Genomic DNA, 106292 nt, shown 5'->3' on the forward strand with positions numbered 1-106292 from the left:
TCCTGGGGCTGAAGTAGGTCCCAAGGGTTGGGCTGTTCGCCCATTAAAGCGGTACGCGAGCTGGGTTCAGAACGTCGTGAGACAGTTCGGTCCCTATCTGTCGTGGGCGTAGGAAATTTGAGAGGAGCTGTCCTTAGTACGAGAGGACCGGGATGGACGTACCGCTGGTGCACCAGTTGTTCCGCCAGGAGCACGGCTGGGTAGCTAAGTACGGAAGGGATAAGCGCTGAAAGCATCTAAGCGTGAAGCCCCCCTCAAGATGAGATTTCCCAGTATGTAAGACCCCTTGAAGACGACGAGGTAGATAGGTTGGAGGTGGAAGTGCAGCAATGCATGGAGCTGACCAATACTAATCGGTCGAGGGCTTATCCTAAATATAACGCAAAACGTTTCGTATCTAGTTTTCAGGGAGTCAATCTCTGTAACTGCATAAAAGGTTATGATGGAGAGATACCCAAGTGGCTATAAGGGGACCCTCTGCTAAGGGGTTAGACTGCGAAAGTGGTGCGAGGGTTCGAATCCCTCTCTCTCCGCCATTCATATAACCTGATTGCAAACCATGTATAATATGGCGGCGTAGCTCAGCTGGCTAGAGCGTACGGTTCATACCCGTGAGGTCGGGGGTTCGATCCCCTCCGCCGCTACCATACATACCTGGAGGCTTAGCTCAGCTGGGAGAGCATCTGCCTTACAAGCAGAGGGTCGGGGGTTCGATCCCCTCAGCCTCCACCATGTACATAATTGAATACGCCGGTGTAGCTCAATTGGTAGAGCAACTGACTTGTAATCAGTAGGTTGGGGGTTCAAGTCCTCTCGCCGGCACCAGTTATTTTAAATGCGGAACCGTGGTGTAGAGGCCTAACATGCCTGCCTGTCACGCAGGAGATCGCGGGTTCGAATCCCGTCGGTTCCGCCATTTATTATAATGTTACACTTCAAAAAGTGTGAGAGAAGCGAGAAGCTTCACACTATTTTTTTGTGAATTACATATGGCTCGGTAGCTCAGTCGGTAGAGCAGAGGACTGAAAATCCTCGTGTCGGCGGTTCGATTCCGTCCCGAGCCACCTTTATATCATGGAGGATTAGCGAAGTGGCCAAACGCAGCAGACTGTAAATCTGTTCTCGTACGAGTTCGGTGGTTCGAATCCATCATCCTCCACCAGTTTTAAGAGCCATTAGCTCAGTTGGTAGAGCACCTGACTTTTAATCAGGGTGTCGAAGGTTCGAGTCCTTCATGGCTCATCCCAAAAAGTCGTCAACATTGTTGGCGGCTTTTTTTCGTTTGTTTTTTTCTATATTTCAGTTATTCCGGCCGGTTGTGCTAAAATAAATAAAAAAACGACAAAGTGGTGGAGTCATCTATGGCGGAGTTGGAGCAAATCGTTGAAAGTTTGGAACGCATGCTGGGTACCACAGTAACCCTTAAATCATGGAGCGAGAGTGATACGGACTCTTGTTTGGGCCATGATTCAGGTTCGCAAGCGAAAAAGAGAGAGATGAAACAACCCAAAGCCGGATCTGCTGCCAATCATAAAAAGGAACTCATCTTAGAATCCGATTACGGTATCCTTAATGACGAATCAAAAGGAAAGCCATTGCTTGAAGGAGATATACGGGCGGCCTATAGAGATATGAAACCGGGTGCATTTTTTTTATACAGAAACCGGCGAGATTTGGTTTAAAACGGCATTATCCGAAGAAAAGCCTGCAGTGGTAGCCATACAGGCTGAACATCTTTCCGAAACCGAGGCCAACCTGATCAGCCTGCTCCTACAAAATGTAGCCGAACCGGTTCTATCGTTGCCGGGAACGCAAACCATTGGCAAGGGAGAAGGTGAACGGCGGGCAAAACGCCTGGGCGCATGGTTAAATGAACGGTTTCACGAAGAAGAATATGGGTCACCGCTGCCGGAAGAATTCAAAACAAAGCTGGCTGTCACCGAGGAGATGGTTCCGTTCCTGCTCGTCAACGAGAGCCATCACGAGGCTGATATTTCCTACAAGGCGCTGCAGAGATTGCTGCGCAGTTATTTTGACGGCGAGATTGTGCTCATTCTTCTCGAGGATAGCGAGTGGCTGTTCCTTGCGGATCCCAGGCTGCTGGATGGTCTCTCGGACGAGAAGGAGGACCATGAGGAAGAAAACGGACAGGACCTGCTGTCTCTTTTTTGCATGGGATTGTATGAATTGGTTTCGAGCGAGTGGGTTGGGGATTTTCATGTGGCCGCAATCCCGCAGGTTAAAGTTATGGATCAGTTGGTCGAGGGGCTAAGGCTGCTTCGGGAGACGTTATTGATCGGGCGAACTTTTAATGTCAAGGAGCATATTCACCTTTCCGACGGACTGCATTTGGAACGCTTGTTGTACAGTATTCCGGATGAGCAGCGGACCCGGTTCCTGGAGGAATATGCAAGTCATCACATGAATGTCTTTGAGGATGAGGAAACCGTTTCGACGCTGGAAAGCTTTTTCGAGCTGGACTGCAACGTAAGCGAGACAGCGAAACGTTTATATATCCACCGCAATACGCTGCTGTACCGGCTGGACAAGATCAAGCAGGAAACCGGACTGGATGTGCGCAGCTTCGGGGATGCGGTATTGGTGAAGTTAACGCTGCTATTGTATAAATTAACGAAAAGGAAATAGGTTTTTTGTGCAGATTGTGTATAGCCAGTCAGTGGCCCATCGGTTAATATTAGACTATAAATTGTATTCGATTTCATAATTTTGATGAGGGGGCAAAAAGCATGGCAGGCGTACGTTTAGAACACATTTACAAGAAATATGCAGGTGCTGATAAAGCAACGGTAATCGATGTTAACCTCGATATTAAAGATAAAGAGTTTCTGGTATTGGTAGGTCCTTCCGGCTGCGGTAAATCCACAACTTTGCGGATGATCGCAGGACTCGAAGAAATTTCCGAAGGTAAACTGTATATTGGCGACCGCGTAGTTAACGATGTTGCACCGAAAGACCGCGATATCGCGATGGTATTCCAATCCTACGCCCTGTATCCGCACATGAATGTGTATCAGAACATGGCCTTCGGCTTGAAGCTCCGTAAAGTGAAAAAGGATGAAATCGACAAGCGTGTACGTGAAGCAGCAAAAATCCTGGACATCGAGCATTTGCTCGACCGCAAACCGAAAGCTCTTTCCGGTGGTCAGCGTCAGCGTGTGGCCTTGGGCCGCGCGATTGTCCGCGATCCGCAAGTGTTCCTCATGGACGAACCTCTTTCCAACTTGGACGCTAAACTGCGCGGTCAGATGCGCGCCGAAATCACAAAGCTGGTTAAACGTCTTGAAACCACTTGTATCTATGTAACGCACGACCAGATTGAAGCGATGACGATGGGTGACCGTATCGTGGTTATGAAAGACGGCATCATCCAGCAGGCAGCTTCTCCTGAAGAGCTCTACAACCAGCCGGAGAACATGTTCGTTGCGGGCTTTATCGGTTCCCCAACCATGAACTTCATCAACGGCAAACTGTCCGAGCAAAACGGCGACGTATACTTTACGGCTCAAGGCTTGAACGTTCAAGTACCAGGCGGAAAAGCCCAGCTGTTGAAAAACAAATCCATGATCGGAAAAGAAGTGATTATGGGCGTTCGTCCGGAGGATATTCATGAGGAGCCAGTGTTCCTTGAAGCTTCCCCGAACACCATCTTCAGCGCTAAAGTTGACGTTACCGAGAACCTGGGTCACGAAATGCTCTTGTATCTGAGCGGTCTTGGCAACGATACCGTAATCGGACGCGTGGACGGACGTTCCACTACCCGCGAAGGCAACAACGTTAAACTGGCAATCGACATGAACAAAGTTCATATCTTTGATAAAGAGTCCGAACTGAACGTATTGTTGGGAGACTAATTCTCCGGCAGTCGGCTTTCTTTCGAAAAACCGCCCCACAGGGCGGTTTTTTTTTAGATATAAGAGTATAAGCTTCGAAAGACGCGGCTTCCTTATCTCGCAAGAAAACTTCCGCTATATGAGGTCTGGCTTCCTTGAAAATGTACGTCGATAGACGTTTTTTTTTATTGGAATCATTGGGAAAGGAAGGTCTTTGTTCATTCGCTGGCGTGGATCATGTGAAAAATGTCGAACGTGATGGACTCAGTCATCCGTCATGAACGACGGATCGAAACTCTGGAATCGTTGCAATTCGCCCTGAATTCCTGTTAAGATATCAGGAAGTAAGGCTATTTTTTAAGTATGAAATTATTTGGATACTCGGCTTGCGTTAACTTTCAGAGACGCCTGTATTTTTCGAAGAACCAAGGGTCGTTGATACTTGCGTATTTAAAATGCATCGATGAGCGGATCGGATAAGATCTGCGTTAAGATTTTCTACATAGGGAAGAAAAGGGGTACAACCATGGCCAAAAAAAGTGAAAGTGTCCGAGCTAGTGCAGCAGTTCCAGTTGGAGGTCATTTCAGGAGAAGCAGGTTTAAAACGTCAGATTACAACGGATGACTTGAATCGGCCGGGATTGGAAATGGCCGGTTATTTTGAATATCACCCGCGCGAGAGGGTTCAGCTGCTGGGACGGACGGAGCTTGCTTTTTTTGCAATGCTTACGCCTGAGGAACGCAAAGAGCGGATGCGCCGATTGTGCACGGATGAAACGCCCTGCATCGTGGTTACCCGCTCTTTGGAGGTCCCGGAAGAGCTGGCCGAGGTCAGCAACGAAAAAAGGCCTGCCTGTTCTCCGAAGCAGCATGGCGACCACGATTTTGACAAGCCGGATCACGAGCTTTTTGGAACGCCGGCTTGCCCCGACCACGACCATCCACGGGGTATTGTGCGACGTTTACGGCGTAGGCATGCTTATTACCGGCTCCAGCGGCATCGGCAAGAGCGAAACGGCCCTTGAGCTTGTAAAAAGAGGACACCGCCTCATTGCGGACGATGCCGTGGAAATTCGTCAAACCTCGGACTTTCAGCTTCACGGAACCGCCCCTGAGCTGATCCGTCATCTGCTGGAGATCCGCGGTGTCGGCATTATTAACGTTATGACCTTGTTTGGCGCGGGTGCGGTACGCAACAATAAACGGATCACCCTGGTCGTTCGCCTGGAAGCCTGGCAGCAGGATAAACAATATGATCGACTGGGACTGGATGAAGAAACCACTCGCATTATTGATACGGATGTTCCTCTCGTGACGATTCCGGTTCGTCCCGGGCGTAACCTGGCTGTCATTATTGAGGTAGCGGCGATGAACTACCGTTTGAAGCAGATGGGACTGAACGCAGCGCTGCAATTCACGAACAAGTTGACGGCTACGATTGCCGAAGATATGGATGATTTGGACTAGGGGGGAAATGGATGTCAACACTGCTGATCGATCCGGTGGCTTTTTCCATCGGCTCGCTGCGCGTCCACTGGTATGGCATTATCTTGGGTCTGGGAGCCCTTGCCGGGCTTTTGCTTGTCATTCGCGAAGGCAAACGCTTCGGCATTCCGCAGGAATTTTTCATGGACCTGCTGCTTCTTGGCGTTCCTTCCGCTATTATCGGGGCGCGAATATACTATGTGGCATTTAAATGGGAAGATTATAAAGATAACTTCGTCGATGTATTCAAAATATGGAACGGCGGCATTGCCATTTACGGTGCTCTGATTGGTGCCATTATATGTGCCGTTATTTATGTGCGTTATAAAGGGTATAAATTTTGGCGAATCGCCGACATGTGCGCGCCTTCCCTTCTGGTGGGGCAGATGATCGGGCGCTGGGGCAACTTCGTGAATCAGGAAGCGTACGGCGGTCCGGTAGAGGAATCCTTTTTGCGGAATAACCTGCACTTGCCCGATTTCATCGTCAATCAAATGAACGTGGAGGGCGTGTTCCATCATCCGACGTTCCTGTATGAGTCCATGTGGAACCTTGCGGGCATCATTCTGTTGTTGGTCCTCCGCAGACAAAAATTTTTGCGTGTAGGCGAGCTCTTTATCGGGTACTTTATCTGGTATTCCATCGGCCGTTTCTTCATTGAAGCGGTTCGTACCGACAGCCTTGCGTTTCAAGGGCCTTCGGCATTGGCCTCCTTCATCAACGGGCTGTGGAGCCCGATGACATGGATGGGCTTCGAGCAGGGTTATCTCGATCCGGCATACGGCAACATCCGGATTTCCCAGCTTCTCCCCATTTTGATCGTAGTCGGCGGCATTGTGCTGATTATTGTTCGCCGCGTAACCGGAAGAGCCAATGAACGTTATCTGGATCCGGTGTATTGTAGCAAGCCGGGGGCAGCTCCGACGCCTGAAGCCGATTTGAACCGCAAGCAGCAGCCGGTCGCGAAAGCCCCGCAGGCAGCACCTGCCGATAGGCATCCGCACCCGGCAGACCAAGACATAATTCCGGCAGAACGGGATACAAATACAGCGGACTCCGGAATCAACAACAGAGAGCCTGACGACAAAAAGGAGTAGGCAGCATGATTGAAACCGTACTGTTTGATTTGGATGGAACGATTATAGATACAAATGAATTGATCATATCCTCTTTCATGCATGTGTTTGAAAAGGGACCGAAAGGTCCCTTGTCCAGAGAAGGCATCATTCCGCATATGGGTACCACGCTGGAGTACCAGCTGCAGACCTTTTCGGGACAAGAGGATGTAAGTCAGCTTGTACCGCTCTACCGTGCTTACAACCAAGAGCATCACGACGAGATGGTCCGTCCGTTCCCTCATGTCAATGAAGTGGTGCAATGGCTGCACGGCCAGGGAATTTCCATGGGGATCGTGACGACCAAAATCCGCCCGTCAACCCTGATGACGCTTGAAAAATTCGATCTGGCCCCATACATGTCCGCGGTTGTTACGGTAAGCGATGTAGAGCATCCGAAACCGCATCCGGAGCCTGTTCTGAAAGCTGTGGAGCAGCTGGGCTGCAAGCCTGAGACAACGCTCATGGTCGGTGACAGCGCGGTGGATATCCAGTCGGCAAAAGCGGCGGGCGTGCTGGCTGCCGGCGTATCCTGGTCCCTGAAGGGGGAACAGGTGCTTAGGGACAAGGGTGCTGATTTTATTTTGAAAGATATGCGGGATTTATACCGTATTGTAGGACAGAAGCAGGAATAGGAGCCGAGGGAATGGCCAGAAAGGTAACCCGCTATCCCGTAGAGGGGCATAATGCGCTGTGGCATATTTACCGTACAGTGAGCCCGTTCAAGGGCGTTAAAAAACTTCATTTTTATCCAGTTTGCGCGTTACTGCCCCGTGCTGTCGATGAAAAACTGGATTTACCGGAATATCCTCGGCATGAAAGTGGGCAAGCACACGGCTTTTGGTTTAATGGTCATGGTGGATGTGTTCTTTCCGGAAAAAATTACGGTCGGCGAAAATTCCGTCATCGGTTATAACACGACCATTTTGGCCCATGAGTACCTGATCCGGGAATACCGTCTGGGAGAAGTCGTTATTGGAGAAAATGTGTTGATCGGCGCGAACGTGACCATTTTGCCGGGAGTAACGATCGGGGATGGAGCCGTGGTAGCGGCCGGAGCGGTTGTGCATAAAGATGTGGCCCCGGGCTCTTTTGTGGGCGGAAACCCGCTGCGGGAACTGAAACGGGCAACCCCGGAAAGGGAGTCAAATTGAGACAAACGGCACTGCCGGGTTCCAAAAGACCTGTTAATATTGTAAAATGAATAGGGCAAACAAAACGAAAGAATCATAGGGTCCCCTGGGTAGCTGCCTTGCGGGGCTTTTTTCGTTGGCACAGGAATTAGGAAGCAAAAAGCAAAAATAAGCAACAAACTCCCGGTTATCGTCGTCTTATCTATGAAAGAGAAAACTTAATCTGCCCTGTACGCTCTGTCACCTCATTCCCAGCCGAGCGTTTTTTTCTTTTGTATTCGATTCGGGCCGTTTATACTTTGTTTTTTAAAGGAGATTGAAAGAATGGAAGCTACGATCAAGAAAAAAGAAAGGCTGCCGCAGCTGGACATTTATCGGGCATTGGCCATTTTGGGCGTGCTGCATGTCCATGCGACCTCGTTCGCGACGGTCGATGCCATCGATTCCCGATTCTATTACATTATCAACTTCTTGAACATCTTTTTTAAGTATGGAACACCGTCGTTCATTTTCCTGAGCAGCTTTGTGCTGTTTTACAATTATTATGACCGTCCTCTGACCAAAAGCCTGATTGCGAATTTTTACAAAAGACGGCTGCTTTACATCCTGCTCCCGTACCTGCTGATCTCCATAGGCTACTTTTTGATCCGGCTGGAACAAAACGGTATGCTGAACAGCTCGCTAGACTGGGGTGCGCAGATTCCGGTGTTCCTGGATCGTTTGGCCAAGGGGCAAAACTACACACACTTATATTTTGTATTTATCAGCCTTCAGTTCTACATTCTGTTCCCGCTTTTCCTCATGCTGTTTAAATCGTCCAAACTCCTGGTAAGATGGGCGGTGCCGATCGGTTTTCTGCTTCAGTGGGGCTTTATCGTGTGGAACAAATACGAGCTGCATTACTCGACAAAGGGCAGCTTGGCGATTTCCTATCTGGCGTATTACTTGCTGGGTGCATACCTTGCCATCAATTACGACAAGTACAAAGTCTGGCTGACTTCGGCATGGAAGAAGCAGACATCGGGACAAAAAAGAGCCACCATCGCTCTCTGGGGCGGCTGGCTCGCCCTTGCGCTGACTCACGTACAGCTGTGGTATAACACGCGGCTGCTTGGCGCAAAATATGACTCTCTATGGTACGAGTTCCTCTGGAACATGCATACCGTCTTTTCGGCGCTGGTCCTGATGCAGGCTGCAAATTGGCTGTATAACAGCGGTTGGAAAAAAATCATCGCTGTTTTGACGAGGATCGGCGAGCTGTCCTTTGCCATTTACCTCGTGCATCCGCTCTGGCTGGCGTTTTACCGGAAGTTTGATTTCAACCTGAATCCGGTAACGGATGACTATCTAATGTGGATATACGGCGGCATGGTTTCGGCGCTCATCGTAAGCGCGCTGGTCACCCAATTCATTCTCCGGCGTATTCCGGGTGCCTGGATGCTGCTCGGCAGCGTACCGCGCTCCCTGAAGCCGAAAGCTCCGGCACAGCCGCAAACCAGACGGGAACCGGTGGCTGGAGACAGCAAGCGATCGGTGGATCTGTAGGGAGCCTTGTCCTGCAAGGACTTCAAAAAATGAATAACATCTTTTTGGCGATTCAGCCAGAGTTAAACCGTCCGGGAAACCGGACGGTTTTTTGTTGCGGAAATCATGAGCCGGGTTGGCGTCCAGACATAGGGTCAAAAATAACGGCGGCGGTTCCATTGTTCAAACTTCAGGGAGATGGATGGATTTTCCACAATGCAGGACAAAGGTGGGTTATAATATCAAAAAAGTGGTCAGCGCACATTAGCAAAACGCTATGAGAACCTATACTTTTTTAAGGAAGGCTAGAGGTTTGAACGGCACGAGCAGGAAATGAATCCGATAAAACTTCCGTTTTCATTGCGTCGATTGACGGTAAAGCCGGAAGTATGGTAATATAGCCAATATTCTTTAATTTGTTAGCACGGTAGTACTGTACCACAATAAAGAAACGTGGGTTAATTGGGATATTCGTTATTTCTCATTATATATACAAGACATTTATAACGGTAATTTCAAAGGCAAACATATTCGAGGTGAATCGCATGTCTAAACCAAAAGGATTTGAGAAACCTGCAGGCGTTCGTGACTATCTCCCTCATGCGGTAGCACGGCTCCGCCGGATCGAGTCTCAGGTGCTCAAATGCATGGAACGCTGGGGTTATCGGCAAATCATGACGCCAACGATGGAATATTACGATACGGTTGGCGTAGCCAGCTCGACGTCTGACCAAAAGTTATTCAAGCTGTTGAACAACCGGGGCACGACCATGGTGCTCCGTTCCGATATCACGGCGCCGATTGCCCGGGTAGTCGCTTCCCTGCTGAAAGAAGAACCGCTGCCGATCCGTTTGTCGTACCATGCGAACGTCTTCCGAGCCATAGAGGAAGAGGCCGGACGCGAGGCCGAGTTTTTCCAGACCGGCGTGGAGCTGGTCGGCGATGACTCGCCCGAGGCGGATGCGGAGGTTGTGGCGTTGGCGATTGAATCGCTGCAGGCGGCCGGCGTGAACACGTTCAAAATCGCCATGGGGCATATGGGCTTCCTTAACGGCCTGCTGCAGGAGGCGCTGCCGGAGCGGGTGGAAGACCAGGAGAGCTTGAAGCAGGATTTGCTCAACCGGGACTATGTCGGATACCGGAATGCGATCGACGATCTTCGACTGTCCGAGGATCAAGCGAATGAGCTTGAAGGCATCCTCCGCCTTCGCGGCGGCCGGGAAGTCTGCGAGGAAGCAATGGAGCTCAGCGGCGATCCCTTGGCCCGCTCTTCCATAGAGCATCTGTGCAAGGTGTGGGAAGTGCTGGAGGCCCACGGCGTATCCGAACATGTACTGATCGACCTGACGATGATCGGGGACTTCTCTTATTATACGGGGATGATTTTCGAGGGTTATGCGGCGGAGATCGGGTCTCCGGTAGCAAGCGGCGGGCGTTACGACAAACTGCTGAAGCAGTTTGGGCGCAGCGTTCCGGCAACGGGGTTCGCGATCAAGACAAACCGTATCCTGGATGGCGTGCGTTGGGATGAGCCGGACGAGGAACGGCCGATTTTGATTCAATATACGGCGGAGCATCGGAAGGCAGGTCTGATGAAAGCTGCCGGACTTCGGAAAGAGGGACGGATCGTCGTCACCTCGCTGCTTGGCGATGATGCGGAAGGCATACATCGGGATGCCCGAAATGATCAGGGTTCCCGCCGAGGGCTGCTTCATAACGGCTATAAGGAAATCATCACGTTTTCATAGATGAATAATCGTTTAAAACTGACATGAGGAGGTGCGGAAAATGGCAGAAGTTTTAAAAGTGGCTATGCCAAAGGGACGCATTTACAAAAAAAGCCTCGGCGCTGTTCCGTTCAGCCGGGCTGCCTATTCCGCTCGACGTGGATGAAACGCGAAAGCTTGTCATTCCGCTGCCGGAGGCGGGCATGGAGTTTATTCTGGCCAAACCGGTGGATGTACCGACTTATGTCGAGTACGGCGTAGCCGATATCGGCATTGTGGGCAAGGATGTGCTGATGGAAGAGGATAAGGACGTGTATGAGCTCCTGGACCTCGGCATTGCCCGGTGCCGGATGTCGGTCATCGGGCTTCCCGATTGGACCCCGGGCATCCGCCAGCGCGTGGCGACGAAGTACCCGAACGTGGCTTCCCGGTACTTCCGGGAGCAGGGGCAGCAGGTGGAGGTCGTCAAGCTCAACGGCTCGATTGAACTTGCGCCGCTGATCGGGCTCGCGGACCGGATTGTCGATATGGTGGAAACCGGGCAGACGCTGCGCGAGAACGGGCTTGTGGAGCTGACGAGCATTTTTGAAATCACGAGCCGGTTGATCGCCAACCGGGTAAGTTACCGGATGAAGAACGGAGAAATTCAGAGGCTTTGCGACAGGCTGCAAAAGGTAATCCATGCGGAGGCCTCGAAATCCTAACGGAATGGCTTCAGAATGAATTGTCGAACGGATCCATGCATGGAGATGACAGGTAAGGGGGAATCGGTAATGAAGGTTGTATCGTTGCGTGACTTTAATTTGAACCGGGAGAGCGATTACGGAACGCCGGAACAGAACGAAACGGTTAAAGCGATCATCAAAGCCGTTCGTGCAGAGGGCGATGCCGCCCTGCTTCGATATACGGAGCAGTTCGACAAAATGAGGCTGAGCGGGAACCAACTGCGTGTGCAGGATGATGAGCTGAAAGCCGCGTATGGGAAGGTGGAGCCGTCATTTGTGACGGCGATCCGGGCAGCGGCGGATAACATCCGGGCTTTTCATCAGAAGCAAAAGCGCAGCTCATGGATGGATTTTCAACCGGACGGCAGCATGTTGGGACAGATCATTCGGCCGCTGAAGAGGGTCGGCGTTTATGTGCCCGGGGGGAAAGCCGCCTATCCTTCATCCGTGCTAATGAATGTGATTCCTGCTCAGGTAGCGGGCGTGCCGGAGATCGTCATGGTTACGCCGCCGGCAACCGCGGGCCGGGAAGGAATCAATCCCTACATCCTGGTTGCCGCAGCCGAAGCGGGCGTAACCGAGATTTACCGCGTTGGGGGAGCTCAGGCCATAGCCGCTCTTGCTTATGGGACGGATACCATTTCGGCAGTCGATAAAATTTGCGGGCCGGGCAATATTTACGTTGCCCTGGCAAAACGGGAGGTTTACGGCGCCGTCAATATCGACAGCATCGCAGGGCCAAGCGAAATCGTCGTGCTGGCCGACGATACGGCAGAACCTTCCTATATCGCGGCGGACCTGCTGTCGCAAGCGGAGCATGACGAGATGGCGTCCGCTGTGCTTGTGACACCGTCCCAAGCGCTGGCCGAGGCAGTGTCGGCCGAGGTGGAGCGCCAGCTGGAGCTGCTTCCGCGCCGCGATATCGCCCGCGCCTCGGTGGACAACTACGGAGCGGCCATCGTAACGGCATCCCTTGATGAGGGGATCGAAACGGTGAACCGGCTCGCGCCGGAGCATCTGGAGATCGTGACGGAGGAGCCGATGGCGATTGTCGGCCGGATCGAGAATGCGGGCGCGATATTCCTCGGTCCGTACAGCTCGGAGCCGGTCGGCGATTATTTTGCGGGGCCGAACCATATCATTCCGACGAACGGGACGGCAAGGTTCTCCTCGCCGGTGGACCTTGACGATTTTATCAAGAAATCAAGCATGATTTATTACAGCCGGGAGGCGCTGCTCCGCGACGGCGAAACGATTATGGAACTGGCCCGTCGGGAAGGGCTGGAAGGCCATGCGAGAGCGATCAAAATCCGGCTGGAGCAGGAGACCAAAACAAGGGGGCAATCATCGTGAGCACATTTGAACCGAAAGGGCGGACCTCGAGCGTCAGCCGCAAAACGAACGAAACGGACATTACCCTGGCGTTTAACGTCGATGGAACCGGCGTATCGGAGCTGGAGACGGACGTGCCTTTTCTGAACCATATGCTGGACCTGTTCACGAAGCACGGCCAGTTCGATCTTCGCGTGAAGGCCAACGGGGATATCGAAATCGACGATCACCACACGGTAGAAGACATCGGCATCTGCCTGGGCCAGGTGCTGCGGGAAGCCTTGGGAGACAAAAAAGGCATCAAACGGTACGCGAGCGTGTTCGTGCCTATGGACGAGGCGCTTGCGCAGGTTGTGATCGACGTCAGCAACCGGCCGCATTTTGAATACCGCGCGGAATACCCGGCGCAGCTGGTAGGCTCGTTCGATACGGAGCTGGTCCATGAGTTCCTGTGGAAATTGGCGCTTGAAGCCCGCATTACGCTGCATGTCATCGTCCATTACGGGCGGAATACGCACCATATGGTCGAAGCCGTATTTAAAGCGCTTGGCCGTGCTTTGGATGAAGCGACGAGCATCGATCCGCGCGTAACGGGCGTGCCTTCCACGAAGGGAGTACTGTAAGCCATGGCCATCGCGATTGTGGATTATGGCATGGGCAATCTGCACAGCGTCGGCAAAGCGGTAGAGCGGCTCGGTTACGAGCCGCTTGTCACCGGGGAGAGGGCGGAAATATTGTCCGCGGACGGCATCATTCTGCCCGGCGTAGGCGCTTATGGCGACGCAATGGAGCATCTCCGCGAGTCGGGACTGGATATCGTCATGAAGGAAGCGGCATCCGGCACGAAACCGCTGCTTGGCATCTGTCTCGGGATGCAGCTCCTGTTCAGCCGCAGCGAGGAGTACGGCGCGCATGACGGGTTGGACATTTTGCCGGGTTCGGTCGTCCGTTTTGACGGAGGGGATTACAAGGTACCTCATATGGGATGGAACAGCCTGCGGTTTCTGCAGCCGGAGCATCCGCTCTTTGCGGGGCTTGAGGAAGGGCATGCGTATTTCGTCCATTCATATCATGTTCTTCCTGAGGCAAAATCAGATCTGCTGGCGGTAACCGACTACGGGCAGCCGGTCACCGCGATCGTCGGTCGCGGTTCCGTCTGCGGCATGCAGTTCCATCCGGAGAAAAGCGGGGAGCTGGGGATGAGTTTGCTGCGTAATTTTTTGTCCATGACGAAGAGCCAGAGGCGTTATTAAATCATACTTGAGGAAGCGGGGATAAACATGTCATCTTTTATCATCTATCCAGCGATCGATATCCGGGGAGGCAAGTGCGTCAGGCTCGTACAGGGCGATTACAACCAGGAGACCGTCTATAACGACAGCCCGCTGCAGGTAGCGCGCTCTTGGGAGGAGCAGGGCGGAAAATTCATTCACCTGGTGGATCTGGACGGCGCTAAAGCGGGGCATCCGGTAAACGAAACGATTATCGCGGAAATTGCCTCAAGCGTAAGCGTTCCGGTACAGGTCGGGGGAGGCTTGCGGAGGCTGGAGGATGTGGAGCGCCTGCTGTCGCTGGGTGTGAGCCGCGTGATCATCGGGACGGCTGCGATCGAGGACCGTGAATTTACGGAGACGGTTCTTGGGCGATATGGAGACAAGGTGGCCATCGGCATCGATGCCCGGAACGGTTATGTGGCTACCCGGGGCTGGCTTGAAACGTCCGAGGTCCAGGCCGAGGTCCTTGCGAAGGAACTGGCGGCCAAAGGCGCGGAGACGTTTATTTTTACGGATATCTCTCGCGACGGGATGATGCAGGGGCCGAACGTGGAAGCCATCGTGGCGTTGGCGAAGGCGAGCGGGCGCACGGTGATTGCTTCGGGCGGCGTGACCCGGACGGACGATCTGCTCGCGCTAAGCAAACACAGCGGGGACGGCGTAGGCGGCGCAATCGTGGGAAAAGCCCTGTATACGGGCAGCATCGATTTGGCTAAAGCGTTGGAGCAAATCGGGTAATGCAGTATGATGCGAACGCCCTTGCGTGGCTGGGAACACGGAGGAAGGCTGTCTCTGAAGAAGCAACGGACGGAATAGGAGATGGAACAACAGACACTGCAAAAATATGCGGGAAAGAGGGAGAGAAAACATGCTGGCCAAGCGGATTATTCCGTGTCTGGACGTAAAGGACGGGCGGGTTGTAAAAGGGGTAAACTTTGTAAATCTCCGCGATGCGGGCGATCCGGTAGAGCTTGCCGCGCTGTATGATCGCGAAGGAGCGGATGAACTGGTCTTTCTGGACATCTCGGCTTCGGTCGAGGGTCGGGCTACGATGGAGGAGGTCGTGCGCAGAACGGCCGGAGAAATCGCGATTCCGTTCACCGTCGGCGGCGGCATATCCTCCGTGGATGACATGAAACGGATTCTGCGTGCGGGGGCGGATAAAATCGGCATCAATACCGCTGCCGTACGGCAGCCGGAGCTCATCTCAGCCGGGGCGCGCCGGTTCGGCTCGCAGTGCATTGTCGTGGCGGTTGACGCGAAGTACAACGAGGCTTGGGGAGAGTGGGAAGTATACACTCACGGCGGACGCACGCCTTCAGGCATCAAGGCGCTCGATTGGGTAAAGCGGGCCGAGTCGCTCGGCGCGGGCGAAATCCTATTGACGAGCATGGACGCCGACGGAACGAAGGACGGGTTTGACCTGGCGTTGACCGCGGCTGTCTCGAGCGCCGTGTCGATCCCGGTGATCGCTTCGGGCGGTGCGGGGAAAGAGGAGCATTTTTACGATGCGTTCACTTCCGGAAAAGCCGATGCCGGGCTTGCCGCAACCATATTCCATTACAAGGAAATTTCCTTACCGGATTTGAAACAACATTTGAGACAAAAGGGAGTGGACATCCGATGAGCGGGAATATGAAGTTGGATTTGTCGTTGGAGCAGGTGCTGGAGCATATCCGCTGGGACCAGGCGGGACTCGTGCCCGCGATCGTTCAGGATGCGTCCAGCAAAGAAGTGCTGATGATGGCTTACATGAACCGGGAAGCGCTGCGGCGCACGCTGGACAGCGGGGAGACGTGGTTTTGGAGCCGTTCCCGCGGGGAACTGTGGCACAAAGGCGCGACTTCGGGCCATACCCAGTCGATCGTGTCCATAGCTTACGATTGTGACGGAGATACGCTGCTCGTGCAGGTGAATCCGAAAGGACCCGCCTGTCACACGGGTGAAAATACATGCTTTTTTAACGAAATTACGCTTGAAGGGCAGCCGAGTTTGTCAGGCGAAGACAACAAACCGGGCCTTGGCGGCGGCCGTTTTGCGGTACTGGGCGAATTGGAAAAGATTATCGCGCAACGGGAGGCGGAGCTCCCGGAGGGAGCTTATACTACGTACCTGTTTAATAAAGGCGTGGATAAGATCCTGAAAAAGATAGGCGAGGAAGCGTCGGAGACCATTATTGCGGCAAAAAACCGGAATAATGACGAGCTTCGCCTGGAAGCGAGCGATTTGATCTACCACCTGCTGGTGCTGCTGCAGGAACGCAAGCTGCCGCTTGACGATATCATGGCTGAGTTGAACCGCCGCCATGAACGGCCCCGTCGCGATTAGAAAGGGGCTAAAAAAGCTTATGCTTATCGATTATCATACCCATCATGCCCGCTGCGGCCATGCGGCCGGGGAATTGGAAGAGTATGTGAAGCGGGGCATTGAACTGGGCCTTGATCAACTGGGGTTGTCGGATCATATGCCGCTGATTCATGTGAAACCGGAAGAATACTACCCCGGAATGGCGATGCCCATGGAAGAGCTTCCGCGTTATGTCGAAGAATGTTTGTCGCTGAAAGAAAAGTATAAAGGCCGGATCGAGATCCGGGTGGGCTTGGAAGGCGATTATATCGAAGGGTACGAACGGCAGATCGAGAAGATTATCCGGGGCTACCCGTGGGATTACGTGATCGGCTCCATACACTTTTTGGGAAAATGGGACATTACGGACTACCGCCAAACGCATGGCTGGGAAGATAAGGACCCGCTTGTGGTGTACCGCCGGTATTATGACGCGGTGCAGAAAGCGGCGGCAACCGGGTTTTATGATATCATGGGACATCTGGACGTGATAAAGAGGTTCGGGTTTGGACCGGGGCCGGAGCATGCGGATGAGGTTATAGCGATGGAAAAAGCGGCCCTCGCCGCTGTTGCCCGGAACGGCAAAGCGATGGAGCTAAACGCTTCGGGGTTGTCCAAGGACTGCAAGGAGATGTTCCCGAGCCGGCGGATGCTTGAAGAAGCGGTGCGTCTTGGCATTCCGCTCACCCTCGGTTCCGATGCCCACCACCCTCAGAAGCTGGGCGAAAACCTGGATCAAGCGCGTGCGCTTCTCGCTGAGCTTGGCGTCGAAGGGGTTGCTGTCTTCAAGAACCGTAAAAGGGAAATGGTGCCTTTGAGATCGGGGTTAACCGATGTATAATGGAGAAGACAACAGTGAGGCTGTATTTCCGTCGATCATAACATCTCCCCTTGAGGGAAGGATGCCTAGACGGAGGGCAGCCTGCTTTGCCGACAGCGCTTTCTTTTTTTCGGAAAGGCGGAAATAAAATACGTCACTATTCTCGGTATCCCAGGAGGATCTCATGTATCATAAACTTCGGCTGTTCGCCGGATCGTCCAACCCGAAGCTGGCAGCGAGCATTTGTGAAAAGCTTGGCGTTGAAATGGGTAAAATCAAAATTTCCCGCTTTAAAAGCGGGGAAATTTACGTCCACTATGAGGAAAGCATCCGCAACTGCGATGTCTTTCTCCTGCAATCCTTCTCTCATCCGATCAACGAAATGTTCGTCGAGCTGCTTGTCATGATCGATGCGGCCAAACGTGCCTCTGCCCGGACGATTAATATCATTGTTCCGTATTACGGCTATGCGCGCCAGGAGCGCAAGACGGCCCCTAGGGAACCGATCTCCGCCAAAATGGTGGCTGACGTCCTGACGACTGCCGGTGCCAGCCGCGTCATTACGATCGATCTGCATGCTCCGGCTATTCAGGGCTTCTTTAATATCCCGGTCGATCACTTGACGGCACTTGATCTCATAACGGATTATTTAAAAAGCAAAAATATCGAAAGGCCGGTAATCGTCTCGCCGGACGCCGGGCGCGCCACAACGGCGGAAAAGCTTGCAAACCGGCTGGGGGCGAGGTTCGCCATGATGATCAAGCAGCGCCCCGCGCACAATGAATCGGTTATCACCCATGTAATCGGCGATGTAAAGGACCGGACGCCCATCATTATCGAGGACTTGATCGATACGGGGTCCACGATCGTCCATGTGGTGGAAGCTTTGAAGGAGCGCGGCGCCAGAGATGCCATCGTCTGTTCGACACATGGCGTATTCTCGGGCGGGGCCCTTGACCGTCTGGACCATGCGCATATCGAAGAAATGGTGATTACGGATTCCATTGCACTGCCCGATGACCATAAAGGTTTCGTTAAAGTATTGTCCGTAGCCTCCATGTTGGCGCAGGCAACGCATATCATTACGGAGGGTGGCTCCATTGCCACTTTATTCAAGGACGCCGGCGTGTGAAAACCGGCGTCTTTTTTTCTGCAAATGACGTTGTAACATGTTATACTGTTGGGGATAGAGAAGCAAGTTAAAGGAGGTGCCTTGCTTCCGTGAAACCATTTTCGTCGGGTTCAAAGAACCTGCACAATATTATACCTATCGAAATGAACGCTAATTTTTTCTTTGATCGCGCCGTAAGATCGCTTGATCGTTACCAATATGACAAGGCACTGAAATATTTTCGCAAAGCTGTTGAATATGAGCCGGAAAATCCGGTGAACCATTGCAATATGGCGGGTATATTATCAGAGACGGGCGATTACGAGGGCTCGAACCGGGTGCTGCGGCATGTTTTGGACGAAGTCGATTCCACCATGACGGAATGTCATTTTTATATGGCGAACAATTACGCCAACATGGAGTTGTTTGAAGAGGCGGAGAAAGCGCTGATCACTTACCTGGAGGAGGATCCCAGCGGTCAGTTCATGGACGAGGCGGAAGAGATGATGGAGCTGCTCCATTATGAATTGAACCGTCCGACCAAGGTAAACCGGATCAAGAGCCGGGAAGGCATGGTCGAGCATGAAAATGCCCGGGCTTTGCTGGAGGACGGGAAGTTTGCCCAGGCAGCCAAACTGCTGGAGGCCATTGTGGACGAGTGTCCGGATTTTCTGGCGGCGCGCAACAACCTGGCCCTCGCATATTATTATATGGGCCGGTTCGCCAAGGCCAAGCAGACCATTGAGGACGTGTTGGAATTGGAGCCGGGCAATTTGCACGGATTGTGCAACCTGGCTATATTTTTCCAACATGAGAATAACGCTGAGCAGCGGGAACGGCTGGTGAATATGCTGGCCGTTACCGTGCCGTTTCACCAGGAGCATGTGTTCAAGCTGGCAACGACCATGGGCATACTAGGCAAGCATGAAGCGGCTTACGACAACTTCCGCCGTCTGTTGAAGAATGAGGAGTTCAACAGTGACCCGAGTCTATATCATTATGCTGCGGTTGCCGCGTGCAACAGCGGTTATTATGATGCGGCAGCGAAGCATTGGCGGCAATGCAAAAAGCTCGATCCGGAATCGGTGATTCCGGACTTCTATCTCGCCCAGATGCAGCAGATGAAGCAATCCGAAGTCGGAACGATGAAGGTAAGCTACCATTATCATCTTCCGTTTGACGAGCAGTTTAAGCGCTGGGAGCAGGACGGCGATGCGTTGACGGAGGAAGCGAAGCACAATCCGCTGATTCGTTCGTCATTCTTTTGGGCGCTCCGGCACGGAGAGCCGCATATCAAGCTTCAGGTCATCCGAACGCTTGAGCGAATTGCGGACGAAGAAGTGCAGCATGCGCTCCAACTGTTTCTGCAGGAACCCGGTGAGGATGCGGAATTGAAAGATGCGGCACGTCTTGTGCTGCAGCAGCTGGAGAGCGACAGTGCACGCTTGCATGAACGGGAGGCGGGACCGAAGGCCCGGGAAGTCCGGCCGGATTGGCACCACAGCTGGCAGGAAGTGCTGGATAAGGTGTTCCAATCGATGGACAAGCGTACCGATCCCTTCCGGAAACGGGAGATGGAGGCGCTCTGGTCCGGGTTTTTGAGCCGCCTGTATCCGGACATTCCCAATATTCGCAATACCTCGGGTTGGGCGGCGGCACTTGAATATACGGCAGCCAAATTAAGAGGCCGCGCATATACGTATGAAGAGATGGCGGACCGTTACGGCATATCTTCATCCACCGTACGCCGCTATGTCCGGCAGATGGATGGGATCTGCGGAAATAAAGGGGAGGATAAGGAAGGTTTTCGCCCTTTTACAGAAAAAATCTAGTTATTCATTCCGATCTTCCCGGTGATTAAAAGCGAGCTTTTGAACTTGCCATTATAGGACAGAATAAATGTATGAGACAATGCCAAAGGAGGTTACCACATATGTACAAATCAATCGTAATCGGGACAGGACCAGCCGGGCTGACGGCGGCCATCTATCTGGCTCGCGCCAATATGAAGCCGCTTGTTATCGAGGGGATGCAGCCGGGCGGCCAGCTGACGACAACGACCGAGGTCGAGAATTTCCCGGGTTTCCCGCAGGGGATCATGGGTCCGGAGCTGATGGACAACATGCGTCAGCAGGCCGAACGCTTTGGAGCCGAGTTCAAAAGCGCCTGGGTCGAGTCGGTGGACTTCTCCAAGCGTCCCTTCAAAGTCAACGTAGAGGGAATGGGCGAGTTGCTTGCGGAGTCCGTGATCATTTCTACCGGCGCGTCGGCTAAATACCTCGGCATTCCCGGGGAACAGGATAACGTGGGGCGCGGCGTAAGCACCTGTGCAACGTGCGACGGATTTTTCTTCCGCGGCAAAAAAATCATCGTGGTTGGCGGCGGGGACTCCGCCATGGAGGAAGCCAGCTTCCTGACCCGCTTTGCTTCCAGCGTAACGCTGGTGCACCGCCGCGACGAGCTGCGCGCATCGAAAATCATGCAGGACCGGGCACGCGGAAACGAGAAGGTGAAATGGGCTCTGAACCGTACGCCGCTTGAAGTGGTAACGGACGACACCGGCGTAAAAGGACTGAAGGTTCGCAACAACGAGACCGGTGAAGAAGAACTGATCGAGGCGGAAGGCGTGTTTGTGGCGATCGGACATACGCCGAACACCGGTTTCCTGGGCGGTCAGGTTACGACCGACGAGACGGGATACATTCTCGTGAAGCCGGGTACGACCGAGACTAATATTCCGGGCGTATTTGCTTGCGGAGACGTACAGGATACACGCTACCGCCAAGCCATTACGGCCGCCGGTTCGGGCTGCATGGCCGCCATGGACTGCGAGAAGTTCATCGAGGGCAATATGGTCCATGACTGGAGCGAAACGCTGAATTCGTAATCCAAGTTTCTAGTTAAAGTCGGCAACCTCTGATTCGAATTTCTAGTCCAGGCCAGCCAGAGATTTCTGGGTGGCCTGTTTGTCTAGGGATTTTACTTGCGTGCTGTCTTCACCGTTAATCAATGATATAATGGTAAAAAATTTGACAGGTTAGATTATTGAGGGGGAAAGCCAATGCATAAGGCGATCCGGTTCAGGGCGGCAGTAGCGCTGATGTTCGGAATGATCGGCCTGTTGTCTGCTCTAACATCGGTCTACCTGCTGCGGGTGGATAAGAATCATGATGGTATAGGAGCGATGATCTTCCTGACGCTGCTGGCCCTGTTTTTTTGCTCTCGGGCATATGAGCGTTTTAATGGTGCTGATCCGAAAGAAGCGGAAGGGGACGTCGTCTGGGACATGAATTTTCCTGCCATGCATGGCAGGCCGGCGATTTATCGGCGGTTGGAATGTGGAATACGGTAGAGGAGGAGCGATTTTTTGAAAAACTATTTAAAAAGAAACAAGTATACTTGGATTGTCCTTGCACCGCTCATTGGGGGATGGCTGTTTAATTTTTTGATGTTTCGGCTGCCGTTTTCAGGTTTTTTAATCTGGACGGTCAATCTGGGCTTTATTTTGTTCTGGTTTTGGGCCGGCCGGCAGTTTTCGCAAATGACTACGCGTAAGGTATACGGATTTTTTATTTGGCAACAGTTTGTGGCTCTTGTCTTTTTTGCTGTATATTTGGCAGTTTGTGCTTTTGGATGAGGCGTCCAGAAACATGATGCTCGCCGGTCTGTCCCAATATTACATGCTGTTTATGATTATTATCGGAACCCAGATCCACATAGCCTATTCGGCAGTCATCAATTCCACCGAAATCGTCATCATTTCTTATACGCTGATGTTTATCGTTTTTTCAGTAGGTTTTATGTATCAGGGGATCAAAGGAAAAACACCATCCAAATTGCGCTAACCCTTCGGTTATGCCGCATTTTGCTTATAGATTAAAGTTCTCCCTAGAAATGCCGAATAGGGCTGCCTCATATTGAAGGTTCAGCCCCTATCTGATCGCAGGGAGGAGCGTTCTGTCGCTTTAACTCCCGACGCGGGTCAATTTACCGATGATTTTTCGGACGCTCTCTCCGGATAAAAAATAAATCCGTTCAAGCTCTTCTATGGAACGGCCTTTGCAATAAGCTTGATACATCTCCTCATTGCGGCGTTCGATTCGCGCTTTGGAACCGCTCAGTTCTCCCCAGCCGGCTCTTTGCTCGCCTTGTTTAGGAATATAGAGCAGTTCTCCGTCGATATATTGTTGAATTTGCTGCAGCAGCTCGGGGGGAAGCACATCTCTTCCGTTTTTGTAATACCCCATCGATGCCCTCCTCTATGGAAATGATAGTTAAGCAGTCGCTGGATTTCATCGCAGTCGCGTTGAACATGGCTCACCCTCCCTCCTTTCGTCATTGAAATTTAGCTGAAACGGTAATGGGAGAGCCCGTTTTCAGGGCTCTCCTTGTTAAAGGGCATCCGCTTACGCGAATACCACCTCATGGTTCTGAATCAATTCGTTCAGCCTCCTTTCCGGTCATTTCGTCGGCCCGACATCTATATTAAGCCATACCGAAGCATGCGACCGCAAGAGAGAAAACGATCAAAACTGTTTTTTACCAGTGAAAGTGGCAAGGAAGCCCATTTACGGAGGACGTCATATCTTCTAAAACGCGGTATGTTTGTAAGTAGATAACCCGTACGTGTTACAGGTTTATGGCCTTATTTGCGTTCTTAACATCGTTGGCGAGCAGCTGATTTAAGTTATAGGAAGGATACAGCCCGCGTTCATACATAAAGTTGAACACCTTGGCATGCAGGGCAATAGCGTTATTCAACTGTTTCACGAAGGTCTCTCTCAGTTTGGGCGTTGCCGTTTCGGTAATGGCTATGGCATAACTGCGGACGGAAGTTTTGGCAAAACCAAGGAGTTGGGCCGCATAAAACGCAGTCAGGTCAATGCCATCCTCGCTGTTCCGGCTGTACATGGGGGCCTCGGGATAAAATTGCAGCAGCTCTTTGAGATTCATCTCTACGCCCTTGATTGCCTCGATATAGAGCGCACGAAGCTTGGGGTCTTTAATATCGTTCAGGACCATTTTGAAATTCATTAAATTATTGGACTGGTACGCCGTCAATTCGTGCATTTCCAACGTTTCATGCCAGGCCAGGTGCTCCGGGTTTTGCTTGTTCGGCATTTCAAATCCCTCCATCATCAATATGCTTCAGCCTATTCCGGCCGATCGGGATGTGTGCCTATGCCAAAGAGAGGGTTGTTAACGATTCTATAAATCCTGGGAGAGGCGCACCATATCATACAGCCTCATACCGTTTTCGTATATCTCCTCCTCATAATGCCGTACAAAAAAATCACGGTCGATGCCGGTCATGCGAAACCCGCATTTCTGATATAAAGCCAGTTGAGACACCCCTGTGCTTCCCGTACCTACCTCAATGGTGGAGAAGCCAAGCTTCCGGGCAGTCTCTACGGCATGGGTCACGAGTTTCTTGCCGATCCCCTGACCGTGCAGGGCTTCTTCCACGGCTACATTGACAAGTTCAGCCGTATCGGGCCTCGTGGGCAGAAGCACGTAAACGCCGACAATGTCATTCTCCTGCTCTGCCACAAAACAGGACCCCCGCTGCAAATAATCCCGAACAAGCCTTTCGGAAGGATCCGCCAGCAGCAGCAGCGGCATGGGAGCGAATTCGTTCTGTTCCAGCTTTCGTATGTTTATCATGATTAACCCCTTATCGCGATATATTGCTCCTGTTACGTTAGGAAGCGGCCGCCATTCGAAAATACAGAGTTTATTGTAACACACAGTTTTGCGAAGTGAAGACGGAATAACGGGCCGGGCTCTCGGTAAAAGAAATAGGCACCGCGGCTCGGGCGCGCGATGCCTATTGGATATTCGGTTCTATTATTTCACTTCAAAATAAGCGGCAATTTCGTCAAGCAGCAGGTTAGCGGCTTTGTAACCTCCCGCCAGATTCCATACTACTTCGCTCACTTTATGGACTTTGTTGTTTTTCGCTACGTTCAGGTTTTTGAAGAGCGGCTCGTTCATCCATTCCTGGGCTGCTTGATCCCCATCCGTGACCCCGGGGTCCTGCTGTACAAAATAGAACATGACATCGCCGTCCATGGCCGGAATGCGTTCTTTAGTCAGTTTCTCCACAAACTCGTTCTTATCCTGGTCAGCCGGGCGGGCGATGCCGAGCTGGTTCAGAAGGACGCCGCTGAAGGTGTCTTTCATATAGGTGCGGACCTCGCCTGCGGTAAAGCGGACAACGGATACTTTTGTTTTTGCTTTCTCGCCAAGCTTGGATTTGACTTCCTCCACGCGTTTGTCGAAGTCGGCGATCGCTTTCTCGCCTTCAGCCTTCTTGTTCACGGCTTCGGCATAAAGCGAAAAATTGATTTTCCAATCCCCTGCCAGATCTTCGGAGAAAACGGTTGGGGCGATCTGTTTCAGTTGATCGTAAATTTTCTCGTGTCTCACTTTATTGCCGATAATAAGATCGGGCTTCAGTCCGGCAATCAGCTCAACATTCGGCTGGGTTTCTTCGCCGACAACCTCCACGCCTTCCATATCCGCCTTGATATGGTCGTACCACGGATCGCCGACCCAGGATTTGACGGCGCCAACCGGCTTAATGCCAACCGTTAGCAGAGCCTCCGTTCCTTCATTCGTAAGTATGACGACCCGCTGCGGCGTGCCTGTCAGCGTTTCGGTACCCATGGCATGCTTGATCGTGCGGGCTTCCCCGGCTGCTGGCGTGCCGTTCGATGTCTTACCGTCATTAGAAGCCGGTGTTTCCGATGTTTTGGAGCCGCAGGCCGACAGGATCAACAGAAGGGCTGACAAGGTCAACACCAACATCCAGGATTTATGGCGAAGCACAGATGATAACATTAATTTCTCCCCTTTTTCTTATTTGGCTGATAATAGGAATCATTATCAATGAAAATATAAGCTAGAGAACTAGGGGTTGTCAATCATTAATTGAAAATGATTCTCATGATCATTGACAGGCCCCAAGAGCACCACTACAATAAAAACTGTTATTTACGCGCTTTAATACGATAACGTCCTTAAGGGAGGATGACATACGCATGGGTTTATTTCAAAGCAGAACCCCACGTGCGTTGGGACTGGCCGTCGGTGCAGTAATATTACTGCTGCTGATGCTGGCTAGCGTGCTGTTCGGTCTGCAACGTTTTACGATCGGGACGCTTCTGGATTCATATATGGGATTTACCGGATCGACGGAACACATGATCATTCGGGATGCGAGGGTACCGCGTACGCTTGTAGGCGCCGTAGTAGGGGCAAGTCTAGCCGTGGCCGGGGCGGTCATGCAGGCGATCACCCGAAATCCGATGGCGTCACCGTCGGTGTTCGGCATCAATTCGGGGGCCGTTCTATTCATCGTCATTGGCATTTCAGCACTCGGAGGAGCCCTGACAATGGACGGGATGATCTGGATCGCCTTTGCCGGGGCGGGCATTACGTCGTTGGTGGTGTTTGTTCTGGGATACAGGGGGCCCGGCGGTTTCGCGCCGATCAAATTGACCCTGGCGGGAGCGGCGATTGCCGCTTTTGCGGCTTCGGTCACGTCCGGGATCATTTTGGTGGATAAAAAGTCGCTCGACCAGGCGATGTTCTGGATGATCGGCTCGGTTGTGGACCGCGATATGGGACATCTCCAGACGGTATTGCCCTACGTAACCGCCGGGTGGGTGATTGCCATGCTGATTTCCCGTTCGCTGAATGTAGCGGCGCTAGGCGACGATATATCGAAAGGATTGGGCATGTCGCTATTTTTTGTCCGTGCCGCGGCATGCGTCTCGGTTGTGCTGCTGGCGGGCGGATCGGTGGCTGTGGCGGGGCCGGTCGCTTTTGTCGGCATTATCGTTCCGCATCTGTGCAGAGCGCTTGTCGGTCAGGACCATCGCTGGCTCATTCCTTACTGTGCGGTGGCCGGCGCGCTGCTGCTTGTCTCCGCCGATCTGGCTTCAAGATTTGTCATCATGCCTAAAGAGGTACCCGTCGGAGTAGCCACGGCATTGCTCGGCGTTCCGTTCTTGATTTACATCGTGCGGAGGAAGAAATATGCTTAAAACATCATCCCCTGGAGGGGTATATCGCAAAAAGTCCCAAAATGCTTTTACTCTGACTGCTCTTGTACTATTGGTTATCCTGCTGGCTCTGGTTAGCATCTCAGTTGGCAGTACCATGATACCGATGGAAGAAGTGCTTGGTTCGCTCTTAGGCATCGGCGATGGAGGAAGCTCGCTTATTGTACTGCAGTTCCGCCTGCCGCGCGTACTTGCCGCCCTGCTTGTGGGTGCAGCACTTGCAGTGGCCGGTGCGCTTCTGCAGGGGGTAATACGAAATCCGTTGGCGGCTCCAGATATGGTCGGCGTGACCGGGGGCGCCTCGGTAGCGGTCGTATCTTTTATGACGCTGTCCGCCGGTACGCATAGCATACATTGGGTGCCGGTCATTGCGGTAGTCGGTGCTTTCGGTGCGGGATTGCTGAATTATGTATTAGCTTGGAAAAAGGGAGTATCGCCATTAAGGCTTGTTCTGATCGGCGTCGGCATTTCGACGGCATTCGGTGCCTTGACGACGTTCCTGCTCATTAGCGGACCTACCCATTTGGCTTCCCAGGTGCTGAACTGGATGACCGGGAGCGTGTACGGTACGGGGTGGAAGCATATTATGGCTTTGGCTCCGTGGGTGGCTCTGTTTATTCCGCTGTCTTTCTTGTCCGCCCGTTCCTTGAATGTGCAAGCCATGGGAGAGGAGGTTGCGACCGGCCTCGGCACACGGGTTCAGCGGGACCGGCTGCTCATTATGCTATGCAGCATCGCGCTGGCCGGCGCAGCGGTAGGGATTGCCGGGACCCTGTCCTTTATCGGTCTGATCGCTCCGCATATGGCCAGACGTTTGGTGGGGCATGCCCATGGCGTGATGCTTCCGGCCTCGGCCTTGATCGGAGCCATCCTGCTCCAACTTGCGGATTTGGCCGGCCGGATGCTGTTCCAGCCGCTGGACATTCCGGCGGGAGTATTTACGGCTGCGATCGGGGCGCCCTTCTTCCTGTACCTGCTGTACAAGAAAATGTAGCCGTCTAACACGTAACTCAAAGACGTTCATGGCCATATCATCGATTATGACGGCAGTAAAGCGCCGGGTTATTTCCTCGGCCAGAGCATTCTGGGCGTGAAGCGTGCCGAACCCGGATGGACGCGGATCCTGGTCGAACCGAAGCCGTGCGGTCTGATTTGGGCCCGCGGCAGCGTTCCTTTGCCGCAAGGCGGACGGGTCGATGTTAGCTGGAGTGTGGAGGGAAACACGATGAACGTTCGCGTCGCCGCGCCTGGCAGCGTCGAGGTTGAGGTGCGCGTGCCGGAAGGAATGCGTGAGTTTGTCACCCTGGCGGGAAACAGAGCAAAGTAACGGGGGATATCGTACAATACATGACATCCTCCGCTTGCATGAAAGAAGCACTTCTTTTGCGGAAGTGCTTCTTTTTTTGTGGGGGAAATGCGGGTGAAAGGGCAGCATCAGATGCCTTTGCCGCCTATGGGCTTCACCTTGGTTGACTCCACTCCGACAATCAAAGGCATGGCAAGTTGAACGGAAGCTTTCGTTTCTTCCTGGGCAAGGGAAGCCTCGTGTGCGTCCGGATTACTCCAAACCTCGGTCACCCATATCGTATCCGGTTCGGTATCGGAGACGTTGACGATATACAGCTCGCAGTCTTTGACCGACTGCGCCGAGGCGGCGGCGTCCAACAGAATTTTCGCCAGATCATCCCGCTTACCGGGTTTGGCAGTGAATTTTACGTACAATCCTAGTTTGCTCATTAAGCTCACCCTTTCGAATCGATTTTTTTTTGACGGTTTTTTTAAATTATTATATTGATTTTTTCGAATCGCGTATTGTAAAAATGCGACAGATAGGGTTGAATAAGGGGGGGCGGCGGATACCTTGGAAAAGGCTTGCCGGTTTACATATTCAGATCAATAGGAGCGTAATGCCATGAATATCGTCGTAAACTTAAACAAAGAGGATTTTTGGAGATTCAACAGATTTGCTTTGTTCCATTTGCCAAAATACAGAAACATGATGCTTGCCGCATTTGTCGGCATTCCCGTGTTGTTCTTTGCGGCATTGAAGCTGACGGGATCGGGCTGGGCCTACTCCATTATTGCGGGGCTGGTCCTCGGGGGGGTATGCGATTTATATTTTGTCTACCGGATCAAGAGCAAAACCATGAAGCTGGTTAAAGACAACGACGGAATTTTGGGCGAGCACCTCGTCGCGATCGACGAAAGAGGCCTGCATGAATCGACGGTCAAAAATCATTCCCGGTATGCATGGAACGGCATTCAGCAGCTTAGAATGGATAAGGACTACCTTTACATTTTCGTGAACAGCCTGCAGGCGGTGATTATTCCGAAGCGGTCTTTTTCCGGTCAAAAGGAAGAATTGGAGTTTGCGGAAGCCGTGGAGCGCTATTCCCGCCAAAAATTCGAATGATGGTGTTGCAGCAATGGTGAGAACCCGTGCATAGGCACGGGTTCTTTCATGCCCAGGGCAGGGCCGGGAGAGGGAACCGACGTCTAAATTAAACGTACGCATGGAGGTTGTTTGGTTTTACCCACCCGGATTTTAAAACGGGATAGTTTAAACTTTTTTTAAACGAGGGGCTTCTCTTCTTTTAACCTTCCGTGTTTACAATAGAGGTATGCTTAATCAAAAAAAGGACAGGTGGACAACGTGCTGAACAGTTATTTGTTTCCGATCTCGTATGCATTTATGGCCTTTCCCGTGGCTGCGCTCATCTGTGCCGTGCCGATCTTGGTGCTGCAGTACCGCAGACACGGTTATTTCAATAAATTCAGGGGACTTCTTCTTTATTTATTCTTGCTGTACATGATGAATGCTCTCTTCCTCGTCCTGCTGCCGCTGCCGGCCTCGCGCCATAATACGCCCATGAGCGTATCTTCATATATGCAGTGGATACCGCTGAACTTTATTCGCGACATTATGGCAGAGACTGCCGTTGTTTGGTCTGAGCCCTCAACGTATGTACGTCTGATCAAAGAGAGGGCTTTTTTGCAGGTCGTATTTAACGTCTTTCTGGTGGTGCCGTTCGGCATGTTTATGCGTTATTATTTCCGGCTCGGCTGGTTGAAGTGCTTGTTGGCCTCATTCGGATTGTCTTTGTTTTTTGAAGTGACCCAAGTGACGGGAATTTACGGTATTTATGACTATCCCTACCGGCTGTTCGATGTGGACGATCTGCTATTGAACACGACGGGAGGGATGATCGGGGCCGTGTTGTCAGAGTGGCTGTTAAGGCATGTGCCGTGGATGGGGCGCCGTCTCAATCCGGAAGTCGATTTATCCCAAAAGCGTGTCAGCTACACCCGGCGAGCGATTGCCTTTGCGGCGGATTGGATGGTTCTGAGTCCACTTTTGGCGGTCATGGCGGCTATGGATGTTTGGGGGGCTTATTTTTTGGTCACGGCCGTTTATTTCATGGTGGTCCCGTATCTGGCCCATGGCAAAACGCTTGGAAAATCGCTGGTACGCATTCGTCTGGTCGGACAAGGAGAACGATTGCGCCTGCGGGAGATCGCTATCCGGAACGGGCTGCTGTATTGGGTGTGGGGCGGAATCCACGTTATCATGGCGGCGGTTGCGTTTCCCGGCATTCTCCAGCTGATGTATGTTTTTGGGGTGCTGCTGGTTGACGCTTTTGTTTTTATGCATGTGGCGATCTGTCTGTTAAATCGTAACAAGACCCTCCTCCATGAGGAAAAAAGCGGGACCCGCCATGTAATTGCGTAACCTGCCAGGTATATCAGCGTGACTGAACGTCTATGGACAACACAATATTCCAAGCCATTACATTGCTTTATTTGTTACAATATGGGAAGTAGGGAGGGGGTTAGGATGAAAACTAAAATTTTGTCCATTTCGGCTGTTGTATTCGGCTTGCTTCTTCTGTCCATTCACCATCTGGGATATTCGTTCGGAGACGATTTGTTTCGCTGGGCAGGCATCCCCCCATGGACGGATATAGGCCGCAAGACGGGGCTTCATCTGCCGGTTGTAGCCGCTATGGTGCTGCTGATCTTTGGCATTCGCGGCATCGTCAAGATCTATAAGCCTGTGTATCCGAAAATCCTGAGCAGGACGCTTCTGGTCTGCGCAGTTTTCATCTTTTATTTTTCCGTTTCTGTCGGCACAGACGCTTTATCTGATGAAATACAACTCGACCGGGATTTCATCGGTGGACTATTCCACGAAAGACAGCCGCTGCAGCTATCAATCCGAAGGAAAGAAAGTAAAGGCCATGTGCAGCCTCAATATCTATAACTACGGCAAGGAGGAGCGGATCAACATCCGGCCTTTGGATATTGACAGCTATACCCCGGTTGTATACGAACCGCAGTCCGTTTCCGTATCCCCCCGTTCGCAGACGCTGCTGGGAACTGTTTTTTATGGGGAACTGCAGGAAGGATCCGGCGTCCAAGGATGGAGTTCAGCGATAGGTGTCGAAATTGAAGTGGGTGGGGTGACCAAAAGGTACGAGTAAACGGACATGATGCTGGTTGTTGCCGCGGTATACAAAAAATTAAAGGGGATCCGACCATTGATAGGCACTTTCCCATCGATAGTGAAAGCTTATGTAGTAGCAAATGCCGTAAAATATATCGCTAAAGGAGCACATGAAGAGCATGAAACCGATACGTAACTCGGCCAAGGCCGTAATCATACAAAACAAGCGGATTCTTTTGACCAAAAACGCAGACCGCGACGGATTCTTCTACCTTTTTCCCGGGGGCGGGCAGGAGAAATACGAGGAATTGAAGGATACGCTTGTCCGGGAGTGTGTCGAGGAGATCGGGTGTGACGTCCAGGTAAAAGATATTATGTTTATCCGCGAGTATATCGGCAGAAACCATCAGTTCGCCGAATGGGATGCGGACGTGCACCAGATGGAGTTTTATTTTGAATGCGAAATGGAGCCCAAAGAAGCCGTCTCTAACGGTTGTAATCCGGATCAAGCCCAGGTCGGCGTAGAATGGATTGAGCTGTCTCGATTGAACGAGATCCGGGTATATCCGGATTCATTGGTTAAGCCGTTGATGGAAGGAATCCGGGCCCCGCGCTATTTGGGAGATACCAATTAAAAGGTAAAGGGTAGAAATCAACCTGTTCAGGAAAATTACTGGTTCCCCGAGGGAGCCAATGCCAGCAACAAAGACATGAACAAAGGGGTAGTACTTAGGAGGTGCTTAACATGGACCAATGGGAATACAAGACGGTGAAATATCAGACCGGCGGTTTTTTGGGCGGCAAGGTGAACGAAGACGAGTTGAACGAGCTTTTGAATAGTTACGGCTACGAGGGCTGGGAACTCGTGTCCTGCTTCGATACGAGTCAAAATCAGGGGCAGTCCAGGGATGTTATCGCCATATTCAAGCGTCGTGCCTTTTTGGGAGGGTAAATCTCAAACCGATTAAGGAGGAATCCAATATGATTATTCGGGAGACGGATGAAGCTTTTGTCATGACGACGCAGGACGACCACGGCCGGTTTTCCGGAGAAGTGGCGCAGGGATTTCGGGATGATATCCTGCCGGAGGGGGTGTACCGGGAGGGCTGCCTCCTGGGGATCCGGGAGCACGACCGGTGCTGGATTCGTCTTGATGCAGAGCCGGTTTGGAACGATGCGGACGGGGTGCCTTTTACCTTTATCGATTACCCGGTACGGCCAAAGCTGCTCTTGTATCAGATTGGACTGGCGGAGATCGAAAGCATGAGCAAATATGCTGCGCTGTTGTGCAGCATGCATTTCGGGTCATTTTTCAAAAATGATCCTGATTCCCTGTCCGATCCGGAACGTGCGTTTTATCAAGGCGAGTTAAAGCGCCAGGAACGGCTGTTTGAGGAGCTGGGTCATCCGGATGAGCAGATGGCGAGCAGGCATTTTCAGCTGCTGCAGCTGTGCGACGACATCTCTTTGTACGTGTGCATGAACCGGGAGGGCGCGTCCAAAGCGGAGGAGCATCCCTGGTTCCGACACGGCTTTAAAAGCTTGATTGACGGACAGCGTTATATGGCGGAGTGGTCCGGTTCGAGGGACATTCGCATCACGCCCTTTCCGTTTGTGTCGGAATGGAGCGTTGTCATGAGAAGCAAACATGTTTCAAAACGGCGGATTACCGAGGCCGGTATCAACCGGGCTTATCAGGAAAGCGACTGGATCGATTTGAAGGTGACGTTTGTTCGGTAAGGAACGGGGGAGGGGAATCCATGACACCATACCGGGGATCGCAGCATTATGATCAGGAGGACTTTTTGAAGAATTATTTAGAGCTCCGAAAATGGACGGAAAACGCCAATGATACGCTGGAAAAACCGATTATCGAGGAGCTGGCGGGCGATGTGCGGGGCAAGTCCGTTCTGGATCTCGGCTGCGGAACGGCTTCCTACGGGAAAGAGCTTCTAGATCGGGGAGTGCTCCAGTATACCGGGCTAGAGGGCTCTGCAAACATGGTAGCGCTTTCCCTGGACATGCTGAAGAATTGCCCGGCAGGTCACGTGATCCATACATCGCTTGAAGAGTGGAGCTCTAGGGACGAATCATACGATATGGCTGTGTCTAGGCTGGTTATGCATTACGTAGAAGATATCGAACCCCTGTTCAACAAGATATATGCGTCTCTGAAAGCTGGCGGAAGCTTTGTGTTCTCGGTTGAACATCCGGTGCTCACCTCGTCTTACGGGCTGCCAAAGCCGTCTGGTTTAAAACAGGATTGGGTGGTGGACCGTTACTTTGAGACGGGTGCCCGGGAACAGGAGTGGCTGGGCCGTATAGTGATGAAATTTCACCGGACGGTTGAGGATTATTTTTTGGCGCTCCATAAGGCCGGGTTTATGGTGGAGCAGGTCAGGGAATCGAAACCGGACCCGAAACATTTCGAGAACATGGAGACGTACGAGCGGAGAAAACGAATTCCGTTATTTTTGATCATGAAAGGCTCTAAAAGGAAGGCTTAATCATGAAACTCGCTGAGGCATTGGTATTAGGTAAAATAAGGTGAACCCATTGTTTAAGCGGTGATATCTCAATCCATGCAAGGGGGCTTTTCGATTCCGTCATGACCCGATCACAGCAAAGGTTATTGTGGAGCATCGTTGTCCTGCTTCTGCTTACGTCCGCATTAACAGGACTGGTTGATCTGTTTACGTTCCGTTTGCGCTGGAACGGTCATTTATCCGGCAACGGCAATCCGGGACTTTTCTTTGTATTCCTACTTATTCCTCTGTATGCGGTGCTGTTGTTTTTGACTGGACTGGCATCCCGCCGTTTTTTTCGGGAAAAAATGAAAGGCGGATCGTTTTCGATTGGATCCTTCCTGTTTCTCATCGTGACGACGGCGATTCTGTCGCTGCTTGCCTACGGATACTATCATCTCATTTTCAACGGGCTCAGGGGAGGACCGGATCAACCCGACAGCGCGATCTTCGCCTGGGGACGCTGGAACCAGTATACCAACACGGCGTTCATCAATATGATTACATACAGTCTTGGACTGGTCTGTTCCATGATCCTGGGATATGCATCTGCGTTTATAACAAGAAGAGGGCGGGAATAAGGATTGAAATATATAAAAAGCAGGCAACGTCATCCACTGACATCGCCTGCTTCCGGTAAGTCAAATTGTATTTCAATTCGGGTTCCTTGATGAAGCTTGCTGAAAACTTTAATTTTTCCCTCATGTGCTCTAACGATATCACGGGTAATAGCCATGCCAAGCCCTGAGCCTTTATGCAGCTCACCCGTATTGGTGCCGCGGTAATAGCGGTCGAAGATTCGCTCAACCTCTTCCTGCCGGATTCCTTTTCCGTTATCCTCGATACGTATGCAGACGGCATTCCCGCTTTTCTCCACGCCTACCCGGATCTCAACGAATTCATCATTGTGGACGATCGCATTGTAAATCAAATTGCTGATCGCCCGGCGGATCAGAATTTCGTCCACGTTGATTTTGATCATCTCGTCACTGCATTGAAAATCAATATTCCGGTTGGAGTAGCGCGAGTCATTCAGGGTGTCAATGACCGTATTTCGAACGAGACCCACGATATTCGCGCTCTTCTTGTTGAGCGTTAATTCTTTATTTTTCAAGCGGGCGGACAGATTCAAGTCTTCAATGAGATCCTTTAGATAGAGTGACTTTCGTTCAATGATTTCTGCATAGTCCCGCATTTCTTCCGCAGAAAACTGATAATCCTTGTCTTTCATCATTTCGGCATAACCCTGAATGGAAGCCAGAGGCGTCTTGATGTCATGCGAGATGTTGCTGATCCATTCTTCCTTCATCCGGTCCAGCTTTTTCCGTTCCATCTCGTTTGCTTTAAGCTCCCGGGACAGCAAATTAAAATGATTAAATACATCTTTATAAACGCCCTTGGACTCATAATGGCGATGGTAATTTTTATGGGCCAACTGCTTGATGCCATCGATTAAAACATGCAGCGGCTTTGTCAGCCGCTTGCTGAAGATGTACCCCACAAGCAACGCGATCAGGCAGTCCACAAAGATCAGGATCAGGCTGCCGATCTTAAGCGCATTCAGGGCATATCGAATATCGAAGTTATATACGCCGCGTTCCAAATAGGGATTCGCGAAGCCCATAAAATAACTGTAGCGATAATCGGGCCCTTTTTTTTCGCCAATAAAAACCATCGTTGACGCATCCACTTCTTGGTATTTGTACATTTGGACGATATCGATCGGAGAGTATTTAGACTTTACTCCTTTCGGAACGCCAAAGCCGTATACCTGACGGCCGTCCTCATCCAAGACCTGAATCCATGCCTTATTCCGCTTGAGTATTTCCTTACCACTGCCGGAAATTCCGATATTTGTCCCGGAGACGACGATTTGATCTTGGAAAGCACGGGTGATGGACTGCGGGGAGGTTTCCTCGAATTCAGCCGGATCGCCTGTACCTATCGATTTCTGGATATACAACCCGATAAGGACCGTTATATTCATAATGATGACGATAATGACAATGATAACAATCGATATCAGGTAACGCCCGGTCAGCCTCCACTTCATCCCTTACCCTTCCTTTACGGCAAGCTTATATCCCAACCCCTTCACCGTGACCAGATACCTTGGGTGGGAGGGATTCTCTTCAATTTTTTCGCGAAGCCTTCGGATATGCACCATCACCGTGTTGTCATACCCGAAAAATTCCTCGCCCCACACCTGATCGTACAAATTTTCTTTGCTGATAATTTGATTCGGATGTTTCATCAAATGAGTGAGCAGGCCCAGCTCTTTCGGCTTTAAGTCGATAATGCTGCCGTTTTTTTTTGAATTCCATTTTCTGCTCATTCAGTTCGAACGGCCCGGCCTTAAGGGTATTTTCCATATTCTCCTCGTCTTGAGGGAAATCGGTTCTTCTAAAACGGGCTTTAATCCGGTAAGCGACTTCTTTTGGACTAAAGGGCTTGGTGATATAGTCGTCGCCGCCAATGGCAAACCCTAAAATTTTATCGATTTCTTCCGACTTGGCGGATAAAAAGAAGATAGGCACATTGGACACGCTGCGTATTTTTTTGCATACGTCATAACCTTCCCCATCCGGAAGCATGATGTCCAGGATCACGATATCCGGCTGCCTATTCTGAAACTCAAGCCAGGCTGCTTCCGCCGTGGATGCCGTATATACCCGCTGTATCCCCTCCTTGACCAGCACGGTTTTAAGGAGTCGTACTATATCTTCCTCATCGTCTACAATAAGTACCTTTTGATTGAGCGCCATCGTAGTAATAACCTCCTTGCCGAGGACTGACATCCCGATGATGTTACACAACTGATCCTATGGCTATATAACCGGTTGCTATTATTCATCTGATCAGCCCTGTACAAGTTTATTATACTATCATATTATCTTTACCTGCTCGCAGCCCGATGGTATTACTCTTCTCCAAACAAGCTCGAAATCGGGTTAACAACCTTTTTGTCTGATACGATGGTACCCGTCTTGTCCATCACATAATATTGATAGAAGTTTGCTGTGAAATTGGTTGCGCTTAAGGCTTGGGCCATAAACGTCTGGAAAAAGTCGTCATTTAAGGGCTCTGCGTTCCAAAAGAAATGAAGCAATAAGCGGTTCTGGTTATGCGGATGCTTTATGACATAGGCTCCGGCGGCATTCTTTTTATTCATCATACTTTTCCATGGGAATCCGGTATTCTTGGAACGTTGCATTATGCCCGGTTTCAACGCTTGGATCAACCCGTTGGATTTTGCATTGCCGATCACGATCAAATTACTGTGAGCCAGATCTTTTTTTCATTTTCTTTTTTAACATCTGGCGCTCGGTAATGATTTCAGGTTTAATTCCAGAGAACTGCAGGATATCCGCCAACTGTTCGACGATGATTTTCTGCTGCTTATCTGCTTCTTTGCTTACCGGATCGCTCACAACAATAGCCAGCGGTTCACCCTGCAGCGCTTTATCCATAATCCGGCTCATCGTTTCAAACGGAAGATCAGGGATTTGAGCCAGGGAAGAGTGGTAGAGCTCTTTGAATTGCTCGCGGAAATAGGCTGTTTTCTCTTCCTCAGACAGACGGTATTCCGGGTTTAAAACAAAATTCGGGCGAAACAGAGCTTTGTCCATCATATCGCGGGTTTCTTTTCCAAGGACATCTTCAATCGTCTCCAAAAGTCCCTTGATCGATGCATTTTTGAACTTGTACCGCTCGAAATATTCTTTCATGAAAGCATCAAATTTTTCTTCGCCAACGGAACGGTACAATTGGTAAATGGCCTGTCGGCCTTTGCCGTAAAATACCGGATTTGCGTTATCGCCTACCTCGTCGTTAGTCGATGCTATAGCCGTTTCGAAAGAGGATTCATCAACTTGAATGGATTTGAATCCATTGGCTGCATTTCCCTGCTTTTCGACGTAGTACATCATTGAGAAATCTGCAAAACCTTCATCCAGGAAGGACTCTTTCTCCGAATTGTTGCCGATGATGGCGTGGAACCACTGATGCGCGATTTCATGAATAAACGTCGTATCCTCTGCCGGCTCCGCATTGACCCGGATCTGGCCCATTTGAATCAACCGGGAAAATTCGACGGCCACTCCTTCCACGTATGACTCCACGATGCGGAATTCGGGGTAAGGGTATTTGCCATACTTGGCATTAAAGAATTGGATTACTTTAAAGGCCTGATCAACATATTGATCTACGATTTTTTCCTTGCCGGGCATATTGTCCAGGTAATAATATTCGACCGTTAGACCATCTCTCGTCACGCTGTGAATCTTAAAGTTAGGACTGGCGAAAAAAAACGAACTCCCGTGTATTGTTGGCGACCGTGGATACGATTTTACGGCCGTCTTCCGCATCTGCTTGTATTGTCACGGTACCCGGCATCGAAATCTGATAAGCATCCGGAACATTGATATGAACCTCGTAGTCAGAGGAAGCATAATAATCGGTTTCAAAGGTTTCGCTATAAGGCGTCTTATTCCATTGATGCTTGGATTCATCATAGACGGACATTACCGGAAACCAATGCGCGCCGTTGATCATGTCTTTGTAGTACGACAAGCGCTGGGAGCCGTAGGGCAGCTTCACTTCGAATTTAACCTGGACGGTTACCGATTCCCCTGGTTTAATCCCTTGCTTCAGTTGAACGGTCAAAGCCTGCTTTTCATTCGTAAATGACAGGGCTTGTCCGTTATTCGTCACCTTTTGAATGTCGATCCCGCCAAGAAAGATTTCCGGCTTCAGCTTCGGGTTATCTTCTTGAATCTTTTCGTTCGTTCTCTTGAACAGGCTGGACTGGGTGGATTTGGAGCGGTTGGCATCGGCAAAAGTATGAAATACCAAATCGTTCACCGTATCGTTTGAAGTATTCCGGTAGGTAACGGTTTCCTCTCCTTGGATGTGCATCTTCTTCTCGTCCAGCCGGGCATGGATTTGATATTGAATTGGAGTGTTCGCTTCGGCATGGTCTACAGACAGCGAGGTTGCCATAGAAGGTTCCGCCAGAGCACTCCCAGCGCTGATAGCACTCATTGCCGGAAAAGCAGCCAGAGTGAAAGCAAGCGAAAATGTAATAGCCTTCTTGGATGTGGTGCTCCATTTGTTATGGTTCATATATGATTCTCTCCCTTGGGTAGTATAAGATGAATAAACGAATAAGGTCATTGCATTTTTTTCAGATGGATGTCTTTATGGCTGCCCGATTTGTTCCAGCTTCTGTTTGGCAAGCCCCGGTATTTCGTTTGCTTGCACTTCTTTGTAAGACCTTACGATATTGTCTCGTACGTATACGCACAGATAAGCTTGTTGCCGCAGTTCCTTGATCGCCGTAAACGTCAAGGCCTGCTCCTTCCCGTCCTTATCAAAGCCTGGCAAGGCATACTCATAAGTCGTATAGATCTCGCCGGAATCGGATTTGCTTTCCAATCGCTTGCCTTCCGTAATTTGCACATAATATTCATCGGCACCGATCCGGTTAAGATTGACGTTTTGAATAAACAGAACGCCTCCGATAAGAATGACTAGAATGATTGATATGAAAATAATCGTTTTTTTTCATTTTTTTGCTCCTATACATCGTTTATGATTTGAAATTGGTTACGATTTTGCAGTACGCATTTACGGTCAGGAAGTAATAGATAAGATAAATGCATATATATATCCCCATGCAAATGATTACAGGCACGACGAGGTTGGTCAGCATCAATCCGGATAGTGCATATAAAGCTACGGTACAGTGGGCAATCCCGGCCATAAGCGGCATGGCAAACACGAACATGACCTGTTTAGCGACGGACTTTCGGATTTCGCTTTTTTTCACGCCAATTTTATATAAAATCAGATACCGGGATTTGTCGGAGTTGGCTTCGGTCAATTGCTTGAAATAAATGATGCTGCCCGTCGCAACGAGAAAGACCAGGCCGAGGAACCCGCCCATAAAAATGATCAGGCCGGATGCTTCCATCCCTCGGGCATAATCGCTGTAAAAGCTCGTAAACTTTGCCTCTTCCGGCATCATTCTTTCCAGTGCCTCCGTTAATGTCTTGGCTTTGTCCTGGTTGGTGATGCCGTAAGCCTCAATATTCTTCATGTTCGCATTGGGCTTCAGCTTCGCAAACAGTTCATCGCTGACCACGATGGTGGAATATACGGTGGCCTGGTTCAGAACGTTATATTTTTTCAGTTCAATAAATTCGATTTCTGCGCTGGCGCCGTTAGCGTTCAGCGTGATGGACGTATCCACATACTCGGGTGTCAATCCCTTCAAGTACATTGAATCGAGTGCAACGGCTTCTTCAGCCTTTAAGCTCAATGGATCTCGTCCCTGCCGTTTGGCCAATCGGTTGAAATCGCGATTGGACAAAACGGTAAAAGTTTGTTCCAGCCGACGTTCGTTCTTATACAGTCCGGATGAATCGGCATCGGCCTCAAGCAGGGACAGGGATTCATGGTATAGAATTTCATGCTCCGGATGCTCCCGAATCGTTTGGCTGACCTGAGCGCTTACCTTGCTGTTGATATTCATAAACATCATGCTGTTTGGATTGAATTGAGAAGTTGAGCTTCGATTGTTGTAATACAGGCTGTAAGCAGCCCCCACAGCGGTTAGCGTCGTGGCGCTAAGCACGGCGATGATCGTTAACGTACGGGCATTCCCTTTAATCCGATAAAGGAGCTGGGATGTCCCAATGATGTTAAGGCCCTTCCAGTAGCTTTTTTTTATTTTTTCTGGACAGCTTGAGCATAGTGACGGTTAAAGTATTGAACAGCAGATAGGTTCCGAAAATAACGGTACCCAGGATGACGAGCGGTGTCATCATGAAACCGAGCGCCGCCCAAACTTTCGAGTTCACGGGGTTTTGCAGCGCAAGCCAGTATCCGAAACCTACAAGGATCAGGGATAATGCTGCGATCGGCAGGGAAGACTTCGGTTCCTTCTCGTGCTGCTGATCCGCATGAAACAACTCGATTAATTTGAAGCGGTAGATCAGCCGGTAGCCTTGAAATGAAGTAATGAGCGTAATGATCATGAATACAACGAAGGTGTTGATGACCGCAGCAAGCGAAATGGAAAAGCCGGCTATGACATCGTAACCCATCATCTTCATCAGGATGGCGACGAAGAACCGGCTCAGCACAGAACCTAGCGCGATGCCCACGATAAGTGCCAGCACGCCCATCAGGAAATTTTCATAAAACAACATCCGGCCGATCTGCTTTTTGCGCACGCCGAGCAAAGAATACAGGCCGACTTCCTTTTTGCGTTTCCTTGTGAAAAAGGAATTGGAATACCAGATAAAAATGGCTACGAATATGATGAGAACAACCGATGCGCCGCTGAAAGCGGAGCTGATTTTAGATGAGCTTTCTGATGCCGATTGCATCGTGTTGTCGTATTTCAACGATACAAACGTAAAGTAAATCACAATACTAAAGATCATGGATGCAAAATATAGAAAATAGTTGGTGAAATTTTTGCGGATATTTTTACTGGCGATGTTAAACAACGTCATGCTGCCCACCTCCGAGTAATGCCAGTACCTCCAGGATCTCTTGGAAAAAATCTTTGCGTGTCAAATGCTGCTTATGAAGCTCCTTAAAGAGCCGGCCGTCGTTTATAAAGATGACACGTTTGCAGTAGCTGGCAGCATACGCATCATGGGTAACCATCATAATGGTCGATTGGTTCGAATCATTGAGCTTGTTCAAACTTTCCAGCAGGCTGGTTGCCGATTTCGAATCCAGCGCTCCGGTCGGTTCATCCGCCAGAATCAGGCTGGGATTGGTCACAATGGCCCTCGAAGCAGCCGTCCGCTGTTTTTGTCCGCCGGAAATATGATACGGGTATTTATCGAGAATTGGGCGAATGCCGAACGTGTCGGCAATTTGATTGACCCGGACCTCGATTTCCGCCGGAGGCACCTTGGATAATGCCAGCGGAAGGAGGATGTTTTCTTTCACGGTCAGCGTATCGAGCAGGTTGTAATCCTGAAAAATAAAGCCTAGCTTGTTCCGGCGGAAATCCGAAAGTTTTTTCTCATTCAGGGTCAGGATATTTTGACCGTCAATCGTGATCTCGCCGGATGTAGGCGTGTCTATGGTAGAGAAGATGTTCAGGAGCGTGGACTTTCCCGCACCGGACGGTCCCATGATGCCGACAAACTCACCTTCTTTAATTTCCAGATTAATTTCCTGTAGTGCCGTATATGAATTTCCTTGGGTACCGAACGTTTTTGTTTACATGGATCGCTTGCAAAATGGTTTTCATAAGATGATCTCCTTGATAAGATGGGTTGGAATACAAACGTAATCATAACGGCCGCACCTTACAGGATTTTAATCCGAACCTTAAATAATCCTTAACATTCAAACAGGACCCCAGTGGCAAGATAACGCTGCCTGTGGCTGATCCCGTGATATTTAGGCTTCGGGAATAACTTCATCCATTCCAACCCATATTATGAGTAAACTTGTGATAAAGGAGACTCAAAACCATTATGCAGATCATCGAAGTCATGACCAGACAAGTACAAACCTGTCAAACCAACGATCCGGTAGAAAAAGCGGCAAGAATTATGGAGAGTAGCGATGTTGGATCGGTGCCGGTTGTCGATCAGGACGGCCGGCTTACGGGGATTATGACGGACCGGGATATCGTGCTGCGCGGCGTGGCCAAAAACAAGGATTTAAGAATGACGACTTGCGGGGAGTTAATGACCGGCGAGGTTAAATGCTGCGAGCCCCACACGGAAATTCATGAGGCCGCAAACATGCTGGCACAGCATCAGATCAGACGCCTGCCGGTCGTAGATAATCAAGGCCGCTTGGTCGGCATTTGCGCCATCGGCGATCTGGCCGTGCGCGATATTTACATTAATGAATCGGGTGAAGCCCTGAGCCGGATTTCCAGGGGAGCAGGGACGCTTCAATAATATAGTGATAACGTTAAAAACCCGCATGCTCTGCCATTGTTCTAAGGCAGGAAACATGCGGGTTTTCTTGTTATACCGTTTTTTTCAGATAGTCAACCCATTCCTCGTACAGCTCTGATTCGGAGCAATGAAGAACTCCCTGAAAATCGGACGGATTTCGAATCAGTTAACATGGTGGAATCTCCTCTTGACCTTACAACTCATTAGACACCGGAAAAAGGAAAAAGCCACAGGTGATAAAAGTTTTTTATGAGCTTTTCCGAGTTTCCGGCGTTTCAGAACTTGGTCAAGCAAAAACCGCCCGAAGCCAAAACGCTCGGGCGGTTTCACGTTTAAATCCATCCTTTTTCCTGAGCCAGGGAAATGGCCTCAATCCGGTTCTTGGCCTCAAGCTTATTGAAGGCCTCGGACATGTAGTTGCGCACCGTTCCGTAGGACAGGTGCAGAACGGAGGCGATTTCGCTGGAGCTCTTGCCCTCGGCCGCAAGGCGCAGGATCTCGCGCTCCCGCTCGGTCAGCGGGTTGGCCTCCCTCACGGTGCCGAACACAAGCTCCGGCGATACCTCACGCCGGCCTTCCATGACCCGCCGGATCGCTTCGGCCAGCCGGTCGCTCGGCTCGTCCTTCAGCAGGTAGCCCTGAACGCCCGCTTGAACGGCCCGCTCGAAATACCCCGGGCGGGCAAAGGTCGTCAGGATGATCACCCGGCACGGGAGCTGCTGGGTTTGCAGAGCCTCCGCGACCTCAAGCCCGCTCATCACCGGCATTTCGATGTCGAGCAGACAGACGTCAGGTTTCAGCCGTGCGATTTGATCCAACGCTTCCCTCCCGTCGCCGGCTTGACCCACGACCTGAATATCCTCTTCAAAATCAAGCAGCAGGGCCAGCGCTCCCCGAAGCATTCGCTGGTCCTCCGCAATCAATACCGAGATGCTCATCCGGCTTCACACCCCTTATGGTTCGTAATCACGATTGGGACGAACACCGTGAGTTGGGTGCCGTCCCGAGCTGTCATCTTCATCGTCCCGCCAACCAGAGCGAGGCGTTCGCCCATGCCTTTCAACCCGTTCTTCTCTTTCGCGGCTTGGCTATCGGTGCCGTTCGAAACCCCGATTCCGTCATCTTTGACCGACAGCCGCCACTCGCTTTCCGTTTGCTCGAAACCAATATGGCACTTGGACGCCCTGCTGTGCTTCACCACATTGGTTACGGCTTCCCGAAGGCACAGGCTCAGAATGTTATGGGCGGTATCGGGGATACCCTCGAATCTCGGATTGCCTTCGTGAGTCAATTCAATGCCGGCACTTTCCAGGATGATCCGGGCTTCCCTCAACTCTTCCGCAAGCGTAGCGGTCCTCATATCCGACACCAGCTCGCGTACCTGGCGAAGCGCCGCCCGGGACGTGTTCTGAATCTCGCGTGCTTCCGCCCTGGCCTGGTCCGCGTTGACGCCGACCAGCTTCTCCACGAGCTGGCTTTTCAGCGTAATCAGCGACAGCGTATGTCCGAGCGTATCGTGAAGGTCCCTTGCAATCCGCATCCGTTCCTCGCCCTTGATCAAATTGCGGATTTGCTCGTTGGCATGGGCCAGCTCCCGTTCCAGCTTTTGCTGCCGGTTCATGGACCGGATCCCGAAAGGAGAAAGCATCATGATGACGAGGAAGGGGAGGGTGTACAGGAGGCCCGGATTCCACACCTCCTTCAGATGGTAAAGGAGCGGAACCGTTTCGACGAGGAAGAACAGCACCAGGGTCATCCTGAACTTCCGGTCGTCCGAGTACCAGCCGATAAAATTGGCCGTGAAAAAGCCCATGAATAAATAATTGAATCCATACCCCATGCCGAAAGCAAAGATAATGGCCATTTGGAGCAGGAGCCAGTAAAAAAAAGGAGCGTTTTCCCTCCGCAAAATAAAGCTGCCGGTAGGAAATAACGAAAAGGCCAAGCATTATAAATCCGGCATTAAGCTTCCAGCCTTCTTCAAAGGCTAGAAGCTGATAGATCGGCATGCTTAAATAGATGAGCCACATATAAGGGAAAAATCCCAAATGTCGCGGAAATACTTGAAGCTTTCGAAGTTTCATTCACCATCATCCTAACGTGGCTTGCTGTTTTTTTCGGATATAGGTGGATATTACCATAAAGAGCGCCAAATATCCCGCCAAAAGGATGACCGATATCAGTTCGGGCATGTTCCCCCGGATGATTTCCCAGCCTCCGCTTGCAAAATGGTAGGACGGCAGCCACTTCCCGATCGCTTGCAGAAAGGACGGCAGAATTTCCATCGGCATCCACATGCCTCCCATGAGGGCAAGTACCAGGTATGCCCCGTTGCTGACGCCGCTTGCGGTTTCCACGCGTTTCATGGAGCCGACCAGCGTGCCGACCGCCATGAACGGCAGCGAGGCCAGCATAATCCAGAGGCCGCTGGCGATCCACTGCCATGCCGGCAGCTGCACGCCGTTAATGAGGTACCCGGCCGTAAAAATGACGATAATGGACAGCAGGTGCATGACGGACTGGCCGAACATTTTTCCGAAGAAATAAATGCTTTCCGGCAGCGGAGTCACTCTCATGTAGACCGACCAGCCCAGCGTACGTTCCTGCACAAGCCGGATTCCGAGTGACATGATGGCGGAACCCATTACGCTGAACGTGGTCATGGATATCAGGTAGTGTGCCTGCCATAACACGGCGTCGGGAGCTCCGGTATTGACGACGCGAGTGAAGATGAAATAGAACATGATCGGCATGGCCAGGGACCAGAAGATAAAATAGGGATTCCGTATTATGCGAAGCAGTTCCATCTTACATTGCAGTACAGCAAGTTTTCCTTTCATGGCTAGACGGCCTCCTCTTGTTTATGGGTCAGCTGCTCGAATGCTTCATCTAGGCTGCCATGTTCAATTCGCACGTCACGTACGGGCAATTCCTCACGGAAAATGAAGGAGAGCGCTTGATCGGTGTTCTCCGTAACGAGATGCAGACGCCCTTCCTGTTCGTACACGTCCGTGACGCCCGCAAGCGCATCAAGCCGCTCGCGGACCAGATTTTGGGCCGTTTCGGCAACAAAGGATATGGAACGCCGCGTCAGCCTGGACTTGATTTCCTCCGGCGTGCCGTCAGCGACGACCCGGCCATCCTTGAAGAGCACGATCCTGTCCGCAATATCGTCCGCTTCTTGCAGATAGTGGGTCGTGAACAGAATGGTCTTGCCTTTGTCCGCAAGACTCCGGACGGTTTTCCAAAACAGACGCCGCGATGTGGTGTCCAGTCCTACAGTGGGCTCGTCGAAAAACAGCAGCTCGGGATTTCCGGCCAAGGCGAGCGCAAAGCTGAGCTTGCGCTTTTGTCCGCCTGACATTTTGGTGGCCCGTTTGCCCAGTTCCTCCTCCGTGAGCCCCGTCAATTTCATCAACTCCGTCATTTCCATCGGATGCGGATAATATCCCCGGATCAGTTGGATGATCTCGCGTGCCTTCAGGCTGTCCATTACGCTGACCTCCTGCAGCATCGCGCCTATTTTTTCCTTCACCTGCCGGTCCTTCGGGCTTCGTCCGAATAGCTTGACGTCTCCCTCTGTCGGGTCAATGAGCCCGAGTATCATGGACAAGGCCGTTGTCTTGCCGGCTCCGTTCGGGCCGAGAATGGCCGTTATGCTCCCTTTTTGAATCGCAAGCGAGATATGATCAACCGCTTTTTTCGCGCCGTATGTCTTGGTAACCTGCCCAAGCTCCACAACCGTTTCGCATACATGTTCCACCAAACTTAGCACCTCCGCCGTTTCTTTGATTTCATCATACCGCGGGGAATATAAACGGATTAGTAAAGGTTGTCATCAAATTGAGATGACAATTGTCATGCCTAGCATGAAATGCCGGGAGGCGGCGCAAAATAGCAAAAGAACCTGGTCCCAAAACGCCGGACAAATCGGAAAAGAACGTTTATGCCAAGGCAAATGGTGTAAATAACATATAGAAAACGAACCATTGTCCGGTGTATATCTCGGTATATCACCGGGCATTTTTCTAGGAGGCGAAAGCGAAGAATGTATGAGGATCTGAAGGGAAAGTCCGTAGTGGTCACGGGTGCCTCCTCGGGGATCGGCAGGGCCATTGCCTTACGTTTTGGAAGGGAACAAGCCCAGGTTATCATCAATTACAATAGCAATCCCGATCCCATTGACGTTATGGTCAGGGAGATAGAGTCCTATGGAGGCCGCGCGGTCGGGGTACAGGCCGACGTGTCCAAGGAGGAAGATGTAAAGTCGTTGATCCGCGCAGCCCACGATCATTTCGGCTCGCTGGACATCATGGTCAATAATGCGGGAATTGAGAATGAAGCGCCGTCCGAGCAGCTGTCATTGGAGGATTGGCGCAAAGTGCTCGACGTAAATCTTACCGGGGCGTTTCTTGGTTCCCGGGAAGCCATCGATTACATGCTTGAGCATGGAATCAAAGGCTCGGTCATCAACATGTCAAGCGTGCATGAAGTGATCCCGTGGCCGCATTTTGTCCATTATGCCGCCAGCAAGGGCGGGATGAAGCTGATGACCGAGACGCTGGCGCTGGAATTCGCGCCGAAGGGCATCCGGGTGAACAATATCGGACCTGGTGCAATATATACCCCTATCAACCGGGAGAAGTTTGATGATCCCAAGACCCGTGAAAGCGTAGAGGCCATGATTCCCATGGGATACATCGGCAAACCGGAGGAGATTGCGGCGGTAGCGGCTTGGCTTGCTTCTACCGAATCCAGCTATGTCACGGGCATTACGCTTTTTGCGGACGGCGGGATGACGAAATACCCTTCCTTCCAGGGAGGACGGGGCTGACAACACTTACGGCAGGAAAGGAGCAGACCGGTGAAAAAAGAGTGGTGGAAAGAAAGCGTAGTGTATCAGATTTACCCGATCAGCTTCAAGGACTCCGACGGCGACGGCGTCGGGGATCTGAGAGGGGTCATTTCCAAACTGGACTATTTGCAATACCTTGGCATCAACGTGATCTGGCTGTGTCCGATCTACAAGTCCCCGGGCCATGACAACGGTTATGATATCAGTGATTATTGCGCCATCGACAGCCGTTACGGCACGATGGAGGATTTCGACGAGCTGCTGGAGGAAGCGCACAAACGGGGCATAAAAAATCATGATGGACCTGGTGTTGAATCATACGTCCGATGAGCATCCGTGGTTTGTGGAATCGCGTTCCTCCACGGATAACCCGAAGCGTGATTTTTATATATGGCGGAAAGGCAAGAACGGTCTGTACCCGAATAACTGGGAATCGTATTTCAGCGGCTCGGTCTGGGAATACGATCCCAAAACCGACGAATTTTACATGCATCTGTACGCCAAGCAGCAGCCCGATCTGAACTGGGAGAACGAGGCGATGGTGGAGGAGCTGTACAAAATGATCCGTTGGTGGCTAGCCAAAGGCGTCGACGGTTTCCGTTTCGACGCGATTGCGCATATCGTCAAGGCGATAGGGCTCCCGGATGCGGACAACCCGGACAACCTGCCGGTCGTCCAGGCTTACCAGCTGTTCTCCAATCTCGAGAAGGTGCATACGCTTCTGAAAAAGCTAAACGAGGAAGTGCTGTTTGAATTCGATATCATGACCGTCGGCGAGACCTCGGGCCTGGGCCCGGAGCAGGCGCTTGATTACGTCGGCGAGGACCGCAACGAACTGGATATGGTGTTCCAATTCGAGCATATGTACCTGGATGCCGCCTCCGGCGGTACGGGAAAGTGGGACATCCGTTCATGGACGCTTCTGGAACTGAAAAAAATCATGAGCAGCTGGCAGACCATTCTGCACGGGAAAGGATGGAACGCCAATTATTTAAGCAATCATGACCAGCCGAGACCCGTTTCGCGTTTCGGGGATGACGGCAAATACCGGGTGGAATCGGCCAAAATGTTGGGAACATTCATGCAGATGCTTCAGGGAACGCCGTACATTTTTCAAGGCGAGGAAATCGGAATGACCAATGTCTCGTTCGATTCCATTGAAGACTACCGCGACGTCGAAACGCTGAACTACTACGAGCAGTCGAGGCTCCGCGGGCAGCCCGAAGAGGCTACGATGAACGCCATCCGCAAAAAAAAGCCGGGACAACGCCCGCACCCCCATGCAGTGGGATGATTCGCCGAATGCCGGCTTTACCGAAGGGGAGCCGTGGATCAAGGTAAACCCTAACTATAAGGACATTAATGTAAAGAAAGCGCTGGCCGATCCGAATTCGATCTTTCATTATTACCGCAAGCTCATTGCGATAAGAAAGGATTGCCAAGCGATCATTTACGGCGATTACAAGCTGCTTCTGCCGCTGCATACGGAAATTTATTCGTTTGTGCGTTCGGTCGAAAACGAGAAACTGCTGGTCATTTTGAATTTTTTTGACAAAACGCCGGAGTTCCATTGGCCCGAGGATCTGCAGACGGATACCAAAAAGCTGATGATTTCGAACTATGAACCCGTCCCGGGCGAGGATGTGTATCATCTGACCCTAAGGCCTTATGAAGCACGGGTATATTTGCTGGAGGGCGATTGCATTAAGCCTGAATGAGGGGTACGGCCGTCACCGTGCAATTGTCATGAAATTCACACATATCGCCGAGAGGCTGTTTCACTCGGCTTCGACAGCTCCGCTCCCAGGCAAAGGGGCGGGGCTTTTTTGTCCATCCGTTCCCGGGTGAATAGCGAAGCCTTCAGGCATTCAAGACCCGGAGCACTATACTATTGGCCTCCATACGACAGGATTGTTATGCATCCCGTTCCACTTCTTTGCTTCTCAGCATCAAAGCATTTAAAAAAGAGTGAAAAAGCTGCTCATAGACCGGGATTTCACGATTTTATCCCCCTTGTTTCAGCCTCTTTTATCCCCCTGTCTTCTCTTGACCGGAGGGGTGCCTTCAATTATAGTGGGTACAGTAGGAGCAATCTATTATAGAAGGAAAAAGGTGGCTTGTAACATGTCTGAGAACATCTACGTAGGTGTCGATTTAGGCGGAACCGCGATTAAAGTCGGAATATGCAATGAAGCAGGGGAGCTTCTGCAGACGTATGAGGGACCGACGGAAACGGCCAAGGGCGTGGACACGGTTATTAACAATATTGAGAAATACGTACGTCACATTGTCGAGCAATCCCCGTACGGTTGGGATCAGCTTGCAGGGGTAGGAGCGGGCGTTGCAGGCTTTACGAACATCCGTGAAGGCATTATTATTCTTGCGCCTAACGTAGGGTTTAAAGACGTTCCCATTCGCGCGCTGCTTGAAGAGCGTCTGGGCAAGCCTGTCAAAATAGATAACGATGCCAATGTGGCGGCTCTTGGGGAAGCCTGGAGCGGCGCCGGCCGCGGCGTCGACAACTGCGTATGCTACACGCTCGGTACGGGCGTCGGCGGCGGCATCATCATTAACGGCAAGATTTATCAGGGCTTCGGGGGCATGGCCGGCGAGCTGGGACACATCACGGTGGTCCCGGATCTGGAAGCGATTCAGTGCGGCTGCGGCAAAATGGGCTGTCTTGAGACCGTTTCCTCGGCAACGGGCATTATCCGCATGGCCAAAGACGCGGTAGAACGCGGCGACCGTACATCCCTCGCGCTTGCCGGCAATATTGCTGCGAAAGAAGTGTTCGATGCGGCCAAATCCGGCGATGAGGTAGCCTTGCGCATCGTAAACCGGGCGGCATACTATCTGGGCAAATCCATGGCTTCCGTAGCGGCCGTGCTGAATCCGGAAACCTTCATCATCGGCGGCGGCGTATCCAAAGCCGGGGATATTCTGTTCAACGAGGTACGCGTCGTATTTAATAAATTGACGCCTGAACCGCTGCAGCGCGGCGTGCGCATTGTTCCGGCGGAGCTCGGCAACGATGCGGGAGTCGTAGGGGCAGCGGGTTTGCACCTTCGCTCATAATTCGGGAAACGCGAAAAACGCCATCGTCCATTTAGAAGGATGGCGGAGCCGTTTCTACTTGCGGCCAAGACTTAAACTAATCAAGGGAGGAGAAGCTGATGCTGGAAGAAACCGACCGCGGTACCGCAACATCAATGGCCACCCTGATCATTATTACCGGCATGTCCGGTGCCGGAAAGACGCTGGCGGTGCAAAGCCTGGAGGACCTCGGGTTTTTCTGTGTCGACAATCTGCCGCCTGTGCTGATTCCGAAGTTTGCGGAATTAATAGAGCAGTCGAAAGGCAAGATCGGCAAGGTTGCTCTCGTCATCGACCTCCGTGGACGTGAATTTTTTACCGCCTTGTCGGAATCGCTCAGTTATATTAAGGATCACTTTACGATCCACTGCGAAATTTTGTTCCTGGACGCGACCGATTCGGTCCTTGTTCAGCGGTATAAGGAGAGCCGGCGTCGTCATCCCCTGGCTCCTGAAGGCATGCCGCTTGACGGCATCCGCCTGGAACGCAAAATGCTAGATGAACTGAAAAATTCGGCGACCCAGGTCATTGATACGAGCAACATGAAGCCGGCCAGACTGAAGGAGAAAATCATTTCCCGTTTCACCCATCTGGAAAGCCATATGCTGTCTGTCAATATTACGTCATTCGGATTCAAATACGGCATTCCGATTGATGCGGACCTGGTGTTCGACGTCCGCTTTTTGCCTAATCCCCACTATGTGGAAAATCTTCGACCGAATACAGGCCAGAACAGCGATGTGTATGAATACGTGATGAAGTGGCCGGAAACCCAGGCTTTTCTGACCAAGCTGCTGGATATGCTTCATTTCCTGATCCCGCAGTACCGGAAGGAAGGAAAGAGCCAGGTTATTATCGGTATCGGCTGCACTGGAGGCAAGCACCGTTCGGTTGCGATTGCGGAATATCTCGGCAAAATGCTGGGAGCCAGTGAAACGGAATCGGTATCGGTCAGCCACCGCGATTCTGATCGGGATCGGCACTAATTGAGGGAAGTGATAAACGTGGCTGAACAAGCTGGAAAACGCCCTCGCATTGTCGTGATGGGTGGGGGAACCGGGCTGTCCGTCATGCTCCGGGGACTGAAGGAAAAGCCTCTGGATATTACGGCGATCGTAACGGTCGCGGATGACGGAGGCAGTTCCGGGATTCTGCGAAACGAGCTGCAAATGCCTCCTCCGGGAGATATCCGAAACGTACTGACGGCGCTCGCCGATGTCGAGCCGCTGCTCTCCGATATATTAAAGTACCGCTTCAGCACCGGCTCAGGACTGGCGGGGCACAGCCTCGGCAATCTAATCCTGGCTGCCTTGACGGATATGCACGGTGATTTTGTCACGGCGGTTAAGGAGATGAGCCGGGTTTTTGTTTGCCGGGGTCAGGTGCTTCCTGCCGCCGACGAATCGGTCGTTTTGCATGCCGAAATGGAGGACGGCTCGATCGTAACGGGCGAGTCCAAAATTCCGGAGGCCGGGCGCCGGATCAAAAGGGTCTTCCTTGAACCGAGGGATGTCGAGCCGCTGCCAGAGGCTCTGGAGGCAATCCGGAATGCGGATGCGATCCTGATCGGCCCAGGCAGCTTGTATACCAGCATTTTGCCCAATCTGATCGTACCGAAGCTGTCGGAAGCGATCGTCTCGTCCGAAGCCATAAAAATATTTGTATGCAATGTTATGACACAGCCCGGGGAAACCGATAATTATACCGTCGGCGACCATCTGCAGGCCGTGTACGATCATGTCGGTCTTCATCTGTTTGACTATGTGATTGTGAACGACGGGGAAATCCCGCCCCAGGTTCAGGACAAATACGCCGAGAAGGGCGCCAAGCCCGTACTGCTTGACCGGGACGAAGTAACCAGCCGTGGCTATAAGTTGATTGCGGACAAACTGGTGCTGTTCCGGACGTATTTGCGGCATGATGCCGACAAGCTGAGCCATCACATTTTCCAGCTGGTGCAAGACTGGATTTCCAGAAAGAGGTGAGTCCCTTGTCATTTGCGGCACAAACCAAGAAAGAGCTGACCATGGTCGAAGGCCAGAACTGCTGCGAAAAAGCCGAGCTGTCTGCGCTGATCCGCATGAACGGATCGGTTCAGCTGTCGAGCAAAAAAATCGTGCTGGACATTTCGACGGAAAATGCCGCGATCGCAAGGCGCATTTATTCCTTAATTAAAAAGCATTTCCAGGCGCATACGGAGCTTTTGGTGCGTAAAAAAAATGCGTTTGAAGAAAAATAACGTGTACATCGTCCGCATTCCGGCCCAGGTACAGGAAATCCTAAAGGAGCTGCGGATCGTGTCCGAGGGCTTCTTGTTCCTGCCGCGGATCGATGAGGACATCGTTCGCAAGAACTGCTGCAAGCGGGCCTATTTGCGCGGCGCCTTCATGGCGGGCGGATCGGTCAATAATCCCGAGGGGTCCTCGTACCATTTGGAGATTGCTTCCATGTATGAGGAGCACTGCAAGGCGCTGGTCGATCTAGCGAACGAATTCCATCTGAACGCCCGCTGCATCGAGCGGAAAAAAGGGTTTATTTTTTACATTAAGGAAGGCGAGAAGATTATCGAGTTCTTGAATCTGATCGGGGCCCACCAAGCCTTGTTCAAGTTTGAGGATGTCCGCATCATGCGCGATATGCGCAATTCGGTAAACCGGATCGTGAACTGCGAAACCGCGAACCTGAACAAAACCATCGGCGCCGCCATTCGCCAGATCGAGAACATTAAGCTTTTGCAAAAGGAAGTGGGCCTGGAAAACCTGCCGGACAAGCTCCGTGAAGTGGCGGAAATCCGTCTTCAGCATCCCGACATGAATCTGAAAGAGGTCGGCGAAATGCTGAAAGGCACCGTCAGCAAATCCGGAGTGAATCACCGTCTGCGCAAAATCGACGAAATGGCGGAAAAAATCCGGAACGGCTAAAGTTTTTTTATTCTAGTGTCCTGTATGGTAAAATGGTATAATGTTATAAAATATTATGGATTTCTGTGTTTTGAGATTTGATAATAGGGGGTAAACTTTCCATGACAAAGCACCCGGTAGTCGTTCGGTTGAAAACGGGTCTACATGCGAGACCGGCCGCGCTGTTTGTTCAAGAAGCGAATAAATATTCATCTGAGATTTTCGTGGAAAAGGACGATAAAAGAGTAAACGCAAAAAGCATCATGGGAATTATGAGCCTTGCCATCAGTTCGGGGACTGAAATTCACATCAGCGCGGAAGGCGCGGATGCTGAGCAAGCGGTTACTTCTTTAGTGAACCTGGTAAGCAAAGAGGAACTGGAAAACCAGTAAAAACTCATACTTTCGTTAGGAAAAGCCTTGGAAACAGGGCTTTTTTTATGAGATGAGAACGTATAAACTTCCGAGGTTTGCCATTCCTTATCTCGCAAGAAAAACTTCTGCTCTATGCGGTCTGCTTCTGAGCAAGTACGTCGATAAACGTTTTTCTTAAGAGATCAGTTACATTATACTTGGCTTATGTTTACCACAAAAACGCTATCTTCCATATCAAGGATGATAGCGTTTTTGCGTGGTTGGCTCCGTGGTGACTCCGCTGCTCATGAACCCATACGATGACGATTTTATTTTATGACCTTCCGTGCAACATTTACCATTTATGAGACGTTAGGAGAGTAAGGCAAGCTAATAGCACTGCCATTTAAAGGAGGTCGATTTTAATGAACACATGGGTTAAACGTTTGGGGTCGGTCATGATCGCAGGAGCTCTGCTGACGGGCGGAACCGCCTGGTCGGGCGCTCTCGGGGCGGGCGAGGTCCATGCGGCGGAAGTTCAGCAGCAGCAGAACCGGGTAACGGTAGTCGGTAAGGGAGAGCTTTCGGTGAAACCGGATATTGTTTACCTGTCCATCGGCGTTGAGTCGTATGCGGATAGCGCGAAGTCGGCGCAAAAGCATAACGCCGAGAAGATGGAGAAGATCCTTGCCTTGCTGAAAAACACCTGGAAGATCGAAGAGAAAGACATTAAAACCGAACAATTTTATGTTCAGCCAAACTATTCATACACCGAAAAAGAAGGACGCAAGGTGAAGAACTACATTGCTTTCCATTCCCTTGAAGTTACGCTGCGCGATCTGAACAAGGTAGGAGACTTGCTGGATGCGGCTGCCGAAGCCGGAGCGAACAACGTCGGCAACGCCCGCTTTTCCGTAGAGAACCGCGATGCGTTTGAAGCCCAGGTCATCGAAAAAGCCATGGCCAATGCGGATGTCAAGGCCCAAGCCATTGCCAAAGCCTCCAAGCGGCAGCTCGGCGTTGTCGTCAATGTAGTGCAGGATGAAGCCGCAAACCGGGATGTGTTCAACTACGAGATGAAAGAATCTGTCATGATGGACGCTTCAGGCGCGAATCAGGCCAGTACTTCCGTGAAGCCCGGCGAAATCAAGCTGGTCACCCAGCTGTACGTTCAGTATGAACTGAAATAGAAAAAGTAAGAGCTTGGCTTTTAGCCGCCCGGACGCACTCCCCTTGCGTTCCGGGCGGTTTTACATTTCCGTACCCTTGTACGCTTATACATATATATGCCAAAAAAATTGACCGCTAAATTCCTATAACGGGGACCGCGGACCTGCCGCCCCTGTCGAAATACACAGAAAAGTGTTGTGTATGGGGGGAAAAAACGGTATAGTGAATATGCAAAAAAACCGAAAAAAACAATCGCTCAAGCCATACCCATGGATATGGCTTTTTTTTTCTTAAGGTATCGACGTTTTCAGAATGACGTTTTTTCCTTAAGGAAGATAAATGTATGAACCAACAACATAAACCGTAAGGGGATGAAGATGCATATGATTGAACTTGTCCAACTTCAGAAACAATTTCAAGGACAAGCGGTCGTGCATCCGCTGTCGCTCTCCATTAAGGAAGGGGAATTCCTGACCTTGCTGGGCCCCAGCGGCTGCGGCAAGACGACAATCCTCCGTATGATTGCAGGATTCGAACAGCCGACGGAAGGGGAAGTGTGGCTGGCCGGCCAGAACGTGACCGAAACGCCGGCGAACAAGCGGGATTTGAATCTCGTGTTCCAGCATTACGCCCTGTTTCCGCACATGACCGTGGAAGATAACATCGCGTTTGGATTGAAAATGAAGAAAATGCCCAAGGGGCAGATCAAGGAACGGGTCAGCGAAGCCGTCGCCATGACGCAGCTTACACCTTTGCAGGACCGTTATCCGCATCAGCTGTCCGGCGGACAACAGCAGCGCGTCGCCATCGCCCGCGCCATCGCGAACAAACCGAAGGTGCTCCTGCTGGACGAACCGCTTGGCGCGCTTGATCTTCAGCTTCGCAAGAACCTGCAATCCGAATTGAAGCATCTTCAGCGGACGCTCGGCATTACCTTCGTCTATGTGACCCATGACCAGGAAGAGGCAATGATGCTGTCCGACCGGATCGTCATCATGAACAACGGCAAGGTCGAGCAGATCGGCACGCCGCGCGAAATTTACGCCAGACCGCAAACTCTGTTTGCTGCCACCTTTGTCGGAGAGAACAACATTTTCTCCTCCGCCCAAGGGCTTTTTGCCGTACGTCCCGAAAAGATCCTCCCGAGCCGCGGGCCGGGGGCCAAGAAAACCGGAGTGATCGAGGACGTTCAGTACCTCGGCAGCGTGCACAAGCTGATGGTTCAGCTCGACAACGAGCCGATGAAGGTTACGATCGCGCTTGATTTTACGGATGATCAGCCTTGGGAAGTCGGTGAAAACATTGGGCTGAGCTGGGATGCAAGGGATGAGGTGGCGATCGGGTCATGAGCAAAACGAAAATTCTCCTGACTCCCGTCTTGCTGTGGCTGTCGCTGTTCCTGATCATCCCGATGCTGATTGTGGTGGGGATTTCGTTTTTACAGCGCGACGCGCTGGGCAACGTTGTCTTCTCTTTCAGCCTCGAAGGCTACAAGACGTTTTTTCGATCCGCTGTATATCGGAATATACTGGGACACCCTTGTACTTTCCGTTCTGACGACCGTGATCTGCCTGATCGTCAGCTATCCGCTGGCCTATTATATAAGCAACGCCTCCCCGCGTATCCAGACTTGGGGACTCATTCTTATCACAGTGCCGTTCTGGATCAACTTTTTGATCCGTACGTATGCGTGGGTGCTGCTTCTGCGGACGCAAGGCGTGGTGAACTCGCTGCTCCTGGATTGGGGATGGATCAGCGAGCCACTGCAGCTGCTCTACACCAAAGGGGCGGTTCTGCTCGGCATGGTTTATAATTTTATCCCGTTTATGGTGCTGCCGATTTATGTGGCGCTGGAGCAGATGGATAAGCGTCTTCTAGACGCCGCAGCCGATCTCGGCGCTTCCCGGTGGAGGGCGTTTCGGCATATTACGCTCCCGCAGAGCAAATCGGGGATCATGACCGGCTGTATTCTGGTGTACGTATCCACGACCGGGATGTTTGTGGTCACGGATATTTTGGGCGGCGCCAAATCGGCCATGATCAGCAACATCATTCAGGCGCAGTTTCTCGGGGCCCGGAACTGGCCATTCGGGGCGGCGCTGTCTGTCATATTCGTCATCACCTCGCTGGTGCTGATTATGCTGTTTAACCGGGCGATGCAGGCCCGACACCAGCGCGTGAAGGAGGGGAGAGCGTGAAGAAGCGGAATCACCCTCTGCTCGGGGTACACTCGTTCCTGATGATGGCTTTCATCTATGTGCCGATCATCATGATCATCATATTTTCTTTTTAACAACACGCGTCTCAGCGGCAGCTGGGAGGGCTTTACGTTTGACTGGTACGTCTCGTTGTTCGATAACCGGCATGTCATGGAAGCCCTCATGAACAGCTTGACCGTTGCCGTCATTTCAACGATCCTTTCGACGGTTCTCGGCACACTCGCGGCCTTGTCGCTGCGTAAACTGGGAAGAAAGGGCCGAAGCGGCATGAATAGCCTTCTTTATTTACCGGTGGTCATTCCGGACATTATTATGGGCCTATCGCTCCTTGTGCTGTTTACGCAGCTTGACGTGTCGCCCGGCAAAATGACGATCATCATCGCGCATATCACGTTCAGCCTGTCTTATGTGTATGTGGTGGTTTCCGCCCGGCTGGCCAATATGGGCAAACAGCTGGAGGAAGCCGCCTTTGACCTTGGGGCAAGCCGGTGGCAGACCTTCCGCCATGTAACGCTTCCTCAGATCTCGCCCGGAATTATCGCCGGCGCCCTGATCGCGTTTACGCTGTCGCTGGATGATTTCATGGTCAGCTTTTTCGTGGCGGGACCCAGCTCCACCACGCTGCCGATTTACATTTATGCCCAGGTTAAACGGGGGATTTCCCCGGAAATCAATGCGCTTTGCACGCTGCTCATTCTGGTGAGCGTAACGCTGATTTTGTTGGCGCAGTATATTCTTAACCGGGGCAAGGGACAGAAGAAGCACAAAACCCTGCCGATTTAAGCGAAACGCGCTTTTCGGAATAGATACCATACCAGGTTTTAACGGAAAGAGAGGAGATAGGGAATTGAAAAAAATGAGATGGACCCGTCTGCTGCTGGCAGGCATGCTCGCTGCAGTGTCGATTGCATCCTTGGCGGCTTGCGGCTCGGAGAAGGAAACCTTGCATATCTACAGCTGGGCGGACAACTTCGATCCGGCGGTGCTTGAGGATTTCGAGAAGCAGTTTAACGTGAAGGTTACCTACGACAACTACGCGAATAATGAGGACCTGCTGGCCAAAATCAAAGCAGGCGGCAACGGATATGACCTGATCCAGCCTTCGGACTACATGGTTAAGACCATGATCAATATGGACCTGCTGGAGCCGCTTGACATGAACAATATTCCGAACTTCGAGAACATCTCGGATACGTTTAAGAGTCCCGAGTTCGATCCGGGCAACAAGTATTCCATCGTATACATGTCCGGCGTTACGGGGATCGCATATAACAAGAAGTATGTGAAAGACGAAATCAAAAGCTGGAAAGACCTTTGGAATCCGGCCTATAAAGGAAAAGTGCTGCTCCTTGACGACAACCGGGAGATGATCGGCATGGCGCTGAAGAAACAGGGCAAATCCAACAGCACGACGGATGAAGCCGAGATCAAAGCGGCGGTGGATGATCTGAAAACCCTGCTGCCGAACGTGCTCGCTTTTGACACGGATAATATTAAGCAGAAAATGATTCAAGAGGAAGGCTGGATCGCGACCGTATGGTCGGGGGATGCCTCCTTTATTACGAAGGATAATCCGGATGTGGGTTATGTGGTGCCGGAGGAAGGCGCAACCATATTCGCCGACAACTACGCCATTCCAAAGGGCGCCAAGAACAAAGAACTGGCCGAGAAGTTCATCAATTTCATGATGGACCCGAAAGTGAGCGCGAAAAATTATGAGTTCATCGGCTACAGCAACCCGAACGCGAAAGCGATGGAGTTCCATAGCGAGGAATACCGCGCCGACAAAATGATCAACCTGACCGACGAAGAGCTGAAGCGCACCGAATGGCTCGGCGACGTGGGAGAGGCGCTGCAAATTTACGACCGTTTCTGGACGGAGCTGAAAAGCGGAAGATAAGCTGTATGTTCAAAAAGTCTTGCCCTGCGAATGCAGGGTGAGGCTTTTTTCTTGGAGTAAAGAAAGTTTACAATTTATTTCGATTTGCCAATCGTTGGCATCAAAATTGTCACCAGGATTGTTACCTCTCTCGCTGACCGTGCTTCTATAATAAAAAAGGGTAATATATACAAGAATAATCTTACTTAATTTATGGAAGAGGTGGACGATCATGAACTCAAACATGAAATGGTGCTCCGCCGTACTCGCAGCCGGGGTGCTGCTGGGCGGAATCGGATGGCAGGGAACGACGGCTGAGGCAAGCGCGGCAAAAGCCGCCGTGGTTAGCCAAAAGGCAGCCAAGTCGGAAGTGGCATTGAAATGGAACGGAAAGGCAATCGCTCAAAAGGGATTGCTCAGCCAAGGCTCGGTGTATGTTCCGGCTGCAGCTGTGCGCGACGCGCTTGGCGTCCCGCTTAAATATGATAAGAAGAACAAAGTTTATACGCTGGGCAAAGGTTATAACCAGGTGACGGCCGCGGTGTACGATGCCGGCGAAATCGGAATATCGGTCAATGGTTTTTACGTGGGCGAGCCCGGCGGACAGATGATCAACGGACGCCTGTACATCCCATTCAAAGTACTGAGCGAGTACATGGGGGTTCAAGGACAGTGGAACCCGTCGCTAAAAACGCTTAGCATGTCCGCAAAAAAAACAGAACGATATTACGATCGGCTCCGAGACGTTGAAAAAAATCGGATAAAAAGGCAAGCATCGAAATCCGTTATCCGGTCATTAGCGGGCTTGGCAACAAAGATGTGCAGGCAAAAATGAATGCGGTCTTTAAAAAACATGCCGAAACGTTTCTGGAATCTTCGTTGAAGGGTCTGAAGGAAGTTCCTGCGCCCCAAAACGGCGTCCCGTACGAATACAAAGGCGATTTTGTCGTCCACTACAATGCCAAGGGTCTGCTTAGCTTGACGTCTTACGAATATACCTATTCCGGCGGAGCCCACGGCATGACCTACCGTACGAGCCACACGTTCTCGCTGAAGGACGGCAAAGAGCTTAAGCTTAGCGATGTGATCAACCTGATAGGGAAGAACAAACAGAAGCTGAACGATCTGGTGTTGAACCAAATGAAGAAAGAAGGAGGCTACCTTGGCGGATTTAAAGGGGTGCCTGCCGACGCCGATTTCTATCTGAAGGACAATGCCGCGGTTCTGTACTTCCAGCTGTATGAGTATACCGCCTACGCTTACGGTTTTCCGGAGTTTGAACTTCCACTGAAGGCATGGAAATAATGCCGTAGCTTTTTAGAAATGCGGCCAACATGGCCTAATAATAAGTGAAGTATCACAAAGACACCTTTCGTCACCGTTCAAAGGCGTATAACGTCTATGGAGTCGCGGCGGAAGGTGTCTTTGTGCGTATAAAGGCGCCTGCGGCATAACCTGCCATTCCTAATAACCACGCGATCGAGATGAGGGCGGCAAACTGACCGACGTCTGAAGGGAGATTAAAAAAAGAAACGCAGTCCATAAAATGGGGCGGCATAAAGAAGCACGGTTGGAATTAGCAGGATAAATGATTTCATCACATAACCAAGCGACAGCAGCAGGGCTCCGAGGAACCAGTAGGCCGTGTACCAACGCACAAAGTAACGTTGATTATAATAGCCCATGAAAAGGCCGACGAGCAGCAACAACAGCACCGCAATGACCGATGTGACGATATGCAGCGGTTCCGGGAGGTTTCCCTTGAACGCGGGGAGGTAATTGATGAGGCTAAACGGGATGGAGCCGATAAACAAAAGGAAGACGAAGGATATCCGATTACCCAAAACGGAATCACTCCCATCCATAAGATTAATCCAATTGTATCCAAACCTGATGTTCTTTGTCTAATGATTCATGAAAACGTACACCATGAAGACGGAAAAAGGACTAATAGCCACTAACGGGCTACCAGTCCTTTTGCAAATGCTTAAGAAGTACTTTTGATTACATCAATTAAATGCCTTGCGGAGGCGTGTTCTCGAGCACCTTATCGACCAGGCCGTATTCCATAGCTTCGGCTGCCGTCATGAAATAGTCGCGGTCGGTGTCCTTCTCGATCCGTTCCAGCGGTTGGCCCGTGCGCTCAGCCAGAATGCGGTTCAGCTTGTCGCGCATTTTCAGGATCCGGCGTGCGCGGATTTCGATGTCGGTTGCTTGACCTTGGGCACCACCGAGCGGCTGGTGAATCATGATTTCGCTGTTCGGCAGCGCGTAACGCTTGCCTTTGGCACCCGCGTTCAGCAGGAATGCGCCCATGGAAGCCGCCATGCCGACACAGATGGTCGAAACGTCCGGCTTAATGAACTGCATCGTATCAAAAATGGCCATGCCGGCGGTAATCGATCCGCCCGGGCTGTTAATGTAAAGATGAATGTCCTTCTCGGGATCCTCTGCCGTCAAGAACAGCATTTGGGCAATGATGGAATTGGCGACCACGTCATTGACGTCGGAACCGAGGAAGATAATGCGGTCTTTCAGCAATCTGGAATAGATGTCGTACGCCCGCTCGCCGCGGTTGCTCTGTTCTACGACCATAGGGATGAAACTCATATGGACAACCTCCTCTTAAATGCATTCCTCATTAAAATACTGTTACCGTATTACCCACATGATAAACAATTCCAATCATAAAGTCAAAGAAAGTCAAACTATGAAGTAAAAAAAAAGAGCCGTTTTAGGCACTAGTGGGTAAACAGTATTTAAAGTTTTGAAAATAAATGGCGCGCCGCGAGGAATCGAACCTCGATCTCAGGCTCCGGAGGCCTACGTCATATCCATTGGACCACGGGCGCAAAATTAGCAACGAAGATGATTATACCTCATTATTGAGAAAAAAACAAGTGCTTGAACAACTTCCTTCGATCGATTTAAATCACGTGTTTACGTTTCGGAATTGCCGGCAACTCGGGACTGGCAAGCTGCGTGTTCCAAGATGCAATGTATTTACAATATAATGGCATGCCCGCAACCGGATCGTTTTGGGATATAAACGGATGAGCGCCAAAAATGACGCGGGAATTCTCCTGACGTTTGTTTTACATCCCATTCGACCAAGACATGTTATGATAAAAGAAAAAGTGGTTAAGGAGAGGTATGGTCATGAATCAGGTTCGTGTCCTTGCTGACAGCGCAATCGACCTTCCCGGGTCCGTCCTGGAGGAGCTGAACATCACGAGGCTGCCGATAATCGTAACCCAGGATCAGAATCAATACGAGGACGGCGTTACTATTCAACCGAAGCAAATGTTCGATGGGATGCGCCAGGGGCTGGTATACAAAACGTCCCAAGTTCCGATGGAGCGGTTCCAGCAGACATTCACAGCCATCGCGGAATCCGGCGAAGAGGCGCTCTACATTGCATTTTCTTCCAAGCTATCGGGTACATACGCGTCCTCGCGGATGATGCTCGACATGGTTAAGGAGGATTATCCTGACGCAGCGATAGATATCATCGATTCCAAATGCGCCTCCTTGGGCTTCGGCCTCGTCGTCGAACAAGCGGCTCGCTGGGCGGCCGAGGGGATGTCCCGCGAACGTCTCGTCTCCAAGGTGCGCGCCTTGGCCGCGGGGCTGGAGCATGTATTCACCGTGGATGATCTGGAATACTTGTACCGCGGGGGCCGGGTAAGCAAATCTTCCGCCGTTATCGGGGGCGTGTTGAACATTAAGCCGGTACTGCATGTGGAGGATGGCAAGCTTATTCCTGTGGACAAGGTCAGAGGAAGGAAAAAGTCGATTCAGCGGCTGGCTGACCTGATGGAGCAGCGCGCCAATCTGGAAGACAAGGATCAGCTGATCGGTATCGCCCACGGCGACGACGTGGAAGCGATGGAGATGCTGAAGCAAATCATAAACGAACGGTTCGGGATGCATAACATCATGACCGGCTCGATCGGCTGCGCGATCGGCGCCCATTCCGGTCCGGGCACCCTCGCTCTGTTCTTCCGCAGCCGCACCTATACGGAAGCCGATTAATCAGGCGATAACAGAAGCCCCGCTCCGGAAGGATGCGGGGCTCTGCATATCTATTTCATGCTGAAGACTACTGTCGAATCGAGTTCTCATTGTCATTTACGGTGATCGAGCAGAACATGCAGGCCGATTCCTGTGGCGTATGGAAGAATGAATAGTCGCTGCTAATGATAGTCGTTTCCCCCTGTCAGCATAGGCAGAAAGAATAAAGCGCATAAGAATGCCCGAGGCTGAGAAATATACATTCGGAACACTTGCAACCTTCATAAATATTGGTTAGAATAAGGGTGGGACTCAAAAAGTTTGGCTGGGACATTTTTCGACCATCGATAGTGAGGTCCAAGACGAAGTTGCAGGAGTGGAAAGCATGCGTAACCTAATAGAAATACAAGAGCAGCTTCTGCCCGATCTCATGGATACTCTCAAACGAAGGTACACGATTCTTCACCAGATCAAGTTAGCCGGAATGGTGGGGCGCCGAACGCTCGCCTCATCCTTGTCCATGACTGAGCGTGTGCTGAGGGCGGAGACGGATTTCCTGAAGGCGCAGGGGTTGATCGAGATTGAAACGCTTGGGATGAGGATTAGCGAGGCTGGCGAGCATCTGCTGGAACAGCTTGAACCGGTGATGAAGGACCTGTTCGGTCTGGCAGATCTCGAAGAGAAGATCCGTGAAGCCTACGAACTGCGTAAGGTGGTTATTGTCCCGGGTGACAGTGAGTCTTCCGATGACGTGAAACGCGAGCTCGGACGGGCCGGGGCAAGAGCGCTGCTCTGCGTTGTCCGAAGCGGAGACATCGTAGCGGTGACAGGCGGATCCACGCTCGCCGAGGTGGCCGAGCAGATGGCGCCTCCGACGGCAGGGCCTTTGACGGGAGCCTGGTTTGTCCCTGCAAGGGGCGGCTTGGGCGAGAGCGTTGAGATTCAGGCCAACACGATTGCCTCGAAGATGGCAAAGAAGGTTGGCGCCGAATACAGGCTGCTCCATGTGCCGGATCTGCTGAGTGACGATGCTTACCAATCCTTGGTTCAGGACCATCATATCCAGGAGATTGTGGACGTGATCCGTCAATCGTGTGTCATCATCCACGGGATTGGAGACGCCATGGAAATGGCGCATCGCAGGAAGCTGGACGAGAAATCGATTCGGGACCTGCAGAAGGAAGGCGCAATCGCCGAATCCTTCGGCTATTATTTCAGCGAGGAAGGCACGGTCGTTCATCGGATGCTGACCCTCGGGCTTCGCCTGGAGGACATCATGCGGACGGAGACGATTATCGGAATCGCGGGCGGACGCAGCAAAGCGGAAGCCATTCATGCCGTTCTGAAATTCGGCCACGAGGATATCCTCGTCATCGACGAGGCCGCAGCCCTGGAACTGGAAAAGAGGTTTGACGCGGCTTCGGCGCAACAGGACCGATAACTGAAATGATTTTAAGCTTCACTACATTCGTTGTCTTGACGGGTTTAACCGCCTGTCTTGAATAAATAAAACTTTCACTATATGGAGGGAAATACTCATGGTTAAAGTAGGTATTAACGGTTTTGGACGTATTGGACGTAACGTGTTCCGCGCAGCGCTGAACAACAGCGAAGTTGAAATCGTGGCAATCAACGATTTGACTGACGTTAAGACGCTCGCGCACCTTTTGAAATATGATACAACTCACGGCAAACTCGACGCTACCGTAGAAGCTAAAGAAGGCGCAATCGTAGTCAACGGCCGCGAAATCAAAGTTTTTGCAGAGCGCAACCCTGAAGCATTGCCTTGGGGCGAATACGGCGTTGAGATCGTTGTTGAATCCACGGGTATCTTCACGGCGAAAGATAAAGCCGAAGCTCACCTGAAAGGCGGCGCGAAGAAAGTTATCATCTCCGCACCTGCCACCAACGAAGACATCACCATCGTTATGGGCGTTAACGAAGAGAAATACGATCCGGCTAACCACACGATCATCTCCAACGCTTCTTGCACAACGAACTGCCTGGCTCCATTCGCAAAAGTATTGGACGAAAACTTCGGTATCGTAAAAGGCATGATGACTACCGTTCACTCCTACACCAACGACCAGCAAGTACTTGACCTGCCGCACAAAGACCTTCGTCGTGCCCGTGCAGCAGCCGAGAACATCATTCCTTCCACAACCGGCGCAGCTAAAGCGGTTAGCTTGGTTCTGCCGCAGCTGAAAGGCAAACTGAACGGTATGGCTATGCGCGTACCTACCAAGAACGTTTCCGTAACCGACTTGGTTATCGAAACTTCGAAGAAGGTAACGAAAGAAGAAGTTAACGAAGCTTTGAAAGCAGCTGCCAACGGCCCGCTGAAAGGCATCATGAACTACTCCGAAGAGCCGCTCGTATCCAGCGACTACAACACGGATCCGGCTTCTTCCACCATCGATTCCCTGTCCACTATGGTCGTAGGCGACAACATGGTGAAAGTCGTTTCCTGGTATGACAACGAGTGGGGCTATTCCAACCGCGTTGTTGACCTTGTTGCGTACATCGCAAACAAAGGCCTGTAATATCTGATTCAAACCATCAATCGAAGAGGGGTTCCCTGTGGCGCTCCTCTTTGGTTTTGGGAAAATATAAGAAGCCATGATATGAATCTGTGCCGGGCTTATATTTTTCGCAGGTTTTCATGCCAGAGTACTGGGAAGAATAGATAAAACCGGTCTCTAAACAGAGAGAGCAGCTGTGCTGTCGGCGAGGAGAATAGTTTCTTAGGAGGAACGTGGAGATGAACAAGAAAAGTGTACGTGATGTGGAAGTAAGCGGCAAACGGGTGTTTGTCCGCGTCGATTTCAATGTACCCCTCGAGGATGGGAAGATTACCGATGATACCCGGATTCGCGAAACTCTGCCGACCATCAAGTACCTGGTAGAGCGAGGCGCCAAGGTCATTTTGGCAAGCCATTTGGGACGTCCGAAAGGCCAAGTGGTTGAATCCATGCGCTTGACGCCGGCCAGCGAGCGTTTGTCGGAGCTTCTTGGCAAGCCGGTAGCGAAAGCCGACGAAGCGATTGGGGATGCCGTAAAAGCGCAAATCGAGGGCATGCAAAACGGCGATGTTCTCGTGCTTGAAAACGTTCGTTTCTATCCAGGCGAAGAAAAGAACGATTCCGAGCTTGCGAAGCAGTTTGCGGAACTTGCCGATCTGTTCGTGAACGACGCATTCGGTGCGGCTCACCGCGCCCATGCTTCGACCGAAGGAATCGCTCATCATCTTCCGGCCGTATCCGGACTTCTGATGGAAAAAGAACTGTCCGTACTGGGCAAGGCTCTTTCGAATCCGGAGCGTCCGTTCACCGCCATCATCGGCGGCTCGAAGGTTAAAGACAAAATCGACGTGATCAACAACCTGCTTACGCTGGCTGACAATGTCATCATCGGCGGTGGACTTGCTTACACGTTCTTTAAAGCCCAAGGCCACGAAATCGGTCAATCCCTGTGCGACGACTCCAAATTGGACACCGCGCTGGGCTTCATCGAGAAAGCCAAGGAACTGGGCAAGAACTTCTATCTTCCTGTGGACATTGTCGCGGCTGACGATTTCAATGCCAACGCCAACACGAAGATTGTGGACATCGACGGTATCCCTTCCGATTGGGAAGGCGTGGACATCGGACCGAAGACCCGCGCGATGTACGCGGACATCATCAAAAACTCGAAGCTGGTTGTATGGAACGGTCCTATGGGCGTGTTCGAAATCGATCCGTTCTCCAATGGTACTCGTGAAGTGGCACAAGCATGTGCGGACACGGAAGCTTACACGATTATCGGCGGCGGCGACTCCGCTGCGGCAACGGAGAAATTCAACCTGGCTGACAAAATGGACCACATCTCCACGGGTGGCGGGGCATCTCTTGAGTTTATGGAAGGCAAAGAGCTTCCTGGTGTTGTGGCACTGAACGATAAGTAGTATCTTTGAATATAGAGTACAGCCTAACGCCAAGAAAGCGTGACCCGCTTGTCGGGGGAATAAAGGAGTGAACCGAGTGAGAACACCTATCATAGCCGGCAACTGGAAAATGTTTAAAACCGTTCCGGAAGCCGAAGCATTCTTTGAAGAGGTAAAAGGCAAAGCGGAAGTCGAGGGTGTGGAAAGCGTGATTTGTGCGCCGTTTACGAACCTTCCTGCGCTTGTTGAAGCCGCTAAAGGCACGAACATCAAGATCGGAGCCCAAAATTTTCATTTTGAGGATAACGGCGCGTTTACAGGCGAGATCAGCGGCCTCATGCTGAAGGATCTAGGCGTGGATTACGTCATTATCGGCCATTCGGAGCGCCGCCAATATTTCGGCGAAACCGATGAGATCGTCAATAAGAAGGTCCATGCCGCATTCCGCCATAGCCTTCTTCCGATCGTGTGCGTCGGCGAGAAACTTGAAGAGCGCGAAGCCGGAAACACCAAAGACGTGTGCAAGGTGCAGACCGAAGCTGCGTTCGCGGGCATTCCTGCAGACCAGGCGGTTCATGTGGTTATAGCATACGAGCCGATCTGGGCGATTGGCACCGGCAAATCTTCTACCGCTCAAGACGCAAACGAAGTGATTTCCTACATTCGCGACCTTGTGAAAGGAATGTACGGCGAAACCGTGGCCGCTCAGGTGCGCATTCAATACGGCGGCAGCGTGAAGCCTGAGAATGTAGCCGAGTATATGGGACAAAGCGACATTGACGGCGCGCTCGTTGGCGGGGCCAGCCTGCAGCCAGCTTCCTATATCTCGCTCGTTGAGGGGGCGAAGTAAGATGTCAGCACCAAGACCCGTAGCATTGATCATCATGGACGGCTTCGGACTGCGCAATACCACGGAAGGAAACGCGGTCGCACAGGCCAACAAACCGAACTATGACCGCTATCTGAAGCAGTATCCGAATACTACCTTGACGGCATGCGGTGAAGCGGTGGGTCTTCCGGAAGGCCAAATGGGCAACTCGGAAGTAGGCCACCTTAACATCGGTGCCGGCCGGATCGTGTACCAGGATTTGACCCGTATCACGAAATCGATTCGCGAAGGCGAATTTTTCGAGAACGAGACGCTTGTGGAAGCGGTTCGCGCAGCAAAGAACAACAACAAGAAACTTCATCTGTACGGCCTTGTATCGGACGGCGGCGTACACAGCCACATTGCGCATTTGTTCGCGATGCTTGATCTCGCCAAGAAGGAAGGCATGCACGAAGTGTATATCCATGCTTTTATGGATGGACGCGACGTAGCGCCGGACAGCGGCAAGAAGTTCATCAAAGATTTGATGGCCAAGATCGAGGAAGTCGGCGTAGGCCGGATCGCAACCGTATCCGGACGCTATTACGCCATGGACCGCGACAAGCGTTGGGATCGCGTGGAAAAGACGTACCGCGCCATGGTTTACGGCGAAGGACCGAAATACAACGATCCGCTTCAAGCGATCAATGAATCGTATGAAAAATCGGTATTTGATGAATTCGTCGAACCGACGGTCATCGTGGACGAACAGGGCAACCCGGTAACTACCGTGGAAAGCGGAGACTCCGTGGTCTTCCTGAACTTCCGTCCGGACCGTGCCATTCAGCTGTCCCAGGTGTTCACGAACAAGGACTTCCGCGGGTTTGAACGCGGACCGAAATTCCCGCAGGGACTGCACTTTGTCTGCTTGACCTTGTTCAGCGAAACGGTTGAGGGCTTTGTGGCCTACAAGCCGAAAAACCTCGACAACACGCTGGGCGAAGTGCTTGTACAGAACAACAAGAAGCAGCTGCGCATTGCGGAGACGGAAAAATATCCGCACGTTACCTTCTTCTTCAGCGGCGGCCGCGACGTGGAGCTTCCGGGCGAAACCCGCGTGCTGATCAATTCGCCGAAGGTAGCGACTTATGACCTCAAGCCTGAGATGAGCGCATATGAAGTGGCGGAAGCGTGCGTGAAGGAGATCGAATCGGACAAACACGACGCGATCATCCTGAACTTCGCGAACCCGGACATGGTCGGCCACTCCGGCATGCTGGAGCCTACCATCAAAGCGGTGGAGACTACCGATGAATGCGTCGGCAAAGTCGTGGAAGCCGTTTTGGCCAAAGGCGGCGTTTGCCTGATTACGGCAGACCACGGCAACGCGGATATGGTGTTCGACGAGAATGGACGTCCATTTACGGCCCATACGACGAACCCGGTACCGTTTATTGTGACCGACGAGAACGTGACTCTTCGCGAAGGCGGCATCCTGGCGGACATCGCTCCGACGATTCTGGACCTGATGCAGCTGGAGAAACCGGCGGAGATGACCGGCACATCGATGATCGCATCCCGTAAATAAATGAAATCCGGCATTGCTGCTTCTAATACAGGTTCAAAAAGGCGGATTTTCAGCACCGAGAAGGTTGGATGAAGCTAGGGAGTGAGAAGCGGAGCGTAGGCAAAACCTACGTGAGCATCGGAAGGCCCGGCAGAATTCAAGATTCGACGTCGATTTCACTTCTTGATTCACATCGTGATCAAAAGTCGACTTTTTGAACAACCTTTTTAACATAAAATATCTTTTTGAAAAAGGAGACTACTCATATGACTATGATTACCGACGTATACGCACGCGAAGTCCTGGACTCCCGCGGCAACCCGACTGTTGAAGTAGAAGTATTTCTGGAATCCGGCGCGATGGGCCGCGCCATCGTTCCTTCCGGCGCTTCCACGGGCGTTCACGAAGCGGTTGAGCTTCGCGACGACGACAAATCCCGTTACCTGGGCAAAGGCGTTCTGAAAGCCGTTGAGAACGTAAACGAAATTATCGCTCCGGAAGTGATCGGCATGGACGCTCTGGATCAAGTGAGCATCGACAAGATGATGATCAAATTGGACGGAACGCCGAACAAAGGCAAATTGGGCGCAAACGCAATCCTGGCCGTTTCCATGGCCGTAGCCCGCGCGGCTGCTGACGCTCTGGGCCTGCCTCTGTACGTTTACCTTGGCGGATTCAACGCGAAACAGCTTCCTGTACCTATGATGAACATCGTGAACGGCGGCGCGCATGCCGACAACAACGTAGACGTGCAAGAGTTCATGGTACTGCCTGTAGGCGCGCCAAGCTTCAAAGAAGCGCTTCGCATGGGCGCTGAAATCTTCCACAACCTGAAATCCGTGCTCAAAGGCAAAGGCCTGAACACAGCGGTTGGCGACGAAGGCGGTTTTGCACCGAACTTCACTTCCAACGAAGACGCTTTGTCCTCCATCATCGAAGCGATCGAAAAAGCCGGCTACACGCCAGGCAAAGACGTATTCTTGGGCATGGACGTAGCTTCCACCGAATTCTTCAAAGACGGCAAGTATGTTCTGGAAGGCGAAGGCAAGTCCTACACGCCTGCCGAATTCGTTGACCTCCTCGCTTCCTGGGTTGACAAATACCCGATCATCACGATCGAAGACGGATGTTCCGAAGACGATTGGGAAGGTTGGAAATTGCTCACCGAGAAACTCGGCGACAAAATCCAACTCGTTGGCGACGACCTGTTCGTTACCAACACCGAGCGTCTGGAAAGAGGCATCAACGAAGGCATCGGTAACTCGATCCTTATCAAAGTTAACCAAATCGGTACGCTCACCGAAACTTTCGACGCGATCGAAATGGCAAAACGCGCAGGTTACACTGCCGTTGTCTCCCACCGTTCCGGCGAATCCGAAGACAGCACGATCGCTGACATCGCGGTTGCTACCAATGCGGGTCAAATCAAAACGGGTGCTCCTTCCCGTACCGATCGCGTTGCGAAGTACAACCAGTTGCTCCGCATCGAAGACGACTTGGGCGAGCTTGCTCAATACAACGGCTTGAAGTCGTTCTACAACCTGAAAAAATAAGCTTTGAGATAAAGGAAAGACCAGCTCCGGTTTAGGGGAGCTGGTCTTTTTGCCTTGTTACAAGGGGAAGGCGAGGTCGTGCAATTGGCTGAGGCGGCGGAGTACGCATGCTGGTCTTTCGGATGTTTGAAAATATCCGAAATCGATCCGACGCATACAGGATAGCGAGTGGCTTTTATGTTTCCCCGTGCTGCTTCCTTAAACGGACTTTTGCCGCTTCACTCGGATTATAGCCGAAAGTTTTTCGGAAGAGCGATGCAAAGTGGCTGACATTATGGTATCCGACCGTGATCGCGGTTTCGCTCACATTGGCTATTCCCTGTTCCAACAGGGTGCGGGCTTCATTCATCCGAAGTTCCCGTACATACCCGAATACGGTCGTGCCAAACAATTCCTTGAATCCAAGCTTCAACTTGTAGTCATTCAATCCGGCTAAACGTGCGAGCTGGAGCAGGGTGGGCGGATGCTTCCAGGTCCTGGACAAAATGCTTTTCGCTTCATGCAGGCATTGGATGTCGTTAAGGGTCAGCTTGGATGCCGTTTGCCGTTTCATCGTTTCTTTGTCCGTTCCATCCAGATGGAAGGTCAGCAGCTCGAGGGCTTTCCCCTCCAGGTATAGTTTTTGCAGCGTGCCGCTGTAGGGGCAGTTTTTCATTTGCTCCACAATTTGCGGTATATATGGACTGCCTGAAATCTGGCGGCAGTAGGTTGCATCTGCTGTCAAGCGCTCTACCTCGGGAAAAATCATGTCAAAATGGCGCATATCGAAACGAAGCTCCATGTGAAGCATGGGTTCCTTCTGGAAAAGCTCGGCATGCATCTCCGCGTCCCGGATATACATGAATGTCGATACGCCTGGAGATAACTCGAAGCCCTGGGTCTTGGCAGACGCCTCCCAGCAACCTTTGCCCGATATCGTATAAGAGATCTCCAAATGCGGATAATGAATTCCAACATCCATCGTTAGCGGCTCATGCAGCTTCGTATCGAACCAATTCATTTCCAGGCCTGGTCTCAACTGAATCCGTCGTAAACGTCCCGTTCCGCTCTCTCCCGGGAAGGAAAAGGTCTGATCTTGGCCGTTTGGCTGCGATGCGGCCTCCGTGGCCTTCTCAAAACCCTTGAACACCCCATCCAAATCCCAAGTGTCTAATTGCAGCTTCAACCCAATCTCCCTCCGCTCGATGAAAAGTTGACTATAGATTCAACTATAACGAAACCTCCCCCGCAAATCAATGAAAACGATAATCATTATCAATAATTATTTAAAAAATATGTTCTGAGCTGCTGATTCTTCCCGGGTGCTTAACATGAAGGACGGGCGGCAAAAGATATTCGCAAAAAAAATTTCGTTTCTCATTTCCCGCGTGTCGAGCCGGCTTCGACCGGCTTAACTGACACGGCCATCATAAAGACTGCCATGAGAAGAGCCAAACCTCCGATGAATGCATAAGGAAGATGCCGATCCCACTGGTAAAGAGTTGTGCTTACAACCGGAGCGATTACGGCGGAAATCCCTTGAACGGAGCCTACAAGACCTGCGACGCCTCCCTGCTGCTCACGGGACACGGACAAGGACGATCCTGCCATGAATCCCGGCATCAGGAGCCCCGACCCTATTCCGAAAATAAAATAGGCCAAGTAATAAACGGTCAAGCTGTTGGTTAATAAAAAGAGCGCCATGCTGACGATCACCAGCAGCAATCCGACAATGAGAAGCTGCCTTGGATGCCACTTGCTCTTCTTCATTTGGATCCCTTGGGTAAAAATCATCGCTGCCCCAGTGAACATTAAGCCAAACGAAACCATTCTGGCGGTTTCCTGCGTCGTTAGAGAAAATTGATCTTGAAAATAAAAGCCGCCGACCACCTGCAAAGTGACAATGCTGAGCATCGTTACGAGTCCGGCGAATAAATAGAGGCGAACCCCTTTTTGAAACGGATTGATCTTGGGCGGTTTTTCTTGAATGACCGGCTTTTTGGGCGGTATGAGCGCAAGCACAACGGCCAATGCGATAATCGGCAGCAAAGCACCGATATATAAAGGCCAGATTAATCCGATCAGGGCGAATACCCCGGCAATCGCTGGACCGAGCACGAGGCCAAGCCCGTTGGCGGCCCCGATGAACGCCATGCCCGCCGAGCGATCCTTTTCATCGGTAACGTCCGCCATATATGCCTGGGCCGATGAGGGCACCGCCGGGATAAACAGCCCGACCATAGCCCGTGCCGCGATCAGCAGTACGACCAACAGCCCGCCTTTGATCAGGCCCTGAAGGCCTGCGTACATCGCTGCGGTAAACAGAATGTAGCTCACGAACATGCCGATGAAGCCGATGATAATGACGGGCTTTCTTCCTTTTACATCGCTAAGATTGCCCCATACCGGCGCCATCAAGGCCATCGCGACAGAGCCTAAAGAAATAATCAGGCCCGAATGAGTCTCCGTCAATCCCAATTCCCGAATCAGAGGGGGCATGACCGGAGCTATAATCATCAGTCCCACCATGGCCACGAATACGCTGAAAAATATACTGAATCTGATCTTCCTCATGTTCTCCTTTATCTCCTTTCACGGTATCTTGCATGACGCTTCACTTTTAGAATCTTAAGAGAAACATCCATGCCTCTGCTACCATGAAACGGATTATTAATACGGAGAAACGGATTATATCGCTTTCGTGGGCCCAGGTTGGCCATATGGGACGTTGATTACACCGGGCTGCTGCTCAGCATTGCATGGCTTTTTCGGTCTTTGAAACGCGAAAGGCAATGAGGGCGAAAATCGTGGAGGCCAAATATAAAAGAAAGGCAAAATAATATACATAAACGACCCCAATGGTGTCTGAAATCACCCCGGTAATAAATACGGAAAGGGCAAAGACGATGTAATACAGATTGTCTTTGGCAGCATACATTTTGGATAGCGCTTGGGCCGAGGTTACCTGTTGGATATAGGTTTGCTGGGATACGTCCCTAAGCTGATAAAAAGGGCCCATAAGCACGACCAGAACCAGCGCCGCCCAAGCCGTTTGATTCATGGCGTACAGCAGGACAAGGATACAGACGAAGAGCGAGCCTGTAATGACTCCTCTAATTAAGTACGGTTCAATCTTGGAGGCAAAGAAGGCCATTAAAATGCCTCCGAGAATACTCCCGGCGTAATAGGCGGTGTTGATATATCCCCACCATTCTTCTCCTTTCCCCAACACCTCATTAACGAATACCAATGAAATCCCGCCAATCCATATTCCTGAGGCTATACCCTCCAAAACATCCATGGTAGTAATGGTCCTCATTTTGTTAATCGGACTGAAGAGGATGGACCACCCTTCTTTGATAACCTCCATTTTCGGACGTTTTCCTGTTCCGGTTATCGTTCTGCTCTTCAGTGGGAGCGAGGACAGCAACGACAGTGCCAGCAAGGCTATGCATACCATTAAGACGGGTTCGAATCCATAGTAACTAATGGCTACTGCGCCTAAAGACCATCCAAGCATGGCAAACATCTGGTCAGCCGTGTTGATCAGGCTGTTCGCTCTTCCGATCTTTTCTTTCGATACGGTCTCCGGTACCAGAGACATCCGGGATGGGGATACGAAGCCATCGGTGAAGCCCGTCAATCCAATCAATGCATAGATAAACACCAACCCGGCAGCATGTTTTCCGGCATACATCGCAGCTGCCAGGGTTAAGGCAATGAATATAGTTTGGATCAATAAAGACGAGGATAAAATTCGATTCAGCGGTGATTTCTCGGTTATAAAAGGGAAAACGAAGGTGCTGATCATTTTTCCCAATACATATACCAACATGATAAAGGAAGCGAATGTGGCTGATCCCGTTAATGAAAAGATGGTAACGGTCAACGTCATGGTGTAGAGAGATAGGGCCAGCTTTCCCAAAGAGATGCTGGACCATAAGAAATAGAAGGACATGTTCATCGACTACAAACCTTTCCCATGTTAATCAAACACGCATCGGCTTTTAAAAAGGAGTCAATGCTCTTTTGTCGCCGCAGGGCGCTTACGCCAAAACAACTGCAGGGCCAGCTTTGCGCACCAAAGGGAAAACAGCAGGAACAGCAGTGCCCAGGCGACAGCGGGAATGACGGTCTGATTCGCCAAATTGGCGGCATCGCCCGCACGGGCAGGCTGGGTTATGGCATACAGCAGAAGGGAGACGGGCCCCATAACGGACTCCTCAAGACAGAGAAAGGCCAGCAGCAGATAGTAAAAATTCCGGACCCGGGGTCCCAGGAAGTAGAACACGAGGGTCGCCACGATAAAGATGGAGAGCCACCATATTCCGTAACTGTTGCGTACAAACAGAACAATCATCAAGAGGGCAAGGCCCGAGACGAGAAGCAGGCCTTCCCCCTGCTTTCGCCGGGCATGACCGTAAAACAACAACACGGAAAACAGCGACGCGGACATGTAACCGGCGAGGGATACGGCGACCGTTTTCCAGCCGGAGGCCAGCACCGAATAAGTGGTCCCGCTGTGGTCTGGATTGAGCTCGATGCTCAGAACGCGTCCCGATGCCAGAAGCGTGGCAACGGCGTGGCCCAACTCGTGGACCATGGTATCCATGATACGGAACCATGAGGAGAACGGAATAAGCCGGGTCAGTACGGCGGCACCGACCAGATAAAGAACGGTTTTAAGCCATTTGTTCATGTTTCGGAATCCTTTCAGGCGCTTTGTTTAATCGCAAGAAAAACAACGCTTGGACACGAGCTGCATGCGAGATAAACGGTTTCAAGGCCTCGGAGGATGCAGACAGCAGCTCTTTGGCTGTGGTAAAATGGAACATATGTTCCAAGAGATCGGATTGCAGCCATTTGATAAACGCAAAGTCAAGAGTTCATGAGGCGAGGAAACAAGGATAAGACTCTGTTACGCGTCGTTTCTTCATAGTATAGACGCCGGACAGGAAGTTGTAAAAGCATCTCAAGACAGCAGGCTATTGAAAAGGTGAAAAATGATAGAATGAATGGGACGGATGGAGGTGAGAGGGTATGGATGCGGGAGGTCATCGAAACGACGGTGGGGAGCGTCGTCATGAGGTGCGGTTTAAGGTGGTAAGCGATCATCAGGTCCGGTTTGCTGAGATTGAGCTGGGCGGCGACGAGAAGGAGCTTTTGATTCCAACTGGCAGGCCGGAGGCCAACTCTGCGGATGAACGGACCAAGAACGACAGAGCTGCGAAACGGGCTCCCCGGGGAACGGGAGAGCTGACGTTGGAGGACCTGAATTTTTGGGAGGAAAAAGCACAGGCTGACCAGGTGACCGGGGACGGTACGGCGAATGCCCCGGATTGGGCTGAAGATACGGGGAAGCCATCCGTTGGCGCTTATAGGAATGACGGGGAGCGTGCGACCGTTAGGACCGATGCAGCGGAGTCGGAACCCATGATCGGGGCTCCCCATGCCGCAGATCTATTCGACGCTGCGCATTCTATTGCCGTGACAAATACGGCTGAGGAGACGTTGCCGTCACCCGCTTCCGCGGACCCAAGCAGCGATGATTTTCACGAGTTTGGCGAGGGGGATGATCAGCGCCGTGAGCCGGGCTCCTCCGGATCTTCGCTTCCTCCCTCTCGCGTCACCTCCTACGACGGCGTGCGCTATTATTCGCGGGAGCAGCAGTTCGTGCTGAGGGCGCGCGAGCTGGCATGGCATGTGGAGCCGGAGGCGCCGTTTGTGCCTTTCAAAAGCTACTGGCCCACTTACGATCATATGTCTTCCGCACAGGTGAAATGGTATTTCTACTGGCGGGAGGAAGTCCGCTCGGGACGTTACCCGGATACGGATTTATCCTATTTGTTTTTATATGTTTATGAGCTGATCAACGGGATTGGCTGGACATATCCGGAACAGGGCTGGCAGCTGATGAACGGGGTCCGGAACGCTTACCGTGAACGGTATTCCAAGATTGACGCTTATATGCGCGAATGGCTGTTTGATTTTTTCGCTCGCCCATGGGCTGGACAAGCCGGTTGCCGAAACTTATGCCAAAATTCCCCGGAGCCTTTCCAGTGAACTGAGGGAGCTGGAGTGGCTGAGGAGGTTTAGGGCGGAACCGTTGGAACTGAATTGGGACGTCCTGACCGACCTTCTGGATTACGAGCCGGATAAAAGCCGCTTTTACCGGGAGGGCGGGCGCAAGGACATGAAGTTCTTCGTCCCTAAAGTGGTCGCGATGGTGGATGCCTACCTCGGCAAAAAGAAAGGCAGCCGTCTGCTCGACAGGTTTAATCCTCCTGAGGTCCATTCGGAACGATATATTTTTCGATCTGCCGTCTATGATTACGGGCTGTACGGACGCACGGTTTCCGTTCCCTTGCAGCGGATCAGCAGCCACGCGCCTCTTCGGGCGTACGTAACCCAGCTCGTTCGCCTGACGGAAAATAAACTTCGTGAGCTCCGGGGGTTTAAAGGAAGATTGAAGGGCGTGGACGTGGAGCCCGAGATCGCGAAGCTGACGGCCCGCTTTTTGAAAAAGGAGCTGGCTCTGGCTGACGGCAGCAAAAAAAGCAGCCAAGCCCGAAATCCGGATTGATGCCGGGAAGCTGCGCCGTCTCCGGCAGGAATCCGACGAGGTGCGGGATATGCTGATGGTAGCGGAGGAATCGGATGGCCTCGGGAGTGGGGCGGTACTTGCCAAGGCGAGGGAGAACGAAACCGGGCCGGTGAACAGACCGGGCAAGGGAAAAAAAGCCTTATGGCGTCCGGATGAGCCGATGCAGGTGACGATGGATTTTGAGACGGGCTTCCGGGAGGAGACGATCCAGGAAGCGGTATGGGGCGAACCAACCTCCGACACGGTCGGAACTTCTGGTACCGCAGAAATCTCGAATACCGAAACGGGCATCGATTTGTCCGGCACGGAAGGCTTCGATCAGGCCGTTTGGGCGGATTCGGAAGATTCGTGGAATTTGGCTGCCGGTCAGGAGTACATGCCTCCGTCGTCGGAAGAAGGGCCATTCCCGCCGCTCGACGATGAGTGGCAGGAGCTTGCGGAGCGGTTAACCGAAACGCATCTTGAAGTGTTGTTTGCGTTAAAGAATGGTCCTGATTTTGCTGCCCTTCAGGCGGCAGCGGAAAGGACCGGTTCCATGCCGGAGCTGCTTATCGATGAAATTAACGAGGCCGCGATGGAGACCATCCGCGATTTGCTGGTTGATGGGGACGCGGTCGCGGGTGAATATAGGGCTATGCTTGATTTGTTAAAGAGGTGAGAGAAACCATGGGTGAATTGAAAATCCCGAAACGGCTGACGACCGCGCTCGTCAACTCGCTGACGGCAGGCGTTGTGCCGAGGGTCGGTCTAGAGTTTATCGCCGTCGGCCGGAAGCCCGAAGTGGAGGCGATCTTGCGGGACATGGACAACATCGCGGAAGGAGGGGCCGCCTTCCGGCTGATTACGGGCCGTTACGGCAGCGGCAAAAGCTTCCTCCTGCAGATGATCCGAAATTACGCGATGGACCGCGATTTTGTCGTAGCGGACGCCGATCTGTCGCCGGAGCGGCGTCTTGTCGGCACGAAGGGCCAGGGCCTCGCCACTTACCGCGAGCTGATGACCCATCTGTCCACCCGGACCCGCCCGGACGGAGGAGCGCTTGAGATGATCCTGCAGAAATGGATTGCCGCCCTTCAACAGTCGGTCATGCAGGCAGCCGGTTTGCGGCCGGGAGACCCGGGCCTGAATGAGCAGGTGGAGCTGCGGATTTTTGAAGTTACCGGCCGCATGCAGAGCCTGGTGCATGGATTCGACTTTGCCAAGGTGCTGGCGTCTTACTGGAACGGCTACAAGCTCGGTGACGATGACCGAAAGCAGGCTGCTCTCCGCTGGCTGCGCGGCGAATATCCGACGAAGACGGAAGCGCGCAAAGACCTTGGCGTGGGCGTCATCATTGATGATGACAGCTGGTATGACTATATCAAGCTGTGGTCCGAATTTACGGCGGCGATCGGTTATAAAGGACTGCTGCTGTTTATCGACGAAGGCGTCAACCTGTACAAAATCACGAACACCGCCTCCCGCCAGAGCAACTACGAGAAGCTGCTGACGATGTTCAACGATACGATGCAGGGGAAAGCCGAACATCTGGGCATCTTGATGGGCGGCACGCCCCAGTTTGTCGAAGACGAGCGTCGGGGGCTGTTCAGCTACGATGCGCTGCGCTCCCGCTTGATTGACGGACGCTACGGGTCGGCCGGGTTCAAAACCTATGCTTCGCCGATCCTAAAGCTGGATATGCTGTCGCACGAGGAAATTCTCATTTTGCTGCAAAAACTGAGGGATATCCACGCATTGCACTTCCAGTATGATCCGTTGCTCACGGACGAGCAGCTGATCGGTTTTATGCAAAACGCCGTGGGGCGCTTGGGGGCGGACGAGCTTTTGACGCCCCGGGAGGTGGTGCGGGACTTTATGGACCTGCTGCACACGCTGCATCAGCACCCCGATTGCACGTTCGAGGCCTTGCTGGGCGAAATGGCGGTACAGCCGGCTGCCGGCAAAGGCGTAAAATCCCCGGCCGATGAAGACGACCTCGTGGATTTTCTAGCGGAGTTTGAGCTATGAGCGGAAATCCTTTTACCCGGCTGGCGCCCTTTATCCAGGAGTATATTTACCGCAAACAATGGGATACGCTCCGGGAAGCGCAGGTCGAGGCCTGCCGCGTACTGTTCGATACGCCTAACCATCTCCTGATCGCTTCGGGAACGGCGTCGGGGAAGACGGAGGCCGCCTTTTTTCCCGCGTTGACCGAGCTGTACGAGCGCCCATCGTCGTCTGTCGGGATCTTATATATCGGGCCGTTGAAGGCGCTCATCAACGATCAGTTCGAGCGGATCCGCGAGCTGTTGCGGGAGGGCGAGGTGCCGGTATGGCACTGGCACGGGGACGTCTCTCAAGCCGAGAAGACCAAGCTGATGCGAAATCCGTCCGGCGTGCTGCAGATCACCCCCGAATCGCTTGAAGGGCTGCTGATGAACCGTCCCAACTCGATCCCTGCGCTGTTCCAGGACCTGCGGGTCGTGATCGTGGACGAGGTGCACGCCTTTATGGGAGCCGACCGGGGCATCCAGGTGCTGAGCCAGCTGACGCGGATCGAGCGGATGGCTTCCTGTGCGCCGCGGCGGATCGGCCTGTCCGCAACGCTCAGCGATTATGAAACGGCTGCGGGCTGGCTGGCGTCGGGTACGCGATATCCCGTGGAGGTCGTGTCCCCGCAGGGCGGGCGGAAGCTGCGGATCAGCGTGGAGCACTTCTCCTTCCCGGATGCCCGGGATGAGAAGCAGGCGGAGCAGCTGGAGAACGCCCGAAAAGCCTACTACAATTTTGTGTATGACACGACCCATCAGAAAAAAGCGCTCGTCTTTACCAACAGCCGCTCCGACGCCGAGCTGACGACGCTGGAACTGCGGCGGATTGCGGCGAGACGCCAGGAGCCGGACGTGTTCCACGTACACCACGGCAGCATCTCCGCCATGCTGCGGGAAGAAACGGAGGCTGCGCTGCGCAGCGGACCTGGTCCCGCCGTGGCTGCCGCGACGCTGACACTGGAGCTTGGCATTGATTTGGGCGAGCTGGAGCGGGTGGTGCAGCTCGGCGCGCCGTACAGCTGCTCCAGTTTTGTGCAGCGTCTCGGCCGTTCCGGAAGGCGTGGGCAAGCTTCCGAAATGCTGTTCCTCTGTCCGGAGGAAGAGGATGAGGAGGCGCAGCTCCCGGCACGGATGCCGTGGATGCTGCTCCGGGCCATTGCGGTGATCGAGCTGTACGTGCGCGAGAAATGGGTGGAGCCGCTCACGCTGCGGCGGAAACCGGTCGGACTGCTGTACCACCAGACGATGAGCATTTTGAAAAGCATGGGGGAAGCGGGGCCCGCCGATCTGGCAAGGGCGGTGCTGACGCTCCCCGCTTTTCGCGGGATTTCGCCCGAGGAATACCGGATTTTCCTGAATTACCTGCTTCAAACGGACCATATCCAGCGGACGGACGAAGGCCCGCTGATTATCGGCTTGACGGGAGAAAAAATCGTGAACAATTTCCGGTTTTATGCCGTGTTTAAGGATGATGAAGAGCATGTCGTCTATAACGGCTCGGAGGAGATCGGTTCGATTACGACCGTGCCGCCGCCGGGATACTGCTTTTCGCTGGCCGGCAAGCTGTGGAAGGTGGAGGAAGTCGACGCCAAGCATAAAGCGCTATACGTAAAATCCGCCAAAGGCAAGGTCGATACCCTGTGGTTGGGCGCGGGCGGAGACGTGCACACCCGGGTCGTCCGCAAAATGCGGGAAGTGCTCGAAGACAGCGCCATCTATCCCTATCTGGCGCCCGGGGCCGTCAACCGGCTGGAGCGGGCCCGCCGTCTCGCGCGTGAAAGCGGTCTGCTGAAAAGCGCGGTCATTCCGGCAGGCGGAGACTCGATGTTTATTTTGCCATGGGCGGGAAGCAAGCAGTTCCGTACCCTGGAGCGGCTGTTGAAGCATAACCTGGCGGGCCGTTTATCGCTCCGTTCCATCGTCCCGATGGAGCCCTATTACATGGTCGTGGCAGGAAAAACCGATGCGGCCATGCTGCTGGACGAGATCATGAGGGAACTGGGCGAATGCGAGGCTGCGGGTCCCGAATCGCTGCTGGACCCGAAGGAAGCTCCGTATATCGGGAAATACGATGAGTTTGTGGAGCCGGAGCTGGTACGGACGGCTTTTGCCACCGACGGACTGGACCTGGAAGGATTGTCGGAGGCGCTGAGGGAGCAGGGGTAGAGCCTCGGAGCAAAAGGGCTGCCGGCATCGACGCTTAACGATCCGGTAGGACACCTTTTGAAGCTGAACCTAAGCGTATGCTGCTGAAATGAATGAACGAAATGACGGCTGCCTGTGGGAACAGGCAGTTTTTTTTTGTAACTGGACCCGGCATGTTGGCTTATTGCAGGCAGCCTGAAATGTCCCTCAAATAAGCTTAAGCAGTGAGAGCGGTAAGGCCTTTTGTAAAGTGACTTGAAGAGATTTCTATATTACCCGCTCCCATCATATGGTAGTATGGGCTTGCGGAGGTCTGATAACGAATCCGCGCTATTAAAACATTGAGGTGAGAAGAGATGAGCAGAGAAGAGATGAGTAGAGATGTGCCAGGCAGTACAGGAACATCGAATGGAAGCAGCCGTAATGAGGCGGTGACTGCCGCAGGAGGCGTTGACGGTCAAGGAATTACCGGAGGGACGGGACGCGGTGGAAATGCGGGACAGCCGATCAAGAAAACCAAGCAGGAGCTGGAACGGGTTATATTCATCGGACGGACATGCGAGGAATACATGCGGATGTTCGATTTGCGGATGGAAGATCTTCGAGGATTGTCCATTTTGGATTGTCCGGCGGGGGCATGTTCATTTACGGCGATAGGCGGCCGGCGCGGTCTGGACATTACCGCGTGCGATATCGCATATGGCCATAAGCTTGACGATCTGGAGGCCAAAGGGCTGTTGGATATCGCCCACGCGATGGAAACGATGGAAGAAGCAAAGGATCTATACAAATGGGATTATTACGGGGACGTACCTGGTCTGGGGAGACATCGGCACGAGGCGCTGCGGGAATGCGTACGGGATATGAGGGAACGGCCGGAGCGGTATATTCCGGCGGTTCTGCCCGAGCTGCCGTTCGGGGATGAGCAATTTAATCTGGTATTATCGGCGCACTTCCTGTTTATGTACGGGGACCGGCTGGAATACGATTTTCATCGGAAGACAGTACATGAACTGCTGCGCGTCGCTTCGGACGAGGTGCGGGTATTCCCGTTGGTGGATTTGACCGGAACCCGATATGAGCATTTGGATCGGCTGAAATCCGAGCTGGAGGCAGAGGGTTTTCAGACCGAGGAGCGCAACGTGACTTATGAGTTTTTAAGAAACGCGAATGCCATGCTGTGTATCCGCAAACCGCGATTTTAATTAGCGGTTCGCAAGTTAATGCAAAAGAGACGCAGGTTACTCTGTAAAATTAAAGATGCAAGAAGTCCACTCCAATCAATAACAATAAACAATTAAATACAATGTTAGGTATTCGCGAAACTTTTGAGCTACCTGCCCGTTAGCTCAATGAGTCTATCTACAAGTTCCTGTTTCGTTAACTTCATGTATTTATGTCGAATGTGTACAAGATCACGCTCAGGGTTAATGCGTCTTAGGTCGGTATAAGTGGAGGTAATCATATGAACAAAACGGATAATAGCAATATACATCGCACGAACAAGAAATATTGGAACGAGAATGGTAACGATTTTTTAGAAGCGATTGTACTGCCTTATTACGGTTGTAATACGTTAACAGAAAATGAGTTAAACTTATTTGGTGATGTAGCAGGCAAAAAAACTTTTAGATATTGGTTGCGGCAACGGAGAATCTCTTAAATATCATGGCAATAATAAGGCCGCCGAGCTTTGGGGCATAGATATTTCTAAAAATCAGATTGAGAAGGCAGCGAACTGTCTTTCAGAAAGTGGTTATGCAGCAAAGCTGATTTGTGGGGCAATGGAGGACGAACACGGACTGCCAACAGATTATTTTGATTATATTTATTCAATTTATGCGATTGGATGGACAACGGATTTACAGGGTACATTTAATAGGGTTGCATCCTATTTAAAAAAGGATGGCGTGTTTATATTCAGCTGGTCGCACCATATCCATATGTGCGTGGCATACGAAGAAGGTAAAGCCTTTTTTTAAAAATAGCTATTTTAATGAAACATGGTCTGAGCGGGATCTTAACGGGAAAAAAATATTACTTTGCTCCCGGAAAATATCAACTTACGTAAACGCCTTGGCGAAGGCAGGTTTTGTAATTGAGCAATTGATTGAGCAGACAAACGACGAAACTTTGCAATTAACAGGAGAACTTAGCGATTGGACAAAAAAATCGCAAATGGTTCCGTTAACAGCTATTTTTAAAGCGAGGAGGCTGTAGTCAAATACCAGATAATAAGCATAATCAACAGTAACAGATTCCATAGTGTATACTAACTCATAATGTAATTTTTGGAAAAACAAAAAATGGGTAGAGATTTCAGATGCATATTCTGAAAGCTCTATCCATTTTATTTTCATCAATAAATTATCTAACCTCATATTCAACAACTTATTATTAGCTATATTAGACTTCTCTTGTTCATCGCTTCTACGTCGCGGAAAGGGAGGACGTTCAAGCGGCCTCGACGGCACGGGAGGCTGTCTCCGCAAGCTGTTTAAGTGTCCCCGTTATTTAGTCGTTCATACAAGAAATCAACGACATGCTTAACCTCCATCGACTCGCCGCAGCCGTGCTTTTCGACGCCCAGCTTCATCTGCAGCAGACACCCCGGATTGCTGGTTAACAGGTACCGGGCTTGGGTAGCATTGACATTCTCCATTTTGTGTTCCAGGATCTGGCCCGCCATCTCCGGCTGCGTTACGTTGTATATGCCTGCCGAGCCGCAGCAGCGGTCCGCTTCCTTCATTTCCTGAAAGGTAACGTTAGCCACTTGGTTTATGAGCTGTCTTGGCGCCGATCCGCTGCGCATGACATTGCGTAAATGGCATGAATCTTGATACGTAACGATGACAGGCTCGGCGGAGGCGGTTGCAGATTCGGCGAATGCAGGAAGCCTTCCGTGATCGACGAGCAATTTGCTGATATCCACGACCCGGCTTGCGAACCAGGCAGATTGCTCCTTCCAATCGGAATCCTCGTGCAGCAGATGATCATACTCCACCAGCAGGGCGCCGCAGCCGCCCGAATTGGAAACGATGTAGTCCACGCTCAGTTCCTTGAACACCCTGACGTTGATCCTTGCCAGATTTCTTGCGAGTTCAAGCTCCCCGCTATGGGCATGCAGAGCGCCGCAGCAGACCTGCTCTGGAGGAATCACGACCTCGAATCCCGCTTCGGACAGCAGTTTAACGGTATTGACGTTGGTGCCGGCAAACATCACGTCCATAATGCAGCCCCTGAATAAAGCCACGCGCGCAATCGGAGCGCCTTTGGCCGGATAGACGGTTCCCAACTGCTCGATGACTCCTTTTGCGGTAACGTCCGGCAGAATCCGCTCCATATCCTGCAGATGCTTTGGAAAGAGCCGCATGATCCCGGTTCCTCTCGCCACGCGCTGCAAACCGGATTTTTGGTAAAATTTCATCGTTCTGCCCAACGATTTCAGACGGCCGCGGTGAGGGAAAACGCCTTTGAAAAACAGCTTGCGCATTCCCTTAACGGGAAGCGAATGCACCGGATGATCCTCGATCGCGTCCCTGGCCTGCTCGATCAGCTGGCCGTACTTGACGTCTGCCGGACATACCGGCTCGCAGGCTCTGCAGCCCAAACAATGGTTCATTTGATCTCGAAACATGTCATCCGGCTCCATCAAACCATCCGCGACGGCCTTCATCAATGCGATGCGCCCGCGGGGAGATTCCGGCTCGACCCCGGTCTCCCTGAACGTAGGACAGGCCGGCAGGCAAAACCCGCAGCGCATGCAGTTGGTCAATTGATCGTAATCGAGTTTTTCCAGCAAGGTGCGGGCCAAGGGATTCGTGTGGTTGATCTGGGGTTTCTTGCTCATGTTGGTTTGACTAGCCATGACTTATAACCACCCTTTTCCGTGTCTCCTTGGCAAAAACCTTGCCCGGATTCAACAAATTATCGGGATCGAATACCTTCTTGATGCCCTTCATGAGCTCCACGCCGGAGGCGCCGATCTTCCACTCAAGGAACGGAGCTTTTACCATGCCGACCCCGTGCTCGCCGGTAATGGTTCCGCCAAGCTCAAGGGCTGCCGCGAAAATCTCTTCGAAGGCCTGCTCTACCCTGTGGATTTCCTCCGCATCTCTGGCATCGGTCGTTGCCGTCGGATGCAGATTTCCGTCGCCGGCATGGCCGAAGGTAGCGATCGTGACGTTGTATTTTTTTGAAATTTCATTGATCCGGCGGACCATGTCGGCGATTTTGGACCGGGGAACGGTCGCATCCTCCAGAATGGTGGTCGGCCGAAGCCGTGCCAGTGCCGTAAATGCGCTTCTTCTCGCCGTCAGCAGCCGCTCCGCTTCCTCCCGGGTGGCAGCCACCTGGATCGTGTCCGCCTGCTCGCGCGTGCATATCTGACGAATCTGCTCAATATCTCTTGCCACGGTTTCGGGATCGCCGTCCTGCTCAATCAGCAGAATCGCTTCCATATCCAAAGGAAGGCCCAGCTTGGCAAAATCATCGACGACGCGAATGGTCGGGTTATCCATGAATTCCAGCGTCGCCGGAATGATCTTGGATTCGATAATGGCGGACACGGTACGTGCCGCCCCGTACAGATCGCGGAACATGGCGAGCATCGTCATTTTGCTCTTCGGCGGAGGAATCAGCTTCAAGGTTGCCTCCGTTATGATCGCAAGCGTACCTTCGGAGCCGACCAACAGCTTGGTCAAATCATATCCCGCCACATCCTTCATCAGCTTTCCGCCGGTGCGGATGATCTCGCCGCCGGCAAGAACGGCCTCCAATCCGATGACGTAGTCTTTTGTCGTGCCGTATTTCAAGCCGCGAAGGCCGCCGGAGCATTCCGCGATATTGCCGCCGATCGTCGATATGCGCATGCTGCTCGGATCCGGAGGATAGAACAAGCCCAAGGATTCGATATGGTTAATAAAGTCTGCGGTAATCAAGCCGGGCTGAACCGTGGCCGTTAAATTTTCCATATCGATTTCGAGTATTCGGTTCATCCGGTGCATGACCATAACCACGCCGCCTTGAACCGGAACGGTCCCGCCGCATAGATTGGAGCCGGATCCTCTGGAAACAAGGGGTACCTTATGAGATGACAACGCCTTCATAATGGCGGAAACCTGTTCCGTGTCACCAGGGTACACAACCGCATCCGGCAAGGCCTGCAGCATAGGGGTTCCGTCATAGGAATGGGCGATCAGCGCCTCCTTATCGTCCCGATAGTGGGCATCTCCAACGATGGCACGAAGCTGAGCGGTGAGAGCCGGATCTAACATTTTTAAATTCCCTCCTCTATTGATCAGGTCATCTGATGACTTTTGTTTTATTATATGACATGATTATAGTAATGAATAGTTAAAAATTTAAACAGGGGGCGAAAATGACCGTGCGAACGATCAAAGTAGAGAACCAGAAAGGGCACGAAATCGTGGGGGAGCATCTGCTTCGGCAAATTCGGGAAGGGCATCTTCTGCCGGGCCAAAAATTGCCTTCCGTCGTTGAATTGGCCGCCGCTTACGGCGTCGGCCGTTCCACGATCCGCGAGGCGGTCAGCGCGCTCAAGGCGATGGGATGGCTCGATGTCCGCCAGGGGGGCGGAACGTATGTAAAGCCGGTTCTGCCCAGCGAGCCTAAAAGCGGCGCCGACGTGCTGTTTCAAGGCGCCGAATCCCTGGTTGAACTGCTTGAGGTCCGCAAAGTATTGGAGACCGGCGCCGCCTCCTTGGCGGCGGAACGGCGCACGGACCAGGATCTGGAGCGAATGCGCGCCGCCCTATCGCAGATGGAGCATGGGCTTAGCGCCCAGGATACCCGTGAAGGCGAACGGGCTGACATTGCTTTTCATATGGCCATAGCGGCCGCATCGGGCAACTCATTGCTGGTTCAGCTGATGGAGTCGTTATCCGACCGTTTAACAGAAACCATTCGGAAGACCAGGGAGCTGTGGTTCTATAAGGAGCAGTCAACCGCCTCCCGGTTGTTGACGGAACACCAAACCATATTTGAAGCGATTGAGCGGCAGGACCAGGAGCAGGCGGCCGCACGGATCGAAGCCCATCTGATCAAGGTGGAACAGGTGCTCCGGTCGGCACTGGAGAGCGACAGCGCAATGCAGAAAAAAGGGTTGGACAAATGATGTTTTTTGAATAACTCCGGAGACTTATCCTTCGACCAAACCGAGGTACCGGATCTGCTCCCCGTTCACCTCGGCCACGATGATCAGTGTCGATGGAGAAGCCGCAAACAGTTTGGTGTCGGGAGGGAGCTTGGTTGCCATCTTATTTTCAAAAGAGCCGCGCCCATCGTACCGGGACTGAATTTCGCCGATCCCTTTAAGGGAGCCGATCTTTTCTTGCTGGACCCACTTAGTATCTTTGGCATTCCGATAAACGATATCCCCGGACATGAATATGTCGGCATCCGGCTCATGCTGTAATATTTCCTCGGCTGTAGGGTTGTGGGTGGCTACCGTCAGCTGCTGGGAGTTGGATGGACGGGCAGCACAGGCTGTAAGGAGGAAGATCACGACGAACAAGAGAAACAGCATTTTTTTTCATGAAGATCACCTCATGGTTTCCTCGTAATTAAGAGGGATTGGAAAAGAAGAACCGATCAAGTTCACCTTTTGAACATCAGACGAAAATGAACGTTTGAAGGTTACATAGAATGTGCACGAACATTTCCTTTGATGAGCTCGTCAAGGTTTTAAAAATCCGTTGTTGGCAGTGAAGGTGGGGGGGGCGTAATTTGACGACAAAGATTTTTTTTTACTTCGAACCAGTTGGGAGACATAACGAACGAGCAGTTGCAGCTGATGCTTGATCGTTTCAATCTGGGAAAGCTCATTTCATCCGAAAAAACGTCTAAGGGCGTGGGAAAACAAACTCTTTCTGTCACTTCTTCTTCGGGAGAGTATGTGCTTAAGGGAAACCCGTTGTTTGAGGGGCAGTTTGTTGAGGAGAAGTTCTACGAAGATCATCTGCAAACGCGAACCCGATTGCCGGTTCCCTTCCCCTATTTGGTGGATGAATCCAAAGACATATTTGGCTGGAGCTATTCGATCATGCCTAGATTGCCGGGCAGGCATATGAACGATCGGGAAATTCAGGAAAAGCTTAGCAGAGAAGATCGTAAGCGGATCGCGGAGCGGTTAGCCGAATGCCTATGTGATCTTCACAGCTGGAAAACGGAGGACTACGGGGAGTTTGATCCTGCTAATCAAAAGATTCGCCCGTTTGAAGGCTCCTATCAGAGGTGGCTTTACGGGAGGATAAGGTACTGGCTGGAGGATGCCCAAAAATATTCAGCCATTACTCCCAAAGATGTTAAATGGGTGGAACATACATTAGCCGTTTCCGAATATGCGTTTAAGAATTTAAGCTCTCCCGCCTTTGTTATGGGTGATTTTAAGGCAGATAACATTCTTGTTCAGCATCGACCCGATGGCTGGCGGTTAAGCGGAATTTTTGATTTTACCACAGGTTACTTTGGCGATGGGGCAGCTGATCTGCCGAAAATGGTTTCCATGTATCTGGATCGCGGGGAGGAAGAGGTCGCAAAGCAGTTCATCTCGGTGTATTTCAAGTGCTCGGAAACGAAAGAAGGCTTTCTTGAACGCTTTAAAGTTCATATGCTTCATCAAAAGGTGCTGGATTGGGGATGTGCGAAGGCCATTGGCGACGTTACTTGGGATCACGACCTATCCTTCTCCCGGTGGGCGGAAAGATATACGGAGTCGGCGGCATTTTTGTTGAGTTGAATGCTTGATGGTATGCCATAATCTGGAATGTACAACCTATCGGCTAAAAAGGGCGGTCGGCTAGTCTCCCGGATGGGAGGTGATGCCCATGACAGTGTATGAAGCCATAAGCTTAATGCTTGCTTTCGGGACGTTAATCGTCACGCTGTTGTCGTTTAATAAACGAAAATAGACCGCCCAGTCGCAAGGAATCGGTCTATTTTCTGGTTTGCCTTGCAGCCGACCGCTCTTTTAGCGGTGTTGTGCAGGGGAGTCGTGTGTCCAGCACGGCTCCTTATTTCTATTCTTATCTTATCATACCCGTTTTTAGTACTCAACACGCCGGTTAGCGGTCAAAATCGCCTTAAACCAGCACCTTACGGAATTCTTCCGTCAGCAGCGGCACGACGTCGAACAGGTCGCCGACGATGCCGTAGTCGGCCACTTTGAAGATCGGCGCCTCGGGGTCCTTGTTGATCGCGATGATGACGCGCGATTGGCTCATGCCGGCGAGGTGCTGGATCGCGCCGCTGATGCCGCAGGCGATGTAGATTTCCGGCGTGACCACCTTGCCGGTCTGCCCGATCTGGAGCGCGTAGTCGCAGTAGCCCGCGTCGCAGGCTCCGCGGGAGGCGCCGACCGCGCCGCCGAGCAGATCCGCCAGCTCCTCGAGCGGTTTGAAGCCGTCCGCGCTTTTGACGCCGCGTCCGCCGGACACCACGATTTTGGCTTCGGCGAGGTCGATTTTGCCGGTGGTTTTGCGGACCACATCCTTAATGACGGAGCGCAAGGAAGGCGCCGGGTAGGCAAGGTCCACAATATTGGCAGGACCGGTTCCGGGGGGTTCCTTCGCGACGGGGATGTTGTTCGGACGGATCGTCACGACCGCCGGACCGGACAGGAAGTTGCGCTTCTCAAAGGCCTTGCCCGCATAGAGGGGGCGGGTAAAGCTGACCTCGTCGCCGTCCGCCTCAATGGCGGTTACGTCGGAGATCTGCCCGGCGTTCATGGCGGCCGCCGTCAACGGGGCCAAATCCCGGCCGATGGCAGTGTGGCCGAACAGGACCATATCCGGATTCGCCTCGGATACGGCGGCTTGAACCGCTGCCGCGTAGGCGTCCGGCGTGTAGTTTTCCAGATCGTCATGCTCTATCGTATAAACCGTTTCGGCTCCATAAGGGGCAAGGGCCGAGGTGGCTTCCGTAATATTCGAGCCGGCCACGAGAATGCGGATGCTGTCCCCGTCCTTCGCAATCAACTGCGCGGCTCCCAGCGTTTCCAGCGCGACCTGGCGCAGCTTTCCTTCGCGGCTTTCGGCGAAAACCAATATCGTTTTGCTCATAACATAACCTCCCCGATCAGGTTTAAAATGAGTTCTGAAATTCCGGTGCTTTATGGCGCGGGACTCCCGGCCGCCATAGCCTCGCCTCGGCAAGAGGCTGGCATGACGGACGGCCCCTGAGCCATACAATCAGAGTAACGAGATCAAATCACCTTCGATTCCGTCCGCAGCAGCGCGACCAGTTCGCGTGCCACCTCGGCAGGCTCTCCCTTCAGCAGGCGCCCGGCGCTCCGTTCCGGCGGAAGGGACAGCTCCGTCTGATTCGTAGCGGGTGCCACGTCGTCCGGTGACAGGCCGAGATCGTCCAGCGTCAGGGTCTGGAAAGGCTTCTTCTTCGCCTTCATAATGCCGGGAAGGGAAGGGTAGCGCGGCTCGTTCAGTCCCTGCTGCGCCGTAAACAGCGCGGGCAGCGGAAGCTCGAGCACTTCCAGATCGCCTTCCGCGTCACGGTGTACTTCTGCGGTGCCGCCGCTGACCGTAAGCTTGGTTATCGATCCGGCGTGCGGAATGCCGAGCAGGCCCGCCAGACGTATCGCGACCTGGCCCGAGCCGCGGTCGACCGAGAAGTTGCCGCCGAGAATGACATCGGCGTTTTCCTTGGACAAATAGGCGTGAAGCACTTTGGATACGGCATATTCGTCATCCGGAATCCGTTCGTCGGAGATCAAGACCGCGTCGTCCGCGCCCATCGCGAGCGCGGTCCGCAGGGCTTCAGCGGTCCGGTCCGGACCGACGGAAAGCAGCGTCACGCTGCCGCCGTGCTCATCGCGAAGCTTAACGGCCTCCTCGACGGCGTATTCATCATAAGGGTTAATGACGAATTTTACGCCGTCCTCGGCAATCGCGCCGTTTTCAATCGTGATTTTTTCCTCGGTATCAAACGTCTGCTTCAGCAATACAACAATCTTCATCGGTTCAGCTCTCCCTTCAATATGAAAATCCAAGGCCGTGCAACTCATCCCGTTCCACCATGTTTCGTCCGCTATTCCTTGCTGGATATCCCGTGCAGAAAGAAGCTCAGCGTGTCGTCGACCTGGCCGCTCAGGCTATACTTTTGCCCCGATATCAGCCAGGAGGTTACCGCTTCGTCCATCGATCCGAAGATGAGGTTGCGCACCAGCTTGATGTTCAGGTCCGACCGGAACAGCTTCTCTTCCACACCCTGTTTCAAAATATTCTCGATCAGCTCGATATATGGCTTCAGCGCGCTGCCGATTTCCTTGCGCAGCTCCAGATCGCTCTGCCGGAGCTCGATCTGCGTCACGTAAGCCAGCTCCGGGTTGCTCTCCAGCTCGGTGAAATGAATATGGCACACCGTCCTCAAAGCCTCTATCGGATCGGCTATGCCGTCCACGCTTTCGTGGAACTTGCCGACGAGCTCGCCGAGCTTTTCCTGGAACAGGCGGATCAGGATATCCTCCTTTCTTTTGAAGTACAAATAGATCGTGCCGTCGGCCACGCCGGCCGCTTTGGCAATCTTCGAAACCTGGGAGCGGTGATAGCCGTTTTCGGCAAACACTTTCAGGGCGCCCTGGAGAATGAGATGGTACTTCTCATTTTTTTTTACTTGTCATATGCTCACCCCGATGTTAAAATACAGTTAAATTTCTGAATGAATACTCATTCATTTCTTGCATCCATCATAAAATACGCCAGAACCATTGTCAATGACGTGTTTAACGGTTACTCAAAAATGTCCATGGCAAGGCCTTGGCGGCCCGCCATAGTGGATTTGGATCGAGAGGAGGGAGTGCCTGAATCCGGCTGGTGTCTAAGCCTTCTTAAAGAGCGACGGAGCCGTCAATGGCTCGTTCGCGTGAAAGCGCTTCATAATATTGTCCCGTTTTTGTCATAAGTGCGGGGCGAAAAAAGAGGAGTCTTTCGGGCGGGCCATCCGGTTGTATTACAGGATTTTTTTTTAAACGTTTAATCAGCATCTCGCTTATCTCACAAGCATATCATCACTAGCATCTCACACTAGCATCTACAGAAGCTTCATAAACGCTTCAACAAACCACGACGCACCATAAAACACATCGCGACCACTTCTCAAAAACACTAAGCATAGCTTCTTCATAAGTAAGAAAAACGTTTATCGACGCACTCTCTAATAAGACAGACCGCCTTTTACTGTTGTTTTTCTTGCGATATCTATCTATAAAAGAGCCGCATAATGACTGGATTTTTAACACAAGGGGCTGATGAGGATGATCTGGCAAATAATCAACGCGCTGCTCTTTGTCGGGATCACGGGCTGGGCGGTTTACATGTTCGCTGCCGTCGTGTATCGCCGGTATTTGTACATCCGTCTGGGACAGCCAGCCAATCTCAAAAAAGAGTTGAAGGAACGCCTGGGCGCCTTTTTCGTTCAGGTGTTCGGACAAAGCAAGCTGTTCAAGGACCGCAAGAGCGGAATCATGCACTTCATTATTTTTTACGGGTTCATCATTTTGCAGTTCGGCGCGCTCGACATCATCTGGAAGGGGCTGAGCGGCCATCGTCTCCCGATTCCGGGGTATGACGCCTTCGTCCTCATGCAGGAAGTTACGGTGACGCTGGTTCTTCTCTCGATCGGGTATGCCGCCTACCGGCGGTACGGCGAGAAGCTGAAGCGGCTGAAGCGGGGATGGAAGCCGAGCATCGTCGTCTTTTTCATCACTTCACTTTTGGCATCCGTCCTGCTGACGATGGCTTTTGAACGGGTGAGGGAAGGACTGCCCGCCTCGGGCTTTGCGCCGATCTCATCGGCGATCGCTTCGGCTTTTGCCTGGATGCCGCCTACTGCCGTCACGGTTTCCTACTATGTGTTCTGGTGGATTCATTTGCTCATCCTGCTTTCGTTCCTTGTGTATGTGCCGCAGTCGAAGCATTTCCACCTGATAACGGCTCCGATCAATATTCTGCTTCGCCGAACGGAGCCCGTTGGGCGCCTAAGCAAGCTGGACTTGGAGAATGAGGAAGCCGAGGAATTCGGCGTGGGCAAAATCGAAGCCTTCACGCAAAAGCAGATGCTCGACTTCTACGCCTGCGTGGAATGCGGACGCTGCACCAATGTGTGTCCCGCCTCGAATACCGGCAAGCTGCTGTCCCCGATGCACATGATCGTGAAGCTGCGGGATCATTTGACCGAAAAAGGGGTTGCGCTTACCTCCAAATCGGCCTGGATGCCTGCAGCGGTGTTCGCGTCGCCGGGGATCCACCGGATGGAAGGCGGGGCCGATTCCCTTGCCGAATGGAAAGGCGAGGGCATCACCGACATCGGGCCGACCATGGCGGCGCAGAAACGGGCGTGGCACCAGGTCGAAGGGGTAAGCCCCCAAGACGTGCAGCTGATCGGCGGCGTCATGACCGAGGAGGAGATTTGGGCCTGTACCACTTGCCGCAACTGCGAGGATCAATGTCCGGTCGGGAACGAGCACGTGGACAAAATCATCGACCTGCGCCGCCATCTGGTGCTGATGGAAGGCAGCGTGCCGCAGGAAGGCCAGCGGGCGATGATGAACATCGAGCGTCAGGGCAATCCGTGGGGGATCAGCCGGGCGGACCGGAACAAGTGGGTAGCGGAAGCCGATCCGGACGGCAGCCTTGGCCTGAGCATTCCGACGGTGAAGGAGAACCCCGGCTTCGAGTACCTGTTCTTCGTCGGCTCGATGGGCTCCTACGACAACCGCAGCCGGAAGATCACCCGCGCCTTCGTACGGCTCATGAATGAGGCAAGCGTCAACTTCGCCATTCTCGGCAACGAGGAGAAGACTCCGGCGACACGCCGCGCCGGATGGGCAACGAGTTTCTGTTCCAGCAGCTGTGCAGCGAGAACATCGAGACGTTCCAGAAATATAACGTACAGAAGATCGTAACCGCGTGTCCGCATACCTTCAACACGCTCAAAAACGAATACCCGGAATTCGGACTGGAAGCCGAGGTACTGCACCATACCGAGCTGCTGGACCGGCTGGTGAAGGAAGGCCGCTTGAAGCCGACGTTTGAAGTGCCGGAGACGATTACGTACCACGATTCGTGTTATTTGGGACGCTACAACGACGTGTATGACCAGCCGCGGGACGTCCTGCGGGCCATACCGGGCGTCAAGCTGGCAGAAATGGAGCGCAGCCGCGAGAACGGCATGTGCTGCGGCGCCGGAGGCGGACGGATGTGGATGGAGGAGGATGAAGGCAAGCGCGTCAACCTCGCCCGTACCGAGCAGGCGCTGGCCGTGTCCCCGACGATGATCAGCTCGGCCTGTCCGTATTGCCTCACCATGCTGGAGGACGGGACGAAGGAAAAAGAAGTGGAAGACCGCGTGAAGACGAGGGATATCGCGGAAATTTTGGAATTATCCGTATTCGGTCCATCACCAATCCATGAACGGGAGGTCGTTATGCAATGAGTTATATGATTACCAAAGAAGCCGCCACAGGTTCCGGTGCCGGAGCCCGAACCATCACCAAAGCAGCCGTCATCGGCTCCGGCGTCATGGGGTCGGGCATCGCCGCCCATCTCGCGAATGCGGGCATTCCGTGCCTGCTGCTGGACATCGTCCCGAAATCCTTGACTCCCGAAGAGGAACAAGCGGGCCTGACCCTGGAATCCCCCAAGGTTCGAAATCGCTTGGCCGCGAAAGCGGTAGCCGCCCTGCCTAAATCCAGCACGGCTCCGCTGTACAGCGCGGATTTTGCCAAACGGATCACGCCGGGCAATACGGAGGACCATCTGCATCTTTTGAAGGACGCCGATTGGATCATCGAGGTGGTCACGGAGCGGCTGGAAATCAAAAAGAGCATTCTCTCGCTCATTGAAGGGGTGCGCAAAGAAGGATCGATCGTCAGCACCAATACTTCCGGCATTTCGGTCAACGAAATGGCCGAGGATTGCAGCGAGGAGTTCCGGCGCCATTTTCTCGGAACGCATTTTTTCAACCCGCCGCGCCATATGAAGCTGTTGGAGATAATCCCGGGTTTCGATACGGATCCCGAGATCACGCGGTTCATGGCCGAATTTTGCGAGAAGCGGCTTGGCAAGGGCGTGGTGCTGGCGAAGGATACGCCGAACTTTATCTCCAATCGGATCGGGACGTACGGGCTTTTAGTCACTTTGAAGGAAATGATCGAGAACGGATACACGGTGGAAGAAGTGGATGCGGCAACGGGTCCGGTGCTTGGGCGTCCGAAAAGCGCCACCTTCCGTACGCTCGACCTGGTCGGCATCGATACGTTCGTGCATGTCGCCCGGAATGTGTACGATAACGTGCCTGACGGAGCGGAAAAAGACGCGTTCTCGGTACCGGAGGTCATGAATGAGCTGGTATCCCGCGGCTGGACCGGAGAGAAGGGCGGACAGGGCTTTTACAAAAAGGTGAAGGGTGAGAAAGGAAGCCAAATCCTATCCCTGAATCTCGCCAGCATGGAATATAACCCGAGTGCGAAGGTTAGATCCGCTTCCATAGAAGCAGCCAAAGCCGTCAAAGGCGCAAGGAAGAAAATCAAGACGTTTCTCGGAACGCCGGACCGGTACTCGGAGCTTGCCTGGAACGTGATGAAGCAGGTGCTGGTGTATTCCGCGGAAAAGCTTGGCGAAATCGCCGATTCCATCGAGGATATCGACAATGCGATGAAGTGGGGCTTCAACTGGGAGCTCGGGCCGTTCGAAACCTGGGATTTGATCGGCCTCACGAAATCGGTCCAGCGCATGGAGGCAGAAGGGTTGTCTGTTCCGGCTTGGGTGAAGGATTGGATCGCCGCCGGCAACGAAACGTTCTATCAGCACAAGGAAGGCCGGGTGTTCCATTACTTCAAGGGCGAATACAAAGGCGTGGAGGAGAAGCCGGAAATCATATCGCTGCAGGCGCTGAAATCGCAAAACCGGATCGTTCGCCAAAACACCGGCGCCAATCTGATCGATATCGGGGACGGCGTAGCCTGCCTCGAATTCACTTCGCCGAACAACGCCATCGGCGCGGACATCCTCGTCATGATCCAGCAGAGCGTGGAGGAGGTCCGGGCCAATTACAGAGGGCTCGTCATTGCCAACGAGGGCCGGAATTTCTGCGTCGGGGCAAATCTGATGCTCATGCTGATGGAAGCCCAGAGCGGGGATTGGGATGAGGTGGATGACATCATCCGTCTATTCCAGGGCAGCATGATGAAGCTGAAAGGGCTGGAAAAGCCGGTCGTGGCGGCGCCGCACCAGATGACGCTCGGCGGCGGCGTGGAGGCGTGCCTGCCTGCGGACAGGATAGTTTTCTCGGCAGAGACGTATTTCGGGCTGGTGGAGACGGGCGTCGGCCTGATTCCGGCCGGGGGCGGCTGTAAAGAAATGGCCTTGCGCATCAGCGACAGCCATCCGAATCCGGAAACGGATTTACAGCCGGAAATCAACAAAATCTTTGAAACGATCGCGATGGCGAAGGCGTCCACGAGCGGTCACGATGCGATCCGCATGGGATACGGCCGACACACGGATGCCGTCGTCATGAATCAGGACTACCGGATTCATGAAGCGAAGCAGGCGGTGCTGGCGATGGACCGTGCAGGTTATGTGCCGCTGCAGCCGGGCCGTGCCCGCGTTGTCGGCCGAGACGGGCGCGCCGTTCTACAGATGGGCGCGCTTGGGCTGAAGCAGAGCGGATACATCAGCGATCACGATTTCCTGATCGCGAACAAACTCGCGAATATCCTCACCGGCGGCGATGTGCCGGCCGGAACCGTGGTTACCGAGCAGTACCTGCTCGATCTGGAACGGGAAGCTTTCCTCAGCCTGCTCGGGGAAGTGAAAACCCAGCAGCGCATGCAGCATATGCTTGCCACGGGCAAGCCGCTTCGAAACTAAAATCCAATACGATTAAAGAGGTGAATGGCATGAGAGAAGCAGTCATCGTATCCCTTGCGCGCACCGCGGTCGGCAGGGCAAAGAAAGGGAGCCTCGCCCAGACGCGGGTCGAGGATTTGGGAAAAGCGGTACTGGAGGCCGTCATTGAACGGGCTCCCGGCCTTACAAAGGAAGACGTGGAGGACGTGATTCTCGGCTGCGCGATGCCGGAGGGCGAGCAGGGGCTTAACGTGGCGCGCATCATCTCGCTGTATGCCGGCTATCCCGTCACGGTTCCGGCGCTGACGGTCAACCGCTTCTGCTCCTCGGGGCTGCAGGCGATCGCCTTTGCCGCGGAGCGCATCATGCTCGGCCATGCGGACGTGATCATCGCCGGCGGCGTGGAAAGCATGAGCCACGTGCCGATGACCGGCTTCAAGCCGGCTCCGCACCCGGGCATCGTGCAGGATATGCCGGAGGTGTACATGGGCATGGGGCATACGGCGGAAGCCGTCGCCCGGCGGTTCGGCGTGAGCCGCGAGGATCAGGACGCGTTTGCCGTCGGCAGCCACCGCAAAGCGGCGGCCGCCATCCGGGAGGGCAGATTCCGGGACGAAATCGTTCCGGTCGGCGTAAAGCTTACGACTTCGGACGAGGAAGGAAAAATCCGCAGCAAGGAATTTACGTTCGACACTGACGAGGGCGTTCGCCCCGATACTTCGAACGAAGGACTTGCGCGGCTGAAGCCGGCCTTCGCGCTGGGCGGCACCGTGACGGCGGGCAACGCTTCCCAGACGAGCGACGGCGCGGCCGCCGTCGCGGTCATGAGCCGCGAAAAGGCGGAAGCGCTGGGCCTTAAGCCGCTTGCCACCTTCCGCTCCTTCGCCCTGGCGGGCGTGGAGCCTGAGATCATGGGCGTCGGACCGGTGGAGGCGATCCCGAAAGCGCTGAAGATGGCGGGCATCCAGCTGGAGGATGTCGGCGCGTTCGAGATTAATGAAGCGTTCGCCTCCCAGTGCCTGCACATTATCCGCACACTCGGCATCGACGAGAGCAAGGTGAACGTGAACGGCGGCGCGATTGCGCTTGGCCATCCGCTCGGCTGCACCGGTGCCAAGCTGACGGTCAGCCTGCTCTCGGAGCTGGCCCGGCGCGGCGGGGGCTACGGCGTCGTGAGCATGTGCATCGGCGGCGGCGATGGGAGCAGCCGGGGTGTTTGAGGTGCACAGCGCGTAAGGCGGAAACGGGGGAAGCCGTAAGCGTTACATGGATAGATGATCTTTGCATATTCGCGACCAAGTCGGGCAGGGATGTGTCATCCTTTGAAATCTGCCGGGCATCGTCCGTACGAGGCTGATCAGGCGCGGATTTCCCGGATTTTTCTTACAAGATTTCAGTTTTAAGGAATATATCCAAACAGGCGAAAGGGGAATTGGAAATGAGCGAGAATCAAACCAAGCAACCGAAACTGGCAGGCGGCGGATTCGTGATTGAGAACACGGAGCTGGACCGTGTCCTGACGCCGGAGGATTTTACCGAAGAGCACCGCATGATCGGCGAGACGGTTCGCGATTTCATTGACGGCGAGGTCGTTCCGAAAGACGAGGAGATCGAGAAGCTGGATTACGAGCTGACGGTGGACCTGCTTCGCAAGGCGGGCGAGCTCGGACTGCTCGGCGCGGACGTGCCGGAGGCTTTTGGCGGCATCGGACTCGATAAGGTCAGCTCAACCATCATTAACGAATCGCTGGCGAAAGGCTCCTCCTTTGCCTTGTCCTTCGGGGCCCACGTCGGAATCGGCACCCTGCCGATCGTTTTCTTCGGAACGAAGGAACAGAAGGAGAAGTACCTGCCGGACCTCGCAACCGGTGCCAAAATCGCCGCTTATTGCTTGACGGAGCCGACCTCCGGCTCGGACGCGATGAGCGCCAAGACGACGGCCCGCCTGTCGGACGACGGGGAGTTTTACATTTTGAACGGATCGAAATTGTATATCACGAACGCGGGCTTCGCGGACATCTTTATCGTATATGCCAAAATCGACGGCGAGCACTTCACCGCGTTTATCGTGGAAAAAGGCATGGAAGGCTTCACGCTCGGGCCGGAAGAGAAAAAGATGGGCATCAAGGGCTCGTCCACCCGTCCGCTCTTCTTCGAGGACGTGAAGGTGCCGAAGGAAAACCTGCTCGGCGAGATCGGCAAGGGGCATCGGATCGCGTTCAATATTTTGAATATCGGCCGGTATAAATTGGCAGCGGGCACGGTTGGCGCGGCAAAGGAATCGATCGAGCTCAGCTCGAAATATGCTAATACGAGAAAGCAATTCGATACGCCGATCTCAAACTTCCCGCTTATGCGCAAAAAGCTCGCCGAAATGAACATTGCCGCGTTCGTGATGGAGAGCATGGTGTACCGTACGGCCGGGCTGCTGGACGAAGCGATGCAGGATATCGACTACAACAGCGAGGATGCCGGAGCCCAAGCGGCGGCCGCGATTTCCGAGTATGCGATCGAGTGTTCCATCAACAAGGTGTTTGCGTCCGAGGGGCTTGATTTCATCGCTGACGAAGGGGTTCAGATCCACGGGGGATACGGATATATCCAGGAGTACAAAATCGAGCGGATTTATCGTGACTCGCGGATCAACCGCATTTTTGAAGGAACGAACGAGATCAACCGCCTGCTCATCCCGGGCACCCTCGTCAAAAAAGCGATGAAAGGCCAAATCGCCCTTCTCCAAAAAGCCCAAAGCCTGCAAGGCGAGCTGTTGCAGCTGATGCCGGGCCAGACGTTTGAAGGCACGCTGGAGCAGGAGGCGCATTACCTGGATATGGCCAAGAAAATTTTCCTTCTTGCCGGCGGTTTGGCCGTTCAGAAGTTCGGCACGAAGCTGGAAAAAGAGCAGGAGGCGCTTGCGAACCTCGCCGACATGATGATCGACATTTATGCCCTCGAAAGCGCGCTGCTCCGTACGCAGAAGCACATCCGGCGCACATCGGAAGAAAAGGCCGCTAATATGATCGATATGACCCGGGTGTTTGCGTACGAGGCATTGCAGCGGATCGAAGCCCTGGCGAAGGAGACGCTGGCCTCCGTGGAGACGGGCGATATGCTGCGCATGCAGCTGTCCGTGCTGAAGAAGTTGACGCGTTCTAACCCGGCGGATACGGTCGCTTTGAAGCGCGGCATCGCCGAGCGCGTGGTCAAGAGCGAGCGGTACATCGTTTAGAGAAAACCGGACAGGAAAGCTGAAGCTTACGGAATTTTTGCAGCGGAAGAAAGCATGAAGTCTCCTTGGCGGGCTTATGCTTTCTTCTCTTCTCGCCGTACAGGCGATCGATTTTAGAGAAGGATGTCGGTGTCGTTTCTACTTGGAGTAGGAGTGAAGGAAGCTTTACAGCATTCCGCAGGAAAGGGATGGTTTTGTATGCATGCAAAGCCTTGGCTGCCGTTTTACCCGGCTGAAGTAGCCCCCGCTGTTGATTATCCGAAGCAGAATTTGGCGTTGTTTCTCGTAACGTCCGCACAGAAATACCCGGATCGGCCGGCGCTTTATTTTATGGGCAAAAGCATCAGCTACAAAAGCTTGCTGGAGTCCGCTTACCGCATGGCCCACGTGCTGAAGAGCTTCGGGGTGGCCAAGGGGGACCGGGTGGCGATCATGCTGCCCAACTGCCCCCAGGTGGTCATTTCGTATTACGGTACGCTGCTTGCCGGCGCGGTAGCGGTGATGACGAACCCGCTGTATATGGAGCGGGAGATTCTGCATCAGATGAAGGATTCGGGCGCAAAGGTCATCATTACGATGGATATGTTTGCGGCCCGAGTGGAGAGGGTGATTGCCGAGACGGAGCTGAAACACATGATCGTCACGTCCATCCCGGATTATCTTCCTTTTCCGAAAAACAAACTTTACCCGATCAAAGCCAAAAAGGCCGGTCCCCTTCCTGTCATTAATTATGGCGAAGGGGTGCATTCGTTCAAAAGGGTCCTTGCGGACGCCTCCGGCGACCCGATCTGCGAGAAAGTGGACGCCGAGAACGACCTCGCGCTCCTGCAGTATACGGGGGGAACCACGGGCGTGCCGAAAGGCGTCATGCTCACCCATATGAATCTGGTTGCCAATACGCTGCAAAGCTCAAACTGGTGTTACAAGGTGGAAGAGGGCAAGGAACGCTACCTGGCGGCACTGCCCTGCTTTCATGTATTCGGTTTGACGGCCTTGCTGAATCAGGCGATATACCGGGCCGGGGAGCTGCTGCTGGTGCCGAAGTTCGAGGTTGCCATGATTTTGGAGCTGATCCGGAAAAAGAAGCCAACCCTCTTTCCCGGCGCGCCGACCATGTATATCGCCCTGATTAATCATCCTAGGATCCGGGAGTACGATCTTTCCTCCATTAATGCGTGCATCAGCGGCTCGGCGGCGCTGCCGGTCGAGGTGCAGGATACGTTTGAGGAGCTGACCAAGGGAAGGCTGATCGAAGGCTACGGCCTGACGGAAACCTCCCCGGTAACCCATGCCAACCCGCTATGGGGACGGCGTAAAATCGGCACGATCGGCGTTCCTGTTCCCGATACGGACGCAAAGGTCGTCCATCCGGACACGGGAGAAGAGATGCCGATCGGAGAACCCGGAGAACTGATCGTGAAAGGGCCGCAGGTGATGAAAGGTTACTGGAATCGGCCGGAGGATACCTTCAACACGCTCCGAAACGGCTGGCTGTTTACCGGGGATATGGCGACGATGGATGAGGAAGGCTATTTTACGATCATAGACCGGAAGAAGGATATGATCATTGCAAGCGGTTACAATATTTATCCGCGGGAAATCGAGGAAGTGCTGTATGAGCATCCTTCCGTAAAAGAAGCCGTTGTGGTGGGCACCAAAGATGCTTACCGCGGCGAGACCGTCAAAGCGTTCATCGTGCTTAAGGACGGAGCAAAGCCGGACCCGGCGGATCTGGAGAAATTTTGCCGGAGCCAACTGGCAGCCTATAAGGTGCCGCGCGAGTACGTTTTCCGGGATTCGCTGCCGAAGACGATGATCGGCAAGGTGCTGCGCCGCAAGCTGTTGGAGGAAGAGGACGAGGGCAGACCTACGGGTTAATGCGGCAGCCACTAAATCATAAAGGAGGTACGGCCTGATGCAAAATACCAATACCGAATCCAACTTGAAGGCCGGGCAGAGCGAGGAGGAGCGTGAGGCTTATATCCAGGCGATGACCAAGGCGGCGGAGCCGACCTTTTGGGGGTACCTGGGGTGCCAAATGGAGTCGGCCGGCGAAGAGGAAATCGTCGTGACGCTGGACGCGCAGCCGCATCATCTCAATATGATGGGGATCGTGCACGGCGGGGTCCTCTCCTCCCTGATGGACAACGCGATGGGCATTGCGGTCATGCTGAAAAGACCGGGGGAATCCACGGTAACGAGCAATTTGAACGTGCACTTCGTCATGCCGGCGAAGGAGGGGAAGCTGACGGTCCGGGCCCATATCGTGCATGAGACGCGGCGTTCGGTGACCACGGAATCCCGGATTACGGACGGGAACGGAGAGCTTGTCGCGATCAGTACGGGATCGTTTCGGGTGAAGTGAGTTTTTGACGCGATGCCTCAAAAAAAAGAATCGGCCTCCCTTCTCTCCGACATTCCGGCGGAGAAACGGGAGGCTCTTCTTTTTCCCGGAAACGCTATCCTCCTTTAAGAAGGACGGTGAGGCCGTTTTTCGCTTATACCGAGATGTCCAGCTTGTTTCCCAGGTTCGGATCGATGCTCTTCTCCATCATTTGCACCAGGGCCTGACCCTGGATTTCAGCCTGGTTCTTGGCCATGCCCAATACTTTGAGACTGGCGGCTTGAGCTAAAGAAGCTTGGTTCATGGATATGGATAATGCTGCAATGTCCATACGACACCTCCCAACTTTATTATCGGAAAAACTCCGATTCTCCTTAATTGAAAAAAGAACTTTCCTGCCGAATCGGATAAGCCGAATGCCAGCCTATAAAAAAATGGATGGAAATTCCTCGGAGATCGCTCCAATCGCCTTGTCAACCTGTTATTCGGTATGCTACAATAAGAATGCTGTTTTTCTATTTACTTGCAATGAGGGCTTTTCAAGGATCGGCCCGTTTATTGAGTTGGGTTTTCTTGCGATATAGGATTTCCATCAGCTTCGCTGATCATTATAAATTCTATATCTATAAATCGGATGTTTACACGCTTAGGAGGTGGAAGTAGTGGTAATGTTTTTTGAGGTACTGCTTGTGATTTTCTCGATCGCGCTCATCGCAATCGTTCTTCTTCAGAAAGGAAAGAGCGCAGGTCTTTCCGGTGCCATCTCCGGCGGTGCGGAACATCTTTTCGGCAAAACGAAAGCCCGCGGCATGGATCTCGTATTGCAGCGCGTAACCGTAGGGGTAGCGGCAGGATTCATTATTTTGGCGATTGTCGTTGCGGTTTTAAAATAGTTACGGGGATAAACCTTCGCTTTTTCAGTTATGGAAGAGCGGAGGTTTTTTTAGATTTCACAAACGTTCCGCCCCGCAATACATACGGCTCCGGGGCGACACGTGAAGTCATGCGGTAGGGGATAAGGATACCCGGGATTAAATTCGTGTATACTAGGGTATGAGTATATGAAGGTAAACAATGGATAGAAGAATGCCACAAGACACGCACGTTCCCTCGAGGTGATAAGATGATAACAGAGGAAATATTACTGGATTTTATGCGGGAAACCGCCTATAAACCGATGACGTACCAGGAGCTGGAGCAGCATTTCGGGATCAGCGATGCGGGCGATTTTCGCGAATTTTTGAAGCTGTTAAATGATTTGGAGCAGTCCGGGAAAATCATCCTGACCCGCACCCAACGCTACGGCGTGCCGGAACGGATGGATTTGCTGCGCGGACGGATACAGGCCCACCCGAAGGGCTTTGCTTTCTTGATCCCGGACGACCGGGAGCATCCCGATGTTTACATTCACGCCAATGATCTGAAAAGCGCCATGAACGGCGATATCGTGTTTGTGCGCGTCAGTTCCAAAAGCCCGGCCGGCGGGAAGCTGGAGGGTGAAGTGGTGCGGGTGATAACCCGTTCGGTCACGCAAGTGGTGGGGGTGTTCCAGAACCACGAGGTGTATGGCTTCGTGCTGCCGGATGACAAGCGGATCAACCGGGATATTTTTATTCCGAAGCAAGCGATGAACGGGGCCGTTGACGGCGAAAAGGTCGTCGTGAAGCTGGTGAGTTATCCGGAGGGACGGGCGGCCGCTGAGGGCGAGGTTGTGGAGATTTTGGGCCACAAGGACGACCCGGGCGTGGATATCCTGTCCATTATCCGGAAGCATCAGCTGCCCGAGGGCTTCCCTGACGAAGTGATGGCCGAAGCCGAACAGGCGCCGGACTCCATCACGGAGGAAGAGATCGTGAAGCAAGGGCGCCGCGATCTGCGCGGGCTGAACATCGTCACGATTGACGGCGAGGACGCCAAGGACCTGGACGATGCGGTCAACGTGGAGCGTCTGCCGAACGGCAACTACAAGCTGGGCGTGCATATTGCCGACGTCGGGTATTACGTGCGCGAGGGCTCTGCCCTTGACCGTGAAGCGTATAGCCGGGGCTGCAGCGTTTACTTGGTGGACCGTGTCATTCCGATGCTGCCGCACCGTTTGTCTAACGGGATTTGCAGCTTGAATCCGCAGGTGGACCGTTTGACGCTTTCCTGCGAGATGGAATTCAACGACCAGATGAAGGTCGTGAAGCATGATGTCTTCACGAGCGTGATCAAAACGAAAGAGCGGATGACGTACAATAACGTGCGTAAAATTCTGATCGATGAGGATCCGGAACTGATCGAGCGCTACAGCGATCTGGTGGACGATTTCCGTCTCATGCGCGAAATTGCGCTGAAGCTCCGGAACCGCCGGATGCGTCGTGGCGCGGTGGATTTTGATTTTGTGGAATCCAAGGTGATCGTGGACGAGAACGGGAAGCCGATCGATATCGTCAAAAGAGAGCGCTCGATCGCCGAGCAGATCATCGAGGAATTCATGCTGGCTGCGAACGAAACGGTGGCGGAGCATTTCCACTGGCTGAAGGTGCCGTTCCTGTACCGGATTCACGAGGATCCGGATCCGGAGAAGCTGCAAAACTTCATGGCTTTTGCGGCCAACTTCGGCTATCACGTCAAGGGACGGGGGAACTCCATTCATCCGAGGGCGCTGCAAAACCTGCTGGATGAAATCCAGGGAACCAAGGAGCAGACCGTGCTTAGCACGATGATGCTTCGTTCGATGAAGCAGGCGAAATACGATGCGGAGAGCACGGGCCATTTCGGTCTGGCTGCGGAGTATTACTCCCACTTCACGTCTCCGATCCGGCGTTATCCCGACCTTGTGATTCACCGGGTGATCCGGGAAGTGCTGGAGAACGGCAACATGCTGCCGGAGAATCGCCAGGAATATTTGGCGGAACGCATGCCGGACATCGCGCAGCAGTCTTCCGAGCGGGAGCGCGTAGCAGTGGATGCCGAGCGCGATACGGAAGCGCTGAAGAAGGCGGAGTTCATGCTGGATAAGATCGGCGAGGAATTCGAAGGCATCATCAGCAGCGTGACGAGCTTCGGCATGTTCATCGAGCTGGAAAACACGGTGGAAGGGCTTATCCGTCTGAGCGCGATGACGGATGATTATTACCACTTCAACGATCAGCACATGGCTCTGATCGGCGAGCGGACCTCGAAGGTATTCCGCATCGGGGATGAAGTGAAGGTTCGCGTGGCGAACGTGAACATGGATGAGCACACCATCGATTTTGAGATGGTGGACATGAAGCCGCGCAGCGAAGGCGTCAAGCGCGGGGGCGGCAACGGCGGCGGCCGGGGCTTCGCCGGCCG

General features: G+C 52.6%; 98 protein-coding genes, 9 tRNA genes, 1 rRNA gene and 12 pseudogenes. 87 read left to right on the top strand and 33 right to left on the bottom strand.

The window, feature by feature from the left end:
- From XI25_RS18205 to XI25_RS18355, 33 genes and pseudogenes are all read left to right on the top strand, one after another.
- Positions 1-373 (top strand): 23S ribosomal RNA (locus tag XI25_RS18205); the annotation flags it as partial.
- Positions 374-444: 71 nt separating this feature from the next.
- Positions 445-536: transfer RNA gene (locus XI25_RS18210), tRNA-Ser, on the top strand.
- Positions 537-570: 34 nt separating this feature from the next.
- Positions 571-647, top strand: a tRNA-Met gene (locus XI25_RS18215).
- Between the two features lie 9 nt (positions 648-656).
- Positions 657-732: transfer RNA gene (locus tag XI25_RS18220), tRNA-Val, on the top strand.
- A gap of 17 nt (positions 733-749) precedes the next feature.
- A tRNA-Thr gene (locus XI25_RS18225) sits at positions 750-825 on the top strand.
- A gap of 14 nt (positions 826-839) precedes the next feature.
- Positions 840-916, top strand: a tRNA-Asp gene (locus tag XI25_RS18230).
- 75 nt (positions 917-991) lie between these two features.
- A tRNA-Phe gene (locus XI25_RS18235) sits at positions 992-1064 on the top strand.
- Between the two features lie 12 nt (positions 1065-1076).
- Positions 1077-1162: transfer RNA gene (locus XI25_RS18240), tRNA-Tyr, on the top strand.
- Positions 1163-1169: 7 nt separating this feature from the next.
- Positions 1170-1242, top strand: a tRNA-Lys gene (locus XI25_RS18245).
- 119 nt (positions 1243-1361) lie between these two features.
- Positions 1362-1682: a hypothetical protein gene (locus XI25_RS31460; RefSeq protein ID WP_052759670.1), complete on the top strand. Its 321-nt coding sequence runs from the start codon at positions 1362-1364 to the stop codon at positions 1680-1682.
- On the top strand, positions 1642-2646 hold the full coding sequence (locus XI25_RS18250; protein WP_052759671.1) for a PucR family transcriptional regulator: 1005 nt from the start codon (positions 1642-1644) through the stop codon (positions 2644-2646). Before XI25_RS31460 ends, XI25_RS18250 begins: the two co-directional genes overlap by 41 nt.
- 101 nt (positions 2647-2747) lie before the next feature.
- A complete protein-coding gene (locus XI25_RS18255) occupies positions 2748-3872 on the top strand; it encodes an ABC transporter ATP-binding protein (RefSeq protein ID WP_046679643.1) in 1125 nt (374 codons plus the stop codon).
- Positions 3873-4408: 536 nt separating this feature from the next.
- Positions 4409-4636, top strand: a pseudogene (locus tag XI25_RS34965) (HPr(Ser) kinase/phosphatase); the annotation flags it as partial.
- Positions 4623-5318: an HPr(Ser) kinase/phosphatase gene (hprK, locus tag XI25_RS18260; protein WP_235439975.1), complete on the top strand. Its 696-nt coding sequence runs from the start codon at positions 4623-4625 to the stop codon at positions 5316-5318. The pseudogene XI25_RS34965 and the gene hprK, both read left to right, overlap by 14 nt.
- A gap of 11 nt (positions 5319-5329) precedes the next feature.
- Positions 5330-6433 carry a prolipoprotein diacylglyceryl transferase gene (gene lgt, locus XI25_RS18265; protein ID WP_046679644.1) on the top strand — a complete coding sequence of 368 codons (1104 nt, stop codon included), beginning with the start codon at positions 5330-5332 and terminating at the stop codon, positions 6431-6433.
- Positions 6434-6438: 5 nt separating this feature from the next.
- Positions 6439-7086, top strand: coding sequence for a pyrophosphatase PpaX (gene ppaX, locus XI25_RS18270; RefSeq protein WP_046679645.1), 648 nt, complete (start codon positions 6439-6441; stop codon positions 7084-7086).
- A gap of 327 nt (positions 7087-7413) precedes the next feature.
- Positions 7414-7578, top strand: a pseudogene (locus tag XI25_RS36945) (DapH/DapD/GlmU-related protein); the annotation flags it as partial.
- Positions 7579-7908: 330 nt separating this feature from the next.
- Complete coding sequence (locus tag XI25_RS18280; protein ID WP_046679646.1) at positions 7909-9129, top strand: acyltransferase; 1221 nt, start codon at positions 7909-7911, stop codon at positions 9127-9129.
- A gap of 524 nt (positions 9130-9653) precedes the next feature.
- On the top strand, positions 9654-10856 hold the full coding sequence (locus tag XI25_RS18285; protein WP_046679647.1) for an ATP phosphoribosyltransferase regulatory subunit: 1203 nt from the start codon (positions 9654-9656) through the stop codon (positions 10854-10856).
- Between the two features lie 40 nt (positions 10857-10896).
- A pseudogene (gene hisG, locus XI25_RS18290) lies at positions 10897-11539 on the top strand (ATP phosphoribosyltransferase).
- 69 nt (positions 11540-11608) lie between these two features.
- Complete coding sequence (gene hisD / locus XI25_RS18295) at positions 11609-12913, top strand: histidinol dehydrogenase (RefSeq protein WP_046679648.1); 1305 nt, start codon at positions 11609-11611, stop codon at positions 12911-12913.
- Positions 12910-13515 (top strand): imidazoleglycerol-phosphate dehydratase HisB, encoded by a 606-nt coding sequence (hisB, locus tag XI25_RS18300; RefSeq protein WP_046679649.1) that lies wholly within the window; start codon positions 12910-12912, stop codon positions 13513-13515. Before hisD ends, hisB begins: the two co-directional genes overlap by 4 nt.
- A gap of 3 nt (positions 13516-13518) precedes the next feature.
- Complete coding sequence (hisH, locus tag XI25_RS18305; protein ID WP_046679650.1) at positions 13519-14145, top strand: imidazole glycerol phosphate synthase subunit HisH; 627 nt, start codon at positions 13519-13521, stop codon at positions 14143-14145.
- A 27-nt stretch (positions 14146-14172) separates the two neighbouring features.
- The gene (gene hisA / locus XI25_RS18310) at positions 14173-14904 is read left to right on the top strand and encodes a 1-(5-phosphoribosyl)-5-[(5-phosphoribosylamino)methylideneamino]imidazole-4-carboxamide isomerase (protein ID WP_200901443.1); all 732 of its coding nucleotides are present in this window, start codon (positions 14173-14175) and stop codon (positions 14902-14904) included.
- Between the two features lie 130 nt (positions 14905-15034).
- Positions 15035-15793 (top strand): imidazole glycerol phosphate synthase subunit HisF, encoded by a 759-nt coding sequence (hisF, locus tag XI25_RS18315; protein WP_046679716.1) that lies wholly within the window; start codon positions 15035-15037, stop codon positions 15791-15793.
- The gene (hisIE, locus tag XI25_RS18320; protein WP_046679652.1) at positions 15790-16494 is read left to right on the top strand and encodes a bifunctional phosphoribosyl-AMP cyclohydrolase/phosphoribosyl-ATP diphosphatase HisIE; all 705 of its coding nucleotides are present in this window, start codon (positions 15790-15792) and stop codon (positions 16492-16494) included. Before hisF ends, hisIE begins: the two co-directional genes overlap by 4 nt.
- A 19-nt stretch (positions 16495-16513) precedes the next feature.
- Positions 16514-17353, top strand: a complete 840-nt coding sequence (gene hisJ / locus XI25_RS18325; protein WP_046679653.1) for a histidinol-phosphatase HisJ — start codon at positions 16514-16516, stop codon at positions 17351-17353.
- A 163-nt stretch (positions 17354-17516) separates the two neighbouring features.
- Positions 17517-18464, top strand: a complete 948-nt coding sequence (locus XI25_RS18330) for a ribose-phosphate diphosphokinase (RefSeq protein WP_046679654.1) — start codon at positions 17517-17519, stop codon at positions 18462-18464.
- Positions 18465-18607: 143 nt separating this feature from the next.
- Entirely contained in the window at positions 18608-20275 is a 1668-nt protein-coding gene (locus XI25_RS18335; protein WP_200901445.1) for a tetratricopeptide repeat protein, read from the top strand.
- A 101-nt stretch (positions 20276-20376) separates the two neighbouring features.
- Positions 20377-21330, top strand: coding sequence for a thioredoxin-disulfide reductase (trxB, locus tag XI25_RS18340; RefSeq protein ID WP_046679656.1), 954 nt, complete (start codon positions 20377-20379; stop codon positions 21328-21330).
- Between the two features lie 174 nt (positions 21331-21504).
- Entirely contained in the window at positions 21505-21795 is a 291-nt protein-coding gene (locus tag XI25_RS18345; RefSeq protein WP_046679657.1) for a hypothetical protein, read from the top strand.
- A 15-nt stretch (positions 21796-21810) separates the two neighbouring features.
- Entirely contained in the window at positions 21811-22080 is a 270-nt protein-coding gene (locus tag XI25_RS18350) for a hypothetical protein (protein ID WP_046679658.1), read from the top strand.
- 13 nt (positions 22081-22093) lie between these two features.
- Complete coding sequence (locus XI25_RS18355; protein ID WP_046679659.1) at positions 22094-22288, top strand: hypothetical protein; 195 nt, start codon at positions 22094-22096, stop codon at positions 22286-22288.
- Positions 22289-22408: 120 nt separating this feature from the next.
- Here the strand turns inward: XI25_RS18355 and XI25_RS18360 are convergent, their stop codons facing one another.
- The 4 genes from XI25_RS18360 to XI25_RS18375 form a co-directional block, all read right to left on the bottom strand.
- A complete protein-coding gene (locus XI25_RS18360; RefSeq protein ID WP_046679660.1) occupies positions 22409-22690 on the bottom strand; it encodes a CD3324 family protein in 282 nt (93 codons plus the stop codon).
- Between the two features lie 382 nt (positions 22691-23072).
- Positions 23073-23564 (bottom strand): spore coat protein, encoded by a 492-nt coding sequence (locus XI25_RS18365; protein WP_046679661.1) that lies wholly within the window; start codon positions 23562-23564, stop codon positions 23073-23075.
- Between the two features lie 87 nt (positions 23565-23651).
- Complete coding sequence (locus XI25_RS18370; RefSeq protein ID WP_046679717.1) at positions 23652-24104, bottom strand: GNAT family N-acetyltransferase; 453 nt, start codon at positions 24102-24104, stop codon at positions 23652-23654.
- A 186-nt stretch (positions 24105-24290) separates the two neighbouring features.
- Entirely contained in the window at positions 24291-25286 is a 996-nt protein-coding gene (locus XI25_RS18375) for an ABC transporter substrate-binding protein (protein WP_046679662.1), read from the bottom strand.
- Between the two features lie 200 nt (positions 25287-25486).
- Between XI25_RS18375 and XI25_RS18380 the strand changes: the two genes are divergently transcribed.
- The 3 genes from XI25_RS18380 to XI25_RS18390 all read left to right on the top strand — a co-directional run bounded on the left by XI25_RS18380 (position 25487) and on the right by XI25_RS18390 (position 27839).
- Complete coding sequence (locus XI25_RS18380; protein ID WP_046679663.1) at positions 25487-26494, top strand: FecCD family ABC transporter permease; 1008 nt, start codon at positions 25487-25489, stop codon at positions 26492-26494.
- Positions 26487-27506 (top strand): FecCD family ABC transporter permease, encoded by a 1020-nt coding sequence (locus XI25_RS18385; RefSeq protein ID WP_046679664.1) that lies wholly within the window; start codon positions 26487-26489, stop codon positions 27504-27506. Before XI25_RS18380 ends, XI25_RS18385 begins: the two co-directional genes overlap by 8 nt.
- 96 nt (positions 27507-27602) lie before the next feature.
- A complete protein-coding gene (locus tag XI25_RS18390; protein ID WP_046679665.1) occupies positions 27603-27839 on the top strand; it encodes an alpha-L-rhamnosidase C-terminal domain-containing protein in 237 nt (78 codons plus the stop codon).
- 107 nt (positions 27840-27946) lie between these two features.
- Here the strand turns inward: XI25_RS18390 and XI25_RS18395 are convergent, their stop codons facing one another.
- On the bottom strand, positions 27947-28249 hold the full coding sequence (locus XI25_RS18395) for a putative quinol monooxygenase (RefSeq protein ID WP_046679666.1): 303 nt from the start codon (positions 28247-28249) through the stop codon (positions 27947-27949).
- A gap of 175 nt (positions 28250-28424) precedes the next feature.
- Here XI25_RS18395 and XI25_RS18400 point away from each other — a divergent pair, with 175 nt between their 5' ends.
- The 10 genes from XI25_RS18400 to XI25_RS18435 all read left to right on the top strand — a co-directional run bounded on the left by XI25_RS18400 (position 28425) and on the right by XI25_RS18435 (position 34062).
- Positions 28425-28925, top strand: coding sequence for a YcxB family protein (locus tag XI25_RS18400; protein WP_046679667.1), 501 nt, complete (start codon positions 28425-28427; stop codon positions 28923-28925).
- A gap of 240 nt (positions 28926-29165) precedes the next feature.
- Complete coding sequence (locus tag XI25_RS18405; protein WP_046679668.1) at positions 29166-30242, top strand: VanZ family protein; 1077 nt, start codon at positions 29166-29168, stop codon at positions 30240-30242.
- A gap of 105 nt (positions 30243-30347) precedes the next feature.
- Positions 30348-30773: a hypothetical protein gene (locus XI25_RS31465; RefSeq protein WP_052759672.1), complete on the top strand. Its 426-nt coding sequence runs from the start codon at positions 30348-30350 to the stop codon at positions 30771-30773.
- Complete coding sequence (locus XI25_RS31470; RefSeq protein WP_052759673.1) at positions 30751-30993, top strand: hypothetical protein; 243 nt, start codon at positions 30751-30753, stop codon at positions 30991-30993. Before XI25_RS31465 ends, XI25_RS31470 begins: the two co-directional genes overlap by 23 nt.
- 6 nt (positions 30994-30999) lie before the next feature.
- Entirely contained in the window at positions 31000-31152 is a 153-nt protein-coding gene (locus XI25_RS33425; protein ID WP_160308934.1) for a hypothetical protein, read from the top strand.
- Complete coding sequence (locus tag XI25_RS18415) at positions 31136-31591, top strand: NUDIX domain-containing protein (RefSeq protein ID WP_046679669.1); 456 nt, start codon at positions 31136-31138, stop codon at positions 31589-31591. The genes XI25_RS33425 and XI25_RS18415 overlap by 17 nt, the downstream gene beginning before the upstream one ends.
- 110 nt (positions 31592-31701) lie before the next feature.
- Complete coding sequence (locus XI25_RS18420; RefSeq protein ID WP_046679670.1) at positions 31702-31908, top strand: DUF4177 domain-containing protein; 207 nt, start codon at positions 31702-31704, stop codon at positions 31906-31908.
- A 29-nt stretch (positions 31909-31937) separates the two neighbouring features.
- The gene (locus XI25_RS18425; RefSeq protein WP_046679671.1) at positions 31938-32696 is read left to right on the top strand and encodes a DUF3891 family protein; all 759 of its coding nucleotides are present in this window, start codon (positions 31938-31940) and stop codon (positions 32694-32696) included.
- A gap of 20 nt (positions 32697-32716) precedes the next feature.
- Positions 32717-33463: a class I SAM-dependent DNA methyltransferase gene (locus XI25_RS18430; RefSeq protein ID WP_046679672.1), complete on the top strand. Its 747-nt coding sequence runs from the start codon at positions 32717-32719 to the stop codon at positions 33461-33463.
- A gap of 101 nt (positions 33464-33564) precedes the next feature.
- Positions 33565-34062 carry a hypothetical protein gene (locus XI25_RS18435; protein ID WP_046679673.1) on the top strand — a complete coding sequence of 166 codons (498 nt, stop codon included), beginning with the start codon at positions 33565-33567 and terminating at the stop codon, positions 34060-34062.
- A gap of 29 nt (positions 34063-34091) precedes the next feature.
- Here the strand turns inward: XI25_RS18435 and XI25_RS18440 are convergent, their stop codons facing one another.
- The 9 genes and pseudogenes from XI25_RS18440 to XI25_RS18465 all read right to left on the bottom strand — a co-directional run bounded on the left by XI25_RS18440 (position 34092) and on the right by XI25_RS18465 (position 41759).
- Positions 34092-35534, bottom strand: a complete 1443-nt coding sequence (locus XI25_RS18440) for a sensor histidine kinase (protein ID WP_046679674.1) — start codon at positions 35532-35534, stop codon at positions 34092-34094.
- 3 nt (positions 35535-35537) lie between these two features.
- Positions 35538-36246: pseudogene (locus XI25_RS18445) on the bottom strand (response regulator transcription factor).
- A gap of 155 nt (positions 36247-36401) precedes the next feature.
- Complete coding sequence (locus XI25_RS34970) at positions 36402-36656, bottom strand: hypothetical protein (protein WP_235439976.1); 255 nt, start codon at positions 36654-36656, stop codon at positions 36402-36404.
- Between the two features lie 100 nt (positions 36657-36756).
- Complete coding sequence (locus XI25_RS34975) at positions 36757-37755, bottom strand: M1 family aminopeptidase (protein ID WP_235439977.1); 999 nt, start codon at positions 37753-37755, stop codon at positions 36757-36759.
- Between the two features lie 16 nt (positions 37756-37771).
- Positions 37772-38605: a hypothetical protein gene (locus tag XI25_RS34980; protein ID WP_235439978.1), complete on the bottom strand. Its 834-nt coding sequence runs from the start codon at positions 38603-38605 to the stop codon at positions 37772-37774.
- Between the two features lie 75 nt (positions 38606-38680).
- On the bottom strand, positions 38681-39037 hold the full coding sequence (locus XI25_RS18455) for a YxeA family protein (RefSeq protein ID WP_082112427.1): 357 nt from the start codon (positions 39035-39037) through the stop codon (positions 38681-38683).
- Between the two features lie 34 nt (positions 39038-39071).
- Positions 39072-40016, bottom strand: a complete 945-nt coding sequence (locus XI25_RS36380; RefSeq protein ID WP_327204813.1) for an FtsX-like permease family protein — start codon at positions 40014-40016, stop codon at positions 39072-39074.
- Between the two features lie 169 nt (positions 40017-40185).
- Positions 40186-41004, bottom strand: coding sequence for an ABC transporter permease (locus tag XI25_RS36385; protein WP_327204814.1), 819 nt, complete (start codon positions 41002-41004; stop codon positions 40186-40188).
- Positions 40991-41759 (bottom strand): annotated as a pseudogene (locus tag XI25_RS18465) (ABC transporter ATP-binding protein). Before XI25_RS18465 ends, XI25_RS36385 begins: the two are co-directional and overlap by 14 nt.
- Before the next feature lie 229 nt (positions 41760-41988).
- Here XI25_RS18465 and XI25_RS18470 point away from each other — a divergent pair.
- The gene (locus XI25_RS18470) at positions 41989-42423 is read left to right on the top strand and encodes a CBS domain-containing protein (RefSeq protein WP_046679676.1); all 435 of its coding nucleotides are present in this window, start codon (positions 41989-41991) and stop codon (positions 42421-42423) included.
- Positions 42424-42755: 332 nt separating this feature from the next.
- On the opposite strand, the gene XI25_RS18475 is transcribed toward XI25_RS18470, so the two are convergent.
- From XI25_RS18475 to XI25_RS18490, 5 genes and pseudogenes are all read right to left on the bottom strand, one after another.
- The gene (locus XI25_RS18475) at positions 42756-43361 is read right to left on the bottom strand and encodes a response regulator transcription factor (RefSeq protein WP_046679677.1); all 606 of its coding nucleotides are present in this window, start codon (positions 43359-43361) and stop codon (positions 42756-42758) included.
- Positions 43358-44287 (bottom strand): sensor histidine kinase, encoded by a 930-nt coding sequence (locus tag XI25_RS18480; RefSeq protein WP_442950414.1) that lies wholly within the window; start codon positions 44285-44287, stop codon positions 43358-43360. Before XI25_RS18480 ends, XI25_RS18475 begins: the two co-directional genes overlap by 4 nt.
- A gap of 79 nt (positions 44288-44366) precedes the next feature.
- Positions 44367-44507, bottom strand: a pseudogene (locus XI25_RS36950) (sensor histidine kinase); the annotation flags it as partial.
- 6 nt (positions 44508-44513) lie between these two features.
- The gene (locus XI25_RS18485) at positions 44514-45263 is read right to left on the bottom strand and encodes an ABC transporter permease (protein ID WP_046679678.1); all 750 of its coding nucleotides are present in this window, start codon (positions 45261-45263) and stop codon (positions 44514-44516) included.
- Between the two features lie 2 nt (positions 45264-45265).
- The gene (locus XI25_RS18490) at positions 45266-46189 is read right to left on the bottom strand and encodes an ABC transporter ATP-binding protein (RefSeq protein ID WP_046679679.1); all 924 of its coding nucleotides are present in this window, start codon (positions 46187-46189) and stop codon (positions 45266-45268) included.
- Positions 46190-46471: 282 nt separating this feature from the next.
- On the opposite strand from XI25_RS18490, the gene XI25_RS18495 reads away from it, so the two are divergent.
- The 14 genes and pseudogenes from XI25_RS18495 to XI25_RS34990 all read left to right on the top strand — a co-directional run bounded on the left by XI25_RS18495 (position 46472) and on the right by XI25_RS34990 (position 60197).
- Positions 46472-47257 (top strand): glucose-1-dehydrogenase, encoded by a 786-nt coding sequence (locus XI25_RS18495; RefSeq protein ID WP_046679680.1) that lies wholly within the window; start codon positions 46472-46474, stop codon positions 47255-47257.
- 30 nt (positions 47258-47287) lie between these two features.
- Positions 47288-48996: pseudogene (locus XI25_RS18500) on the top strand (glycoside hydrolase family 13 protein).
- A 406-nt stretch (positions 48997-49402) separates the two neighbouring features.
- On the top strand, positions 49403-50353 hold the full coding sequence (locus tag XI25_RS18505; RefSeq protein WP_046679681.1) for an ROK family glucokinase: 951 nt from the start codon (positions 49403-49405) through the stop codon (positions 50351-50353).
- Between the two features lie 98 nt (positions 50354-50451).
- The gene (gene rapZ, locus XI25_RS18510; RefSeq protein ID WP_046679682.1) at positions 50452-51357 is read left to right on the top strand and encodes an RNase adapter RapZ; all 906 of its coding nucleotides are present in this window, start codon (positions 50452-50454) and stop codon (positions 51355-51357) included.
- A gap of 57 nt (positions 51358-51414) precedes the next feature.
- Entirely contained in the window at positions 51415-52356 is a 942-nt protein-coding gene (locus XI25_RS18515; protein ID WP_200901446.1) for a gluconeogenesis factor YvcK family protein, read from the top strand.
- 5 nt (positions 52357-52361) lie between these two features.
- A pseudogene (whiA, locus tag XI25_RS18520) lies at positions 52362-53292 on the top strand (DNA-binding protein WhiA).
- 101 nt (positions 53293-53393) lie between these two features.
- Positions 53394-53663, top strand: a complete 270-nt coding sequence (locus tag XI25_RS18525) for an HPr family phosphocarrier protein (RefSeq protein WP_046679684.1) — start codon at positions 53394-53396, stop codon at positions 53661-53663.
- A 386-nt stretch (positions 53664-54049) separates the two neighbouring features.
- A complete protein-coding gene (locus tag XI25_RS18530) occupies positions 54050-54814 on the top strand; it encodes an SIMPL domain-containing protein (protein WP_046679685.1) in 765 nt (254 codons plus the stop codon).
- Between the two features lie 357 nt (positions 54815-55171).
- Positions 55172-56143, top strand: a complete 972-nt coding sequence (locus XI25_RS18535) for an ABC transporter ATP-binding protein (RefSeq protein WP_082112429.1) — start codon at positions 55172-55174, stop codon at positions 56141-56143.
- Positions 56140-56992: pseudogene (locus XI25_RS18540) on the top strand (ABC transporter permease). The gene XI25_RS18535 and the pseudogene XI25_RS18540 overlap by 4 nt, the downstream one beginning before the upstream one ends.
- Positions 56989-57796, top strand: a pseudogene (locus XI25_RS18545) (ABC transporter permease). The pseudogenes XI25_RS18540 and XI25_RS18545 overlap by 4 nt, the downstream one beginning before the upstream one ends.
- A 64-nt stretch (positions 57797-57860) precedes the next feature.
- Complete coding sequence (locus tag XI25_RS18550; protein ID WP_046679686.1) at positions 57861-58913, top strand: ABC transporter substrate-binding protein; 1053 nt, start codon at positions 57861-57863, stop codon at positions 58911-58913.
- 211 nt (positions 58914-59124) lie between these two features.
- Positions 59125-59727, top strand: a complete 603-nt coding sequence (locus tag XI25_RS34985; protein WP_235439979.1) for a copper amine oxidase N-terminal domain-containing protein — start codon at positions 59125-59127, stop codon at positions 59725-59727.
- Positions 59688-60197 carry a DUF3298 and DUF4163 domain-containing protein gene (locus XI25_RS34990; RefSeq protein ID WP_235439982.1) on the top strand — a complete coding sequence of 170 codons (510 nt, stop codon included), beginning with the start codon at positions 59688-59690 and terminating at the stop codon, positions 60195-60197. Before XI25_RS34985 ends, XI25_RS34990 begins: the two co-directional genes overlap by 40 nt.
- Before the next feature lie 215 nt (positions 60198-60412).
- Here XI25_RS34990 and XI25_RS18565 read toward each other — a convergent pair whose 3' ends face one another.
- From XI25_RS18565 to XI25_RS18575, 3 genes are all read right to left on the bottom strand, one after another.
- A complete protein-coding gene (locus XI25_RS18565) occupies positions 60413-60736 on the bottom strand; it encodes a hypothetical protein (protein WP_046679688.1) in 324 nt (107 codons plus the stop codon).
- 169 nt (positions 60737-60905) lie between these two features.
- Positions 60906-61502, bottom strand: a complete 597-nt coding sequence (gene clpP, locus XI25_RS18570; protein ID WP_046679689.1) for an ATP-dependent Clp endopeptidase proteolytic subunit ClpP — start codon at positions 61500-61502, stop codon at positions 60906-60908.
- A 168-nt stretch (positions 61503-61670) separates the two neighbouring features.
- Positions 61671-61744, bottom strand: a tRNA-Arg gene (locus XI25_RS18575).
- A gap of 307 nt (positions 61745-62051) precedes the next feature.
- On the opposite strand from XI25_RS18575, the gene XI25_RS18580 reads away from it, so the two are divergent.
- The 7 genes from XI25_RS18580 to eno all read left to right on the top strand — a co-directional run bounded on the left by XI25_RS18580 (position 62052) and on the right by eno (position 70756).
- Complete coding sequence (locus XI25_RS18580; RefSeq protein ID WP_046679690.1) at positions 62052-62927, top strand: DegV family protein; 876 nt, start codon at positions 62052-62054, stop codon at positions 62925-62927.
- Between the two features lie 364 nt (positions 62928-63291).
- The gene (locus tag XI25_RS18585; protein WP_046679691.1) at positions 63292-64347 is read left to right on the top strand and encodes a sugar-binding transcriptional regulator; all 1056 of its coding nucleotides are present in this window, start codon (positions 63292-63294) and stop codon (positions 64345-64347) included.
- Between the two features lie 97 nt (positions 64348-64444).
- Positions 64445-65449: a type I glyceraldehyde-3-phosphate dehydrogenase gene (gap, locus tag XI25_RS18590; protein ID WP_046679692.1), complete on the top strand. Its 1005-nt coding sequence runs from the start codon at positions 64445-64447 to the stop codon at positions 65447-65449.
- Between the two features lie 218 nt (positions 65450-65667).
- On the top strand, positions 65668-66849 hold the full coding sequence (locus XI25_RS18595; protein WP_046679693.1) for a phosphoglycerate kinase: 1182 nt from the start codon (positions 65668-65670) through the stop codon (positions 66847-66849).
- A gap of 76 nt (positions 66850-66925) precedes the next feature.
- Positions 66926-67678, top strand: coding sequence for a triose-phosphate isomerase (gene tpiA, locus XI25_RS18600; RefSeq protein WP_046679694.1), 753 nt, complete (start codon positions 66926-66928; stop codon positions 67676-67678).
- A gap of 1 nt (position 67679) precedes the next feature.
- Complete coding sequence (gene gpmI, locus XI25_RS18605; protein WP_046679695.1) at positions 67680-69224, top strand: 2,3-bisphosphoglycerate-independent phosphoglycerate mutase; 1545 nt, start codon at positions 67680-67682, stop codon at positions 69222-69224.
- A 245-nt stretch (positions 69225-69469) separates the two neighbouring features.
- Positions 69470-70756: a phosphopyruvate hydratase gene (eno, locus tag XI25_RS18610; RefSeq protein ID WP_046679696.1), complete on the top strand. Its 1287-nt coding sequence runs from the start codon at positions 69470-69472 to the stop codon at positions 70754-70756.
- Between the two features lie 175 nt (positions 70757-70931).
- On the opposite strand, the gene XI25_RS18615 is transcribed toward eno, so the two are convergent.
- The 4 genes from XI25_RS18615 to XI25_RS18630 form a co-directional block, all read right to left on the bottom strand.
- Positions 70932-71921, bottom strand: a complete 990-nt coding sequence (locus tag XI25_RS18615) for a helix-turn-helix transcriptional regulator (RefSeq protein ID WP_046679697.1) — start codon at positions 71919-71921, stop codon at positions 70932-70934.
- Between the two features lie 191 nt (positions 71922-72112).
- A complete protein-coding gene (locus tag XI25_RS18620) occupies positions 72113-73309 on the bottom strand; it encodes an MFS transporter (RefSeq protein WP_046679698.1) in 1197 nt (398 codons plus the stop codon).
- A gap of 175 nt (positions 73310-73484) precedes the next feature.
- Entirely contained in the window at positions 73485-74699 is a 1215-nt protein-coding gene (locus XI25_RS18625; protein ID WP_046679699.1) for an MFS transporter, read from the bottom strand.
- 54 nt (positions 74700-74753) lie between these two features.
- Positions 74754-75434, bottom strand: coding sequence for a M50 family metallopeptidase (locus tag XI25_RS18630; RefSeq protein WP_046679700.1), 681 nt, complete (start codon positions 75432-75434; stop codon positions 74754-74756).
- Between the two features lie 341 nt (positions 75435-75775).
- Between XI25_RS18630 and XI25_RS31475 the strand changes: the two genes are divergently transcribed.
- The 8 genes from XI25_RS31475 to XI25_RS35000 all read left to right on the top strand — a co-directional run bounded on the left by XI25_RS31475 (position 75776) and on the right by XI25_RS35000 (position 83496).
- Entirely contained in the window at positions 75776-76798 is a 1023-nt protein-coding gene (locus tag XI25_RS31475) for a TerB N-terminal domain-containing protein (RefSeq protein ID WP_052759674.1), read from the top strand.
- A gap of 43 nt (positions 76799-76841) precedes the next feature.
- Positions 76842-77318 (top strand): hypothetical protein, encoded by a 477-nt coding sequence (locus XI25_RS31480; protein ID WP_052759675.1) that lies wholly within the window; start codon positions 76842-76844, stop codon positions 77316-77318.
- 49 nt (positions 77319-77367) lie between these two features.
- Entirely contained in the window at positions 77368-77997 is a 630-nt protein-coding gene (locus XI25_RS31485; RefSeq protein ID WP_160308935.1) for a tellurite resistance TerB C-terminal domain-containing protein, read from the top strand.
- Between the two features lie 8 nt (positions 77998-78005).
- Positions 78006-79346 carry an ATP-binding protein gene (locus XI25_RS18640; protein ID WP_046679701.1) on the top strand — a complete coding sequence of 447 codons (1341 nt, stop codon included), beginning with the start codon at positions 78006-78008 and terminating at the stop codon, positions 79344-79346.
- The gene (locus XI25_RS18645; RefSeq protein WP_046679702.1) at positions 79343-81535 is read left to right on the top strand and encodes a DEAD/DEAH box helicase; all 2193 of its coding nucleotides are present in this window, start codon (positions 79343-79345) and stop codon (positions 81533-81535) included. The genes XI25_RS18640 and XI25_RS18645 overlap by 4 nt, the downstream gene beginning before the upstream one ends.
- A gap of 548 nt (positions 81536-82083) precedes the next feature.
- A complete protein-coding gene (locus XI25_RS18650) occupies positions 82084-82719 on the top strand; it encodes an SAM-dependent methyltransferase (RefSeq protein ID WP_235439984.1) in 636 nt (211 codons plus the stop codon).
- Positions 82720-82979: 260 nt separating this feature from the next.
- Positions 82980-83177 (top strand): hypothetical protein, encoded by a 198-nt coding sequence (locus XI25_RS34995; RefSeq protein WP_235439980.1) that lies wholly within the window; start codon positions 82980-82982, stop codon positions 83175-83177.
- Complete coding sequence (locus tag XI25_RS35000; protein WP_235439985.1) at positions 83149-83496, top strand: class I SAM-dependent methyltransferase; 348 nt, start codon at positions 83149-83151, stop codon at positions 83494-83496. The genes XI25_RS34995 and XI25_RS35000 overlap by 29 nt, the downstream gene beginning before the upstream one ends.
- 515 nt (positions 83497-84011) lie before the next feature.
- On the opposite strand, the gene XI25_RS18660 is transcribed toward XI25_RS35000, so the two are convergent.
- Positions 84012-85382 (bottom strand): (Fe-S)-binding protein, encoded by a 1371-nt coding sequence (locus tag XI25_RS18660; protein ID WP_046679703.1) that lies wholly within the window; start codon positions 85380-85382, stop codon positions 84012-84014.
- On the bottom strand, positions 85375-86790 hold the full coding sequence (locus XI25_RS18665; RefSeq protein WP_046679704.1) for an FAD-binding oxidoreductase: 1416 nt from the start codon (positions 86788-86790) through the stop codon (positions 85375-85377). Before XI25_RS18665 ends, XI25_RS18660 begins: the two co-directional genes overlap by 8 nt.
- Before the next feature lie 110 nt (positions 86791-86900).
- On the opposite strand from XI25_RS18665, the gene XI25_RS18670 reads away from it, so the two are divergent.
- Positions 86901-87650, top strand: a complete 750-nt coding sequence (locus tag XI25_RS18670) for a FadR/GntR family transcriptional regulator (RefSeq protein WP_442950413.1) — start codon at positions 86901-86903, stop codon at positions 87648-87650.
- Positions 87651-87674: 24 nt separating this feature from the next.
- On the opposite strand, the gene XI25_RS18675 is transcribed toward XI25_RS18670, so the two are convergent.
- Positions 87675-88061 (bottom strand): hypothetical protein, encoded by a 387-nt coding sequence (locus XI25_RS18675; protein ID WP_046679706.1) that lies wholly within the window; start codon positions 88059-88061, stop codon positions 87675-87677.
- A 258-nt stretch (positions 88062-88319) separates the two neighbouring features.
- On the opposite strand from XI25_RS18675, the gene XI25_RS18680 reads away from it, so the two are divergent.
- On the top strand, positions 88320-89273 hold the full coding sequence (locus XI25_RS18680; protein ID WP_327204816.1) for a phosphotransferase family protein: 954 nt from the start codon (positions 88320-88322) through the stop codon (positions 89271-89273).
- An 88-nt stretch (positions 89274-89361) separates the two neighbouring features.
- Positions 89362-89445 carry a putative holin-like toxin gene (locus tag XI25_RS36955; protein ID WP_442950415.1) on the top strand — a complete coding sequence of 28 codons (84 nt, stop codon included), beginning with the start codon at positions 89362-89364 and terminating at the stop codon, positions 89443-89445.
- 171 nt (positions 89446-89616) lie between these two features.
- On the opposite strand, the gene XI25_RS18685 is transcribed toward XI25_RS36955, so the two are convergent.
- The 3 genes from XI25_RS18685 to XI25_RS18695 form a co-directional block, all read right to left on the bottom strand.
- A complete protein-coding gene (locus tag XI25_RS18685; protein ID WP_046679708.1) occupies positions 89617-90594 on the bottom strand; it encodes an electron transfer flavoprotein subunit alpha/FixB family protein in 978 nt (325 codons plus the stop codon).
- A 143-nt stretch (positions 90595-90737) separates the two neighbouring features.
- Complete coding sequence (locus tag XI25_RS18690) at positions 90738-91505, bottom strand: electron transfer flavoprotein subunit beta/FixA family protein (RefSeq protein WP_046679720.1); 768 nt, start codon at positions 91503-91505, stop codon at positions 90738-90740.
- Between the two features lie 71 nt (positions 91506-91576).
- Entirely contained in the window at positions 91577-92119 is a 543-nt protein-coding gene (locus XI25_RS18695; protein ID WP_200901448.1) for a TetR/AcrR family transcriptional regulator, read from the bottom strand.
- Between the two features lie 682 nt (positions 92120-92801).
- On the opposite strand from XI25_RS18695, the pseudogene XI25_RS18700 reads away from it, so the two are divergent.
- The 6 genes and pseudogenes from XI25_RS18700 to XI25_RS18725 all read left to right on the top strand — a co-directional run bounded on the left by XI25_RS18700 (position 92802) and on the right by XI25_RS18725 (position 102992).
- Positions 92802-94981, top strand: a pseudogene (locus XI25_RS18700) (heterodisulfide reductase-related iron-sulfur binding cluster).
- Positions 94978-97419 carry a 3-hydroxyacyl-CoA dehydrogenase/enoyl-CoA hydratase family protein gene (locus XI25_RS18705; RefSeq protein WP_046679710.1) on the top strand — a complete coding sequence of 814 codons (2442 nt, stop codon included), beginning with the start codon at positions 94978-94980 and terminating at the stop codon, positions 97417-97419. Before XI25_RS18700 ends, XI25_RS18705 begins: the two are co-directional and overlap by 4 nt.
- Positions 97420-97448: 29 nt before the next feature.
- A pseudogene (locus XI25_RS18710) lies at positions 97449-98634 on the top strand (acetyl-CoA C-acyltransferase).
- Positions 98635-98836: 202 nt separating this feature from the next.
- Complete coding sequence (locus XI25_RS18715; protein ID WP_046679711.1) at positions 98837-100627, top strand: acyl-CoA dehydrogenase family protein; 1791 nt, start codon at positions 98837-98839, stop codon at positions 100625-100627.
- Positions 100628-100825: 198 nt separating this feature from the next.
- Entirely contained in the window at positions 100826-102505 is a 1680-nt protein-coding gene (locus XI25_RS18720; protein ID WP_046679712.1) for a long-chain-fatty-acid--CoA ligase, read from the top strand.
- A gap of 37 nt (positions 102506-102542) precedes the next feature.
- Positions 102543-102992 carry a PaaI family thioesterase gene (locus tag XI25_RS18725; protein ID WP_046679713.1) on the top strand — a complete coding sequence of 150 codons (450 nt, stop codon included), beginning with the start codon at positions 102543-102545 and terminating at the stop codon, positions 102990-102992.
- A 133-nt stretch (positions 102993-103125) separates the two neighbouring features.
- Here XI25_RS18725 and XI25_RS32330 read toward each other — a convergent pair whose 3' ends face one another.
- On the bottom strand, positions 103126-103302 hold the full coding sequence (locus tag XI25_RS32330; RefSeq protein WP_082112431.1) for a YjfB family protein: 177 nt from the start codon (positions 103300-103302) through the stop codon (positions 103126-103128).
- A 331-nt stretch (positions 103303-103633) separates the two neighbouring features.
- Between XI25_RS32330 and secG the strand changes: the two genes are divergently transcribed.
- Both secG and rnr read left to right on the top strand, forming a co-directional pair.
- Entirely contained in the window at positions 103634-103864 is a 231-nt protein-coding gene (secG, locus tag XI25_RS18730) for a preprotein translocase subunit SecG (protein WP_046679714.1), read from the top strand.
- Between the two features lie 230 nt (positions 103865-104094).
- A partial coding sequence (gene rnr, locus XI25_RS18735; protein ID WP_046679715.1) for a ribonuclease R occupies positions 104095-106292 on the top strand: 2198 nt, incomplete at its 3' end.

It is taken from the genome of Paenibacillus sp. DMB20 (assembly GCF_000987955.1).
GTDB lineage: Bacteria > Bacillota > Bacilli > Paenibacillales > Paenibacillaceae > Paenibacillus_AQ.

Bases quoted from the DNA above. Each gene is read 5' to 3' on its own strand.
- gpmI (WP_046679695.1), top strand. From the start codon at position 67,680: ATGTCAGCACCAAGACCCGTAGCATTGATCATCATGGACGGCTTCGGA.
- XI25_RS18630 (WP_046679700.1), bottom strand. From the start codon at position 75,434: ATGAACAAATGGCTTAAAACCGTTCTTTATCTGGTCGGTGCCGCCGTA.
- XI25_RS33425 (WP_160308934.1), top strand. From the start codon at position 31,000: ATGATGCTGGTTGTTGCCGCGGTATACAAAAAATTAAAGGGGATCCGA.
- XI25_RS18485 (WP_046679678.1), bottom strand. From the start codon at position 45,263: ATGAAAGGAAAACTTGCTGTACTGCAATGTAAGATGGAACTGCTTCGC.
- hisD (WP_046679648.1), top strand. From the start codon at position 11,609: ATGAAGGTTGTATCGTTGCGTGACTTTAATTTGAACCGGGAGAGCGAT.
- hisA (WP_200901443.1), top strand. From the start codon at position 14,173: ATGTCATCTTTTATCATCTATCCAGCGATCGATATCCGGGGAGGCAAG.
- XI25_RS31475 (WP_052759674.1), top strand. From the start codon at position 75,776: ATGGATGCGGGAGGTCATCGAAACGACGGTGGGGAGCGTCGTCATGAG.
- XI25_RS18665 (WP_046679704.1), bottom strand. From the start codon at position 86,790: ATGTTAGATCCGGCTCTCACCGCTCAGCTTCGTGCCATCGTTGGAGAT.
- XI25_RS18360 (WP_046679660.1), bottom strand. From the start codon at position 22,690: ATGGGGTATTACAAAAACGGAAGAGATGTGCTTCCCCCCGAGCTGCTG.
- gap (WP_046679692.1), top strand. From the start codon at position 64,445: ATGGTTAAAGTAGGTATTAACGGTTTTGGACGTATTGGACGTAACGTG.
- XI25_RS18585 (WP_046679691.1), top strand. From the start codon at position 63,292: ATGCGTAACCTAATAGAAATACAAGAGCAGCTTCTGCCCGATCTCATG.
- XI25_RS18480 (WP_442950414.1), bottom strand. From the start codon at position 44,287: ATGGCCATTATCTTTGCTTTCGGCATGGGGTATGGATTCAATTATTTA.
- eno (WP_046679696.1), top strand. From the start codon at position 69,470: ATGACTATGATTACCGACGTATACGCACGCGAAGTCCTGGACTCCCGC.
- XI25_RS18385 (WP_046679664.1), top strand. From the start codon at position 26,487: ATGCTTAAAACATCATCCCCTGGAGGGGTATATCGCAAAAAGTCCCAA.
- XI25_RS18335 (WP_200901445.1), top strand. From the start codon at position 18,608: ATGAACGCTAATTTTTTCTTTGATCGCGCCGTAAGATCGCTTGATCGT.
- XI25_RS34985 (WP_235439979.1), top strand. From the start codon at position 59,125: ATGAACTCAAACATGAAATGGTGCTCCGCCGTACTCGCAGCCGGGGTG.
- XI25_RS34970 (WP_235439976.1), bottom strand. From the start codon at position 36,656: ATGATGAATAAAAAGAATGCCGCCGGAGCCTATGTCATAAAGCATCCG.
- XI25_RS18380 (WP_046679663.1), top strand. From the start codon at position 25,487: ATGGGTTTATTTCAAAGCAGAACCCCACGTGCGTTGGGACTGGCCGTC.
- XI25_RS18715 (WP_046679711.1), top strand. From the start codon at position 98,837: ATGAGCGAGAATCAAACCAAGCAACCGAAACTGGCAGGCGGCGGATTC.
- XI25_RS18650 (WP_235439984.1), top strand. From the start codon at position 82,084: ATGCGGATGTTCGATTTGCGGATGGAAGATCTTCGAGGATTGTCCATT.
- XI25_RS18475 (WP_046679677.1), bottom strand. From the start codon at position 43,361: ATGAGCATCTCGGTATTGATTGCGGAGGACCAGCGAATGCTTCGGGGA.
- hisH (WP_046679650.1), top strand. From the start codon at position 13,519: ATGGCCATCGCGATTGTGGATTATGGCATGGGCAATCTGCACAGCGTC.
- XI25_RS36380 (WP_327204813.1), bottom strand. From the start codon at position 40,016: ATGAATATCAACAGCAAGGTAAGCGCTCAGGTCAGCCAAACGATTCGG.
- XI25_RS18415 (WP_046679669.1), top strand. From the start codon at position 31,136: ATGAAACCGATACGTAACTCGGCCAAGGCCGTAATCATACAAAACAAG.
- XI25_RS31465 (WP_052759672.1), top strand. From the start codon at position 30,348: ATGAAAACTAAAATTTTGTCCATTTCGGCTGTTGTATTCGGCTTGCTT.
- XI25_RS18660 (WP_046679703.1), bottom strand. From the start codon at position 85,382: ATGGCTAGTCAAACCAACATGAGCAAGAAACCCCAGATCAACCACACG.
- XI25_RS18470 (WP_046679676.1), top strand. From the start codon at position 41,989: ATGCAGATCATCGAAGTCATGACCAGACAAGTACAAACCTGTCAAACC.
- XI25_RS18705 (WP_046679710.1), top strand. From the start codon at position 94,978: ATGAGTTATATGATTACCAAAGAAGCCGCCACAGGTTCCGGTGCCGGA.
- XI25_RS36955 (WP_442950415.1), top strand. From the start codon at position 89,362: ATGACAGTGTATGAAGCCATAAGCTTAATGCTTGCTTTCGGGACGTTA.
- ppaX (WP_046679645.1), top strand. From the start codon at position 6,439: ATGATTGAAACCGTACTGTTTGATTTGGATGGAACGATTATAGATACA.
- XI25_RS18355 (WP_046679659.1), top strand. From the start codon at position 22,094: ATGATGCTCGCCGGTCTGTCCCAATATTACATGCTGTTTATGATTATT.
- XI25_RS18440 (WP_046679674.1), bottom strand. From the start codon at position 35,534: ATGAAGTGGAGGCTGACCGGGCGTTACCTGATATCGATTGTTATCATT.
- XI25_RS34980 (WP_235439978.1), bottom strand. From the start codon at position 38,605: ATGAACCATAACAAATGGAGCACCACATCCAAGAAGGCTATTACATTT.
- XI25_RS18400 (WP_046679667.1), top strand. From the start codon at position 28,425: ATGAATATCGTCGTAAACTTAAACAAAGAGGATTTTTGGAGATTCAAC.
- XI25_RS18345 (WP_046679657.1), top strand. From the start codon at position 21,505: ATGCATAAGGCGATCCGGTTCAGGGCGGCAGTAGCGCTGATGTTCGGA.
- XI25_RS18375 (WP_046679662.1), bottom strand. From the start codon at position 25,286: ATGTTATCATCTGTGCTTCGCCATAAATCCTGGATGTTGGTGTTGACC.
- XI25_RS18620 (WP_046679698.1), bottom strand. From the start codon at position 73,309: ATGAGGAAGATCAGATTCAGTATATTTTTCAGCGTATTCGTGGCCATG.
- XI25_RS34995 (WP_235439980.1), top strand. From the start codon at position 82,980: ATGAACAAAACGGATAATAGCAATATACATCGCACGAACAAGAAATAT.
- XI25_RS18625 (WP_046679699.1), bottom strand. From the start codon at position 74,699: ATGAACATGTCCTTCTATTTCTTATGGTCCAGCATCTCTTTGGGAAAG.
- XI25_RS18430 (WP_046679672.1), top strand. From the start codon at position 32,717: ATGACACCATACCGGGGATCGCAGCATTATGATCAGGAGGACTTTTTG.
- XI25_RS18255 (WP_046679643.1), top strand. From the start codon at position 2,748: ATGGCAGGCGTACGTTTAGAACACATTTACAAGAAATATGCAGGTGCT.
- XI25_RS18280 (WP_046679646.1), top strand. From the start codon at position 7,909: ATGGAAGCTACGATCAAGAAAAAAGAAAGGCTGCCGCAGCTGGACATT.
- hisF (WP_046679716.1), top strand. From the start codon at position 15,035: ATGCTGGCCAAGCGGATTATTCCGTGTCTGGACGTAAAGGACGGGCGG.
- XI25_RS18285 (WP_046679647.1), top strand. From the start codon at position 9,654: ATGTCTAAACCAAAAGGATTTGAGAAACCTGCAGGCGTTCGTGACTAT.
- clpP (WP_046679689.1), bottom strand. From the start codon at position 61,502: ATGAGTTTCATCCCTATGGTCGTAGAACAGAGCAACCGCGGCGAGCGG.
- XI25_RS18395 (WP_046679666.1), bottom strand. From the start codon at position 28,249: ATGAGCAAACTAGGATTGTACGTAAAATTCACTGCCAAACCCGGTAAG.
- XI25_RS18640 (WP_046679701.1), top strand. From the start codon at position 78,006: ATGGGTGAATTGAAAATCCCGAAACGGCTGACGACCGCGCTCGTCAAC.
- XI25_RS18645 (WP_046679702.1), top strand. From the start codon at position 79,343: ATGAGCGGAAATCCTTTTACCCGGCTGGCGCCCTTTATCCAGGAGTAT.
- XI25_RS31470 (WP_052759673.1), top strand. From the start codon at position 30,751: ATGTGCAGCCTCAATATCTATAACTACGGCAAGGAGGAGCGGATCAAC.
- XI25_RS18675 (WP_046679706.1), bottom strand. From the start codon at position 88,061: ATGCTGTTTCTCTTGTTCGTCGTGATCTTCCTCCTTACAGCCTGTGCT.
- XI25_RS18530 (WP_046679685.1), top strand. From the start codon at position 54,050: ATGAACACATGGGTTAAACGTTTGGGGTCGGTCATGATCGCAGGAGCT.
- XI25_RS18330 (WP_046679654.1), top strand. From the start codon at position 17,517: ATGTATCATAAACTTCGGCTGTTCGCCGGATCGTCCAACCCGAAGCTG.
- XI25_RS18365 (WP_046679661.1), bottom strand. From the start codon at position 23,564: ATGCCGAACAAGCAAAACCCGGAGCACCTGGCCTGGCATGAAACGTTG.
- XI25_RS18690 (WP_046679720.1), bottom strand. From the start codon at position 91,505: ATGAAGATTGTTGTATTGCTGAAGCAGACGTTTGATACCGAGGAAAAA.
- hisIE (WP_046679652.1), top strand. From the start codon at position 15,790: ATGAGCGGGAATATGAAGTTGGATTTGTCGTTGGAGCAGGTGCTGGAG.
- XI25_RS18420 (WP_046679670.1), top strand. From the start codon at position 31,702: ATGGACCAATGGGAATACAAGACGGTGAAATATCAGACCGGCGGTTTT.
- XI25_RS18525 (WP_046679684.1), top strand. From the start codon at position 53,394: ATGACAAAGCACCCGGTAGTCGTTCGGTTGAAAACGGGTCTACATGCG.
- XI25_RS18505 (WP_046679681.1), top strand. From the start codon at position 49,403: ATGTCTGAGAACATCTACGTAGGTGTCGATTTAGGCGGAACCGCGATT.
- XI25_RS31485 (WP_160308935.1), top strand. From the start codon at position 77,368: ATGCTGATGGTAGCGGAGGAATCGGATGGCCTCGGGAGTGGGGCGGTA.
- XI25_RS18425 (WP_046679671.1), top strand. From the start codon at position 31,938: ATGATTATTCGGGAGACGGATGAAGCTTTTGTCATGACGACGCAGGAC.
- XI25_RS31460 (WP_052759670.1), top strand. From the start codon at position 1,362: ATGGCGGAGTTGGAGCAAATCGTTGAAAGTTTGGAACGCATGCTGGGT.
- XI25_RS18515 (WP_200901446.1), top strand. From the start codon at position 51,415: ATGGGTGGGGGAACCGGGCTGTCCGTCATGCTCCGGGGACTGAAGGAA.
- trxB (WP_046679656.1), top strand. From the start codon at position 20,377: ATGTACAAATCAATCGTAATCGGGACAGGACCAGCCGGGCTGACGGCG.
- XI25_RS32330 (WP_082112431.1), bottom strand. From the start codon at position 103,302: ATGGACATTGCAGCATTATCCATATCCATGAACCAAGCTTCTTTAGCT.
- lgt (WP_046679644.1), top strand. From the start codon at position 5,330: ATGTCAACACTGCTGATCGATCCGGTGGCTTTTTCCATCGGCTCGCTG.
- XI25_RS18435 (WP_046679673.1), top strand. From the start codon at position 33,565: ATGACCCGATCACAGCAAAGGTTATTGTGGAGCATCGTTGTCCTGCTT.
- XI25_RS18595 (WP_046679693.1), top strand. From the start codon at position 65,668: ATGAACAAGAAAAGTGTACGTGATGTGGAAGTAAGCGGCAAACGGGTG.
- rapZ (WP_046679682.1), top strand. From the start codon at position 50,452: ATGCTGGAAGAAACCGACCGCGGTACCGCAACATCAATGGCCACCCTG.
- XI25_RS36385 (WP_327204814.1), bottom strand. From the start codon at position 41,004: ATGACGTTGTTTAACATCGCCAGTAAAAATATCCGCAAAAATTTCACC.
- XI25_RS18580 (WP_046679690.1), top strand. From the start codon at position 62,052: ATGAATCAGGTTCGTGTCCTTGCTGACAGCGCAATCGACCTTCCCGGG.
- hprK (WP_235439975.1), top strand. From the start codon at position 4,623: ATGAAACGCCCTGCATCGTGGTTACCCGCTCTTTGGAGGTCCCGGAAG.
- XI25_RS18725 (WP_046679713.1), top strand. From the start codon at position 102,543: ATGCAAAATACCAATACCGAATCCAACTTGAAGGCCGGGCAGAGCGAG.
- XI25_RS18535 (WP_082112429.1), top strand. From the start codon at position 55,172: ATGCATATGATTGAACTTGTCCAACTTCAGAAACAATTTCAAGGACAA.
- XI25_RS18495 (WP_046679680.1), top strand. From the start codon at position 46,472: ATGTATGAGGATCTGAAGGGAAAGTCCGTAGTGGTCACGGGTGCCTCC.
- hisJ (WP_046679653.1), top strand. From the start codon at position 16,514: ATGCTTATCGATTATCATACCCATCATGCCCGCTGCGGCCATGCGGCC.
- XI25_RS18685 (WP_046679708.1), bottom strand. From the start codon at position 90,594: ATGAGCAAAACGATATTGGTTTTCGCCGAAAGCCGCGAAGGAAAGCTG.
- XI25_RS18720 (WP_046679712.1), top strand. From the start codon at position 100,826: ATGCATGCAAAGCCTTGGCTGCCGTTTTACCCGGCTGAAGTAGCCCCC.